This window comes from Mycoplasma pogonae, from assembly GCF_054170725.1.
In genome coordinates, this window is the sequence record NZ_JBSWZS010000004.1 from 1 (window position 1) to 108737 (window position 108737).

Sequence of the window (108737 nt, forward strand, 5' to 3'; positions counted from 1 at the left end):
TTAAACAATGTTTTGCAAAAATATTTTATTTTTTGTTATAATTAACGCGCAATATATGTAGAGACAATAACGGCAAAATAGCTTAATTATGTTATTTAATGTATAGTTCTTGAAATAGTTAAAGAAATTATATTTCTTTATATATTGCATATTAATAATTAAATTTAACCTAAGTAAAGGAGAGCTAATGAAAACAAGCGCACCTAGAAAGCTTAAAGAAGCTAAAGTTGTTGAAATTAAAAATGCTCTAACAGCAGCTTCAGGGCTTGTAATTGCTGAATATCGTGGTTTAAAAGTCAGTGAACTAGAAAACCTACGTAAAGAATTAAAAAGTGCTGGTGTAAAAACTAAAGTTTACAAAAATCGTTTAGTAAAGTTAGCTGTTGCCGATTTAAACTTAGAAGGATTAAACGAAGTTTTAGTTGGTCCTAATATGTTTTTATTTAATGGCGCTGATGATTTAGCTGCTGCTAAAATAGTTGCTAAATTCGCTAAAAAACATAAAGAAGTTGTGATCAAAGGTGGAATTTACGAAGCTAAATTCGCTTCAGCTTCTGATGTTGAAAAAATTGCTACATTACCAAGTTATGAAGAAGCATTGACAATTCTTGCAACTTCATTGTTAGCACCAGTTCGTCAAGTAGCTGTTGGACTTAACATGCTAGTTGAAGAAAACAAACTACCAGCAGAATAATTGCTGAAAAAAGTTATTTAATTAACAATTTCATTTTTAAAAATATTAAGGAGATAAAAATGGCTAAATTAACTAAAGAAAGCTTTATTGAAGCTTTAAAAGAAATGAACATTAAAGAAGTTATGGAACTTGTTGAAGGGATGAAAGAAGAATTCGGAATTGACCCTTCAGCAGTTGCTGTAGCAGCTGCTCCAGCAGCAGAAGGTGGAGCTGAAGAAAAATCTTCAGTAACTGTAACCTTAAAAGGTGATGGTGGAAACAAAGTTGCTGTTATTAAGGCAGTTAAAGAATTATTAAATTTAGGATTAATGGATGCAAAAAAATTAGTAGACTCAATCCCTGCAACAGTTAAAGAAAATGTTTCACCAGCTGAAGCTGAAGAGATCAAAAAAACTCTTGAAGCTGCAGGTGCTGAAGTTTCTGTTGATTAATAATTACTAATCAATACTTGCTTTAAAATTACAAACTAAATAATGAAAATCCTTATTAGCGTTGAAATAAGGATTTTTTTACATAAAAAATTGCTTTTTTAAGGCATAAATATATAATTTTAATTATTTGAAAATTTAGTAAGTGTCAGTTAATTTTAGGAAAGGAGTTTATGAAACCTTTTAGTAGTATCAAACGCATTAATTTACTATGGTTTTTTTGAGTTCCTAGTTTATTATTAACAATTTTTGCTTTTCAATGAGTTAACTTAATTATTTCTTTTTTAATGTTTATTTGAATTTTTATTTTAGTATTTACAAGTGCGAAATTACTATTTTATTTTTACAATTATTATTTGTATGTACGTTTAAATCAATATAGCATGGTAATGATGCTTGCGATTTTACCATTTTTAATGTTATTTGTGCAACCGCAACTGCGTTCTATGGATCAAAATTTAAGAGTGTATTCTGGAGCTGTTTACGCTTTTAAAGCAAAACGCTGATTAAACTTAATAAGTGTATTTTTAGCAACATTAATTACTGGAATTATGGCTTTATATTTCTTTTTTCAAATTGCTAATGCCGGATTTGCCTTTGCTCAAAAAATTTTAGGCACAATTCAAAAATTGGAAGAATTAGATTGAAAAAATCTTTTTGAACTAAAAAATCCTATCTCTAAAGAAACGGGCGAACCAATTTCAAATGAAGAGTTTTTAGAGATTTTACGCCAACAATTAGCTGGTTTAGATGCAATACAATTACAACAATTTTTTAAAGAGTTTTTTACTGATAAATTTATTTATGAAGTTTTAACAGCTTTAATGCAAAAAGATTTATTAGCAACATTAATTCCAAAAGGAACTGATTTTAAAGCTATTCCCGCAGAAATTTTAAATATTTTTTTAGCAACACTACCAATTTTAATTTTCTGACTAATTGCTGCAGCCACAACATTGATTGCTATTTTAATTACATTAATTGTATTAATTTTAATTATTTTTACAGCATCAGGCTTATTAATGCGTAGTATTTGCATCCGTGATAATAAATATACTATTGCCAAATTCTTTTTTCCTCAACTAGCTTATGCACACATCCATGCCCAAAAAAGTTTTTTTCAAAAATCAACAAAAGATGAGCATAAACCTGCTTCAATTCAACAAATCTTTTAGCTCCAAAATCTCAAGCAACTAATTAAAGAAAATACTAAATAATCCAGGATAAATAAACTAAGTTTTTTTCAATGGCATGCAACCCAAAAGTTGTACTTAATATTTTAAGTTTTTGAATAATTCTTAAATTCAACAAGGGTCATTTTATTTTATTTTATTTAATTTAATTGATATTCTTTCATTGTTGTAATATTCAATATATTTTTTAATTGCCTTAATTAAATTATTAACGCCTTTAAATTCATGTTCGTACCATTAAACATTTCGGTTTTTAAGATTCAAAAAAGTTTTCTATAATTATATTATCAAGGCAATTTCCTTTCTAGAAATAGATTGAATAATGTCTTTATTTTCTAATGTATCTTGTGATATTTTTTCATTTGATATTGTTAGCCTTGATCTGAGTGAAAAATTAAACTTTTTAAATTTTTAAATGGAATAAAAGCTTTATTTAACATTTGTTATAATTGATCATAATTTTGAGTTTTGGAAATTACATAAGAAATTATTTGGTAGTATGTAAATCCATAATTGGAGAAAGAAATAATTTATCACCATTTAGTGTAAATTGTGTGATATCAGTAACCCACTTTTGATTAGACTTTGTGGTTAAAAATTTCTCATTCTTTTGTTTTTTTCTTTAGCTTTTTGTTTCTAATCATTTACTCGTAGAGCAAGCAAGTGATTAGGAAAAATTTTGTTTTCTTTTTTAGAATAAAATTTGTATTTAGCTTTTCATTTTCTAGCACAACAACCCCATTAAATTCATTAATCTTTAAACTTTTTTAGCGTTACCTTTTTTTACTTAATTATGCATGAATTCTACGATAATCGTATCTTCCATGATGTTTTTAAAAATGATTAGAATTTCTTTTTTGACCTTTTCATTTTTATCATAATTTAGTCTAGAAGCCCGATAGTAATAAACTGATTTGGCAATTTTAGTAGTTTTTATCAAAAATTTTAGTTGGTAATTTATTCCTAATTGAATAATGATATTTATTTTTTGTTTTGTTGTTAATTTAAATGTAAAAATACACCTCTTAGTTTTTTTTGTCCAACTTTTGGGGCGCACTGCATAAAACAAAATAAAAATTTTAATAATCTATTTTTTATTTAACTTTTAGATTTATATTTTTAACTTATATATTAATATCAATTTTTAACTAAGTTTTAATATTGGTTAATAAATTTAAAAAATAATAAAGAAGCAAAAAATGTAAATTATTTTTAAATATTTATTTTTAATTTGGTTTATTTTAAATATATTGCAAGAAATATGACCCTTTATAAAAAAATATTTTTTTTTTGCTCTATAATTATTTTTAAATACTGTTAAAAAGGAAAAAATGAAAATAAATAAAAAAATAAAAAAATATTTATCATTACTCGGAATTATTGTAGTACCTATATTTTATATTACAACAGTTTCTTCGATGATGAGTTTTTCTAAAAAAGAAGATAGACAAATTGAAAATAGCGAATTAAATGAAAATAAAATAATAAAAAGAAAGATTAATAAAAAAACAAACTATTCATTAAATTTATATGGACAAATTAAACAAAAAAAAGAAGAAATAAATCAAATTAAAATTTTGCTAAATTATGAAGTAGAAAATAATGATTCTATTGATGGAGATGTTAGTTTTTTTACAAGTAAAAATTCATATTTTTTAAATTTAATTTTACCATTGTTAAAAAATGTAAAATCTTATGAAATCAGTAGGTTAACACCTGTTGTTTGGATCGATTTTAATGATTCAAGTTTTGATGAAAAAAATTTTAAAACAATTTCTAATTTACAATTTATTTTAAAAGTTACTTATTTTAAAGAAAAAAAAGAAAATTTAGAAAAAATAAATACATTTTGATTAAAAGAAAATAATCCTAATGAAAAATTTATAGCTTTTTGAGATCCTAAATTAAGTGAATTACCTGATGGATACATGCCATCCAAAAACGAAATGATGACATTTTTTAGTAGTAATTGAAATATAGAACATTTAGAAAAGATAAATTTTTTAAAACAAAGAAAAAAAGAAAATGATCAAATTAATTATTTTAATTATTTATCATCAATTGGAAGAATAGGTATTTTAGAAGCTGCGAATGGGTATGTAGAAAAAAGTGGATTATTTAGAAAAAAATATGTGAATACTTTTTTAAAAGAAAAAAATAATTACACAAATCACGCTAATTTAGTAGCTTCTATAGCAGGAAGTCCTAGAGGAGTGGATAGATATACAGCAATATTTTCTGCAGGTTTTACAAGAACTAATTCTGATTGACAAAAAAACTTGAGTGAATGGTTATAGAACATAATGTAAGGGTTATTAATCACAGTTATGGCTCTAATGATTTAGATAATCAAGTCGATTATGATGATTCATCTTTTTTTATTGATTATTTAGCTAGTAAGTATGGTGTTATAAATGTTTTTGCAGCTGGTAATGGTCATGCTAAACCGAAAGAAAGGGATGAATGAATTGACAGCACTTTATTATCTTTTAACTCGATTGTTGTTGGATCAGCTGATGCAAAAAATAACAAAGATTATTATCCTTCACTTTTTTCAAATAGAAAAAAATTTGGAAAGTATAAAGATTTACCTAAACCATTAGTAGTTGCTCCTGGAGAAGGATATCGTTATAATCAAAATGATTTTTTAGATAAAGGTACTAGTTATGCAGCTCCTATTGTTACTGGAACAATTAATGTTTTATTGAGAGAAAATTCAAATTTAAATAATGAAAATAGAGTTCAATCTATAAAAGCTATTTTAGCCGCATCAGGACAAGAAAGTATTAATAATTTTTCTGATAAAACTAATATAAATTCTAATGGATTAAATAATGCTGTTGGCGCGGGAATGATAAATTACGAAGAAATGCAAAAAGCTGCAAATAATTTAGTTAATGTAGATACCAAAAATAAAGAGAACGGAAAAATTTATGAGTCTAAACCAATAAGTTTAAAAAATGGAGAAACAATTCAAATTGCTTCCGCTTGGTTATTTAATGCACTTGATAAACCTAATTTAAAAAATGGAAGTTTTTGAAATAATTTTTTAAAAAATGAAAATCATAAATTTTTTACAGACTATGATTTACATTTAGAACTAAAAAATGAATTAGGTAAATGAATTCAAGTTAAATACATTAATGTTATTCACTCAAATGTTGAATTTATTAGATTTAAATCAGAAAAAAATGCAGAATATAGAATTTTAATTAAAAAATATAGTAATAAAAATGATGAAAATTCAAACATAGATAAATTGGCGGTAACTTATGTTAAAAAATAAAATAAGATTTAAATATTTATTAATTGGAATCGGATTATTTTCAATAATTTTAGTACCAACCTTAACGTCACATTATTTATCTAAAAATCAGGATTTTGATAAGATAAATTTAAAAGAGGAAACAATATTGAATAATGACTTAAATTATAGAGAAGAAGCTGAGATAAAAATTAATGAATTTAAAGAATTTGTTTTTAATTCATTTGAAGAAAAGCCACAAATTTTGGTTTCAGATTTTTGATTTATATACCCTGGTTATGAAAATTCAATGGGCATTTTTCAAAAAATATTTGATTGGAAAAACTTTATAAAAAAAATGAATAAGAAAAATAACGATATTAATAATGCAGGTGAATTATTTTTTAAAAATTTTGATTCTATATTTAATAAAAATTTTTTTAAAAAATTTAATGTTGTATATTTAATTCGAGATAAAAATTACTTTTCAGAAATGAACGGCTTAGATTCTTTAAATTTTAAAAAAAACAAAATTTATTTAAATTATATCAAAGGTGAAAAAATTTTAGGAAGAGCGGACATGCCTAAACCTGCTATTGATTTTGATGAAGAAATTTATTTTGCAATTATTCCTAAAATACCAACGAATACAAAAATTGAATTAAATATTATTTCTGATATGGGAGATTATACTAATTATAGAAAAAACATGCCTATAAAAACTTTTTTTAAGTCTGAATTAGCATAAAAAGAAAAATGAATTGAAAAAAATATTCATTAAAGGTTGTGTTTGTTTACTTATTTATGTTATTAATCTATGATTCAACTATGATAATGATTTAAAAATATTTTTTTGTCAAAAGTTATTTCTTTTTAAAATGTAAATGATTACAATAAAAATAGTATTATTATATTAAATATTTTATGATGACTTTAAATTTTTAGTTTAATAATTTATATTTTGGCATTATAGTAGATTAGTGCTTATGTCTCATTATTTATTTAATTATTAATTCATTTAATTATTGCATTAGGATTTTAAATTTTTATTTCAATAATTAAAATATTTATCTATATATTTATTTGTTGAAAATATTTAGTAAAAAAATATTAGCAACATTTTCATTGAGATTTTATTTTTTTAAAAGGCTGTGATTAATAAAGAAAAAACAAAATTCTTATAAAGAAAGTTATTGCTTTAAAGCTAATTTATGACGCTTTTTAATAAATTTTTTTGTAGTTACCGCAACTGTAAACTTATTGTAATTTTGTTTTTAGTAAAATTATTAAATTTGCATACAAAACAGAAATTTAAAAGCAAATTAATTTAAACATTATGGGAATGTCCATGGCTTGACAAGCCATCAAGAGCATCACGGCTTATTTTTTAATCTCTATGATTATTTTAATATGAATGGAATTTACATGTCATGAAATTGATATCAAAGATAAAAATACAAAATGTGTAAAAACTCTTTCCGCAATATAATTATTTATAATTGTATGCTAAAAATAATTCATATATCAAACCAAATAAATAGGTTAAATTAATTTCAAAATTTTTAGTTGTCATGCTAGAAATTTTTTATATTCGCATTAAAAAATTCAAATTAATAAATCATCAAGATTTTTTGTATAGAAAAAATTATTTTTCTTGAATAAATTCTTTTCTCATTTCTTCATTATATTTGATTTCTTTGTCAATTTGTGTATTTACCATATTAAAAATATTAGTAATATCATCTATTTCGCCAATGAAAGTTACTACATCATTTTTTTGTAACAATGATGTTCCATTTGGTAAAAATGAGTAATTTTTTCTTTTAATCACAACAATTGATACCCCTCATTTATTGAAATTAATTTTTTTCAGTGGTACATCAATAAATTTAGGATTATCAATTGCAATTTTTCCAACATAAAAACCATTGCCAATTTGGGTTAACATATCAGTATACATAATATGATTGTTATTAGTAGCAATTGAAGCAGCTTTTTCTCCAGCCTCTTCTTCAGGGCGAATACTTACAGTTACTCCTAAATGTTTTAAAATCCGGCTATGTTGTTTACTTACTGAACGAGCAATAATATTTTTAACACCTAATTCAATTAATGTCGCAACAATTTCGATGTTATCACCAGTTCCTACAATTACAGTTTCGATTTCTTGAATTCCAATTGCTCTTAAGGCTTCAATATCGCTAGCATCAGCATTGTAAGCTGTAGTTACGGAGTTAGCCATCATTCGCAAAGCTTCAGCATCATTATCAACTAAAATCACTGATTTATTCAGGTTATTTAATTTATTGATTACCGCTTGACCAAAACGACCGGCTCCAATAACACAAAAATTATCATTATTTTTCTTTTTTCTCGACTCTAAAATTGCCATAAAACTCCTATTTACTAATAAGGTATTTTAATTATATCTAAATAATTATTGTTTGACTATAATAATTTTAGTTATAATTAAGCATTATGCTAGAATATAGCCACATGCAATATCGTCTACCTAACTTTCGATCATTTAATAACCGTTGTGTCAATTTTTGGCAAAGTTTTACTTTTAAATTTAAAAGAAAAATGGGGAAAATTAAATGGATTTTACTTGTGTATTTTTTAATCACAATCATTGGTTCATTATTGCTAAATTCTCGTGTTTCGCAAAAAGAAGGAGCTGATGTTTACTATGTGGATGCATTATTCACAGCTGCCTCAGCTTTTAGTGATACAGGACTAACTACTAAAGTTACTTCGAGTACTTGATCTGAATTTGGACAAGCAGTAATTTCAATTTTAATTCTAATTGGTGGTATTGGTTTTTTTGCCCTAAAAATTTATTTTATAAACTGATTATTTGGCCGCCGCTTAACAATTTTTTCGCGTGAAGTTTTAAATGTCGAACGGGGTAGTTATCAAACTGGAAAAACTAAAACTGTTGTTGTTGTTTCGATTAATATTTTATTCACTTTTATTTTAGTTTCAACAATTTTTTTAACTTTATTCTTCTATTTTTCAGATGCTAATTTCGAACCTGAGGCTAATATTAGTGAAAGTCCGCAAGGTAATTTTGGTTTAGCTTTTAAATTTGGAATATTTCATTCAATAAGTGCTTTAAATAATGCAGGATTTGATATTATGGGATCACATTCAATTGCACCATACTATCATTCATACTTTTTACAAATTTGATTAATTTTGTTATTTGTTTTTGGAGGAATTGGTTATCCAGTTATTTATGATTTATACACATTAGCGATTGCTAAGTTTTGAAAAAAAACTAAGTATCAAGTAAGTTTATTTACCAAGTTGAGTTTGTTAATGTATGCAATCGTTGCAGTCGTTGGCTTGTTATTAATTTTTTTATTTGAAGCCACCTCATTAGATCCTACAACATTCTGAAATCGCGAAGCCGGAAGTGAAATTCACTGAAATTATAGCTACGGCAGCAAGGGCGATAAAGTTATGGCTGTTTTTTTCAATGTTTTTGCTACTCGTAGCGCTGGTTTTTATACTGTTGATTTTTATAATTTTACTTCACCTTCAATTATGATTTTTACAATTATGATGTTAATTGGTGGTGCCCCTTCTTCAACTGCAGGGGGATTTAGAACTACTACAATGGCAATTATTTTCTTAGGCTTGTGATCAAAATTAACATCTAAACCAACAGTGCGAGCATTTAAACGTAAAATTTCTGATAAAAAAGTATTTGATGCTTTAATTGTCTTTTTCTTATCGCTATTACTAATTTTCTTTGGGACGCTAATTGTACATAGCTCTTCAGCAATTTATTACAACGAGGGTGGTTTAATCACATATGATGAAGTTACAAAGCTTCCTACAAACCAACTTGCACCATTAATAGAACCGATACGACAATATGAATTTATTCATGTGCTCTTTGATGTCACATCAGCCTTTGGGACAACTGGAATTTCTACCGGAATTCAACCTTATTTAAATACTGTATCGCGAATTACACTTATTTTAATTATGTTTATTGGTCAATTAGGAATTTCATCTACAATCTTGGTCTGAGCTAACAATAACAGTCGATCAATTAAATTTGATTATCCAGAAGAAGATGTTTTAATTGGTTAAAATTCATTTTTCAAAAAAGTATTAAAAAAATAGGATCACAAAGTCCTATTTTTTATTTTTATTCTTAAATTAGTTAATTATAAATATGGTTTAACAATTTCTTCAAATTTTTCAATTCCAGCATAACCCACAACTTTTTGTACGGGTTGTCCTTTGTGGAAAACAAATGTTGTTGGTGTTCCTTCAACGTGTGATTCAATTGCGAATTGACGATCTTTATCAATGTCCACTTTATAAATTGCTAGACCAGGGTGTTTTTTAGCTAATTCATCTAAAACTGGTGCTAACATTTTGCAAGGTCCACATCATGTTGCATGAAAAGTTAATAAGACTACACCTTCTGACATTTTTTCATTAGCTAAATCAGCTTTAACAACGTCTTTTACCATTGTATTTCTCCTTAAGATAAAATTCCTAGTTATTATTAAATAACTTCTAAAATGATAATATAAAATAATGCTTTTAATTAAAAAAAAGTTTAAAAAAGCATTATTTTTATTGTTTTTTGCATTTTTTTTACTTTTTTGTTAACAAAATTCCTAATTTTTGAAAAAAAAGTAAAATAATAAAACTATGAAATTGAGAAAAAAAACTTCTAAAAATCGTAAAATGATTTTAGAACCATTGGCTGTTATGTTTTTATTGGCATCAACAATCGGTGTTGCTATTGCTTTATTTTCAAATTGAAGCATTAATAAATGATTCACATTAATTCCATTATATTTTATTAATCTTATTACTAATGTGTGGTTATTTTTACAAACTCGCCCATTGGAATCGAAATTATCATGAATGTTAGTTTTGCTTATTTTCCCAATTTTTGGGCATATAATATTTTATTTAACTGGGCAAAGATTTTTAAGTCGCCAAAGTTATCATCAGTATTTTGCTAAAAATGGCCAACAATTTAGCTTAGGTAAAAAAACCACTAATGAAAAATTGTATAAAGGTGATTTTTTACTTCAAAGTTTAGAAAATATTACCAAACGCCAATTTAAAAATTTAAATTTCGATTATTATCATGAAAATATCGATTTTTTTAAGGCAGTTCTAAAACAATTGAGCAAAGCTAAAAAATTTATTCACATTGAAGTCTACATTATTCGCCGGGGTGAATTAATGGAAGAATTTTTTGAAGTTTTATCACAAAAAGTTCAAGAAGGAGTAGAAGTACGAATTATTGTTGATACAGTTGGAACTCTAGGAGCTTGAAAAGCTTTAAAAAAATTTGAAACAGCAGGAATTAAAATTGTTTATTATCAAAAAATTAATGTACCTTATAGTTTTTCTCAAGCTTTTTATCGCACGCATCGCAAAATGTTTATTATTGATGGTGAAATTGTATTTTCAGGTGGCAACAACATTGCTGATGAATACATTAGTTTCAATAAAAATTTTGGTCATTGATTAGATGCTGGTTTTTCAGTTACTGGAGATTTAGTTTTTGATTATAATGTAACATTTTTGAACAGTTGAAACAATTGCAATAAAAAAGAAATATTAAAACTTAATGAATACGGCATTGTTAATTCAAAATGAAAATATGATGGGAAAAACATCGGTTTAGTAGTCGAAGATAGTCCTGAGATAAATGACAATTTAATTGAAGATTTTTTATTGATGCTTATCGCTAACGCAAAGAAGAACATCAAAATTGCTACTCCTTATTTTATTCCTACAATTCAATTAATTAAGGCGATTAAAAGAGCGTTGCGTTCAGGCATCAAAATTGAAATTTATTTCCCTGGTAAAAAAGATCATAAAATTGTTTTTATGTCTTCAATTTATGAATTGCATAAGTTATGGCAAGAAGAAGGCTTGCATGTTTATCTTGTTAACAATTTGTTTTTACACTCTAAGTTTGCAGTAATTGATGATGAATACGGCTACATCGGAACTATGAATTTAGATTTTAGAAGTTTACATTCCCAATTAGAAATTAATACATTTGTTAAGGGAAATGCTGTGAAAGATTTGGAACGTGGTTTTGAACAATATCGTCAAATTTCTCAAACATTCGAACAATTAAAACATATCGAAAAACCAAAAAAATTTTTTACTAAGTTTTTTTTAAATATTTTTAAAGCGACTTTGTAAAAATGTATTAAAAATTAGCTAAAATTTACTCTATTATTGAATATTTTTGGTTATTTGAAATACAATTTAATTTTCATAAATTTGCTAAAAAATGTTATAATAATTTTATTTTAAATAGATAGAAAGCTTGAAATTTTGTTTAATTATTTAAATTAATGACAAATTAAACAAAATCAGGTTGGGTTTTATTGTAATTTTGTATTTTTTTAAAATATCAAAATCTTTGCCTTTATTTTCGATGTTTAAACATGGAAGGAATTAATATGAATAAAAAATTATACAAATTAACTGCATTAGGAGTTTTTGCAGCTACTCCTGTTGCATTAATCGCTTGTTCAACATCAGATGCTTCAGAAAACACCGTATCAACAACACCGTTAGTATCGAAAAGCAATGTTGAGTTCATCCCTGAAAGTAATTTAGTTAAAGTAAAAGTTAGTGGTTTGCAAGCATATGCTACAAAAAAAGTTTGAGTATTTTACAAAACCGGAGCTAATACAACTGAATATATGGGTTCTGATTTAGCTACAATCAAAAGTGATGGATCAGCTGTTCTTTACTTAGATAAATTACAACCAAATTCTACCTATGATGTTAAAGTTGAGCTTTATGAATCAGCGGAATCATCAATGCCTTTAAGCGGTGCTCCTTATATTGCTAGTGGAGCTTTTAGTACTAAAAATATTGATAATAGTAATTCAGAAGAAAATAATACACCAGTTGAACCAGTTGTCCCAACGACACCTTCAGTACTTTCAGTTTATGCAAATGTAGTTGAACCAACTAAGGTTAATGTTATAGCATTGAACTTAGATGCTTATGTTGGTAGAAAAGTTGCCGTTGAATATAAAGTAAAAAATTCACTAAGAAAATATGTGTCATTAAAAAAATTAGAATCAACAGCTGCTGAATTAGAATTTAAAGATTTGCAAGAATATAAAACTTTAACTAATGCAAAATTAATTGTTTCATATCGTGAAACTACTAATGAAGCTAATAAAGAAATCAAAGATTGAACAAGTACCGGAGCAACTTCATTAACTTGAAAAACAGTTGAACTTGGATTAAATGACACAGTTGATGCTAGTACAAATACGCCAATTCCAGCTCCAACAAGTTTAAAATTAACAGGCTTAACAGCTTCTAAAAGATATGATTTAAAATTAACTGTTGAACATACAGAGACTGTAAATGGCAAAGTAGAAACAAAAACTATTCCATTAGAAAATGGTAATTACTTAGAAGCTTTCTTTGAAACTCTAGCTACAGGTAAAGAAGCGCAAACAACATTTACTAATGATTTTTGAGATCCAAAAATGTCTGCTTTAGTTGAGGTTACTGAAGCAAATAAATCAAAAATTGTTTTTGCTTTAGAAAATTTACTGAGACAAACAGAATATTCATTTGAGTTAGTTGTGGCTGAAGAAGAAACTGTTGTTGTAGCACCTCCAACTACTGAAGCACCTGAAGCAAGTGCAACAGCTACTAATACAGCTTCTTCAACTACATTAAGTGAAGGAACAACAGAAACTACAACAACTGATTCTAGTCCAAATCCAACTCCAACTCCAACAACCACTACAAAAATTAAAAAAGTTGAGACTATTTCTACAAGCAGCTTTAATACAGGGAATTTACCAACAGTTAGTGTTGTAAGACTTAATAATGGTGCAACATTCAATTTTACTAATTTACCAGCTTCATTTTTTGGTAAAGAAGTGGTATTAAAAGCAGTCCCAATGGACTCATCTTCAACTTCAGCTTCAGTATCTTCATCGGCACCAGTTCTTGTTAATAAAGTTAATGTTGATGACAAAGGAAGTTTTTCAGCAAGTTTTAATGATGTTGATACTACAAGTGCAAATCTAAAATATCATTTATCACTTTTTGATGCTACAACAGGTGAAATATTATCATTAGATGGAATTAGCATACCTGAATTATTAGATGCAAATAAAACAAAAGAAGTTACATGAACTTCATTGTCAAATTCAAGCTTTGAATTAAAAGAAGAAACAACTGCTGCAGTTAAAGTTGGTGCGCTAGGAGCTGCTGTTGAATTATCAAATCTAAAAATTTATCAAGGCTTTAAAGTTAAAATTAAGTATGGTAGATTAATTACTAAACATACACCAGAAGAAATTTTAAAACAAGAAAATAAACATGCAGAAACTGATGCAAAAGAAGTTACTGAAAATGCAATGACATTTAATTTATTGCCATTAGTACCAGGAGCTGATTATGTTTATGCAGTTTATCTAGTAAACAACAAGGGCGAAGAGTTTTTAATTAGAACAAAAACTGCTTCTGAAGCTGAATTTAAAAATAATAGAAAATTTAAAACAAATAACGTTTTAAGATACAAAGTTTATCCAGCTTCAGCATCAGAACCTGAAACTAATTACAAAATTTCAGGAAACTCTGTAAAAGTAACAATTACAGGCGATCAAGCATCGTTTGGAACTGCATATTCTGATAAGAAATTACTAGTAATTGCTGTGCCATCAAATGGCAAAACTGTTTATGCTGCTAATTTCTTCCCTGAAGATAGTAAAGCAAAAGCGAAAGTTGCTAAATCTGCTTTAGTTTCAATCACTTCATCAGATACTGAAAAAGAATTTATTGTAAGTGGTTTAGAATCTTCAACACAATACACTTATCAAGTATTTGTTGAAGATGAACAAGCTCCTTTATTATTACCGGGAAATAATGTCTTTACATCAGGTGTGGTTCCTGCACACAATCTTTCATTTGGAGATAAAAATAAAGCCAAGTTAAAACTTACTCAATTATCAAGTTTTTCTGGTATGAAATTGAAAGTTCAGAAAGCACAAAAACCAACAGATGACACTCCAGCTTCATTTACTGATGTATCATCATCATCATCATCATACACTGTTAGCCAAGATAATGTACAAAATGGTTTAGAAGTTGAAATTGATAGTTTAACTGAAAATAAATTTGATTGATTATACAAAGTGTCATATGAAGAACCTGCAACTTCAGGAACATGAATTGATTTAATTAGTCCAACACCATTTACATTACCAAAAGCAAAAGCTGAAAAAGCAACTGTTGGCGGAGTAACTGTTAAGGTAACTGGTGGACAATTAATTTTAGGTCAAACATTAAAATTACAATATAGAAAGAAAGATGACACAACAGGATCTTATACAGATTTTACGACTAATGCACTTGTTGATGTTAATGGTGAAGCTGAATTTGTTATTCCAGCTCATACACTAAATGCTGACACAGAATACTTATACAAAGTAATGTTAGTTGAAGGTGGAGGCACATCTGCAACTGCAAAAGAATTATTAAATGTGCAAGATAGTACATTAACATTTAAAACACTTTCAAAACCGATTGTAACTATTTCTGATATTACATCATCAAGTATTAAAGTTTCAATTGTATCGCTATATGACATTGCTGGAAGAAGTGTAAAAATTAAATACAGAAAAAATACAACATCAGATACTGATTCAACGGTAGTAAGCGGCGAATGAACTGAAACAACTGCTCAAGATGTCCTTGGATCACCAGAAGCTAGTTCTAAAGTTGAGTTTGAAATTAGTGGTTTAGAAGCAAATTCAACTTATGAATTCCAAGCTGTTCTAGATAACAATGAAAACATGAATGCACAAGCAATTGAAGCTACTACTAAAACAACAACATCAACAACAAATTCTTAATACAAATTAACAAAATTTATATTAATCTCAAAAAACCTTTTGCATAAAAAGGTTTTTTTATTGTTTAAATTAGATTAAAAGGAGAAAATAAATTATTATTGATGTGATATAATTTAAAAACATTTTTTATTTTTATATTCCAAAAAAGAATTGAGGTTATATGTCATTAAAAGCTGGTATTGTGGGTTTACCTAATGTGGGTAAATCAACACTTTTCTCAGCCTTAACTTCAATCGAAGTTGAATCTGCTAATTATGCTTTTACAACGATTGAGCCAAATATTAGTATTGTAGAGCTATCTGATCATCGTTTGCATAATATTGCTCAAATTGTGAATCCTAAGCGAATTTTGCCGGCAACATTTCAGTTTGTAGATATTGCTGGTTTAGTTGAAGGAGCTTCAAAGGGTGAGGGGCTTGGAAATAAATTTTTAGCTAATATTCGTGAAGTTGATGCTATTATTCATGTAGTGCGTTGTTTTGAAAATAACGATATTGTGCATGTTGCTAACAGCATCGATCCAGTGCGTGATGCTGAAATTATTAACTTAGAATTAGTGCTTGCTGATTTATCCGTTGTTGAAAATGTTTTAAAACGGGTGGCTAAGCGAGCACAAAACACCACCGATCCCAAAGCTAAGGCTGAATATGAGTTAGCTTTAAAATTGCAAACAGCATTTTTAAATAATATTCCTGCGCGAGAATTAGACTTTAGTGAAGCGGAAAAGCAATTATTAAAAAGTTATCAATTATTAAGCATTAAGCCTTTACTTTATGTTGCAAATATTGCTCAAGATAATATTAGGGACTTAGATAATAATCATCACTATCAAAAATTACTTGCTTTAGCTAAACAACAGAATGTTTTATGCCTACCAATTTCAATTCATTTAGAGTATGAATTATCACAATTAAATGAAGCTGATAAAGCGTTATTTTTTATTGAATATGGAATAGAGTATTCAGGACTAGAAATTTTAACGCGTGAGGCTTTTAAATTGTTAAATTTAGCTACTTATTTTACAGCTGGAGTTGAAGAAGTTCGTGCTTGAACATTTAAAAAAGGCATGACTGCCCCAGAATGCGCCGGTATTATTCATACAGACTTTGAAAAAAACTTTATTAAAGCAGAAGTTATTTCTTACCCAGATTTCATTGAATTAGGTAAGGCGGCACGTGATCAAGGTAAAATGCGTTTAGAAGGTAAAACTTATTTAATGCAAGATGGCGATATTTGCGTCTTTAAAGTTGGAAAATAATATAAAAACATTTCTTAACAACTTTTGTTAAGAAATTAATTTTTAGGGATTTAGTATAATGGTAGTACAGCAGGCTCCAACCCTGCGCGTGAGGGTTCGATTCCTTTAATCCCTGCCAGATGTTAAATTAACACCAAAACTCCTATGTAAACTAGGAGTTTTTTGTTTGATTTTATTATTTAAGTCAATACTATATGTTTTATGGGTTAAAAATTTTGTTTGTAAATTGAAAGTTAATGCCAATAAAAATTATAAAAAACATCTTGCTACATATTAGCAAGATGTTAAATTATTGTGCTTAAAAATTTTCTGGGAATAAAATCTTTAAACGTTAAATTATTTAATAATTTCTGTAACTGAACCAGCACCAACAGTTCTTCCACCTTCACGGATTGAGAACTTTGTTCCTTGTTCAACAGCGATTGGAGCAATCAATTCAACAGTTAAGTTAACGTTGTCTCCTGGCATAACCATTTCTGTTCCAGCATCAAATTTAATTCCACCTGTAACATCTGTGGTTCTAAAGTAAAATTGAGGTTTGTAGTTTTGGAAGAATGGTGTATGACGTCCACCTTCTTCTTTTTTAAGTGCATAAATAGCAGCTTTAAATTGTGTATGAGGAACGATTGATTTTGGTTTAGCAATAACTTGCCCACGTTCAATATCATTACGGTCTACTCCACGCAATAATACTCCGGCGTTGTCTCCGGCCATAGCTGAGTCAAGATTTTTTCTAAACATTTCAATTCCAGTAACAACTGTTTTTTTAGGCTCTTCTTTGTATCCAACAATTTCAACTTCTTCATTAATTTTAACTTGTCCACGTTCTACTTTACCAGTAGCAACAGTTCCACGCCCTGTAATTGTAAACACGTCTTCAACAGCCATTAAGAATGGTTTATCCATTTCACGTGCTGGAGCTTCGATGTAGTTATCAACAGCGTCCATAAGTTCCATAATTTTTTCTTCTCATTTTGGATCTCCATCTAAAGCACCTTTTGCAGATCCTCTAATAACTGGTGTGTTGTCTCCATCAAAGTCGTATGAAGATAGTAATTCTCTAATTTCCATTTCAACTAGATCAACCATTTCTTCTTCACCTTCAAGCATGTCAACTTTGTTTAAGAAAACAACCATACGAGGTACTCCAACTTGTTTTGAAAGCAAAATGTGTTCTCTTGTTTGAGGCATAGGTCCGTCAGTTGCAGCAACAACTAAGATCGCCCCATCCATTTGAGCTGCTCCAGTAATCATGTTTTTAACATAGTCAGCGTGACCTGGACAGTCAACGTGTGCATAGTGTCTTTTTTCTGTATTGTATTCGATGTGAGCTGTGTTAATTGTAATTCCACGTGCTCTTTCTTCAGGAGCAGCATCGATTGAAGCATAGTCTTTAGCTTCTGATAGTCCCTTTTTAGATAGAACTGTCGCAATAGCAGCTGTTAAAGTTGTTTTACCGTGGTCAACGTGCCCGATAGTACCAATGTTAACGTGCTCTTTACTTCTGTCAAAATTTTCTTTTGCCATTATAAATCCTTTCGTCTATATTAATATATTTTAAAAATGTGTGTTTCAACGCGTTAAAACCTACCGATGTATAACCTTTCTGTTATATCCTGTCCAATAGAAACTCACAAACATAATTTAAAGCTTTTGCTTTAATTTGAAAATAGTTAATTCAACATATCTAAATTATGCTAGAAAATTGTACCACAAAATGCCAAAAAACCCTTATGTAAAATTATTACAATGATATTTTTGACAAACTTTTTTAGTATTATTTAAATTATAAATTTTTTACAAATTGTTGAAAAATATTTTTAATTTTTAACAATTTTTTTATTTTGTTTTTGCTGAATAGCAGCTTTGACAATGTTGTGCATTAATGCAATAATTGTCATTGGCCCCACACCTCCAGGAACTGGTGAGATGGCGCTAACAATTGTTACTACATCATTAAAATCAACATCGCCAGTAATTTTATTATTTCCAAGTGTGTTAATACCTACATCAATTACAACGACACCTTGTTTTACATTATTTTTTTTAACTAAATTTTGGCTTCCGGCTGCAACTACTAAAATATCAGCTTCTTCGCTTGAAGCAATCCCGGTGTTGATATTAAATGATTTGCTAATTCCGCCTTTTTGTTCGAGTAACTTCTTAATTGGCTTGCCAACTAAATTAGATTCACCAATTACATAAGTTTTTTGATTTTCTAATTTAATATTATAAAATTCTAGCAACATAATAATTCCCAAAGCTGTTGCGGGAGCGAAACTAGGTTGCTCATTATAAAATAAATCAGTGTTAATTTGACTTAAGCCATCAACATCTTTTTGAGCAGGAATTGCATTTAAAATAGTTTGGGTATGAATGTGATTAGGAAGCGGTAATTGCACAATTATGGCATCAGTTGTTGGCGCTAGTGCTGTGATTTGAGTTAATAATTCCGCTTCGTTAATCGTAGCAGGAAATTTGATAAGTCTTGCTATAATTCCCAAAGATTGAGCTTTTTTTAATTTATTAGCAATATATTTATTTGAAGCAAATAAATCACCAACTTGGACAATTGTAAAATGAATTTTAAATGGTAAACTTTGAATTTGCTTTGCTAATTTTTTAGAAATAGCTTCTGCTACTTTTTTGCCATCCAAAATTAGTGGTAAAGAATTATCTATCATTTTGTAATTTCAAATATTCAGTTAGTTTTAATCTAAATTGTTCTAATTTTTGTTGCTCTAAAGCAATTTTATCTTGTGGTGCTTTATTGACAAAGCCGGGATTTTTTAGCATTGATTCAGCACGTTTAATTTCATTTTTTAAAAATACAATTTCTTTTTCGATTCGTTGTTGTTCTTGAACTCGTAACTCTTGGGATGTAGCGATATAAAGTTGATAATTATTCAATCTAATTAAAGTATCTTGATTAATTTTAAAACGAGCATTCGCTAAATTATTAATAGTTTCTAATGGCAAATTAGCAAGTTTATCACCAATCAAGTTATATTCTAAAATTTCTTTTTTCGATAAGTTATTTGCTTCACGGAATTTTCGTAATTCAGAAACAATCGCAATTACATCATCAACATAATCGATTTGGTGATCAACTGTTGGTAAATTAAATTGAGACTCTAATAATTCAGCTTGGAATAATTCTTGATATAAATGATCAGTTAAAAATGGCATAAAAGGATGTAATAAAATTAATAAATTTTGCATTACTAATGTGGCTGCTTTTTTATTTGGCTGCGTTTTTGATAATTCTAAATACCAAGATGATAAATCACTAAAAATAAATTTTTGAATTTCTTTTCCAATAAGTGTAAATTCATACTTTTCAATGTGTTTTGCAATCACTTCCTGCAATTGACCTAATTTTTTAATAATTCAGTAATCAATATCACTAAAATCGTTGTTATCCGTTGGCATAAGATGAATATAGCGGGCAACATTTCATAATTTGTTATTAGTATTTCAGGCTGCTTCAATTTTTTGAGTTGAAAAACGAATATCTTGGCCAGGAGTTGAATTTCATAATAAAAAAGCTCGTAAAGCATCACTACCATATTGACCTATTATTTTCATTGGATCAATTCCATTCCCTAATGATTTTGACATTTTACGACCTTGTTCATCCCGAATTAAACCGTGAATTAAAACATCTTTAAATGGTATTTTATTAACGAATTTTAAACTCATAAAATACATTCTAGCAACTCAAAAGAAAATAATATCTCAGCCAGTTACTAATAATGATGTCGGAAAATAACGTTCCATTTTTTGTTGTGATTGCGGTCAATCTAAAAATACAAAAGGTGATAAAGCGGATGAAAATCAAGTGTCTAAAACATCAGGATCTTGAATTCAATCTTCACCAGGAGAATCATGCTGAACTTTTATTTCTTCGCCACGATATCAAGCGGGAATTCTATGCCCTCAAATTAATTGTCGAGAAATTGTTCAGTCATAAACCTCTTCCATCCACTTTTTAGTAACACTAGCAAATCGCTCTGGAAAAAATTTTACAGCTTCATTTGATTGTAAATTTTGCAATACTAGTCGTGCCAATGAATCCATTTTTACAAATCATTGTGGAGTAACTAAAATTTCAATTGCCACACCTGAACGTTCTGAATAACCAACATTAGAAGTTATATCCTCGACTTTAGTAATCGCTCCTTGAGTCTGCAATTTATTAAAAATTGCTTCACGAGCTGCAAAGCGTTCCAAACCACTAAATTCTGCTGTTAAATCATTTAAAAATCCATCCTTGTTAATTGTTTCGACAATTTCTAATTGATGTTTCTTGATAATATCGATATCATTAATAGCATGAGCTGAAACTTTCATAGCCCCAGTCCCGAATTCAATATCAATATAATCATCAGCAATGATGGGGATTATTTTTTGCGACAAAGGATGTTTGATTGTTTTACCTACTAAATGTTTGTAGCGTAAATCTTCAGGATGAACAGCCACAGCAACATCAGAAAATAATGTTTCTATTCTTGTTGTAGAAACAACTAAAAATTGCTCAATATCTTCAGTTAAAGGATATTTAATGTGATACATTTTTTGTTCAGTCGGTTTATTGATTACTTCAATATTTGATAAAGCTGTTTTTTGAGCTGGATCCCAGTTAACTGCTTTAACATCACGATAAATTAAACCTTGTTGATATAGTTGAATAAAAACTTTATTAACAGCCTCATTAGCTGCTTCATCTAATGTAAAACGCTGATTATCATAGTCTAGTGCTAGTCCTAATTTAGCTCATTGTTCTTGAATTACATCAGCGTATTTACGTTTTCATTCTCAAGCATATTTTAAAAAATCTGAGCGTGATAAACTAGCAACATCAATCCCTTGATTACGTAAATTTTCAGCAACTTTAGCTTGAGTAGAAATTCCAGCATGATCCATCGAAGGAACTCACATTACATCAAAACCTTGCAATTTTTTGTAGCGAATTAACGTATCTTGAATAAAAGTGTTTCAAGCATGCCCAATATGTAAAACTCCAGTCACATTAGGAGGAGGCAAAATAATTGTATAAGGTGGTTTTGCAGGATTGTGAGTTGCAAAATATTTTTTAGCAACTCATTTTTGATTTTTGCCTTGTTCAACAAGTAAGTGATCATATTTTTTGTCCATGCCAACTCTCCTCTTAAATCTAGCTTTAGTTTTATTTTAATTATTTAATAACCATTTGATTCTTTTCTAAAGATCAACGGCGAAACAATCATGTAAGAAATATAAATTACAATTGTATTAATTCAAATTTTTACAGGTGAAAAAATAATATGAGAAATAATCGCGCTTTGAAGATCATCATACAATTTAATTTGTAAATCACCCATAGCAGCAATTACTGTTGTGATTGGTTCTAAAATGGCTGAAAAAACAATAATTGGAATTACATTTAAAAAGTTTTTAGTTTTCATTTTGAAAAATCCTAAAATTATTCCTAAAATCATTGTAATTGAACCAGCACTTAATAAACCGATAAAAGCATATTTATCTTTAATTCATTTTGAATTAGCAAAAACTTCATCAACGTTTTTGATATTCAAAATTGTTCCAGAAATTAAAGAAACTGTTAACACCAAAAAAAAGATTCCACTAACTAAGTAAATTAATTTTAATTTTTTGTCTTTATCTTTTTCTTGTTTATTTTGGTTAGCTGTTAATTTAATTTGATATTTAGCAATTTTCTGTTCACGATTTACTGGGTCAATATCTAAATTAGCCTGTAATTTGGCAATTCTTTTTTGATACTTAACATCCAAATTTTCATCTGAGTAATAGCGATTAACAATTTTACGATAAAATCACACCACAATCCCAGGCACAATCCCGGTGATTATTAATGAAATGGAATAATGATAAGAAAAAATTCCTGGAACAAACAGCAATGATAAAACATCAGAAATAATTGCTGTAAAAGCGCCTAAAATTGGTCCAAAAATTAATGAAGTAATTTTAATTGGCAAACCAATGATTGAAAATCGAAAAACCGGAATAATAGCAAATGGAGCAACACGAACTCCGATGATAACAAAAACAACAGCTGTTGCTGTTAAAATTGCTAAAAATGCGATTCTTCGACTAGTTCATTTTTTCATAGTTAAAATTTCTTATAGAATTATAAACAATAATGCCTGTTATGTTAATAAAAAAACTATGTTTTTAATTTTTTTTAGTCAAAAATCATGCATTTATGTTAAAATTGCTAAGCAATAAAAAATATTGCAGAAAGCAGATTCACTTCTCACCCGATGGATTAGTTCATGGGTAAATAGCTTCAATATAAATATAATAATAATTTTTTATATATTATAAAATCTATTTTTAGTATTTATTAAGCTAATGAAAGAGAAAGTGGAACAACCACTTTTTTTATTTTATTTTTAAGGAGAAAATTATTAAGGGATTTAATGTTCAAAATGCCAGAGGTGTTAAACAAGAGCACTTAGTAAATGAAGCAATTCCGTTTCCAAAAGTTTTTGTAATTGACCAAAATAATGAAAAAATCGGAGTTATGGAAATTAATGCAGCAGTTGAATTGGCACGGGAAAGCAAAATGGATTTAGTTTTAATTTCTGTTGACAATTCTAGTGGTAAACCAAAGCCTATTACAAGGGTGATGGATTATGGAAAATTTAAATATGACCGAAAAAAACGTCAAAAAGAAGCTAAAGAGAAACAAACATTCATTCAAAATCGTGAAATTCGTTTAACACCGAGAATTAATGACAACGATATTATTACCAAAGCTAAAAAAGCGCGTGAGTTTTTATTAGAAGGTGATCGTGTTAAAGTTTCATTAAAGTTTCGTGGGCGTGAAGTAGTTCACCCTGAAATCGGGATGGCAGTTATCGAAAAGTTTTTTGAACAAGTTAAAGACATTGCAAAAATGTCAAAAGAACCAGCACAAACTGATCGTTTTTTAGATATGCATCTAGAATTAGATAAAAAGAAAAAAGCTAGTTTAGCAAAACCAGAAGCTAAAGAAGCTGAAGCAGTTGCTGCTGAAACAGAAAATGCATAATTTAGAAGGGGGAAAGCAATATGCCAAAAATGAAAACTAAATCAGCTTTAACAAAACGTATTAAAGTTACTGGAAAAAATAAAGTTAAAAGGTCACAAGCTTATCGCTCACACCTTGCACAAAATAAATCAACTAAACAAAAACGTCAATCAAGAAAATCTACTTTGATGTCGCCAGCTGATTTAAAAAGATTAAAGGGATTATACTAAGAAGGAGGATAAGAAAAGATGAGAGTTAAAGGCGGAACAGTCACAAGACAAAGACGTAAAAAATGATTAAAATTAGCAAAAGGGTACTGAGGGCACAAATCAATCGGATTTAAAGTAGCGAAACAAGCTGTTGTTAAATCATGAACTTATGCTTTTAGAGACCGTAAACAAGTTAAAAGAGACTTTAGAAAACTATGAATCGCAAGAATTAATGCTGCATGTCGTCCACAAGGAATTACATACTCACAATTAATCAACGGATTAAAACTTGCAAATGTACAAGTAAATCGTAAAATGCTATCAGAATTAGCAATTCACTACCCAGAAATTTTTACAAAAATTGTAAATCAAGCAAAAGCAGCACGCAAATAATTTATTTAAAACAATGTTTTAGGCATTGTTTTTTTATTTATTAGCTTAGGAGAAAAAATGCATAAACATACATATAAAAGTACAATTAATCGCTGAAGCTTAGTTGCTTCAGTTGTTATTTTGGTTGTTTCATTAGTTTTATTTTTAAGTTTATATTTAACTCATAACCAAATTGCTGCGCGAAATTTTGCTTTGGCTTTATTTATTAGCTTTTTAATTTTACTTTTAGTAATTACAACTTGATTTCAATTTTTGCAGCGAAAATTGAAATTTCAATTTGAAGTTAATCCTCATTTAGCAGAAATTAAAGTTAAATATCACAAACTCATTGATCGTTATTATACTAACGTTTTATATGATTATCAAGCTTTAATTGGTGCTTATACTAGAGAAATAATTCGCTATGGATTACCTATTTTAATTGGCTTAGTAATTAATTTAATTTTCGTTTTAGTTGCTGTAGTTTAATCGATATGAAAAATTAAAAAAAGCAGTTTAGTCTTAACTAAGCTGCTTTTAATAATTATGCATTTTTTTGCTGATTTTGTTCTAGTTGTTGATCGGTAGGTAAATCTAAATTAGAACCAATAAAACTAAAAATTTCTGGACTTTGGTTAATATATTGTCCTTCAATAATTCTGATGACAGATTCTACAGTATCATTTAAAGAAACGTAGCTACCTTTTTCTTTAGTAAAGGATTCAGCCATAAAAAAATTCTGAGTAAAAAAGTTTTGTAATTGCAAAGCTTTTTTAACAATAATTTTATTTTCTTCATCCAAATCATCAATTCCTAAAATTAAAATTACATCTTCCAATTCTTTATACTTTTGTAAAATACTTTTAGCAGCAATGATAGCATCAAAGTGTTTTTGGCCAATAATAGTAGGGTTAACTGAACTAGAATTAGAAGCAACGGGGTCAAAAGCGGGATAAATATTTTTAGCTAATTGCTCACGTGATAATACAAGCGAAGCATCTAGGTGCGAAAGAATTGCAACAGAAGCAGGGTCAGTAATGTCATCCATCGGTAAAAATACAGTTTCAAAAGTAGTAATTGAGCCATTGCTATTGGCATATAGTCGATGTTGAATTTCGGAAACTTCACTTTCTAATGTTGATTGATAACCACCAACAGTAGGTTTCTTGCCTAATGAAGCTGAAATTTCAGTTCCCGCTTGTACAAAACGATAAATATTATCGATAAATAGTAAAACATCTTGTTTTTCAATATCTCTTAAATATTCAGAAGCTGTAACACCAACATTAACAATGTTCATTCTTGATCCAGGATGCTCATTCATTTGCGAGATATACATTGTGGTTTGCGGCATTAAATTTGAATCTTTTAATTCTTCATATAATTCTAATCCTTCGCGCGAACGTTCTCCAGAACCAACAAAAATTGAAGAATGAATTTTTTTAAATTTTGAAGAATTAAAAATAATTTCTTTAATTAAAACAGTTTTTCCAACTCCAGCTCCACCAAAAATACCTAATTTATAACCTTTTAAAATAGGAATAAAAAAATCAATTGCTTTAATTCCGGTTTCTAAAATTTCATAAGTGTTATCAATTGTTTTTTGAACAGTTTTAACTGAATTCATCTCAACATAATGAAGTTTTTCATTTTTATTAAGTAATGAATCACCAATCACATTAAAAACATTATTTTTTGAACTAGCTCCAACAGGAACTTTTAATGTTTTTAGACTATTAACTACTTTTTGACCTATTGCAATTGGTTCTTGTGCTTCTAAAATAATTGCTGCAACGTGATTACTATCCATAATCTTTTTAATAATTAAATAAACTTTGTTATTTTCTGTGACAATAACTTGATTGATTTTAATTTTTCCAGTAGTAGAGGTATTAAAATGAATTTCAATGACATTATCTAAAATTTTAGTTACTATTCCATTCATTTTATTGCTCCTCCATTTGATTAATAATAGCTTCTAATGTAACCTGATCGATATCTACAAAATCCATTTCTAATGGAATTGCCAAATCATATTTTTTATAATCAAAAAATTGATTTAACGCTTTTGCAAAATAATTTCGCATTAATTTTTGATTGACATCTTCTCCATTTAATAGCATTTGATAAGATTGTTTCGCTTTTTCATCATTTCTTATTAGAGAATAAATGAACTTTAAAGCTTCGCTTTTATTAGTTACATTTTGCAATAGTCCCCAAGCAATAATTTGGGTGATTATTAAAACAGTTTCTTCATTATAGGATTGAATTCCTTTTTGATTTAACAAACCTTCAATTGCTTTACCTTTGAATAAAATTTTTGTGATATCTTCATTTAATTCATAATTTAAAATCGCTAATTTTTCTTGTCGTTTATACTCACGATATATTTTAATTAATTTTGTTGATACCTTAGCAACATTTTTACTTTGAACTGACGTTCCTGTCCGTGATACAGAAATATCTAAATTCACTGCTGGTAATTTACCTTGAGCAAATAATTTGCTATCTAAAATAATTTGCCCATCAGTAATCGAAATAATATTGGAAGCAATTAAACCGGTAATATCATCGTCAATAATTTTTACAATTGGTAAACAAGTAATTGATTTTGAATTGATAAATTTACCACTTTTTTCCAAAATTCTTGAATGAGCAAAAAATATGTCACCAGGGAACGCCTCTTTACCAATCGGCTTATCAATTAGTAAAGCTGCTTCACGAAAAATGTTTGCATGAGTTGTTAAATCATCAATTATAATTAAAACATCATTTTCTTTAGCAAGATTTTCGGCATGTGCCATTCCAATATAAGGAGCTAAATATTGCTCAAACGGTGATGCTGGTGATGCCTCAATGATAATTGTATTTTTTAATGCATTATATTTTTCTAATGTTGAATAAATTTCATTAATTTGATTTCTTGAATTACCAATTGAAACATAAATACATTTTATATTACGATGTTTTTGATTAATGATTGTATTTAAAGCAATAAAAGTTTTTCCAGTTTTTTTGTTTCCTAAAATTACTTCTCGTTGTCCCAAACCAATAGGATTAAATAAATCAATTGCTAAAAATCCTGTATAAAGTTGTTTGTTTAATCGTTTACGACTCATCATATTTTCTGCAGTTGCAAAAATATAACTAGAATGACTATTCTTATCAAAATTTATTTTTTCTTTTGGCTGGGGTAAAATAATTTCACCATTAATATTAATTACATTTCCAAAATAATCTTGTGATGTTTTTACATAACCATAATCTTTGATTTCAATTAGTTCATCACCAATTTCATAATCCGAACTTTTACCACTTAAAATTAAAAATGCTTCATCATCTTTAGCTGATAGCAAAAAAGCTTTGCAATGCGGCTTATTTTTGACTTCAAAAAACTGTTCTTGTTTATAAGGGTATTTCCCCCTAACGACTAAAATATGATCGTGAATTAAATAAATTTTGGGATTATTTTTCATTTTTTTTGCTCCTTTTTTGTAGTCTTTGGATAATTCTACTTTTTAGCAGTGCAATTGCAATTAAAAATGCTGCAAAAATAGTTCCTAAAACAGCAAAAATGTAAACATTAGTTGCAACTGGTTGTTTAATTTCTTGGTTTAAACTAATTATTTCGCTAGCATTAACAATTTCTGATTTTTTTAGCTCTTCATCAAAAGGTTGTAGCTTTTGATATAAGTGGTTAATTTCTTGTGTTTTAGCAAAAATTTTAGCAAGATTGTTAATATTATTTACTGAATTAATGTTTGATAAAATTTCTAAATTATTAATTTCTTTTTTAACGTATTTTAAAGTTTCGATAATTGTTGGAATATTTACATTACTACTTTTAAGTTTTTCCAAATAATCATTTTTATTTTGTTCGATATTTTGCAAAATATTATTTATTTTTGAATTTACAATATCAGCAAATAGATTTAATACAGTTATTTTTACATTATTATCATTTTTATTTTCGATAATAAAACTATTTTTTAAATAATTTGTAAAGTATTTAAAAACTTCAACTGCTGCTTGGTTTGCTAAATTTGTTTTTGAGCCTAAATTATTCTGATATAAGCTTAAATTTTTATCATAAATTTCATTTGTTTTAGCTAAATAATTATCTGTAAAAATAAATTTTGATAAAGCATAAATCAAATGTTGTAATCTTTTTTTATTTTTATCATCAAGGTTATCAATTTTTTCAATGTCATTAGCATCATCTAAATTTAATGAATTTTGAATCTTGCTAAAAAAGTTTTCCATTATTAGATTGTTTAAATAAATCGCTCAGGTTTTAAAATTAGCATCATCGTCTTCATCAATATTACTAATTTCGCTTTGGTATTCTCGACTGTTATTAGTAGCAATTTTATCTTTTAAATTAACATTTGCAATTAATTTATCATTTTCTTTTTTTAAACTCAAAATTTGGTATTGATATCTTACATTAATTGGGTTTTTAAAAAATAATGCGTTTGCTTTAGTTTCCTCATCAGCTTGATTATATTGTTCAAGAAAATCATCAATAGATAAGTGAGATCATTCAGGGTTTATTAAAGGCTGTAAGTCTGGAATGTCTCTAATTTCAAATTCTTTATCTAAATCAATAATATTGCCATCTGGATCTAAGGCGATGGAATCTTGTTCATCAGGAGTAGGTTTTTTGGCTTCATCCTTTTTCGTTTCGTTAAATTCCATATTTTGCTTCAAGTCAAATGCTGTCAATCTTTTTCTTATTTTATTAATAATATAATCTTCTCACCCTTGATACCTTTGACCTGTGCTGTTTTCTGAAATAGGTTCGCCCATAACAATTACACTTTTGTTGTTAATTGTAGCATTGGCAAAATTAAAATCATCCTTAACTTTTGGTAAATCATTATCATTAGCAAAAATATCTTCACTACTATCTAACAAATCATGAAAATATTTATTTAAAACAACCCGAAATTGAGTACTAGTAATTTCATTTTTAATTTTTGTTTGATTTAAAACGTTTTTTTGGGCATTTTGTGTCTCTTCAGCATAATTAGTTTCCGCAGTGGCGCCAAAAATAATTCCATTTCAAGCCTTATCTTCCCAGTTGATTTCAGCTTTATCATATTCATCACTTTGAAATAAAACTTTTAAAAATGTTTGATTAAAACCATATTTGGAAGGGTTTTGTGTAATAGAATTTAAATTATTTTCTAAAAAATTAATAATTTTTTTATAATATTGAATTTTTGCAAAAAATTCTAAATTACGCTCTTGCTGATTAGATTCATGTTCAATTCCTGAAATTTTTAAATTTAAATTAAAAATAATATTTTTTAATGATTTTAAAAATTCTTCACTTAATGATTTTTGGTAAATTTTTTCTAAATTAGGATTCTGAGTTATCTGGAAAACCAAATTTGTTGTTTTAATATTTTTTTGTGAGTTTTGATTAAGTGCATAATTGCCAACTAAAGCAAAAGTTGTGGTAATTCCAACAAAAGTGGTTGCTAAAAAATAATAACTTTTTTTAAACTTCTTCATTTTCCAACCGATCTATCTCTACTAAATTAAAATTTTTAATCATTGTGTCAATAAATTTCTTTCTTTCAAACTGAGTTTTCTCTAATAAATATTCTTTGTTGTTTGTGGAATCATATAAAAATTTTTGCAAGTAAAAATTTTCATTAAAATCAAAGTTAACCTTAGCTTTTTGCTTAGTAAATTTTTTGCGATTACTTTCATAAAATTTTTTAGTAATTTTTAAGTTCAAAAAAATTTTTTTATCAAAAACTGTAATTAAGCTTCGAACATTAAAAAAGAAATATTCCTTATTTTTGTAAATCATTTTGAAAAGATTTTTATCAAAATTAAAAAAAGCATTTTCTTCAATAAGATTTCAGGTGGATTCTAAATCAGCACTATAAAAAAGTTGAACATTTTTTAAAATGCTTTTATTACCATTTTTTTCAATTAAAATCAATGTGTAATTTGAAATTTTATTTGCCATATTTTAAATGCTATTTCCTTTTTTATTTGCTGCTGTGATTAAAATTATTTCTTGGATTTCCATCTCCCTTTTATATTTAATAATTTCCCGATTTAGTAACTTGATTTTTTCTTCCATTTTTTTTAACATTTGATTTTCATTAATTAATTTATTTTTAAAAATGATAAATGTTGACTCTAGTAAAAGCAATTCAATTGCTTGTTGTAAATATAAAATTGATTGATTTTCAACAAACTCCTCGATGCTGGGGTGAAAAGCAAATTGATTAATATTAGAATGAATTTTTTCTTCTAATTCAGAATTTTTAGCATAGTTAAATTCAAAGCTATTAATTGGAAAAATAATAGCTTGACTTGAATTTACTTTATTTGAATTAATTCCAAAAATAATTTTAGAAAAATTTTTATTAACTAAATCTTCTTTGATGATTAAACCTAATTTTTCTGATAATGAAAAAATTTCTGTTATTTCTGGTTTTGGAATATTTTTATAAATTTTAATTTGATTTTTAATTGCAAATTGTTTTGCTTTTTCACCAATAGTAACTATTTGATCTAATGGATTTAAATTTTTTAAAATATTTAGTTCTACTCGATCATAAAATCCATCTAAATATTTTTCATTTTCAGTAACATAAATAAATAGTTTTTTTTCATATTTTTTAAGCTTATTTTTAAAAATATTTTTAGATGCAAAATTATCTAATAAAAAATTTTTAATATTACTTTTTTGGGCAAGTTTTTGTAATAACATTTTTCCAATGCTAAAGTTTTCATATAATAAAGTAATTTTATAATTTAAACGTTGAATTTCAATTAAAGAAATATTCCGATTGATATCGACTATCTGGTGAATTTTTTCAAAACTTTTAAGTTTATTAATTTGATTTTTTAAATTCATACCACTCCTAATTCAAAAAACTATTGCTTATTTTAATTTTTAAACTCCCTGTTTCCTTTGAAATGTAAATTACTATACCATTAAGAACTTCTACATATTTTTTTGCCCCTATCACAAAATCTTTTATTAAATGATTGTAGGTTGTAAAAAAACTATTTAATGCTTCATTATTTTGAATCGATTTAAAATTTATTGCATCAGTATGTGGGTTTTCGTGTTTGGAAACCGAAGGAACTAAAACATTTTGCTCTAAGCGTTGATTATTTTTTCAATTAATAACAAAATCATCGAATACAATATCCATTTTTTTATTTAATGCTTGATCCAACTTTTGTTGAAAATTTTTATAAATAATATTTTCAAAATCAATGTTATTAGCAAATAAAATATCACCAATTAGTTGTGTATACAAAATAACGTTATTTTGCTCTAAAAAAATTTGATATTCATCATTTGTAGTGACTACATCATTATTTAATTTTTGCTTTTGTTTTTTTAAGAATTTCATTTGCACTCCTTTTCAATTTAGTTTTTTTATAGTAGGTGTAATAAATGAAAGCACCCAAAATTCATGATCCATAAACTAAAAAATTTAATGTAATGTAGCTTAAAAAAATTATCAATGTTGTATTTAATAAATTAATTTTGCCACTATCCAATAATAAAAAATTATTATTGTGAATTGTTAATTCATGATTAAAGCCATTTATAAATAATATAATTCCAAAAATTAAATAATTCGAAAAGAAAAAGAAAATTTTAAAAATCGAAATTGTTTTTCAATTTTTAAGCAATATTAATCCTGTTAAAATCGCTGTAAAAATTGTATTAACTAAAATTACAAGAAATAATTCTTGTTGGCTAATTTGTATAAAACTAAGAATTAAAATTATTAAAATATTAAAAAATAAAATTAAAACTAGTCTTCACTCAGGATTAAAAGTGAAATATTTAATTTTTTTAACAAAAATGAATTCCAATAAAATTACAACAATCAAAATAAAAACTTGAATTACAATAATAATATATAAAGCTAATCAATTTAAATTTGTGTCAAAAAATGGGTCATAAGCATTAAATTTACTAAAACTTACTTTAAATCAAAAAAGAATTCCTCCAGTAAAAATGATGGCAAACATCCCTAAAATAAAGTTAGGTTTTGTAATATTTTTTTCAAAAAAATTGTAAAAAAGCACAAAATGAATGTTAGATAAAATTAGTAAAATAAATGTACCAAAAATCATAAAAAATAAACTTACTTGTCACTTTGTTTCTTTAATATTGCTAAAAATATGATCAAAAAACAAAACTACAGAATTATCAACAAAAGTTTTTGGTGCAATGTTTTTGTTAAAAACCAAAAATGCAAAAGTTATATAAAAAATAATCATTAAAATTAATCTAAAAAAATATGATAAATACAAGCTATATTGAATTTTTTTAGCAAGGGGATAAAAATTTTTCTTTTTTGTAGCAAAATAAACCGTTTTAAAAAAATCCATAATTCAAAAAATTAAAAATAACAGACTAAAGTAAAAAATAGTTTTCATGTCATTTATTTCTAAAGCGAAAAAACATACAATACCCAAAATCATAATTACAAAATATATCAATTGGTAAAGATATAAAAATTTGTTTCGTAAATAATTACTAATAAAGTTGTTATAAAATTTTAAAGCTGCAAATAAAAAAATAGTGTAAAACAAGGCTGATCTTAAAATGATCACAACATTGTAAAACACTAGTTCTGTTGCTGTATTTTTAAAAAGGTTTTCTAAACCATTAATGTAATTTCCGTTTGAAAAAAATGTCTTTTCCAAAAGAAATACAACTATTAGACTAATAATGAAAATGAAACTAAAAAAGATAAAACTAAAAATATTATCTCTTGTTAATTTGTTGTAAATAAAGCTAATTGCCTTGCTATAAAAACTATATTTTTTAGTTTTAGCATTGTTAGGTTCAAACATTTTTTAAATTATACACGTTTAGTTTTAAAAAATAAGTTTGTATTTTAATTTGAATGATTATTTTTCTAATTTTTGTTTTGAAAAAAGATGTGTTTCAAAATTTGAATTATTTTTAGCAACTACTTTAAGGGCATCTAAATATGAAGATTTTTGATCTTCACCACTACCAAAAATGATGTCATAAGCTTGAATGTAGTAATCTTTTAAGTTACTGTACAAATATCTTTCTGATTTTAATGCAATCGCTAATCCAGCATCATTTTTAATTCCTTCTAAACCATTAGAAAAATCACCATAATTAACTGCAAAAGTTTCGCCTTTTTCATTCACAACTCTCGATCCCGAACTTCCACCACCTAATGCCGCATGTCTAAAAACATAATTTAAACCTGAGAAAATATATTTTTTCCCTCAAACATCTAATTTAATGTTGATTGGTCAAATATTTTGATCCATAATTCCCATGTATCCTCCAATTGTTGAGTGATACTTAGAGTTTGAAAATGGTACACCTTGTTTTTGGACATCTAGCGGAATCTGAATTGAGCTATTCATAATTTCGCTTGGTCGCTTACTTGTTCACAAAGTTGTAGTTTCAATTTTTCTAGGATAACCAGCAATATAAAAATCTGGACTTTTTCTTAAATTCGGTTTTTTAATATAGCTATCTCTTCTAAAATCAAATCTTGAATTTATTTTAGTTGCATATTCTCCCGTTCATTTCTTTGCCTCCTCTTGGTTAGCGAAAGTAATTTCTAAAACAGCAAAATCCAAAACTTCTTCTTCATTTGCGGGCAATGAACTATCAAAGTCATGCGGTTTTGATTTTAAAAAATCATAACCCATATATACAACTTTAACATTATTAATTGCATCACTAATTTCTAATTCATCATTACTATATACACCTTTTTTGGCAATTGAATCAACATTATTAATTAATTTTTGTGAGTAATTGCTAATTTTAAAAAGTTTAACTTTTTGCAAAGCATCACCTGGATTAGTTTTTAAATATTCAGTAACTTCAGTTCCATAAATTCCGTAATTATTTTTATTAGCAATATGTCTTGCAATATGAGCATTAGTCCCGAAATATCAAGTTAAAGGGTAACTGCCATCAAAAGTTTTTTTTCAATCAAAAGCCCAAATAGTTCCAAAAATTCCGTTTGGTTTATTAGGGTAAAACATTTGAATAGATGCTGTTGAATTTAAAATTTTTTCAAACATTTCACTTGGGATATCATTAGCATTAGCTAACCCGTAGTTAGTATCATATGTTCTCGGTGCCGTTTGACCATAAGTTGAAGCAGGAGCGCGTTTCACAACTTCTCCATTTGTATTAATTGTCATTGCATCATTGGCAGTATTGTAAGTCACAACTGGTAAATTTTTAGCAACTTTTTGATTGGCAATTTTATAGTAATCATTTTCTAAAGTTCGATTAATCTCATCTTTTCCAAAATTTGTCTCTGCTGAATTTGGCAATGCCTTGTAATATTCTGTATCTTTAAGATAATTTTTTCTGTAAAAAGTTTCATATTCTGCAGCAGTTTTATTAGCCATGTTTTCAATACTATTTAAATAGTCTTTTGTAGAAGTGTTACTCCCATTTCCTTCAAAACTGCCTTCCAAATCATCAATGTTTATTCCTGGATCTTCAATTGGTTTTGTGTAAACTGGGTCATCAACATCAGAACTACCACTGTCATTTCTTGGTGGTTGTTTAGCATTATCGCCGGGTTGCTGTGGATTTTTTGGAGTTTGATGATCAGTAGAGGGTTGTTTTTTCTCATTAGGATCTACAGGTTTGGAAGATTCCGGTCTTTTTTTAGGTGGAATTTTTTTATTTGGTATTCCAATTAAGCTATCTTCATTTGAACAAGCAACTAAAATTAACGGTGTTGCTACAACAGTTATTGCAAGAAAAAAACTTTTTAATTTTATTTTTTTAAACATTTAATTACCACACTTTCGCCAATTATAATAAATAAAAATTATACTTTAATTTTTTGATTAGTTTTTAAAAGCTTTAGATAGATAGTATAATTTGCTTAAATAAGGAGGTTTTGATGAAATTAAAGACAAAAATCATCACTGTTGTTTTATCAGGATCTATAGTCATCTCTGGAGCAATCGTTGCATTAACAGTTAATAATTTTAAAAATTACGAAAGCAATCAAATTGCTACTTCAGTTTATAATTCGCTTTTAAAATCTAAAAAAATTGATAGAGCAAAAGTTGAAACCCCTACAAAAGAAGAACCTGTTGTAGAAAATGAGATAGAAAAACCCCAGCAAGATTCTGAAGTTATTGAAAACAAAGATGTTAAACAACCTATTAACACACAACCTAAGAATGAGGTTAAGATCCCTCAAGAGCGTCCAAGAATAAATCCAGAAATTAAAAGCCCACCAAAAAAAGTTCAAGTTCAAAAACCGAAAAACACTAAAGCACCAAAAATTGATAATTTTAAACCTAGTTCAGATAGTGAATTAGATAATGTTTTAAACCAAAAAACTGAATATGATGATGATCTTGGTGAAATTGAAATCGTTAATGAAGTTAAAATTGAAAAAAATTTATTACCAATTGACCAAGAATTAGGTGGATACGGAACGAAATCAAGAAAAAAAGTACGTCGTTTTGATGGGCAAGTTCATGATAATCCTTTTATGCCTGGAGCACAAGAATCATCACAAACAATGGTTGATTTATATTATAGTGGTGTTAAATTTAAAAAATTAGCTCCTGGAGTAAAAGTTAAATCAGAAGACTTTAAATTTGTTAAACCTAACAGTATGGTCTACACTGGTGAAGAGTTTTTAGAAATTACAAATCAAGATTTAGAAGAAACTGTCAAAGAGATGAATCGAGACATGTATAAAATTTTAGCTAACGAAAAAGATCCCAACTATGCTTTTTGAAAGCAATGACATAAAGAAAAAGGTGATTTTAGGGTTAGTTCTTTGAGACCTGAGGAAATTAAAATGCTCCGTCAAGGTTGATTCCCTAGTTCAATAAATAGCTGATCTTTAAGACCGGGATTTGTCAATCCTACAGTTTATAAAACAACAAGAACAAATTTAAATCGTTATATTCCTTTGGCTTCAAGTAGTGAAAGATCAGCTACTGAGGTACATAATTTAAGTTACAACCCCGGAAAAGAAGAACAAGTTGATCCCAAGTTTAATTGAAATAAAAAAACACAAAACATTACTGGGTATACCGATAATGTAGCTCAATTGCACACTTACACCAATGGCGATGGTGAAGAAAGATATATTCTAGAAGTTAAAAATTTAAATGAATTTCGTGATATTCAAAAAGCAGTTAATACAGTTTTGGGAGTAGTTAAAAATAAAGCAATCGGAATTGGAGTTGCAGTTCGCAATATAAACAACCAAACTGTAGATGAAGCTAAGGAAATTGTTAAAAATATTCCTAATACTGTTAAATCATTAAATTTATTTTATCAAGTTAATGACCCTGAAGTTGTTAATGCACTTTTAGAAAATAAAAATTTCTCTTCCAAAAATCCTTTATTTGAATTAGATATTATTGTTGGTAATTTACATGATGAAAATTCACCAAAATTAAATCAAGTTGATCCTCGTGTTTTCATCAAAGTTAAACCAAGTACATTTGATTACCATTCAAGTGCAATTTTTACAAGATTTACTATTGCTAATAACATTAATAAATCAACCTTAGAAAATCTTTTAAAATATGTTTATATTAAAGAAAGAAATCGCCGCGAATTCCAAGGTTCATTTGGCCAAGGTGGCCATATTACAGAGATTAATTTAGCAAAAACTGAAATTACTGATTTTAACAACATTGATTTCCCTAAACCAGAAAGTAGTGATAAATTAATTTTTACACAAGTGGTTTTTGGTGATGTTAAAAACCAGAAAGTAAATATTGATTTAAGTGATTTAAGAATTGATAATACTGATAAAATTAACCCAAGAAGTAATTGACCAGTTTTATATGGTTTAGATATTTCTAATCAGCCACATACACTAACATTAACTGCTCGTTCAAATAGAAGTATTGCTCAAGATATTGCGACTCTTGTAAATATTTACAACTATTCACATGCTATGAAAACAATCGACTTGTCTAGTGTTAATGAATTTACAGAAGCAAACGTAAAACCAGCTTTAAGCGGCATTAGAAATACAGTAAAAGTTATTACAGCTTCTGGTGAATTTAGTTTTACACCACCGCCACCACCAAGGGGTTAAAATAACTCAATAAATAGCACCATTTATTGGTGTTTTTTTATCTAAATTTTTTAAATTTTATTTTTTTTATTGTTATTTTAAACTTATTTAGTTTTTAATTTTTAAAAAATAATAATTTTTCATTTGGTTATATTTAACTTTTATATGATAATTAGTTTATGTAAAAATAGGTATAGTTCAAAAACGACGATGATTTATTATTTAAATAATAAACATTTATATGCTTTTAATAAAATAATATGAACTTTGTATTTAGTATTAAAACTATACTTATTTTTTTCACATAATTTTCGCATAATAAAAATTAATTTAGCCATTAATTTTGACATTTTTATAATGATTTTATAGTTTTCAAAATTCTTAAACTTATTTTTTTCTATAAAAAAATAGCATAGCTTTATGTTAAGTAAAAAAAATCTAATTATTAAAAGCAAATTTATTTTATAAAAATTTAAATTAGGAGGGATTTAAATTTTACTTTGGAAATCCAGAAATAATAACTAGTAAAGGTATGTTTATCACTATTTATGAAATACATTTTTAAAAATAAATTTTTTCTAATGGCAATTTTAGCAAGTTTTATATCGGCCATTTTGACAGCAGTTTTATATTTTTTACCAATTAAAACATTAGATTATCTTTTACAATATGATATTTATAATTTTTCAATTTATATATTATTAGAAATACTTGCAACAGCTGCTGTTTTTTTCTTTAGCTGACTAAGCAATTTTTTTAAAAGGAAATGAGAAAAATTTTTTTTAATTACATTACAACAAAAAATTATTGAAGCAAAAAGTTTTACAACCGAATCTAATGAAACAGAAATTTTTAAATACATAACTAAAGATCTAGACTTTTTAAAACAATTATATTTTGGCGCTATTTTTCACATTGTTGAAAAAATTTTAGTAATTTCATCGTTTCTAGCATTAGCAATTTTTGTTAGTTGAAAAATCTTTTTAATTATTTTTATTACAGTACTATTGTTAATTATGATTTCGATTTTTTTAAAAAAACATGCCAATAAAATTGGGTATAACTTTGACGAAAATAATAAAATTTATCAAAAAGAAATAATTGAGATTTATAACTCTTATGATACTTTTTACTTTTTTAACAAGCTAAATATTTTTTATGATATGTTTTCCAGAAGTTCTAAAAGATATGAAACAAATATTAATAAAATTAACAACAATCAGAATGCTTATCAATTTTTAGTTGGAGTTTTAAATGAGTTAAATAGAATAGCTGTTTTTATTGCGGTTGGTTTTTTAATTTTGTACCAACAAATCCAAATTAATAATATTTTAACTATAACTTTTATTGTTGGTCAACTTTTTTATAACATTAGTTCATTATTTGATGATTTAATAAATTTATCAAAATCACAAGCAATAGCAAAAAATATTACTAAAATTGTTGAAGTGAAAAATAATAATATTATAAATTCAGAAGAAATTCATCAAATTAAGTTAGAGGCACAAACCTTCATTTTTGAAAAAAATTCCAACTTAATTAATATTCCAGAAATTAATATTGAAAAAAATCAGAAATATTGAATTCATGGTAAATCAGGAATAGGAAAATCAACAATTTTAAAAGCAATTTTAGGAACATTAAAAAACAATGTAGTTAAATTAAAGTACAATAATCTTCCTAAAGAGCCTCAAGAAATTATTAATTATTGATCAGAAATTGTTTTTTTAGAAAAAGAATCTTCATTTATTGAAGATTCAATTATTAATCATGTAACTTTGTTTGCTCAAAAACCTAATGTAAATAAACTGGAAAATATTTTTAGATTTTTAGAGTTACCAATAGAAATTTTAAAGCAAAAAATAACTAATGATAACTTGTCATCGGGGATGAAACAAAAATTAGAAATTGCTAGAATTTTTTACTTTGATAAAAAAATTATTTTTCTTGATGAATCACTTTCTAGCATTGATGCTAAAATGCGGATTAAAATTTTAAAAGCTTTATTAGAAAAATCAGACGTAACGTTAATTTATATTGATCACTATTTACCGCGAATTTTACATTCTCAATTTGATTATGTAATTAAAATTGGGGGTAAAAATGCTTAAAAAATTTTGAAAACAAGATTTAATATTATTTTGCTTAATTTTTATGAAAAATGGTTTTTTAGCTTTTGAAGTTTATTCTACAAGAGAATTTATTGCAGCAATCCAAATTAGTAATCTTGAGCAAACTTTTTTATGATCTGGTTTAACGGTTATTGCTTTATTAGCTTTTAGGATACTACTTTTTTGAAATAATAAAAATATTTATAAGCTTGTTTCTAAAAAAATTTTATTTCAAAAGTTACAAAAATTGCAGCTTTTAAGCACAAACTTTTATGAATTAAAAAAAGAGAATATAGGTTACTTTCAAAATAAATTCATTAACCAAGCTGATAAAATTAAAAATGATTATTACAAAGTTTTTTACATTATTATTGATATTACTATTTCACTTTTTTTGATGTCAATCATCTCAATTGTATTTTCATGAATTATTTTATTGATTTTGATTAGTTTTGTTTTAGTTAATGCTTTATTTTCTTTTGGTTTTGAAAAAATATATTTCAAATATGAAGACAAAATTTTTGAATTACAAGAAAAATACAATCAAAAAATTTGAAATATTTTAGAAAATACCAAAAAATTTATTTTTTATGCTCAATTCAAAAATTGAATTAGTTGAAGTAGTAAAAGCGGCAATAAATTTTATTTTGAAAATAATAGACAACTCAATAAAACAGATTTACTATCAGCTTTATGAACAGTTTTTGGAATTTCATTGCAAATACTGTTAGTGTTAGTTTTAGGTATCTTTTACTTTAATAAATTTATTGATTTTAGCTCATTGATTGCATCAGTTACCTTAGTTTCATTTTTATTTACTGATAGTTCTGATTTTTTGTATTACATGTCAAAATACAAAACAATAAAACGCATTTTCAAAAAATGAAATGTTACAAAAACAAAAAAATTAAGTTATAAATCTGAGTTAATTAAAACGATTACTGTTAGTAATTTAAAATCAGATTTTTTAAAAGTACCACATTTACTTAATTTTAAATTTGAAGCAAATAAAAAATATTTAATTATCGGTTCTTCAGGAATTGGTAAAACTAGTCTTTTTAATTTTATCTTCGGTTTAAATTCTAATTATGAAGGAAGGATAGAAATTAATCAGGAAAATTTTAAATTGCAAAATACTGTTCCAGTTTTTAATGATTGAGTTTTTATTGCAGCTAACAACACATATGTTTTTGATGCAAGCTTAAATCAAAATATTACATTATTTGAGCAAACAATTGATCAAACTCAATTAGCTAAATCTAAAGCTCAGGCCCAAATTAATTTTCACAATGTAGATCAACCTTCTTCAGGCGAAAAACAAAGAATTAATTTAGCTCGAACTATTTATGCTAATAAAAAATGAATTTTCCTTGATGAATCTTTATCTAATGTTGATCAAAAAACATCGCAAGCAATTGAACGAGAACTATTGCAAAACACAAAAATAACACTAATTCATATTGCTCATAATATCAATGAAGAAAATTTAAAATTATACGATTACGTTTTTCAATTTGATGATGAAATCAAAAAATAATTATAAAAGTGTGCAATTAGCACGCTTTTTCACATTCATTTTTTTTACTTAAACAGCCCGATATAAATTACGATTAACTAATCTTGAGTTAATTAAATAAACTCCTAAAGGAATTATTAATGACAAAACCGCTCCAGCTGAAACAACATTTAAATAATTACCACCATTAATTGCCGGTCCTAAAGCTGGGAATCATGTTGCAACAGTATTGATATCTTTTCCAGATAAAATAATTGATGGTCATAAAAAACTATTTCACACTTCAATTGTAGTAAAAATAACAGTTAAAAATACAGGCATTTTTAAACTTGGTCAATAACCATAATAAAATCTTTCTCATAATTTTAAATTATCAATCTGAAAAAGTTTTTTATTTTTAGCTCCAACTTGCATAAAAGTATTATAAAAATAAGTGAGTGAAAAAAATGAAAATAAATGCGTCATTGTTAAAGACATAATCACTGAATGATTGATTCCAGTTTCATTTCTTATTTTTAATAAGTTAATATAAATACTTATTTCAGGTATTACTGAAATAAGTAAGAAAAATACAAATAAAATTTTTCGTAAGTATTTATTAACATTAGCTAAACCATATCCACCCAAAATTAAAGCTAAAAGCTTAATCACTAATACTAATAAAACATTTTGAAAACTCACTAATAATGCTGGACCAAAAGTAGCAACTGCTTCTTGGTATGATTCAACGTTTAAGCCATCTGGTAAAAAAGTTGTAGGATTTGTTTGGATAAATTCTTTTGACATAAATGAAATTACAATCAAATAATACAAAGGAAATAAAATTATTAGTAAAGCTAAAATTATTAAACAGTATTTAATAATTTGTCAAAAAATTTTATGCATAACCCCTCTTTTTAATTTTATATACTCCAACTTGTTTTAACGTAATTTTTATTCCATATTTTAAAATTTGACTAATAATGAAAATTCCAAAAATATAACTAAAAATTAAAATCGAAGCAACTCCAGCTTCTGCAGTTTTAATGCTGCTTCCACCTATTGGTGGATTAATAAAATCATAAATATAACTTGCTAATGTATGAAATTTATACAAGCTTAAATTAAAATCTTGACCCAAAATTGCTCGAGGGTAAAGCATAATCGAAGTAATAAAATTAATGTAAATAATTAGTAAAAATGATTTTTTAATTTCATAAAGGTAAATATTAAATAATTTATCTTTTAAACTTAAGTTATCCATTTTAATTTTTTTTCAATTTTTCTTTGTAGCTTGTGTAATAGCAAATACAAATAAAACGGTATTAAAAGGAATAATTCTTCAAAGTTGAAAAATTGTATAAATTATATAAGGGTTATTACGAACAAAAGCTATGTTAGTACCAAAAACCTTATTAAAAACATCTTTTTCATCACCAAATAAAAAAATAAAACTACTACCAATTGCAAAAATGGATATAAAAAATTGCGAGTATAGTAGTGTAATTACAACGTTTTTAAAAAGTTTTAAAAAAATTCCGTTTACTAATAATGAAAATAAAAATGCAATTAAAATTCCTAACGGTGTTGCAATTAACATAATCACACTACTATTTGTTAGAGCTGAGTGAAAATCATTATCTGATAATACAGAATAAAAATTTTCAACCCCCCAGTTAAAATTAACTTTACTATATCTTTCATAAACTTTAAAAGAATCAATAAAAGTATTTATCAAAGGTATCAGCGAGAAAATTAAAACAATAATTAACAATAGAATTAAAAATCATAAACCATTATTTTCTTTAAAAAGTTTTTTAACTTTCATAAATTCGCTCTCCAGCAGCACTAAATTTTAAAATATCTTTAGGTTTAACAACTAAATCAACAGCATCGCCTTTTTTATATAAATTAATTTCTGAAATTATTTCCAATTCTTTATTAAATTCATAAGAAAAAATTTTAATAATATCTAAATTGCCATTTGTCCTTACATCTTTAATGCAACTTTGAGATTTAGAATTTTTTATAATTTTAATTTTATTTGATCTAATAAAATATTGGATGTCTCCATCATTTTTTAAGTGCACAATTTCAGGGTAACCAATAAACTTAGCAACATCAATATTTTTGGGATTATCAAAAATTTCTTGAGGGGTACTATATTGGGAAATTGTTTTTTTATTGATGAAAATAATTTTATCGCTAATTAACATTGCATCATTTTGATCATGTGTCACAAAAAGCATTGTAGTTTTAAATTTTTTATTAACACCACGTAATCAGTCACGAGCCTTTTCTTTAAGTTTAGCATCAAAAGCCGCAAAAGGTTCATCAAGTAAGATTAAGTCACTTTTTTTTACTAAAGCCTTAGCAATTGAAACTCTTTGTTTTTGACCTCCAGAAAGCTTAGAAGACTTTTTATTTAAAATTGATTCAATTTCTAAATTATTAGCTACATCAATAATATTTGTGCGAGCTAAATTACGAACTGTAAAATTTTTTCAAAATCTTGTAGCGCAATTTTTATTTTTGAAACTAATTTGTTTTTTTTCTTTTTTTTGATTGTTATCCTTATTGAATTTAATTAATTTATTAAAAAATTTTTGAATTTTATGTTCTTGTTTTTTGATGCAAAAATTATCATTTTGGCTTTCTAAATTTTGTAAAATTATTTGGCGCTCAACTTTTTTTAGACTAATAAATTTAAAAAAAGCATTTCAAATTTGTAGATTTATTTTTCAATAAAATTTTTTTTGTTTTTTTAAATTAGAAAAAATAAAATCTTTTTGTTTTGCAAATTCTTCAAATAAAAGTTTAGTACCAAATTTATTATTGGAATCAAAATATTTCAACATTTCTAGTTTTCTCAAAATTCTTCAATAGTAAGAATTTTTAATTGACAAATAAATATTTTTATAAACTGAAATATTTTCATATAAATTAAAGTCTTGGAATACATAACCAATATTTAAATTAACTTTTAAACCATTAATTTCAATATCACCCTTTTTTTCTACTAACCCAGCAATAGCATTTAATAATGTTGTTTTACCACTACCAGAAGGGCCGATAATGGAAACTAATTCACCTTGTTCTACAGAAAAATTAATTTCTTTTAAAATAGTTTCCTTATTTAAAACAACATTTAAATTTTTAACTTTTAAAAACTTATTTGCACTTTTTTTCATGTTTGAAATTATAAAATAATTTACTGTTTATTTTTAGTAAAAACAACAAAAAAAGCTAAAAATTTAGCAAAAAGTAAAATATTTTTTAATCTAAAGCAAAATTTAAATTTATTTTTTAAAAATAATTGAACAAAAATAAAATTTTTTAAAATATTTTCATTTCAAAAAAATTAAAGTTTTTAACAATTGTAGGAATTAATATTTAATTGCATTTTGAATTTAGTTATTTTTTATATTTAATTCAATTTAAACATCTATATATTAATAAACGTAATCAAAATAAAACATGAAAAAACAGCAATTGAAAACCGCTGTTTTTATTTACAAGAGCTGGTATAAAAATTATTTATCTTGATTCTGATGATAGCTTTCTAAGACTTCAACTCTTTTTTCGATGTTTGCAACTCTTTCTTCAATTTTTGTAACTCTTTCTTCGATGTTTGTAACTCTTTCTTCGATACTTATAACTGTTTTTTGAATGCTATCAATTTTTTTGTCACGTTCGGCATCAAGTTTATCTTGAAGTGCAAAACGCTCAATAACATACTTTTGAAAAGCTTCATCTTTTTTAGCTTTTTCGGCATCACGCTGATCACGTAATGCAAAACCTTGAATTACAAATTTTTGTAAGTCTTCAACCATTTTAATAACCTTGTCGATTCGGTCATCAACAGGGGGAGTAATTTTCATATCTTCATAACCTCCAAAATTAATGCAAAGCTTACCAAATAATTTTTTATCAATAACTTTTACTTCAATTAAATTATATTCAATTGTAGCAGAATTTTTTTGAAATTTATTAGCTAAAGATTTGTTAATTTTACCTGGTTTAATATCAAAGATATTATTATCCATAATAACACTTCCTTTCTTTATTAAATTTAGGAGGGGTATTTTACATCCCTCCTTTTATATATAGTTAGGAATTGATAATTTCGTAAAAAATATAAAAAATATTTTTTACAAAATTAGTTATTTAAATTTTTAAAAGTAATAAAAAATAACAGTTGAATAGACAATGTATTACAAAACTGTTATTTTAAAGTTATTTATTTTTTTGGTACAGTATTTAAACCATTAACTAAATCAGCGCCATTTCGCTGTGGCTTTTTATATCTAGTTCAGTCACGAATTAGTGATTTCATCCTATAAATAATGTTGTCTGTATAAGTGTCAATGGCAATGTTGGTTAATTTTGGCGAGGTCGCAATTTTTGAGCCATCTTTAGGGTTTATGCCTTTTAATTGGATATAATCACCTAAATTTAATAATGCCCCTTCTAATCTCCCGACTTCAGTTAGTAATTTAGCTAATTCTTCATCATTAGCACTGGCATCAGCTTGTAAAGCGATAATTTTTTGATTTAGTTGTTCTCAAGCTGCTAATAATTTATTGTATTGTGTAGTAGTTAAACTATTTTTAGCTGGGAAAATATAACTAGTTTTATCTCTCAAATAATCACGAACTAATACAGAATTATTGTTAGCATCTTGCATTGTGCCATTATAAAGTCAAGTTAAAAACTTTTTAGTTGCTTGATCTCGAGTTGCATTATTAGTTTTTAAAACAACTAAGTTTGAACCACCTTCTTGAAAAATAGGATTAATTTGATTATCGCTAAAATTTAACAATTGTGGTTTTCATCAAATGTCTTGACGTTTAGCAAAAGTTTGATATTTTTCAGGCTTATTTTGTCCTTCGCTAGCTCGAGTTTTGCTATTTTCATATGAATTAGCAACATGGACTGCTGGAACAATAGCCATTGCTGCCCCATATTCCAATAAGTTATTAGAGCTTCAATCAGTGTTTTTTAATGTGGCATTATAAGCTCCATAAAATAACTTAGGGTTTTCTAAATTGGCCACTTTAATAGCTTTTAATTCTCGATATTTAGAAGCTTTAACAAAACTATCGAATGCTTCTTGAAGTTTTTGTTTTAGTTTAGCTTGATGAGTTTTTTCATCATCGCTAGTTCCCTCTTCAAAAGCATAAAAAATAGTTTGAATACCTTTATCATCAGTTTTTAAATATCACAAAAATTTTTCTGGTGAGCCAAAAAGCTCATTACCAACATCGGCCCCTAATTTGGAATATAAATATTTTTTAAATAATTCTTGTTCATATTCAATCATTAAAATTTTAGGATCAAATGAATTTTTTAAAGCATTTTTTTGCTCGGTTGTTAAATTGGGGTTTAATTGTAATCCCTCATAAATGCGATTTGTAAAATTTAAAATTTGATCAAGGTTAGCAAAAGTTGCATCATTGACATTGAAACCTTGAAATACGGCGGAACTTTTGGCTTGCATATGTTTTCAAATTTTGTTATTTGGAATCTCAGCATTACCTTCTCGTGCAGCTTTTAGCACCCGTTGAGCAATTTGACTAGTTTCATCAATTGAACCACCGCCAGCTTTAATTTGATCAAAAATTAATTTCATAATGTCAAGATTAAAAACAAGATTATCATTTGACATTAAATCAAATGGTAAGCTATAAATATTACCCTGTTTTTGACCAGGTAATTGTTGATGAAGCGGCAAAATAGTTTCATCAATTACATTTGCTAAACTATTAATATCTAATAAACGGTTGTATTGACTAATCATAAAGGCGCCACGGGCATTATTTAAAATAATATTAGGAATGTGTTCGCTACCTTTATCATCTTGATTATTTTTAATAGTTTCTAATTTAGTTATAACTTGTTTAGCTAAGTTATACTCACTATTAGCTTTTGTAATTGCCGAATCTTGTAACTCTACTTCTAAAAAATTTGGAGTACCTTTTTGAGTCTTGTTATACTGTTTTACAGCTTCAGCAAGCGGTTGCATTAAAGGAAATGTACTTGCTTGTGAAGTCTGAAAAATTATTTTTAGATTTTGATTAATTGGATTTGTTGTAGTAGCACTACTACAAGCAATTAATGCTGTAGGTACCATAATTGATGAAAGCGCTAAAATACCTTTTGTTATCTTCATTTTGTTCCTTTTTTTTATTTAAAATTATTTTTCAGTTATTTTTATTAAATTGTAAAGCTTATTTGCATTTTTTAGTTAAATTTAATTTATTTTATTAATAGCGTCAATTACACCTTGACCAGTTTTTATGCTACCATCTTGTGATTTAGTTTTTGTTGTCTCAGCTAATGCTGATCTAATTGTATTCATTACTTTTGATGTTAAATCATCAATTGGGATGAATTTTAATGTAATGCGTTTATTAGCATCAATTGCCCCGTCTTGTAAATTCATACCTTTCATCTCTAAAATATCTTCAAGCGATAATAATGCACCTTCAAGCAGAGCTTTTTTGTGTTCTAAATCATGAATTGCTTTTTCTTCATTTTCTGTTTTATTTGCCTTCGCATGCATTGTTGCTAGTTGAGATTTGTATGATTCATATTTTGTTTTAATACTTTGATATTGTCCGAAGGTAATTCTGTCTTTTGTTGGAACCACATATGAACTATTTTCTAATAAATAATCTTTTGCAAAGACATCTTTTCCGTCGTTGTCTTTGAAAGCCCCTTGTAATAATCAGTTAATAAATTTTACTGTTGCTTTATTTCTTTTTTCAGTTGTATTAATTGCAATTAGTGATGAACCGCCTTCGTTAAATACTTTGCGAGTTGAATTGGTTTGCATTTTCATTACTTGATTTGATCAGAAAATATCTTGAGGTTTTGCAAAAGTTTCATATTTACTTTTTACCCCTCCAGCATTTTTTTCCATTGAATAAGTTGTAATATAAGATTGTTTTATCCCGACATGTGGAGCTAAAGCAAAAGCTGAATTATAATCTCTAACATCTCAAGCTCCCCATTGTAGATTTCCGTTGTTGTTGAAATAAATTGATTTAAAAGCTTTTGGGTTTAATGTTGATGCCGAATTATTTAATAATATTTTTGAATTATTTTTAACAAAAGCATCAAAGGCTTCTTGCAATTTTTTTTCCAATTCAGGTTTTTTAGAAGCTTCTCTAAATAAGTATGTAATATAATTTTTTGAATTAGCTGCATCTTGTGATAATTTTCATAAAAATTTATCAACATCACCAACAATTTCAGTTCCTTGATTAACTCCTAAATAGTCATATAGAAATTGTTCAAAAATCACGCCTGTATAGTCGGTTGAAAAAACTTTAGGATCTGGATTTGAATCTGCAAAAATAGCAGCTTTTTGATCTTCAGACATTTTTGATTCATCTAGTTTTAAGCCATCAAAAACTTTTTTAGCAAATTCCATCATTTGTTGTAATGAAGAAAATGTTGCATCATTAACTGTATAACCAGTAAAAGCAGTTGTTGATTTTGCAACCATATATCTTCAAGCTTTATTTTCAGGAATTTCTTTACGACCTTCTTTGTCGGCATTTTCAGTTTTTTTATAAATTTCACTATTTTTATCAACAGTTCCACCACCGGCTTCAATTTGATCAAAAATTAACTTCATAATATCTAAGTTAAATGTTAACCCAGTTAATGAAGTTACATCAAATGGAATTGTATAAGTTTTTCCGGTTGTATTACCTGGTAATTTGTTATGGACTTCATAAAGAGTTTCATCAAATAATTCTTTATTAATTGGTGTCCCGGTTAAATCTAATAATCGATTGTATTGATTAATAACAAAAGCACCTTCCAAGCTATTTAGAATCATGCTTGGAATATTTTCATAACTACTATCAGGTTGATTTTTAAGTGTTTCTAATTGTTGTGCAACTTGATTAATTAAAAGCTGTTCATCAGCTTTTATTTTTAAATCATCAGCATCTTGAACAACAACTTCTAAAAAGTCTTGAGTACCTTTTTGTTGTTGATTATAAATTTTAGCTAAATCCTTAATTGGATCCAATAATGGATATCATAAATTTTGAGCTAGTTGGAAAACAACTTTTTCTGATTTAGTTTCACTTGAACAAGCAACAACTAGTGCAGGTATAGTCACAGCTGAAGCTGATAAGGTTAATAATTTAAGTTTTTTAGTCATTTTTTAGTTTCCTTTGCATGGTAAATGAATTTAAGTTAAAATAAAATGATATAAATAAAATTATAATCAATAAATTTTTTTTATTTAAAATTATTAAATTTTTTTCATTTTTTGAACCATTTTTTGAATTTTTTAATTTTTTTTTAAAATTAAAAAAACAATTTTTATTTATTTTTTCAAATAAAAAATTATTTTTATTTGAAAAACATATTAAAATTAACGAATTAAATTATTTTTAATAATTATTCAATTAATGTAAGGAAGTAAAGATGCGTGTTTTAGTTATTCGTTCAACTTTTGTGCCATCTGAAAAATCATTTTCAGATGGGGCGGTAGATTTATTTTTAAAATATTATCAAACTAAAAATCCAGAAGATGAAATTATTGAATTAAATTTAAATGATGTCTCGGCCGGAACTATTTCAATGACAAGTTATAATTTTGCTAATTTTTGTAATCCAGAAGATTCATTTCAATATATTGAGCAATTAAAAAGTGTGGACAAAGTCATCTTTGCCACACCAATGACTAATTTTAATGTTTCAGCTGTGGCGAAAAATTATTTAGACCACATTGCTGTACCTGATCATACTTTTTCATATAAAAACTCACCTAATGGGGAAGCAAAGGGGATGCTAACTCATTTAAAAGTTCAAATTATTACTAGCCAAGGTGCGCCGCTAGGATGATATCCATGAGGTAATCACACTCGATTGCTAAGCGGAATTTGGCAATACCTTGGTGCCCAAGTTAGTGAACCAATTTTAATTGCCGGTACTAAAGTTGGGGAGGCAACAACATTGGGACGGGATGGTTATTTAGCAACTTTTAAAACAATGATTCAAATGGCTGCTGAAAAATTTTAGAATTCGCTAAATCAAAAAAATTTGTAATTATTGAATGCTTTTATTTTAAAATTAAAAAATAAAAAAATAAGTTTTTAAAGCTTTTTTATGCCAAAAACTTATTTTTAAATAAAATAATATATAATTAAGGCAAGAAATTATTCTTAACAACTATTAATTAAATAAGGAAGTAAAGATGCGTGTTTTAGTTATTCGTTCAACTTTTATGCCTCGTGAAAAATCATTTTCAGATGGGGCAGTAGATTTATTTTTAAAATATTATCAAACTAAAAATCCAGGAGATGAAATCATTGAATTAAATTTAAATGATGTTTCAGCTGGAACTATTTCAATGAATAGTCATAACTTTGGAACCTATTTCAATGAGGAAGATTCATTTAAATATATTGAGCAATTAAAAAGTGTTGACAAAGTTATCTTTGCTACACCAATGACTAATTTTAATGTCTCAGCTGTGGCGAAAAACTATTTAGACCACATTGCTGTAGCTGATAAAACTTTTTCATATAAATATTCAAAAAAAGGTGATGCCATTGGGTTATTAACTAATTTAAAAGTTCAAATTATTACTAGCCAAGGAGCACCACTTGGATGATATCCATGAGGTAACCACACTGAATTTTTAAGAGGAATGTGAAACTTCTTAGGAACTAATGTTGTCGAACCGATTTTAATTGCTGGTACTAAAGTTGGCGAAGCAATGACATTAGGACGTGATGGTTATTTAGCAACTTTTGAAGCAACATTAAAAAAAGCTGCTGAAGAATTTTAGAAACTAAAAAATTTATTATTAAAATGATCTCTATTTTGTTGGAGATCATTTTTATTAATGTTTTAAAAGTTAAAATTCAGGTAAAAAATAGCATTGTTATTTAAATTAAAAATTTGAGATTTTGCAAAGCAAATTATTGTGATAGTAAATTTAAAAAAGTATTAAAAAACTTTCAGAATATTATGATCTGAAAGTTTTATAAATTTAATTTTTAGAAAAGCAAAAATTATTTTAATTTAATTCTGATTTTATCCACTTGAATACCACCGCCTTTAGGACGTGAATTGAAGTGTTGGTCTTGGTTAAATATTTTTGTATGTGGTGATCATTCATAAACAACCAAAACATCGACGTAATCTGTTCCATTTTCAACGACTGCAACATAACTATAAGCAAAATGTTCTTGATTTTTTGTATCAAAAGAAAGGATTTCTTTTGATCATGTTAAATCTTTATCACTTACAAACAAACTACCTGCTTTTCTGAAGTTGCCCTTCGGTAAGGCATAAACGAAGTAACTTTTTCCTTTTAATTCAAAACTAGCCACACCCGAAAAAACATTACCATCAACATTATTTACTGGTAATTTAGCAAATTGTTGATTACTGTTTGGGTTTTTAGGATTTTTTCAAGTTAATCCACCATCTGTACTTTTAGAAATGAAAGGTGTATTATCTTTTTTACCTCAAACTGATTGTCTTAGTGTATAGTAAATTTCACCATCCTTTGTTTCTATCAATGTTGATTCAGTTAAATTATCTGAATTATTAAACATGACTTTATTTCAAGTTTCACCAAAATCATCACTATAAATTAAATAAGGCTTTTGAACTCCACCAACAAAGTTATACATTGTAAAAAAGACTCTGCCATTTAATTTAGGATTTTTTTGATTTTTTAACTGGATTCCAGATCCAACAGCATTGCCGCTAAAAGGTTCTGAACGATCAGGGTGATTTCCAATTTTTTCATCAAAATAACTTAAATTTTGTCATGTTAGACCATTGTCATAACTTTCCAACATGGCATTGTGATTATTTTTAGCTAAAAAGTATTTGGCATTATTATAATTATCAAAAACACTATGATTTGTAGCTTTTTTAGCTAATGCATTTTTATCATTTATTTCAGATTGTAAAACATTTTCAAAAACTTGTCCACTTATTGCTTTAGTTTTTGCATTATAAGACATATCAATATATGTATCTGTTGGAATTAGTTGAGTATTAGCAGTTAATTTTTGATGATTAACTCCGTTAGGTAATTTATATTGTCTAAACCAATTTTCTTTGCCTGGTACTCTTTTTAAAATTGAACTTTGTGAATCAAATTGATTATTTGCTTTTTTAACTCAAAGTTTTAAATATTTTTCATTCCCTACATAGACTCAAGGATTACCCTTTAATAAATGTACAATTCCAGCTCTTTCAGCAAAAATGTTAAATAAAAACAATAATTTAGTTTTACTTTTTTCATACTCAACTTCAGCAAAAGTTCCATCTATAATTAAGCCTTTACCAGTTTTTGGTGTAGCCACTTTAACAATAGTATTATTACTACTTCAAGTTTCACCCTTGTCATTCGACTGCTTAAATACTTGATTAATTGTATTGTTATAGTCTTCAATATTTTCAAGTCTTTGATCAGCATTGACTAGAATATTTCCGTTTTGTTGAACTAAAACACCGGGAATTCGATATGAATGACTTCCTTCAGTTTTAAAACCGAATAAGGCTTGTGATTTTAAAACTTGTGTAGTAAATAAATCATTCTCTACACTACCAATTTTTGCATTGGTAATTGAAGCATTGTTTTGAGCAGACATTACTGTTGAACCCATTAAAGCTGCAATAAGTAATGTTGATGATGATAAAAATATTTTTCTAATTTTAATCATATTTATAATCTTTCCAAACTAGTTTGATTGCTGTGAAACAATTTTGTCTAGCTCTTTATATCTTTCTTCTAAACGTTTTAAGTAAGAAGGATCAATTTGTTTTTTAGCAACTAATTTTTCAAAAATGTGAATGTTTGCATCAATTCTTGATAATTCTTTTCATTCTTTAGTTGTTGTAAACACTGTTCTGTTAATTAATTTAGCAATTTCATGTTCATTAATTGGGGGACTTGGCATTTTATCACCAATTTTCATTGTATTTAATTTAGTGAAAATTAATGATGTAAAGTAACCTACAATTAGTGTTGTTAAGAAAGTTACTAGTGTTAATCATCCTCCATGGAAGGAAATTTTTAAGTAATCTGGCATAAAGTTTTGGGTAAATAATCAAATTGGAATACCAATAATTAGGGCGACAATTTGCCCAACTAATACACCTTTGAAATTTGCTCGCACAGAAAAAATTCCTAAGATAAATACTGCTACAGTTGGGGCATTAAGAATTGAAATAACACCAGTGAAATAATCAAATAATTTATCTTGTTTAGTATAAATTAATAATGCACCAGAAAGCACTGCTAATGATCCAAATAGTAATACAATTCCTTTGGAAATTCATGTTAGAGCTTTATCAGATAATTTTGATTTTCCGCCACGTTGCACAAAGTCAACAATAATTGAGTTGGCAACGGCACTTAGTCCTGATGACACAGTCGATTGAGAAGCAGCAAAAATTGCAGCAAACAATAGACCTATTAGCCCCGTTGGTAATTGTGTTGCAATGAAGAATGGCAAGAAGTTTTGTGCTTTCATGTAATCACCATTAATTTTTGGTAAAGCTTTTAGACCATCTTCAACAAAACCAGGGTACTCAGCATTTCTTGCATAGAAGGTTCATAAAATTGAACCCGCTCCAAAGAATAATAACATTGTTACTACTCCCAATCCTGAAGTAATGTATAAAGTTTTTTTAACACTTGCTAAACTTTTTGTTCCTTTATATCTTTGAGTAACATCTTGAGAACCCATGAAAGCATATAATGAGTTAACAATTGAGTACATAAAGATAAATGCCATACCAGTTGTGCCTAATCCAATTTTATAACTATTTTCAGATAAAATTTTATGGTATGCTCCATCTTTTAATCCTCAATCTGTTTTTGATAATCCCATGATGATAATAACAAAAATACCAATTAATAAAACAGCTCCTTGAATAGCGTCGGATCAGATAACAGCTTTAAATCCTCCGAATGCTGTCATTAATACAACAACTATCCCCATAATTATCAATAATAAATAAGGGTTAAAATCAACAGCAACAGTTAGCACGGTCACTGGCACAAATAGCACAATTGCTACCCGAAAAACTTGGAATAAAATAAATGAAATAGAGTTAATTGCTCTAACAGCATAACTAAAACGTTTTTCTAAAAAAGCATATGCTGTTGTTTCTTTAATTCTTCTGTAAAACGGAATAATAATAACAGCTACAAGTGGTGCAATTCCGATTAGAGCAACGTTGGCTCCGGCTCATAATCAAGCACTATCGACAACAGTTCCGGCTGTATTTACAAAAAATAGTGATGACGTAATTGTGGCTCATAATGACAAACCAACAACTACAATTGGGTTTTTTCCACCACCAGTGAAAAAGTTATTTGTATTATCTTTTTTAGCAAAGTATGTTTTTAGAAAGAAAAATAAACCAATTCCTAAAATTAATACTAAGTAAAGTGCAATAATAATTCAGTCAATGTAAGTTAATCCAGATTCCTTAGGGGCTTCAGCTGTCGTTTGACTAAGAGTGACCATACTCACCTCCTAATAAATATTCTGCAAAATCTTGATATGTTGCATTTCAAGTATGTACTGGTTTGTTGAATTCATCTTTAAAATCACCAATCGCAATTAAATAAACATTAAAAAATGATCATATTAATGGTAAAGAAGCGATAAGCGCCCCAATAATTGTAAAAGCAAGCACAGATTTGTACATAATTTCTTGAGCTCTTGCTAATGTTAATTCAAGATAAACTTTAGCAGCTTGGGTTTTGCTTTCACTAATTAATTCTTTATAATCTTTGCTACCTTCAATAGATGCTTGAATGCTTTCTTTTGAAGTTGTCCCCCAAATAATTAAGGTAACAATAATTAAAGTCAAACCTACTCAGGCAATTAATAATTTTAGTCATGCTAATTTATTTCGCTTGACATAAAAATATTCACCACCAAATAAACCAAAAAATAAAGCAGATAGTAAAAGCTTTAATTTGGTTTTGCCATCAAATCTCATAATGGCCTCCTTCGATAGTTTAAAATCAATTAAATATATTAATATTTTAAGGTGTTTGATTATTAACTACAACAGTTAAATCTTCAAACTTTGCCATTTCATTATTAAGTTTTTCAGCAACCTTTTTATATTCAAAATCATTAACAATTGCTTGATTTTGAGAAATATCTTTTGTTTTAAAGAATAATTTTTTAAATCATGATTCTTTTAATTCCGGAGTTTTTTTCACAATTTCTTTTGTAACTTTTTTTAATTCTTTTCCAGTCTTAGCAATTCGTTTTTCAAGATTAATTAATTCATTAAATTCAGCTGTTTTGGTATAAATTGTCAAGTTTGTTAAATCTTTCTTTTTACTTAAATTTAATCCTCAAGCAACTATACTTGCTCCATAACCTAAAATTACAGTCATTGCAAAAGCAACTATTGCCCGGTATTCACTAGCAAATTTAATAACATTTTCTTTTCCAACAAATTTATCTTGTGTAAAAATAAATAAAATTAATGATGTTAAAAATGCTGAAATAACTCCAAATAATGCCCCAAATGAATTTGTTTTTTTAGTCAATAAACCTAGCATAAATAAACCTGCTATTGGAATTCCAAATAAACCAACTATTTGCAAGAATAAATCAATTAAATTATCTTGTTTTGTTCAAGCCAAAACAAAAGACACTAATAAACCTTGGATACCAAAAAATACAATTAATGCTTTTGATAAAACTAAAAGATTAAAATCACTTATTGGTTTTGTGATTTTGCCCTTTTTTAGTAAACGATCTTGTATACTCACAACAAAGTCGGAAATAATAACATTTACAAGCGAATTAATACTTGAACTAATTGTTGATTGAGAAGCAGCAAAAACAGCTGCAATAATTAATCCTGAAATTCCGGCAGGTAAAACTTTGATAATAAAGAATGAAGTCAGTTGATTTCTTGCGGCACCTTCACGTCCAACAATTCCACTAATAGCATTATCGCCATCCACAACATGCCCTTCACCACTGAAGTATGAATAGAATACTGAACCCATTCCATAAAATAATAAAACAGTTACAATTGTTAAAATAACATTTATGTAAATTGTTTTATTGGTGTCGGTAATCATTTTACTTGTTTTATATCTTTGTACAATATCTTGTGAAGCGGTAAAAGAAAATAATGTTTCAAAAAATTTTCCAACAAATAAGAAAAACATCCCTCCTGAAGCCGCTGTTACATATCATTGTTTTTCAGTGAAAATTTTTTGAAATTGCGCTTTTTCTCAGTCAGTTTTTGCTAAACCAAAAATAATCATTAAAATAATCCCACTTATTAACACAAAGCCTTGCACTGCATCGGTTCATAGCACGCCTTTAAATCCACCTAAAAAAGTACCGACAATAACTATTATTCCAACAATTGTTAAAATCAAATAAATATTCATATCAACAAAAAGCGAAAGTGTTAATGCCGGAATGAATAAAACAATTGCAATTCTAAAAATGTGGAATAAACTAAATGAAGTAGCACTAATTGCGCGAATTGCATAATTAAAGCGTTTTTCCAAATATGCATAAGCAGTATTTTCTTTAATGCGGCGATAAAACGGAATTACCCATTTTATTAATATTGGTACTGCCGCTAAAAAAGAAAGTTGAGCAACAATTCACATTCACCCAGTGGCAAAAGCTTGACCTGGTGTTGCTAAAAAAGTTAATGAACTTAATCCCGTTGCATATATTGATAATGCTACAACAATTGCTGGGATTTTTAATCCTTTGGCAACTAGATAACTTGATGAGCTTTTATTTTTATTTCTTTTTTCTTGTCATCAGAAGAAAAATCCCATCCCCAACATTGCCAACATATATAAAGCCAAAATTAATCAGTCATATCAAGTAAATTGAGCTTTTGAAATTGTTGGTTCTGTTGCAACTTCTGTTTGTGTTAAAAAAACCATTAAATTTCCTCCTCTCTTTTAAATTTTGAATTTTAATAAGCTAATTAAGATAAGTATTTTGCTTTAATATCTTTAGCTGTTTTTTCTAATTCTTTTTCTTCAATAAATTTAAATGGTTTTTTGTTGTATCCAGCATCAACACCCTCTAGACGCATTACTGCTTTAACAGTTTGCATTAATCCCGAAGTTAATAATGATTCGATGTAATCATTGTATTTATGAACTTCATGACGCATTTCATCTAATTTATTTGCTGCTAATAATTCAATAATTTTTTTCGCACCTTTAGTATTTAAATTGTATGTTGAACCAATAAATCCTTTCGCTCCTAACATTGCAGCTGTTGCTAATGCTTCGTCTCAAGCTCACATTCATACTTTATCAGGGTAGGCATGCATTAGTCTTTCAAATAAGAAAACATCAGTTGATCCGAATTTGCACCCAATAACATTTTTAATGTTTAATAAGTCGCCAAATTGTTGAATTCCAATTTTCCCACCAGCTAATTGTGGCAAGTAATAAATAAACATTGGTAAATTGACATGCTTAGTAATGTGCTCATAATATGATTTAACTTCTTGGAATGAAAAACCATAGTAATAAGGAGTGATAGCACTAATGGCATCGAATCCTAATTTTTCAGCATATTGACCTAGTTCGACAACTTCATCAACATTTAATGTTCCAATTTGGGCAATTAATGTTACTTTGCCTTTTGCTTCTTCAGCAACAATTTCAAAAATTCTTTTACGCTCAGCGATTGAAAGTAATAAAAATTCCCCTGTTGAACCAGTCACATATAGACCGTCAACTTTTTGTACTTCAATTAAGTATTTTAAAATTTCTCTCAGTCCTTGCTCTTTTACTTTGCCATTTTCATCAAATGGAGTAATTAAGGCTGGAAAAATACCGTTATATTTTTGCATTTTGCTCTCCTATAATTTAGAAATTAAATAAACATATAAATTACCTAAAAATTATTAGTAATATACATAGTTAATTATATTTAAATATAAAGATTTTTTAATTTTTATAAAGATAATTGAAATAAATTTTAAAAATTTAAACATTTAGTGAAAATATAAAAAAAAGTTCAACTTTTAAAGTTAAACTTGGAAAAAATAATTTTTTAGTTTTATTGATATACAAATTCACCTAATTATTTAAAAATTTTTTAAATTCATGCACAAAACTCTCTTGATTTTCAACTCAAGGGATATGCCCTGATTGTGGAATGACTGCAATTGTTAAATGTGGCGTATGCTGTTGGTAATATTGAGCAATATTTTTTAAGTCGATGATGTTATCAGAGTCTCCATAAATTAAAAGCGTTGGCAATTCAAGTTTTTGCAAAGCTTTTTCAACAGCATCTAATAAATTATTAGAAACTAAATGCTTTCCCAACATTTTGATAGTAGTACTAAATAATTTATCGTTATTAATTAAATTAACATACTGACTAGCAGCTAAAATTTCAGATGGGTCAGCTTTAAATTTTTTAGCATCATAATAAACTAGATCTAAAAATTTTAATCGTTCTTTAATTGTGGTTGGGTAAAATTTTTCTAAAAATAGCTCTTTTAAATTAGTGCTGGTTTTATTTAGAGGTGCAATTAAACATACTTTTTGATATAAATAAGGTTCTTCAGAGGCAGCTAAAGCAGCTACAGCCCCACCCATAGAATGACCAATTAAAATAACGTTTTTTAATTCTAATTTGGTTACAAATTGATTAACAATTTCAGCATAGTAAAATACATTAACTTCACTTAAATCATCAAATTTAGTATTCCCATGAAAGGGCATATTTAAGCCATAAATAGAATATTTTTCGAAATTTTCAACAAAAAAATCCATTCGAGCAAAACTTCCGCCAAAACCATGTAAATATACAAGAGTGGCTTTGGAACTGGCGCGAATTACTGCCTTGTATTCAATACTTGAATTTAGTAAATTAATAAACTTCATATTACATCACCCTTTTTAATAAGTATAAAGCACCTAACATTCCAGCGTTATTCCGTGATTTAGAAATTTTTAGTTGTGTTTTGTAAGGAGTTTTAGCAATTGCGGCATTAAATTTTTCTTGAATCATAGCAAAATATTTGGGGTCAACATAAGAAAAACCGCCGCTTAAAAAAATATAGTCAAGATTTTGAAAGATTGCTAGTTGATATGTAAAGTCAACAATTTTTTGAAAATATTTATCAATTACTGTTTTAAAACTTAGATCATTGTGATATAAATTGTCAAATTTTTCATAATCACTAATTGTTAGACCATAATTTTCATTAATATAATTAGTTAATCGCGAAAATGATAAATAATCATCTAAAAATTCACCTTCGTATTTTAAATAACCATATTCCCCACCCATAAAATTGTGGCCAGTGGCTAAATTGTGATTTTTCACAATCCCAATCCCCACACCAGTACCTAGTGTCACTGTTGCATAATTATCAATTCCTTCGCGAAATACCCGCTCTGACATGGCGGCTGCATTGGCATCATTTTCAACTACAAGTGGTAAATTAAACATTTGACTTAAAACATTAAAATCAGTGTATAAATAATGCGCCATCCGGTGGTTGGCAAAAACAATTTTTTTAGCAACATTGTCAACTGCTCCTGTAGTTGCAATAGCAATTCCGCTAAAATTGTGTTTTTGGTTTTCTTTTGCTAGTAAATCTTGAATAATTTTAGCAATGTCATTAATTACATTACCAATATCAGTTTTAATGTGATTGCGTAATAAAAAGTTGTTGTTTTCATCAACAATTCCGTATTTAATATGGGTCCCCCCGATATCGAAAACAAGCATTTTTTGCATTTTTATCTTCCTTTTATCTAGAATAAACTTTTTATGTTTATGATTTTAATAATTTTATAAGCTATTAAATTCTGCCACATATGTTTAAATTTTATTTTATAAATTATTTAAATGAAATATTTTTTATAACTTCAGTATTTTTTAAAAAATTTGAAAAAAATTTAAGTTTTATTAAAAATTTGAAAATTTTTCAAAAAATCATAGATACTTTTAATAATTATTTAAAATTATTTATCTTTTAGTAAAGGCTTATTTTGTATATTATGAAAATACCCAAAAACACTTTTATTGTTTCATGTCAAGCATTAGAAAATGAACCTATGTTTGGTAAAAAGGTTGTTCAAAAAATGGCGAAAGCAGTTTTACAAGGCGGAGCTCAAGGTTTGCGTACAAGCCAAGTAAATAACATTAGAGATTTAATGAGTCTTGATTTGCAAGTCCCGTTAATTTCAATTATTAAAAAAAATTATCCAAATTCTGACGTGTTTATTACTGCCACTTTAAAAGAATTAAAAAAATTAATGGCTTTGGGACAACATGTAATTGCCATTGATGCCACATTACGCGAACGTCCTAAAGAAAATTTAAAACAAATGGTGCAGTATTTTAAAAAACATAAGCAAAAAGGTCAATATTTAATGGCCGATTGTTCAAATGAAGCTGATGTTTTAAATGCTATTAAATTAAAATTTGATTATATCGGCACCACCCTTCGTGGTTATACAGCTGACACAAAAGGCAAAAGTAACTTCGAAAATGATTTTGCTTTTATTAAATGAGCTAAAAAACAATGCCAAGAAGCTAAAATTCCTTTAATTGCTGAAGGAGGTATTGACACACCTTTAATGGTAAAACAAGCTTTTAAAGCTGGTGCTGACATTGTTGTTGTAGGTTCAGCAATCACTCGGCCTCAATACATTACAAAAATGTTTGTAGACATAATCAACGATAAAACTCACTAGAGTTTTTTCTAATTAAAAATAACAGTGAAAATATTTTTTAAAATTCAATATTTAAAATTTTCTACAAGGAGATTGAAATAGTATTTTTAAGCCATTATAATGTTTTTTTGCTAGGCAATTAGTGATGTATTAATTAACTTTTGAAATTATTAATAAATATAATTTATAATTATTAAGTATCTTTATTTAAAGATATTTACAATGATTATAAAAAATTCAAAAAGGAGAAATGATTTATGAAATCTCAATTACATACTGAAACAGCTCACCCAGTTGCTGAGAATGTTGTTATTTCAGTTCAAAATTTTTCGAAAAAATATAAAAAAAATGCTCCATACACAGTTCATGATTTAAATATTGATATTAAAAAAGGTCAATTTCATGCTTTTGTTGGTTCTAATGGAGCTGGAAAAACGACAACTATAAAAGCTATTATTGGTGCTTATAAAAAATTTGAAGGCAATATTTTAGTTAATGGTCAATCAAATCGCGATGCTAAAGCATTATCAAAAATCGCTTATATTCCGGAAATTGCTATTTTCCCACAAAAAATGTCAGCTTTGAATTTTTTTCAGGGAATTTGTGCAATGTTGGGAATGAAAAAACAAGAAGCTGAAGCAAAAATTAAAGAGGTAGTTGAAAAACTAGAAATTGAACATTTATTGAAGAAAAACCCTTTTAATTTTTCTTCCGGAGAACAAAAGAAAGTGCTTTTAGCCCAAGCATTATTAAAAGATTTTGATGTTTTAGTAATGGATGAACCGGCAGCTAATTTAGATCCTCAAACCCGTTATGATTTTTTCAATTTTTTGAAAAAGTTACAACAAGAAGGTAAAACTATTTTTATTTCTTCTCACGTTTTAAATGAAGTTGGTGAATATGCTGATTCAGTAACTATTATTGAAAAAGGGCGTTTAGAAATTTCTGGTTATATTAATGAATTTTCTGAAGCTAAAAAAAATAAATATGAATTTAACCCAATTGATATAGAAAAAACTTTAAAATTTTTAACAGCAAATCAAATTACTTTTGAAATTAATAATGATAAAATTACAATTCCATTAGAAACAGATGAGGAATTAAAGGTTTTTTTACAAAAATCATCAGAAAATAATATTTTCTACAAAGAGTTTAAAAAAGTAGAGCTAAATTTAAAAGCTATTTATTCAAAATACGTTTTAAAAGATGAGAAAAAAATGCACTAAAGCAATTTTAGTGATTTTTTAATAATTTAATAAGGAGCCAAAATGGGACAATATTTTTGATGAATAACAAAATCGTTTTATAAGAAACGTTTGAATTATGTTTTTTTACTAGCTATTCCAATTTTAATTTTGATTGTAGCTATTGTTATGAAATTTGTAATTGAAGGTGGATCGATTGAAGTTTATAAAACTTATTCTTTTTATTTTTTAGGTACAATTTTAGGAATTAATAGTGTAGCTTATTATGTTATTTTTTATAATAGAATTAAAAAAAATACATCTGAAACTTCACTTGAGATTTTAAGTTATAGCACTAATCAAAGTCGAGCAAAAATTTATCTTCATAAATTTCTAGCTTTCTTTATTTTAAATATTATAGGAGCTTTAATTTCACTTTTAGTGTTAATAATTTCTTTTTTAATAATTTTAAATGGACGCCATTTTGCAGAAGTTTTAACAATGAGTTTTGCTTATTTTGGAACTTCATTATTTTTATCATTGTTATTTTTTGGATTATTTTTTCTAATTGATACATTTTTAATGACTAAAATAACAAAGCGCCATAGTGTTTTTAATGTAATTATCGGAATTATTTTTGCTATTTCAGTTATTGCTCCTTCTATTGTGCAAACTTTTGGAACTCTTTCAGTTTTTGACAAAAAATGAGAGTTAGAAAGAGAAGTGGGAACATTAAGAACTGATAACTATAACCTTTTAACTAAAAATGGCGAAAAAGCTAAATTCAATCTAGGTAGATGAAATGCAAACAGTAGTCATATTAAATTAGAACTTAATACTGAAACTGCTGCTGCTGCTGCTCAATCACAAGCCTTAAATCGTAAAATTTCTGGTTTAAATCAAATTTCAGACTTTTACCGTGATTTGAATATTGTTAGATATTTTAATACTTTTAACTTTTTCCCAGAAGTGATGAATTTAAATACGATTTCTAATCAGTATCCATTTCAAGATAAGGGTATTGTTGATTCTGTTAACGATTTTAGTGTACCTTATTATTATTCAAAAAATAATTTGCCAAGTGAAGTTTTAGACTCGCTTTTCAAGATTAAAGTTAAATTAAATAGCAATGATGAAGTTGGTGATTATTATTTAAATATTAAAAGCAATGGGTCTTATTTATTTTTAAACTTGCCAAATGAAATTTTTATTCCATGAGCTAGTTCAACCTATAGCAGTGGTGTTTATGCAGATCATATAGTTAAATTTAAATTTAATGATTTAAAAACTGCCTTAAATGCAGTTATAGATGATTTAAAAAAAGATTCAGATTTTACTCCAAATGAGCTTGTAGTGAATCAAAAACTTATTATTAAAATTTTAAATAAACTTCAAAACAATTCAATAGCAGTGAATTTAATGCCCCAAAGTGACTGGGATTTATTAAAAGAAAAAATGAGTAATGATTGAGAATTATCAGGTAAGCAAGATGCAATTATTGAAATGGTTAAAAGCTGAATTATTTATGTATTACTTGAATTTTCATTAAGTGAATCAAAAACATTAAATATTGATTTCGATCATGTATCTAAAAAAACTGGTGAATTAAAAGATGGCGAAGAAATCCGAAATTCAAATCAACTTTCTGATTTTGAAAAAATATTTAGCCATTCTACAATACTACAAATGACTAGTGAATCATTGGTATCATTTAAAAATACTAGTGCTATAGGGGTTGAAAAATCTTACTATCATTTATGAATTAGCATTTTTCTGGTTTTTATTTTCGCAATTTTATTTAATGTTGGAGCATTTTATAGATATCGTAAAATTGATATTGCTTAGTTCTATTTAAATATTTAACTAAAGAAGGTGAAATGCAAAAATATTTTTGATGAATTACTAAGGTTTATTACAAGAAAAAATTAAATTATCTTTTTATATTAATTATGCCAATTTTGATTTTAATTAGGAGTATTATAACTAAATTGGCAGCTAGTAATTGAGATTCGGTTGATATTTTGCAAGTTATTCAATTTACTTTTTAGGTTTTTTATTAGAAATTAATAGCTTAATATATTTTGCAAATTTTTATAGTCAAATTAAAAAAATTACTCTTCAAACTTCGTTGGAACTTTTAAGTTATACGAGCAATCAAAGTAGAAGTAGAATTTATGCTAATAAATTTTTAGCGTATGTAATTTTGAATATCTTAAATTTATTAATTGCCACTATATTTTTAACTATAACATTAGTTACACTCTTGAGTGGTATGTATTTTGGACAAATTATTGTTGTTAGCTTAACATATTTAGGAGTAGCACTTTTTTTATCGTTATTATTTTTTGGATTATTTTTCCTAATTGATACATTTTTAGTAAAAAAAATTACAAAACGACACAATGTTATTAATTTAATTATTGGCTTAGTTTTAACAGCTTCACTTATATCTACACCAATTTTGCTAGCTTATGGACCGGCAGCTATCCGTGAATATGCTGCTAAAACAGCATCCAAACATCAATTTTCTGTAAATTTAATAACAAATTTATATTTAATTGTGATCAGGATGGTTATAAAAATAAAACTGAATTAGTTTACAAAAATAATGAAAGTGATTATAAAAATAAAACTCCCGCAGAAATTCAAGCAATTTTTGAAAGTTGAATTGATGCTCAAAACGGTGTTGCTAATTTTTACAAAAATATTAACATTGTCAGATACTTTAATATTTTTAATTTTTTTACAGAAACTATTGATTTTTCAAAAATTGTAAATTTACATAAAGCTGAAAAAATGGGTTCTTTTAATAGTTTTTTAGATCATAATTTTCCTTATTATTATGAATTAAAGAATGCTCCACAAGGACTATTAAATAATTTCGCTAAATTAGAGTTAAAATCTAAAACAGAAGCAGTTTCGGAAGAGTATTTTTTAAATGGGTGAGGAAATAATAATTTATTTTTAAATTTAGCTTATAGCACTAATTATAAATGAGATGCTGGATTTTATAATGCTAAAGAATTAGGATTGGTAAATTTAAAATTTGGTCAAATAAAGCAAGCTTTAAATGCCATGACTGAGGAATTGCTAAAAGATCCTAGCTTTACAAATAGTGAAATTAATTTGAGTGATGAATTAGTCAAAAATCTTATTAACAACATGTTAACAAATCATTTAATTACTAATTTAATATCGCAAAAAGATTTAGAACTTGTTAAAATAGCTATTGAAAATAAAGAAACTCAAACACATAAAAATAATATTTTAAAATATAAACAAATAGCAATTCAAAAAGTTATTGCCGATTTAATTTTTTACCTAATTTCAAAATTAGCAATTAATGGCAACAAAACCTTAATTTATTTTGAAATTTTAGCTAATAATACTAATAATTTAAATTCTAATGAAATAATTAATAACATTTCTAGAAAAGTGCTTTTAGCATTTAATCCCAAAAATAATACAAGTAATTTTGTGAGCGGAAATAATATTATTGCTATTGGTGTAAGTCAAACTTATTATCATGTTTGAATTAGTATTGTTGTAATTGCGTTTTTAATAGTCGTTTTTAATGCAACAGCTTTTTATAGATATGGTAAAATTGATGTATCTTAAAATTTCCTAATTTAATAAATTTTAAACATAGCAATGAATAGTTGCTATGTTTTTTAGTAATTAATTTCTTGTAAAAGTCACATAAGAAAAGTGCAACATATTTTTTTTATAAATTTAAATTGTATAATTTTAGTAATATGAATATAATTAATGTTTCACCTGACACTAAATTTACTAATATCGAAAATTTAATTTTGCGTTTTATTGAAACTAAACCTACTAAATTTATTGAATTAACAATAAAAGAGGTTGCAGAGACACTTTACATTAGTATTGGAGCAGTAACTCATTTTGTTAAAAAAACCGGATTTAAAAGTTATAAAGATTTACGTAAACATGTAGTTGAGCAATTAAAATATCAAAAACCTAATAATATATATGACATTAATGATGACATTGAAAATGTTAACTTATTTTATGTTCATAGTATTGAAAAAACAATCGGTCTTTTAGATGTTAATGTTGTCAATAATGCAGTGAACCAAATCATTCAAAGTCGCAAAATTATCACTTTTGGAATCGGTTCCTCAGCAATGGCGGCTGGTGAAATGGCTAATGCGTTGCGGAGTTTATTTTTAAATTCAGTTAATGCTTTTTCAATTCACGATATTGCAACCTGAATTGATGACAAAAATGGTCAAGATATGGTAATTATTTTTTCTAAAACAATGTCATCCAAAGAATTGCAAATTATTTTTCAACTTTTACAAAAACACCATATTTATGTATTGTTAATTACTAACAATAAAGAAATTGTTGGGGATGAAAACGTTGATGTAATTCATTTCGATACATTAGAACAAGATAAACGTTTATTTTCATTATCTTCCAAAATTTCCGAACTTTTAGTTTCTGATGTTTTGCTAATGAAAATTCATGCGCGACTAAATATTAAAAAAGGAAATTTTTATAGTGATTTCCAAAAACATTGGCGTAAAAAAAATTAACATAAAAAGCAGGCGAGTATTAGATTCCTGCTTTTATTTATTGTTTTAAATAATTTTATTTAATCTTATTAATTGCTTCGATTAATGCTTCTCCAGTTTGAACACTATTAGGATTTTTAACTGTCTTAGTTGTTTCTCCTAAAGCTTGGCGGATTACTTGCATGATTTTAGTGGTGATATCATCCATTGGAATAAATTTCAATGTAGCTTTATTAGCTTCATTAATCGCACCAGTATTTAAATCAATTCCTTTCATTAACAAAATATCTTCTAGCGAAAGTAACGCTCCTTCCACAACTCCTTTTTTAGCTTCTAAATCATGAATGACTTTAACATTAGCATCTGATTTAACAACTTCGCTATATAAGACCTGTAATTTTGTTTCAATTGCTGTTTTTTGTGCTTTTAAATTTTGGTACTGAGCAAATGAAATTCGATCTTTAGTCGGAATGATGTAAGAACTTAATTGGGTAATATAATCTTTTGCATAAATAGTTTGATTATTTGCATCTTTAAAACTACCAGTTAATAATCATTCAATAAATTTAGTTGTTGCTTTGTTGCGTTTTGGGGTTGTTGATATAGCCACTAATGATGAACCACCTTCATAAAAAACATTCTTTGTAGATTTTTTTTGCATTTTGGTAATTTGATTACCTCACAAAATATCTTGCGGCTTAGCATAACCATTGTAAATTTCAGGCTTTTTTTCAGCATTAACTTCCATTGAATAAGTATTTAAATAAGTCTGCCTTACACCAACAGCAGGTGCCATTCCAATTGCTGAATCATAATCACGTACAGCTCAACCAGATCATTCTGAATTACCATGATTATTAAAATAAATTGATTTAAAAGCTTTTTGCTTTAATGATGCAGAATTATTTGCAATATCAAGCGGTCTAACCTTGTTTGTTTGCACAAATGTATCAAAAGCAGCTTTTAATCTATTTAATAATGCAGTTTTTTTAGCCGGTTTTTTATAATTGTATTCAATAAATTGTTTGGCATTGGCGGCATTTTGGGTTAAAGATCATAAAAATTTACTCAAATCACCAGTAATTTCTGAACTATTATTAACTCCAAAATAATCATATAAAAACTGTTCAAAAATAATTTGAATATAATCTATTGAAAGTACAGATGGATTAAGATTTTTATCTGCAAAAAGTTTAGCTTTTATTTCATGACTAATGTTAGATTCATCAATTTTTAAACCAGTATAAACTTTGTCAGCAAATTCCATTAATGCTTCAAGCGAAGTAAAAGTTGCATCATTAACTAAATAGCCTCGAAAAGAATCTGGTGATTTTGTAACCATGTATCTTCAAAATTTATCAGCCGGAATCTCGGCATTACCTTCGCTTGCGGCGTTAACTGTTTTTTGGTAAATTGCACTGTGTTGATCAACTATACCACCACCAGCAACAATTTGATCAAAAATTAATTTCATAATGTCTAAATTAAACATCAAACCAGTAAGTGTAGCAACATCAAAGGGAATTGTATAGATTTTCCCGGTTGTATTACCAGGTAATTTGTTATGAGCTTCAAACAAAGTTTCATCAAATAACCGCGATGTAATGTTTGTATTGGATAAATCTAATAAGGCATCATATTGATTAATAACAAACGCTCCTTCAATACTATTTAAAATTAAATTAGGAATTTGATTATAACTAGGGTTAGTTTCATTTTTAATTACTTCTAATTTTTGAGCAGTTAGGTTGGCAAGCTCAATTTCGGACTTAGCCTTAACAACTGAAGCATCTTGAATTTCAACAGGCAAAAAATCTGGAGTATCCTTAAATTGTTCATTGTAAATAGGAACTAATTTATGCAGCGGAATTAAAAGCGGATATTTCCCTCCTTGAGCTAATTGGAAAACAACTTTATCATCTCAGTTTTCAGCTACTGGAGTTGTTTTTGTTGTAGTTGCATTAGTTCCGCAAGCTATTAAAGTTATTGGTAAACTAATAGTCGAGGATGCAAGCAAAAATATTTTTAATTTTTTATTCATTTTTGAATTTTCCTTTGTTAAATAATTTGATTAAATTTTAAACAAAATAAAGTTTTGCAAATAGCATTATAATGAATAATTTTAAACATTTTTTAAAATAATTTATTTTTTGCAATTTATTAAATTAAATTCCTAAAATAATTTATCTATATTTTTAATTAATTTAAAAAAAGCGTTATTTTTAATTTAAATTTAATGAAAATCATTATTTTTTAAAATATGTATTTAAATTTTATAATTTTAAAAATATTTCAAATTGGTTAATGCTTCTAAATTTAATCAATAAAGTTAATTACAAGCTCAAAAATATAAAAAATGTCATAAAATAATTATGACATTTACAATAAGTTTGTTAAAAATATAAAATTGCTTAAATTTCAATTTTAAAAATAATTTTACGAATTTTTTCTAATGTACCAGTGTATTTTGGTAAGTGCGCTTCTCCAGGGAAGAAAAATAAAAATTCTCCCAAAATTGGCTTGATTAGATTTCTATCGCTATCTTTTTTGTATAGAGCCACTTCGTCTGTAGCATCATATTCTTTTACCACATTAGTTAAATGTTCTGGGTAATCAAAATAAAATTGTTCTTTTTCATCAACTAATAAGTGTAAATCAGCATAACGTTTGTGATATTCATATAATGCATTAGAATCATCATAGCTATCAACATCTAATTTTAATACAAAAACTTTTTCACCATCAATTTCAGTTTTTCCTAATGCCAAAGCTTCTAAATCGGTGTTGTGAATAAAATCAATTGCTGTTTGCATGTTTTTTGCTAAACAAGCATATTTTTCAATATTTTTTAGTTTGTCGTAAATCATTTGTGCTCCTCAACTAATAATTTTGTATCTACATTAAATTTTCCCATAAATTAGTAGTTTTACTCATTAATCAAATAAAATATGAAATTTTTTTTATTTTTTGACTACAAGACTATAAAAGTGAAAATAATTTAAAAAAACAACCAAAGTAAAAGTGCTTCAAAACACTAAAACTTAGGCTGCTATAATTTTGAAATTTTATCAAGCTTTATTTTACAAAAGCTTTAATTGCTTTGACAAAGTCATCACGATTTTCAATGATAGGATTATGTCCTGCATTGGCGATTACAGCGATATTGATATTGTCATTGTGAGAAAAATTAGCGATTGTATGTTTAGCAATTACTAATCGATCTTGCTCTCCTACAATTAATAATGTTGGAACAGTAATTTGGGAAATTAGAGATTGTAACAAATGCATTGTTCGAGTCATTAAATCAACATCAACCATAGCAATTAAATGTTTCTGATTAGTAGTTAAATCGTTATAAACATCAATTGCTAGCTGTTCAAATTTAGCTTCAGTTCCAAAATGTTTTAAATAATTAGCATACATGCTTTTTAATACATCTTTAACATCATCTATATTATTTGGCAGCATCTTTTTAATGTGTTGGGTATTTTCTAAAATTGCTTTATTAGCTGGGTTAACTAAAATAATTTTTTTAACAATTCCTTTTGGTAATATAGCATTTAGTAATACAGCAATACCTCCACCCATTGAATAACCATACAAAATTATGTCTTTTAATTGTAATTGCTCAATGTATTGGGCATAAACGTTGGCATAGTGCAACATGTTTAATTCGCTAGTTGCAGTAAAACTACTTTTACCATGACCAGGTACATTAATGGCATAAATGTTGTAAGCTGAGAAAAGATCTTTTAGGGTGTCGATATGAAATTGATATTTTGAAGTAAAGCCGTGTAAAAATAATATATTGCCTTTAGCATTAATTACTTGATGTTGAAATTGCTCACAATTTTGAATATTAACAGCGTAACGTTGTAATTCCATATTTATTCATCTAATTTTAATGCTTCTTTAGCAATCATTAGTTCTTCGTTAGTTCGAATAATGTAAACTGGAATTACTGAATCAGAGGTTGATATTAATTTAGTTTCTCAATCACCTTTAGTATTTTCATTTAATGCTTGATCAATTTTAATATTCAAAATATGAATATTGTCAATAACTTTTTGGCGTGTATTGGGATCATTTTCACCAATTCCAGCTGTAAAAACGATAGCATCAATTTTTGGACCAATTTTATTTAAATAATTAATTAAATAATCAGAAATGTATTTAGTAAATAAATTAAAGGCCAATACTGCTTGATGTTTATTAGCTTTATACCCGGCAATAACATCACGCAAGTCACTTGAAATTCCAGATACCCCTTTTAATCCCGAATCTTTATTTAAAATTTCAGTAAATTGATTAATAGTTAAATTAGCCTCTTTACAAATATATTCATGAATTGAAGGATCAATATCTCCAGAACGAGTTCCCATCATTAATCCAGCAAGAGGTGTCATCCCCATTGTGGTATCGATTGATTGACTGTTTTTCACAGCGCATAATGACGATCCATTTCCAAGGTGTAAATTAACAAAGTTCACAGGTTTTTTGTTTAAAACTTGCTCAAGCTTTTGGGTAATGTATTGGTGACTAATTCCGTGAAATCCATACTTACGAATATTGTATTTTTGTGCTAAATCATAATTCATTGGGTATGTATAGTTCACTTCATCTAATGTTGCGTGAAATGCTGTGTCAAATGTTGCTGTTAATTTAGCATGCGGAAATTCTTTTTGGAAAGCTTTAATTGTTTTAACTGCTGGCGGGTTGTGTAAGGGCGCAAATTTTGAACATTCATCAATTAAGTTAATTTCATGATCAGTAATTATAATTGATTGTTTAAAATATTCACCTCCATGAACTACCCGAAAACCAATTAAATCAATTTCATCAACTGAGTTAATAATTTGATTTTCCATTAAAAATTTCATTGTTTGTTTAACAGCTTCAAGATGATCTAGAATATTAATATCTTTTTTAATTTTTTCATTACCAAAAGTAACAATTAATGTACCATCAATTCCGATTCTTTCAACTAAACCATTAGCAAGTAAATCTAAATTAGTTTTATTAAAAAGAGATCATTTCATTGATGAAGAACCTGGATTAACAATTAAAATCTTTTTTTCCATTTTAATCGTTTCCTCCGGCTGTTTGTAACACAGTTATTAAAACTGTATTAAATACATCATCAACAGTCGCACCTCTTGATAAATCGTTAAGTGGTTTAGCAATTCCGTTAATGATTGGTCCAATTGCTCCTCAATTACCCATTCTTTGAGCAATTTTGTAACCAATATTGCCCGCTTCTAGGCTAGGGAAAACAAAAATGTTAGTTGCACCATCATAAGCTGGACGTTTATATTTACTACTTCTTACGCCAGTATCGATTGCTGCATCAAATTGAATTTCACCAATTGCCGGATTTTTTGAATTAGATAATTGATTAAAAATATCAGCCGCTTCACGAGTAGCTTTTGATTCATCAGTTACAGCTGAACCATCAGTTGAAAATGATAAAAATGCTACATTAGGTTCAAGATTTAAAGTTTTACGAGCAAACTCAACAGCATTGAGTCCGATTTCTGCTAATTGTTGCGGGTTAGGTTTTACATTTACAGAAATATCTGAAAAAATGTATTTTTCACTACCTTTGTGCATGATGTTAGCTGAAGAAATAGTTTTAATACCTGGTTTTGGTCCAATTACCTTAAATCCAGCTCTTAAAATGTCAGCTGTTGTATATAATAGACCTCCAACAACACCATCAACCTCATTGTTGCGTAGTTTCATCATGGCAAAAAAAGGGCGAGTTTGCATTGCTTTTAATGCTGCATCCTCAGTTTCTTTACCTTTTCTTAATTCAAAAAACTTTTGTGCATATTTAGCAATTTCTGTTTCATCCATCACAATAGTTTCAATTCCCTCAACTACATCTTGAGGTTTTTTAACTAGCAAAATTGGTTCACAAAAATTATCTTTTTTTAACATTTTTGCGGTTTCAATTGCACGTTGATCATCACCATCAACGAGAAGAATTTTTTTCAATCCTTCTTTTTGATTTAAACTACGCACATTTGCATAAATTTCATCAATAAAATTCATTTTATTACTTCCCTATAAGTTAAATTTAATAGTTATTTTGTTTCTGGTTCTTCTGAGTATTCTAAACCTAAAGCTTTTAAAGTTGCTTTGATTACAAAATTAAATGGTTTATTAAAGTGTGGCAAGAAGAAGAAGTCCATTAGTGAAATTTCTGGTAATGTCATTTGTTTTTGAATTGCAAGTGACATTGCATAAATTACTTCGGTATGGTTTACATCAACTGAACCAACTTGAGCTCCTAGTAAACGTTTAGTTGTTTTGTCATAAGTGATTTTAAATTTAACTCTATATTTTTCTCGCATGAATTCGTTTCTGTCTCAATCTTCAACAAATTCAAATGCTGCAACATCAGCAAGTTTTGTTTTAGCTATAGCATTTTGAGTGAATCCTGTTGAAGCTAGGCTGTGTCCGAAGACATGAATTGCATTTGTTCCTTGGTATCCAGGAAAATCTAAATCTTTTCCAGCAATGTTAAATGCTGCTACAATTCCAGTTTTAACAGCGTTAGTTGCTAGGGCAATAGAAGCATATTCATGAGTTACATTATTAATCATTGAACATGAATCTCCAATTGCATAAATGTCTTTATCTGTTAATGTAGCTTGGTGAACATCAACCATAATTGCACCATTAGCGAATTTTTGAACATCTGGCAATAACTCTGTATTTGGCTTAAATCCAATCGACATAATTACTAAATCAGCTGGATATTCCCCTTTATCAGTTACAACAGCTGAGACGTGTTCACCATCTTTTGATTTAAATTCTTTAACTGATTCTCCGAAATGTAATTCCACACCTTCTTTTGCCATAGTTTCTTCTAATGAAGATGTAAATTCGCGGTCAAAATAATTTGGGAATACTCCACTTTGTAAGTCGATTAAAGTAACTTTTTTACCATATTTATGAAAAGCTTCAACAATTTCAACTCCAATGTATCCAGCACCAATAACAACAACGTTTTTTACATTTTGATCTTCTGCTTTAGCTTTTATTTCTTTGGCATGCATGAAAATTTTTGAAATTAAAATGTTTTTTAAATTTACACCTGGGAATGGCGGAACGATTGGTCATGTTCCACCAGCAAATACTAATTTATCATAATTATCTTGGAACTCTTCACCTGTTTCTAAGTTTTTAACAGTTACAGTTTTTTTATGTCTGTCAATTGCAACAACTTCGTGCGCTAATTTAACTTTCACTCCCATTTGGGTTAGTTGTTTAGCTGAAGAATAAAATAGTCCATCTGGATCTTCAAATTCACCACCTACCCATAAAGCGATTCCACATCCTAAAAATGAAATGTCAGTGTTTCGGTCATAAGCAACAACTTCATAATCTGGTGCAAGTTGCTTAATAGTTCTTAGGAAAGAAGTTCCAGCATGATTTGCTCCAATTGAAATAATTTTCATATTTTCTCCTCGTTTTTAAGATTAAATAAATATAAATAAAGACAATAATAAATTACAAAAAATTTTAAAAACGTGCAAAATTTATAATTTTTTTTAATTTTTTTTGCACTTAGTAAAAATAAATTTATAATTTAAACGTTATAAAATCTTTATAACATTAATATTATAAACTTTTGATTAAAATAATTATTAATAATTTTTTAAAAATCATCAAAAATAAGCATTTTTAATCATATTGCTATTATAATTATTATGTAAATCAAACTATAAGAAGGTAGTATATGAACAAATTTGTAAAAGAAAATTTAGTTATGTCAAATCCAAAAGATATCTATAGACTTTTGGATATTGATGGTAATTTGATCGACAAGAAAAACGACACAACTTTATCAAAAGATGAACTTGTGAAAGCGTACAAATTCATGGTTTTATCAAGACAACAAGACAACTACATGACTCAGCTACAAAGACAAGGGAGAATGTTAACATTTGCCCCTAACTTTGGTGAAGAAGCATTACAGGTTGCTTCAGCAATGGCACTTGAAAAAGGTGACTACTTTGTTCCGGCGTTTAGATCTAATGCTAGCATGCTATATTTAGGTGTGCCAATGAAAAATCAGTACCTATACTGAAATGGAAATGAAAGAGGATCAAAAATTCCTGAAGGAGTTAACGTTTTACCAGTTAATATTCCGATTGCTTCACAATTTTCGCATGCAGCAGGAATTGCTTATGGAATGAAATTAACTGGACACAAAAATGTGGCAGTAAGTTTCATTGGTAATGGTGGAACAGCTGAAGGAGAATTTTACGAAGCCTTAAACACTTCTGCAATTCACAAGTGACCAGCAATTTTCTGTGTTAACAACAATCAATGATCAATTTCAACTCCTGAACATTTAGAGAGCCCAACAGAAACAGTTGCTATTAAAGCTGCGGCTGTAGGAATTCCAGGAATTTTAGTAGATGGAAACGACTTATTGGCTTCGTATGAAGTTATGAAAGAAGCTGCTGAATATGCACGTAGCGGTAAAGGACCGATTTTAATTGAATTTTTCACATGAAGACAAGGGCCGCATACAACAAGTGATAACCCTAGAGTTTACCGTACAGAAGAAATGGAAAAAGAAAAAGAAAAATGAGAACCAATGCACCGTATTGAAAAATACATGCTAGACCGCAAATACATTACTAAAGAAGAGATTGAAAAAATTTGAGAAGAATCAATGGAATTTGCAAAACAAGAATTCCAAGCTTCTTTAGAAGAAATTGATGTTAATTTAGATGAAGTATTTGATTATACATATGAAAAATTAACTCCTGAATTAGTTGAACAAAAAGCTGAAGCTGTCAAATACTATGCAGACAAAGGAGCTAAATAATCATGGCTGATAACAAAAAAACTATTGCTCTAAATAATATTGGAGCTGTAACTAATGCAATTGATTTAATGATGGGTGAAGACTCAAGAGTTATTTTATGAGGACAAGATGCCGGATTTGAAGGCGGGGTTTTTAGAGCAACTGAAGGTTTACAAAAAAAATATGGTGAAGAAAGAGTTTGAGATAGCCCGATTTCTGAAGCCTCAATGACCGGAATCGGAGTTGGAGCTGCGATTTATGGATTAAGACCAATTGTAGAAATTCAATTTCAAGGATTTTCATACCCTGCATTCCAACAATTGATGGCTCATGCAGCGAGAATGCGAAACCGTTCACGTGGAAGATTTACTGTCCCAATGGTATTGAGAATGCCAATGGCAGGAGGGGTTAGAGCTCTAGAGCATCACTCTGAAGCAATTGAAGCAATGTTTGCTCATGTTCCAGGATTAAAAGTGGTAATGCCTTCAACGCCTTATGACACAAAAGGATTATTAATTGCAGCGATTAAAGATCCAGATCCAGTTGTTTTCTTAGAACCTAAAAAAATCTATCGTTCATTTAAACAAGAAGTTCCTGAAGGAATTTATGAAGTTGAAATTGGAAAAGCTAATGTTTTAGTTGAAGGAACAGATTTAACTGTAGTAACTTATGGAGCGCAAGTTCATGAATGTATTGCTGCTTTACAAGAATTAAAACAAACTAATCCAGAAATTAGTGTAGAACTAATTGACTTGAGAACTATTAAACCTCTTGACTATGAAACAGTATTAAATTCTGTTAAAAAAACTGGAAGATTATTGGTTGTTCATGAAGCGGTTAAGTCATTTAGTGTTTCAGCTGAAATTATGGCTTTTGTAAATGAAAAAGCTTTTGAATATTTAAGAGCTCCAATGACTAGATTAACTGGTTGAGACATTACTGTACCTTTAGCAAAAGGTGAGTTTTACCATGCAATTGATAAAGACAAAGTGCTTGCTAAAATTAAAGAAGTTGTTTCATTTAAATATTAATTTTAGATAAATAAACAGAAAGGTAACAAATGAATAAAATTATTTCAACTCCCTTAGCTAGGGCGCTTGCTGCAAAGTTAGGTATTAACATTGAGCAAGTTACTGGTACTGGGCCTAATGGTAGAGTTTTAAAAGCAGATGTTGAAAGTTTTAAAGCTCAACCTGCACCGGCTGTACAAGCTACAACACCAGTTGCTGCTGCTCAACCAGCTTCAGCACCATTGGCACCAACTCCAAGACCAGTATTTAACGATGAATTAAAAGCTTCTCGTGAAAAAACAACACCAATTCGAAAAGCGATTGCTAGGGCAATGAAAAATTCATGAGACAATGTTGCTTATGTAAACTTAGTGCATGAAATTGATGTAACAGATTTGTGAGATTTACGTAAAAAAATTGTCGAAAATGTATTAAAATTAACTGGGCAAAAAATTACTTTTTTACCATTTATTGCTAAGGCTGTAGCTATAGCGCTAAGAGAATTTCCGATTTTAACAGCTAAATATGATGAACAAAATCAAGAGTTAGTTTACCCAGGAACAATTAATTTAGGAATTGCTGTTGATAGTGAAGATGGATTAAAAGTTCCAGTTGTAAAAAATGCTAACCAATTATCAATTTTAGATATTTCTTCTGAGATTGTGCGTTTAGCAGGGGCAGCTCGTAATAAGACTATTAAACCTGATGAAATGCGTGGTGGAGATTTTACGATTACTAACTACGGTTCTGTAGGATCATTATTTGGTGTACCAGTTATTAATTATCCAGAAGTTGCAATTGCTGGAGTAGGAGCTATTGTTGACAAACCGGTAGTGCGTAATGGAGCTGTTGTGCCAGGTAAAGTAATGTACATTACTGTAGCGGCTGACCACCGTTGAGTTGATGGAGCAGTAATTGGAAGATTCGCATCAAGAGTAAAAGAATTATTAGAAAAACCAGAAATTTTAGGAGTATTTTAATACATGCATAAATTTAAATTTGCTGATATCGGTGAAGGATTGCATGAAGGTGTAGTTGCTGAAATCTACAAAAAAGAAGGTGATGATGTTAAGGAAGGAGATTCATTATTTTCTGTTGAAACAGACAAAGTAACTAGCGATATCCCGTCACCAGCAACCGGAAAAATTGTTAAGGTTTTAATGCAAAAAGGTGACACAATTCATGTAGGTCAAGAAATTTACTATATCGATGATGGTTCAGGTGATACAGATGAACCGGAAGCTCCAGCAGCTGAAACAAAATCAGAAGTAGTTGAAGAAGGCGGGGCATCAGTTGTTGGTGAAGTTAAGGTATCAAATGAATTATTTGACTTATCAGCTTTACAAAAACCAGCTACTGTTAGCGCTACACCAGCTCCAACACCAACCCCGACGCCAACTAAAAAACAAGATACAGGAAAAGCATACACTGGTAAAGTGGATGAAGAATTTGATGTAATTGTAATTGGATCAGGTCCTGGTGGATACTTAGCTGCTGAAGAGGCAGGACACGCCGGATTAAAAACATTGATCGTTGAAAAAGAATACTGAGGTGGAGTTTGTTTAAATGTAGGATGTATTCCGACTAAAGCACTACTAAAAACCTCAGAAATTGCTAACTATGTACGTCACGCTGCCGATTATGGAGTTATTGTTGACAATTCAAAAGTGGCAATTGATTGAACAAAAATGCATGAACGTAAAAATCATGTTGTAAAACAATTAACAACAGGAATTGAAATGTTAATGCGTCAAGCTAAAGTAAAAATGGCATTTGGAGTAGCGAAATTTGTCGGAGCACACGAAGTGCAAGTTGATGACAAAGTTTTCCGTGGTAAAAATATAATTATTGCTACTGGGTCAACTGACCGGGTAGTTGACTTACCAGGATTTAGTGAAGGATATGCTGCTGGTAAATTATTAACTTCAAAAGAAGCAATTAATTTAGCAAAAAAACCAAAATCTATGACTATTATTGGTGGTGGAGTTATTGGGGTTGAATTTGCCCAAGTATTTGCTTCAGCTGGAGTTAAAGTAACAATTTTACAAAACTTAAAAACAATTTTAGCTGCTTTAGAGCCTGATGTAATTACTGAAATTGAGAAAAAATTAAAAGCTCAAGAGATTGAGATCATTACTGAAACTGAAGTAACTAAATTTGATCAAGATACTATTTTTTATAAAAAAGACGGACAAGAACACAAAATTAAATCCGATGTTGTGTTAGTGTCTGTTGGACGAGTACCTGAATCATTAGGACTTGAAGCAGTTGGTATTAAAGTAGGTAATCGTCATGAAGTGTTAGTAGATGAATTTTGTCAAACTAACATTGCTGGTGTTTATGCAATCGGTGATGTTGTGGGTCAAAAAATGTTAGCACACGTAGCTTACAAACATGCTGTTGTAGCTGTGAACCACATTACAGGTAAAGGAATGAAATACAGTGATAAAGTTGTCCCAGCATGTATTTACACTGAACCTGAAATTGCTGTAGTGGGATTAACAGAAACAGAAGCAAAAGCGCAAAATAAAAATTATGTAGCTGTAAAATACCAATTTAAATTTGTTGGTAAAGCGATCGCCGCAAATGCAACTGATGGATTTGCAAAATTTATTATTGATAAAGAATTCGGAGAAATTTTAGGTTGCCATATTGTTGGGGCTCATGCAACAGATTTAATTTCTGAAGTAATTGTTGCCATGGATTTAGAAACAACAATTTATGACATTGCTTCAGCAATTCACCCACATCCAACTTTTAGCGAAGTGCTTTGAGAAGCTGCTAGAATGGGGGTAAATAAGCTTTCTAAATAAAAGCTTATTTTTTTATATCGATGAAATTAATTGTTAATAAAAAAAGTAACTCACCTTTTGACACATTAACACTTGAAGAAGCATTAATTAAAGATGACAATTTCGATGAAGATATTGTTTATTTATATCGTCATAACAATGCCGTCATTATCGGAAGAAATCAAAATGCCCATGAAGAGATTAAACGCGATGTCATTGAAGCACAAAAAGTAGATTTATACCGCCGTGTTTCTGGTGGCGGAGCAGTTTACCATGATATGGGAAATATTGTTTTTTCTTTTATTACTAAAAAAGATGCCGGCAGAAGCTATGAAAAATTTTTAGAACCAATTATTGAATTTTTAAAATCATTAAATCTAGAAGTGGAATTCAAAGGTCGGAATGATTTATTAGTTAATGGTGCTAAGGTATCGGGTAATGCACAGTTTATTTACAAAGACCGAATTGTGCATCATGGTACAATCTTATTTAATTCTAACTTGAAAAAGTTAACTGAAATTTTAATTCCTAATCCTTTAAAAATGGCATCTAAAGGAATTAAAAGTATGCGCCAACGGGTAACGAATATTTATGATGAGCTAGTTGAAAAAATGACTGTTGATGAATTTGAAGATCGATTAGCAAAATTTTTTGTTGAAAAATACCACTGTAAATTAATTGAATTACCAGAGTATGGTTCAATTCATGATGATTTAAAAGCATTAAGAAGTTCTGAAGATTGAGTTTATGGCCACAACCCAGATTTTGAAGTAACAAATAAAGCTAAGTTTGATAATGGAATTTTAGAAGTGAGTTTTAATACCTCAAATGATCACATTACTGCTATTGAATTTCGTGGAGATTTTTTATCTAAAAAAGATATTGATGAAATCTTGCCACTATTTTATAATGTTAAATATCGTCGCCAAGATGTGGCTGAAGTATTAGAAAAAATTGATTTAAATGATTATTTTGGAGGTCTCCAAAAAGACGAAATTCTTTCGTTAATTTTTGGATAAATTATGAGAATTCATATTTTCAATGAAGAAATTAATTATGTTTATGAAGATACCAGCAAACCAAAAGTTTTATTTTTACATGGCTTTGCTTCATCACATAAATTTGCCCTGGATTTATTAAAAGTGGGTGAAGCACAATTTGATTATGTGGCCTTAGATTTCCCGGGATGCGGTTTAAGTACAGCTCACCATGATATTGATATCAACTATTATGTAGCAGTTGCTAAAGAATTTATTAAGCAATTACATTTAGAAGATGCCATTTTAGTAGGTCATTCACTTGGTGGTGCAATTGCAACTGAGTTAATGAATGCTGGTTATGGAAAATTTGCTTTACTAGTAGCACCATTTAATTACGCAATTTACCAAGATAAGCTTGAAAAAGCACGAACAATTCAAGAGTGATTATTACCAGAAACTTTTGAACAAGCTTTTGAGAGTATGAAACATTTAATTTATAACGATGTTACCAAAACTTATGTTGCTAATTTAGGGCCAACAGCAACAAATTTTTTAAAAACCATGCTTGTAAAACGTAATCTTTTCAAACACTTAGTAATTAATGAAATTGCTAACCCAGAGTATCTTAAAAATGTCTTACAACCAAATTATGATAAATTAAATCCTGACTATGTTTTTTTAGCTTGTGGTGAAAATGATTATTTTGTACCACCACAATCAATGCAACAAATGTGTCATGATTTGGGATTAAAATATCAATTGATTCCAAATTGTGGGCATGCTACTTTTTTTGAACAACCAAAAGTATTATTGGATTTAGTTAATGAGATTGTTGTTAAGCAAAAAAAATAATTTTTTTCTTGTAAAATAAATTTTGTGTTGTATAATATGGAAGTTAATTGTTGGAATTAACAAAAAAAATTCAACAATTGCGAGTGTAGTTTAATGGTAGAACTTCAGCCTTCCAAGCTGACTGTGAGGGTTCGATTCCCTTCACTCGCTCCATATCATTTATATGACCAAAGAAAACGCTATGATTCATAGCGTTTTTTATTTTATTTAAAAAATCATCGATTTTTAAAAAAGCATTCAAAATTTATGAAGCAAAGTTTTGAATGCTGTTTTTGTATTTAAAGTGATAAATTATTATAGTTTTACCACTTTTTCTTAATATGAATTGTTTGATTAGTAAAATCAATTGTAGCTTGTTGGTTTAGTGGTAATGATAGCATTGGTTTGCAATGAGAAATATCAACATCATATAAAATAGGAATATTTTTACCATTTAATAATTCAAGTAAAATTTCTACTGGATGAACTTTTGCTTCGGTATAACGAAAATTATTATATTTACCCAAAATTATAGCTTTGACATTATTAAAATATCCTGCTAAATATAAGCTATTAAAATTTCTTTCAACATTAGCATAAACTTTAGTATCATCTTCTAAAAATAAAATTCCATTTTGTTTAAAATTGGTTAAATAAGGTGATTCAAACATTGAAATTAATGCTTCGATATTACCACCTCAAATTATCCCTGTAATTGGTTTGCTAGTTGTGTTGTATATTTTTCAATTTGCATCACGAAAAATTAGTCGATCTTTTTCAAAAGTTTCTCAATTTTCAGGCGGACCATAAGTTCAATCTAATGCTTGTAAAATGAATTCTTGCTTTTCAATGGCTGTTAAAAAGTGATTTCAAGAAATTTGAGCTGATTCTAGCTCAAATTCGCCATAATTAGGAAATAAACTTGGACCATAAATAACTTTGGCTCTAGGGATTTGGTGCAAAATAGCATTTAATAAAGGTGTTGAATCACTAAAGCCAACGATAATAGGATTTTTAGCTTTGAATAATTTATAGTCTAAATAAGGTACAAGCGAAAAGCTATTAAAACCTCCAATTGCTGACATTAAAATATCAACATCATGTTTTAATAGATTATTAATTTCTTTTGCTCTAGCCTTAGCGCTTCCGGCACGGTAGTTTAGTTGATTATGTCAAAATAATTCCCCCAAGATCACTTCATGACCTAAATTTTCTAAAAATGCAATTGCTCGTTTTGCCCTTTCTGGTGAAAATGAGGCAATTGGAGTTGAAGCAGTAAAAATTCCAATTTTATATTTTTTCATTGTTAATTCCTTTTTAAACTAAATGTCTCATAAATTATAAATCAAAGCTAAAACTAATAGTTTATAATTTATTTTGTTTTTAAAGGATGAAAATAATGAAATATTCAAAAAAAATTTATAATTATTTTGAAAATGATGATGTTGTTAAAAAATATGGCGTAGCTGTTGATCAAATTGGTCTTTGAAAATCAGAAATGGCAATTTTTAGTAAATATTTTTCTAAGCAAGGTCGGTTATTGGATCTGGGTTGTGGTTCAGGGCGCACAACTTTTGGATTATATGATTTAGGTTATCGCAATTTAATTGGAGTTGATTTATCACATAATATGATTCAGCAAGCACAAAATATTGCACTTGATAAAAATGTAGCAATTGAATTTTTCCAGGGTGATGCAACTCAATTACAATTTGAAGATGCAAGTTTTGACAATTGTCTTTTTTCATTTAATGGTTTTAACGCCATTCCAACAGAAATGTTGCGTAGGCAAGCCTTACATGAAATTCATCGAATTTTGAAATCAGGCGGAATTTATATTTTTACTTCCCACAATCGCAACCAAAATAGTTTTCGTCATCATTGAGAAGCTGAGGCAAAGCGATGAGCTGAAAAAACTCAAAACCCAGCTTTTGAAAAATTTGGAGATCATTTAATTGAAGATGAGTTTGGGAAATTTAATTACATCCATTTTTACGCAATTGAGGAATTACATGATTTATTAATTGATCACGGTTTTGAAATTTTAGAAATTATTGATCGGGAAAAAAATTATCTAGAAAATGCTGCAGTTTTAAAATTTTCAAATAACACTATTTTTTATGTTGTCCGTAAAAAATAGCTAAAAAAATTGCTTCTTTAATAAAAAAATAATTTTTTTTTATCAAAATTATCAATTCCTAGCTATATATAAGTGGAGGAAAAATATGAACGAAAAAAATATTAAAGAAGCTTTAGCTGAAATTGAAAAAAAATTCGGCAAAGAATCTATCATGCTTCTTGGTCAAAAAGAAGCGGTTGATGCCGAAGTTTTTAGTACAGGTTCACTTTTAATCGACAAAGCCTTAGGTATTAATGGATTTCCTAAAGGTAGAGTTATTGAAATTTATGGACCAGAATCTTCAGGTAAAACAACATTGGCACTACATGCAATTGCTGAAGTGCAAAAAAATGATGGAATCGCCGCTTTTATTGATGCAGAGCATTCTATCGACCCAGTGTATGCTAAAAACCTAGGTGTTGATATTGACAATTTAATTTTGTCACAACCTGATTCAGGTGAACAAGCCTTAGAAATTGTTGATACTTTAACCAAAACTGGTTCAATTGATTTAATTATTGTTGATTCAGTTGCTGCACTAGTGCCTGAAGCTGAATTAAACGGAGAAATGCGAGATCAAACTATTGGTTTGCAAGCACGTTTAATGTCCAAAGCACTACGAAAAATTACTGCTTCATTAAATAAAAATGGCACAACAATTATTTTTATCAACCAAGTCCGTGAAAAAGTCGGTGTCTTTTTTGGCAATCCCGAAACTACTCCCGGTGGTAGAGCTTTGAAATTTTATTCTTCAATTCGACTTGAAGTTCGCAAAAGCACTAATATCGGCAATGGTGATGATATTAGTGGTAACTTAGTTAAGGTTAAAGTGGTGAAAAATAAATTGGCTCCACCATTTAAATCAGCTCTTGTAGAAATTATTTTCTCAAAAGGAATTTCTCATTTTGCTGAAGTAGCAACATTAGCTGAAGAACTAGGTATTGTAATTAAAAAAGGTTCATGATATGAATTTAATGGTCAAAATATTGCACAAGGTAAAAAGAATTTGACTTTATATCTAGAAAATAATGCTGAAGTTTATCAAGAAATTTTAGCAATTATTAAATCACAAATCTAATTTATGGCAAAAATTAAAATAAAAAATAAGGTAAAATATTTAGCCTTACCTTTCGGAGTTATTCCTTGAATTACAGGAATATCTTTTGCCTATGCAAATTCTGATCGCAACTACAAAAATCAAATTTTTACACAAACTAGTTTACTAACTCAAAAATATGAACCAAATATCACACATGACCAATTTATTAATCGTGCAAAACAAATGTATTACAATACAATTAATGCAACAAATACAGTGACTGATTTAGATTGAATTCTAAATCCTTATATAAAATTAAAAATTAATAACAAACTTGATTTGTATAAGAATAATCAAAAAACAGAAAATTTTCCGGCGCCTTTTGAAAATCATAACATAGTTGATAAAGCGCGTGATTTTAATGGATTTATTAAATATTTAAATGATAAAAAAAGTTGATTAAATCAACATCAAACCTATGAAAAAGTTTTTAATATATCTGCAGTTAATTTTGCAAATGAATTGAATAATAGCATTAATGAAAATGCTTTAAAAATGAATTTTTACACTCGTAATAATGAAGATTATCGCTCAATTTATCATTTAGAAAATGGCGATAATTTTCACTGAGTAAATTTTTGAGGTAATTGGCAAAATCATGATGTTAACTTTGATTATTTTGAGTGACAAATTCCACAAAATAATCATCATTTTAGCAGTAACTTTATAAAAGAAACTACTCAACCCTTAATTGAAAATCATCATTTTAAAATTAGCCAAAATAAATTTTTAAATAACTATATAAATAGCTATGAAAATAAAACTATGAAAATGCATTTCCGAGGCCCAAGTGATAAAAAACTTTATAAAATGAACTGAAGAACATATAGTTTAATGCATGATTTATTACTTTTTAATGCTCGTCCACATATTTTTTATGAAGTTTTTTATGAACCGAGTGATATGTCAAAAGAAAAATGAGTTTGACATAATTATGATAGCTCACCTTTTCCAAGATATGATTCACCAATACTAAAATCAGGTAAATATAGTCGGAAAGATATTAGTGATATTTTAAACTTTTTATTAGTTGCTGCATATCAAGCTGATAAGGATTTAACAAGTCCTTACGAAGCTGTTAAACAATGATTTAATTCATCCGCCTACATTGAATATCAAAATCGCATGTTAAACCAATATTTAGGATCTTATAAAAAAGTTGATTATATTCCCGATGAAAATACAACTACTTTTGAAAGCTATAATAGAAGAAGCGATCATGAAGCTTATGAAAAATTACTTTATTTCAAAAGAACTCTCCCTTCCATAGATAATAACTTACTTTTCAATAGCCAGCAAAATCATCAAATTAGTAAAAATCAAACTAATGCTAGCATTGATTTTGATTCCAATATTATTGGCGACTGACGAGTTGAATTCAATACAGGAATTGAATTATTTAATACTGCCAAACAAAATGTTAACTTAATGGATAACTTTAAAAGATCACATTTTTTTAATGCTCCAGAAATTGATAAAGTTGATCTATCTAAAATATATACAGTACGAACTAACTTTGAAAATGGAAATTATAAATTTTCATTAGGTTTAAACATAAAACTTGTTAAAGCTTTTTATAATTATGCTTATTTACCTGAGTTTTATAAAAAAATGAGCACTAATGTAATTAGTCAAAATCAGTTTAATAGTAGTGAAGCAATTAAACGTTTATTTAATAATGATTATCAAAATTATGTTAGTTTTTATAACAAATCACTAGCTTTGGGGTTAAAAGGCTTTTGAGAGTTTAATGAGCTAAAAGCTGCTGAAACACTATTTATTAAATTGAAAAACACTGCCAATATTTTTGATGCCTATGCTTTTAATGCAATTAAAAATAATCAAAATCAGCAACAATTTCATTTAAATAATGGCGAAACAATCTTAGTTCCACATTTTAATATTAATAAAGCTTCAAAAGCTAGTTGAGTTAATGTTTTGCATAATTCAGGTTTTGAGTTTGAAGAAGCTGTAAATGATATTAATTTGAATGCAAATTCAATTTACAGAAATTCCGCAATGAATTCTTATATTTTTGATGACGGAACTTCTAATGGTGTTATTAATGAAATTAATAAATTTAATTTTTACTACAATTTTTTACTACCAGCTATTTTAAAGCAAGATGTTTATGCTTATATTCAAGAACCTAATAGTAATAGCTTAAGAAAAGTTAAATTGTATGATAGCAACCGGTGAGAATTTAATACACTTAATGTTGCAAAGCAAAATTACAGCTCACAAAATGTTGATAGCAATGCGCAATTTATTTTAAGTGATGTTACTATTGATAATCAAAAACACGTATTAGGAAAACGTAATTTTTATGGGAATAATTCGTCTCAAATATCTATTCCAGTGCATCAAATTATTAATAGCGCAATTGAAAATTTTAACAATTCAACAATTACTCACGAAACATTATCTAAAAATTTCGGCTTAACAGCAACAAATGAAAAATTATACTGAAATATTGAGGATTTTAACAACCCTTATTTATTAAACTTAAATCAAAATACATTAAAGCCAACTTCTAAAAATTCTAGTATTAAAAGAATTTTCATTTCAAACAATATAGTTCCTGTTTTTGAACAATTATCACCTTCTGACTATTTAAATTTTTTCAATAGGGACAAATTACAATGAAGCAAATTATTAGAAAAAGTTTTTTACGAAGTATTAACAAATAATTTAGCGCAAAATAATGCATTTATTAATAATGAAATTTCTGGAAAAATTATTGATGAAATTTATTTAAAATCATTATTAAAAAATTCTGAAAATTTTAATAAATTAAATACATTACTAGCGACTGAAAATATTTTTAATTCATTTACTGACTTTAATTATGAGAAAAAACTTATTGATGCTTTAATTGTTAATCATATTGATTTAAAAAAATTATTACCAAATGATGATACTGGGAGTATGTTTATTTTAGCAACTTTTAATGCAAAAATTAATCCTAAGCAATTAAGTGCAGAAAATGGATTTTATCTAGTTGATAAAAAACTTTCATCACAAGGTAAAGTTGTTGAATATCAATACTTAATTAACATTTATAGTCATTATAAAAATCTGAAATTTAATTCAGAAATTATTAATGACATAAAAATTAAAAAAGCACATAATAGTCAATTTATTGAAGAAGAAAATATTATTCAATTTGTTGAAGATTTTGCAAAAGATGAAAATAATTATATTTTTAAATTATTTACAGAAACAAAAGCAGCAAGACCGGAGATTAACTATGAAGTTGTTAATGATAAATTTTATTTAACAGCAGCATATACTAACAAAGATATTGAAGATTTAAAAGTTATTTTATCTAAAATTACCAATATTAATTTATTACCCAAAACATGAATTTTAGATTTAAAACAAAATATAATAAAAATTCCATTAGAAAATTTTGTTAATATTAAACAAAAAATTAATTTACCTATTTTAAAAGATGTAGATTTTAATAACTCATTTGCTGTAGGTTGAAATAATAATTTAGAAAAAAACATTACCTTAGAAGATGTTGCTAGACAATTTAATGATTTAGACATATGAAATAAAAAAGCTTTTTTTGAAATTAATAATGCTGATAAAATCTCAAATATTTTATTATCAACAAAAAATAATCAATTAATTTTTAGTTTTATCATTAATAGTGATGTTTACTTTGCATCTAAAACCAATGAATTAGTTTTTAGTAATTTTAAAAATATTGTTGGAATTGAAAACTTAAATGCAAAAGAACAATTAATTAACTTATTTAAAAAACAGGACTTATTAACCAAAAATATTGATAAATTTAATGGTAAAAAACTAAATGAAAAACTATTATATTTTAATTCAACAACAACAAATGAAAAACCGTTTCAAAATGGTATAAAAAATATTGAATTAGAAAAAGTTATTTCCAAACAAGATGAGAATTTAATTTTTATTAAAGTTAAAGTTGATCTAAATGAAAATTATGTTTGAAAAAATGCTTTAGATGAAGAATTATTACTAGAAATTTCATTTGATGCAGCATCAGAAGAAAAAATTAAGGTTTCCAAAACTCAAAATCTTCCTGAACCAAAAATTAATTTAATCGCCTTACAAAGTTTAATTGACAAACATAATATTTATGATGCAGTAGCTTTAGAAGTGTTATTAAAAAATATGTCATTATTAGAAAAAACTAAAATTTTAAACTGAAATACTAGTGAAGAAACAATTCAAAATGTTTTAACAGCTATGATAATTGAAATTATGGATACTAAAATGTTAATCGAACTAAAAGTTAATGATAAATTTAAGTGAAATGACAATTTTAATGGTGTTTTGAAAACTTCTAAAATTAAATATAAACCAAAACCAATTCCAAAAATTGAACTACCAGTTCCAGATAGGACTACTTTAAAACCAGAAACGGAAATTATTTTTATTGATAAAAATAATGAAAATAATATCGGCGATGTTACATCTAATCCAAAAAACTCTAATAAAGAAGAAATTTCTGTATTTGGAGATACAAACGTGCTTAATTCAGAAAATAAAAATAAAAATAATTTAAGCATTATTTTGCCAGCGATATTAATTCCGTTTATACTGATTAGTTCATTATTAAGTTTTTTAGCAGTTAAATTTAGAAAACACCCATCATTTAAAGATAGTAAAATTAAAGTAATTAAAAACTTTTTCAATAAAAAATTCAGAAAAAAATCTAAAAAAATTTAAACTTAATGATTTTAAAAATAACTAGCTATTTTTTTAGCTAGTTATTTTACTATATTGAAATTATTTTAGAGTTTTGCTTCCAAATAATTAATATTTTTGCTTTTATCTGATCATTTTTTTTCATATCCAGTCATGATATTTCCTTGTGATAGTTCTGAGTTATGAAAATCTCTAGTAATATTTAAAATTTTTGCGCCAAATTCTTCTAATGATTCAAGTGAATAATCGAAAAATCCATCATTATCCGTTTTTAATTTTAAAACACCATTTTCAGATAATAAATTTTTATAAATTATTAAAAATTTTTTATAAGTTAAACGTCTTTTGTAATGACGTTTTTTAGGTCAAGGATCACTAAAAGTCAATCAAATTAAATCTACTTTTCCAAGTAATTTTTCAGCTAATTCTTCAATATCAGCATTAATTATTTTAAAATTAGTTAGTTGATTAGCTTGTGCTTTCTTTAATGCTTTATAAGCAACTGTAGAATATTTTTCGACGCCAATGTAGTCATTATTCGGATTTTGAATTGCTAGTTCTACTAGCATTTCGCCTTTACCCATTCCAATTTCTAAAACAGTATTATTTTGTAATTTAAGTGGAAAATCTTTAATAACATAATCACTTTCTAATAGTAAATTTTTAGAATCTTTAATGTTTCTTAATCTCATATTAGTAAATATCATAAACTAAAATAAATTTTAATTAAATATTATTTTGATTTTAAATTTATTGTCTAATTTCATTGATTAAAATCAAAATTCTAAAAATCTAAAATATTTTTTATTTTAAAAATGTTTTATAATTAAAAAATATAAGGAGAACAATGAAAAATCAAAACGTAAAAGTTGGAAGTATCATTAGTGCTCAGGCTTATAAATACAACGGCGAATTGTACCGACAGTGGAATGGAATAAAAGTTGTCGAAAATTCACAAGATCATGTTGTTTTGCACCTTGATAAAACTAGAGTTTCTAAAAAAAATAGTCAAAACTGAGTGATCCGAGAATTAGTTATTTGATTTTTACCTAAAAATCGTATGTTTAATGCAATTATTTCCATCCGTAATGGTCAGCCTTATGTCTATATTAATTTATGTTCTTCATTTATTTTTGAAGATAATACAATTAAATTCATAGATTATGATCTTGACATCAAATGTTTTCCTGGGGAAGATTTTAAAATTATTGATAAATCAGATTTTCGTAAAAATCGTACAAAATTAAAATACCCTATTAGATTAGTTAATAAAATTTATTCAACAATTTTAGATGTTTTAGAAATGTATTTACAAGATGAGTATTTTTTTGATCACACTTATTTGAAAACATATATTAAAGAATTAAGTGCTAAAACTAAAAAAAATAAATCAAATTAATGTTTTTTAAATGCCTTGAAAAAAAATAAAAAAATATTTTGGATTTTTTAAAAAAATTATATAATAATAAGGCATTTAACTCAATGGGGGGGTAGCAAAGCGGCCAAATGCGGGTGGCTGTAACCCACTTTCTCCGGATTCGGGGGTTCGAATCCCTCCCCCCCCACCATTTTGCCCCGTCGCCAAGCGGTAAGGCAGCGGTTTTTGGTGCCGCCATGCGTTAGTTCGAATCTAACCGGGGCAGCCATATCATTTGTAAGAATGACCAACCAAAAAAAATTATTAAAAATCATACTTAGGTATGGTTTTTATTTTTAAATAATTATTTATATGTGTAAAATTATAGCAATCAAAAATTTTACAAATTAACTCTTAATTTGTAATTTTTATTTTTTAAAATAGGGGTGAAAAAAATGTCAAAGTATATTTTTGTTACAGGTGGAGTAATTTCTGGATTAGGTAAAGGAGTTGCGGCTGCTTCGATTGGGAATATTTTAAAAGCAAGAGGTTATAAAATTTTTGTTTTAAAATTAGATCCTTATTTAAATGTTGATCCAGGAGTAATTTCTCCATATGAGCATGGTGAAGTTTATGTAACTGGCGATGGTGGTGAAACTGATTTAGATTTAGGACATTATGAACGTTTTATTGATGAAAATTTCACCAAAGATTCCAATTACACTTCAGGGAAAATTTTTGCCAAAATTTTAGATAATGAACGCAAGGGTAAATATAATGGAAAAACTGTTCAATTCATCCCCCATGTTACTAACGAAATTAAAAATATTATTACTAATATTGAAAAAAAATACCAAGTAGATTTTGTAATTGTTGAAATTGGTGGTACTGTTGGTGACATTGAATCCAACCCTTTTGTTTATTCACTAGCTGAAATGCGTAGCAAAAATCCTCAAGATGTTTTTTTTATTCACGTTACATACGTCCCTTTTTTAAGTGCTTCAAATGATTTTAAAACTAAACCAACTCAGAATTCAATTAGAATTTTGAATTCAATGGGTATTCAACCTAATATTATTTTATTAAGAGCAGATAATGACATTGCTAATGACATTATTGAAAAAGTTGCATATAATGCTTTTTTACCTAAAAGTAATGTTATTTCAATGCCTAATTTAAAAAGTATTTATGATGTTCCGGGTTGATTAGAATCACGTAAAACTGCAGAAATTATTCAAAAATACTTTGGTTTTAAAAACAAGACAGCAAAATTAGATGTTTGATATGATTTTGCTGAAAAAGCAAAACAAAAACATCCAAATAAGATTACTATCGGAATGATAGGTAAATATGTTGAATTCATCGATGCTTATAAATCAATTGTTGAAGCGCTGTTAATTTCTGGAATTTATAAAAATGTAAAAATTAATTTAAAATGAATTGAATCTTCGAAAATAACTTCTAAAACAGCTGATAAAATTTTAAAAAACCTTGATGGAGTAATGATTTTACCAGGTTTTGGAATTAGAGGTTTTGAAGGTAAAGTTACTGCTGCAATTTATACTAGAGAAAAAGATATACCAACATTTGGTATTTGTTTAGGTATGCAAGCAATGTCGGTTGCTCAAGCGCGATTAAAAGGCTATTCAAAAGCTACATCAGCTGAGTTTGCTCAAGAAGAAGATGATGAAGTTTATGTTTTAGATTTAATTGATAATAAAGCAAAGCAAATGGGGGGGACTTTGCGCTTGGGGAATTACGATATTCAATTTACAGAAGATTCACTACTAGCAGAATATTATGAAACTAATAAGGTCATCGAAAGACATCGTCATCGTTATGAAATTACTAAAAAATTTCAAGAAATTCTACCTGATGGAGATTTTGATTTTTCAGGAATTAATCCAGCTTCAAATTTAGTTGAAGCTTGTGAAATGAAAAGTAAAAAGTTTTATATCGGTACACAATATCACCCTGAATTTACAGCTAGACCATTAAAGCCACACAAATTATTTAATGCTTTTATTGATAAAACATTAGAATACAAATTAGCAAAGAAAGTTAAATAATGCATCAAGATTACCCAACAGATTTAAACAAAGGTTTAAACCGAAATCAAATTGAAAATCAGCGCCAACAATTTGGATCTAATATTATTGTTTCTAAAAAAAACACCCCAATTTATATTAAATTTTTAAAGCATTTAATTGAACCTATGATGTTGCTGTTAATTATTGCTGGAGCTATCGCCTTTGCAATTGCTTTATACAATCAAATTTCAGGACATGAATCTCACTCACAAACTGATACTATTATCGAATTTGTTGAGCCATTTGTAATTTGATTTATTGTTTTATTAAATGCTTTTTTTGGTACCTACCAAGAATACAAAGCTGAAAAAAATGTTGAAGCATTAGAAAAAATGACCGCACCCACAACAACAGTATTGCGTGAAGGTAATGTATTGGAAATTCCGGCAAAAGATGTTGTTGTTGGTGACATTGTGTTAATTGAAGCGGGGAATCAAATTACAGCTGATGGAATTTTATTGGAATCAGCAGCTTTGGAAGTAAATGAATCACTTTTAACCGGGGAATCTACATCAGTTTTCAAGGATGCCAATGCCAAGGTTGAGCCTAACGCTGCCTTAGGTGATCGTTTAAATTATGTATTTTTAGGAACTTATGTGATTCATGGTCGGGCAAAATTTTTAGTCATAAATGTAGGAATGAATACAGAAATTGGAAAAATTTCACAATCAATTAATGAAGCAAAAGATAAGTTAACTCCTTTACAGGAAAAAGTGAATCGATTAGGAAAATGAATTGGAATTGGAGCTTCCATTTTATGTTTATTAACAATTTTAATTTACATTTTATTTGTAGCCAATGTAATCAATTTTCCAGAACGAGCTCAAGATTATAAATATTGAGTTAAAGGTTTATTAGTTGCAATTACATTAGCAATTGGGACAATTCCTGAAGGTTTATTACCAATTATGACGGTGATATTATCTTCTGGAGTAAGAAATTTAGCAAAGAAAAATGCAATTGTTAAAAAAATATCTTCTGCAGAAACATTAGGAAGTGTATCGATTATTTGTTCTGATAAAACTGGAACTCTTACACAAAATAAAATGACTGTGACAAAATTGTGAGACAGCCATAACGCTGATTTTATGTCAAATTTCACCACCCCTTCAGCAGAAAATCTTTTAACAAAAGCAATTCTATGTACAGACGGATCAATCACAATAGAAGCTGATAAACAAATTAATTTAATTGGAGATCCAACAGAAACATCGATTTTAGACATGAGTTATCAAGTTAATTCCAATTTATTAAAAACTAATTTAATAACAAAATACCCGCGTGTGGCAGAAATTCCTTTTGAATCAGACCGCAAAATGATGTCTGTAATTGTAAAGGATGGTAATGATTATTTAGTGATTACTAAAGGTGCTCCAGATCAAGTTTTTCAAAGATTAAAAAATTATAATGCCGCAGCTGCAAAAGCAAATGAAATGATGGGTCATGATGCCCTGCGTGTTTTAGCTGTTGCAATTAAAAAAATTACTAATTTGCCTATTCATTTAACTAGCGAAGTAATTGAAAGCAATCTCGAACTTGTTGGATTGATTGGGATAATTGATCCTCCAAGACAAGAAGTTTATGGAGCTATTTCAGAAAATAAGAAAGCCGGTATAAAAACGGTTATGATCACAGGGGATCATGCCAATACTGCAGGGGCGATTGCTAAAGACTTAAAAATTCTAAATCCAGGTGAAAAGATTATTACAGGCGCTGAATTGGCATTATTATCTGATGCTGAATTGCAAGCACAAGTACAAGAGTTTTCAGTTTATGCTCGGGTGAGTCCAAGTGATAAAATCCGTATTGTTAAAGCTTGGCAAGCTAATGGGCACATTGTCTCAATGACGGGAGATGGTGTTAATGATGCACCAGCACTAAAAAGTGCTGATATTGGTTGTGCCATGGGAATTACTGGAACAGATGTTTCAAAACAAGCAGCTGATTTAATACTAACTGATGATAACTTCACAACAATTGTTAATGCCGTTAGACAAGGTAGAGGTTTGTTATATCGGATTAAAAAATTAATGGTATTTTTATTTGCAACTAATTTGGCAGCAATGTTTACAACTTTTATTGGCATCTTAATTTTTGCTTCTAATCCATTATCAGCACTGCAAATTTTATGAATTAATGTTATTAGCGAGACTTTTCCAGGTATTGCTTTAGGATTTAATGATGAAAAAGTGGATTTAATGAATCGGAAACCCTTACCCAAAAATGCCCCAATTATTACTCGAAATATGTTTTTAAAAATTTTATTTTTAGGACTTTTTGCATCAATGACCTCACTTTTAATGTTTTATATTGGAGCCGGCTCTTTTTATGATTTTAATTTTCTAACGATGCGTCAACAATTAGGGACTTCAACAATTGGACTAGATGCTTATCATTTTGGAAGTGGCTTAGCTTTTTTGACATTGGGACTAAACTTGTCAGCTAATTCATTAATTATCGGTTCAAGTAAATCAATTTTTAATAGTCAATGAAGTAATACTAAAATTTTATGGTTAGGGTTCATAGTATCGCTATTATTTATTTTATTTGTTGTTTATGTACCGGGTGTTAATACCTTATTTAATATGGCGCCATATGCAAGTATAAATTTTAGTTGACTAAATGCCATACCTTTTATTATTGGTGGTTTATTTTTAAGTACAACAACCATTATTTATTACAAAAAAGGCATAAAAATTCAATAAAAAAACGCTGAAATAATATCAGCATTTTTTATTGAATTTTTTATTTGCTTGGTTTAATATTTTTAAAACGATATAAATAATCATCGATTGCCATTCCAACACCATTTTGGTCATAAGCGGTAGTATGCAATTTTGCATACTGTTCCACACCATCGCGAGCATTGGCAACTGCGTAGCTATAAGGTGTTATTACAAACATTGGAATATCATTAGGACTATCACCAACAACCATTACAGTTTCGGGATCCTGGGGATGTAAATGGTTTAAAAATCATTTAATTGCAGAACCTTTATTAACACCTTTAGCAGTTAACTCTAAATGATGATCTTTCATATTAATGATTTCTAAACTACCGTCTTCTTCAAGTGCTTTTTTTGCCGCTTCAATATTTTTATCTTTGCCAAAAAGTTCCATTTTAACAACATTTTTTTGTGTTTTATCTGCATTTTTAACAACAACTTGAGGATCTATTAATGAATAATTTCAACTAGTTAAAAATTCAGATTTATGATTCAAGGTAAAATAATTTTCGTGATTTCAAAAATTTAGTTGTAGATCATATTTTTTAGCTAAATCAATAACTAATTGTTGTTGCTCTTGGTTAAATTCTTTTGAATATAAGTATTTTTTTTCAACATTATCAAAAACTGTAGCTCCATTTGAAGTAATTAAATAACGAGCATGTAATTGGTCAGCTAATTTTTGGTGGCGTTCAAATGGAGGGTTTCCTGTTGTGATAACAAATTCAATATCAGATTCATTAATTGCGCGATGTATATGTTTAACAGTTTCATCTCTAACTGTGAAATCTGTCCCATACAATGTTCCGTCAACATCGGAAAAAACAAAGGGTTTTAAGTTATTTTTCATATGAACAATTATAAACAAAACAAAAATTTATTTTTAAAATTTCAGAAGCTAAGTTATAGCTCTAAACATAGATTTGATTATTTTATAATTTTTTAAACATTTGAACAATCAATAATTTTATTACTTGCCAAAAAATATATTTATTTATCTTGTGGGTTTTGATGGAGCAAAGCACTTATTTATCGCTACCCAAAATTTCACTGATCATAATATGTATGTTTTATCAAAAAATCCAAATTGAAAAACAGATAATTCAAGTGTTGTTGTATTATCTGATTACACAGAATTTATCAAAAAATATCAAAATAATCTCCATTAAGACTTGTATGTAATGGGCGGAATTAGCATTCACGAACACAAGTAGTTCCTTATTGTGAGTAATTATTCATTTTAATTTTTAAGGGTAATTATGAGGGTGATTGTTATTTATGCAATGTTTAATTAAATGAATTCGAAATTTACAAAATTTAAAATTTTAAACAATTTGATGTTTATTATTATCTTAGAAAGTTTTAAAATAGAATTTTTATTAATCTTGAAAATTAAAAAATATTTTTAAGTATTTTAATGATCTCAGAAATTTAATAGAGATCATTTTTTATATAAATTTTTAACTAGTTTTTTTATTTTTAATAAATTTTAATTTTTGTTTTATCAATAATTTGGATATAAAATGCTATATTTTGTAAACATTTATGACATGTTGGGTTATATGAATTTTCAATTTATTTTATTTTTTTAATCTATAATTTTTATATAGAAAAGGGTTTAATAAAAATAAATGTTGTTAATTGGAATGTGGAATTGATTAAATATACAACAGAAGAGTCTGGAGAATATAAAATTAAAATTATAAAATGAAAGGCGCTAATTTTGGAAACTCAGTATACGATAAATTAGCAGTAACATATGTTAAAAAATAATAAGTTAAAAAAATATTTATTAATTAGTTTTATTTCAATAGTTTTTTTAGTATCTATACCTTCTTTAAGCTATTACTTAATTAGTCAAAAAAATAATTTTTCAAAACACAAAGATGAAGAATTGAAAATTAATAGTTTTGATTATCTTGATGAAAAAAAATTATAAATAAATCACAAATTTTAAAAGTTGATTTCCCTTTTTTATCTAAAAAAGAAAAAGGAATTATAAAAAGTGAAAATGATTTAAAGGATTGAAAAAAATAATTAAAACAATTCTTAGAAAAGGCAATAAAAAATTCTAATTTAACTAAAACGGCTAAAAATGAAGAATTAAATAAACGCAACAAAGAATTGAATGATTTTTTCAATAATCTCAAGAAAGTTTTTAACTATAATTTTTTTAAAAATTTTGATTTAGTATTTTATAAAACTACAAGTTCAAAACATACTTATAGTTCTTTGGTTGATTCTATTCAATTCAAGGGCGATACATTGGTAATTAATTCTATTGATAGATGATCAATTTGAGGAAGACAAGAATGAGCAATTAATGATATATATTGACCTAATCAATTATATTTAGTAATATTTCTTAAAATGCCAATTAATACAAAAATAAAAATTAATAAAATATCTACATGAGAACAATATTTCGATTACCGAAAAGAAATGCCTTATAAAAGTTTTACTAATTTAAAAAATAAGAGTTAATTTAGCAAAAATATAAATTCTTATTTTAAAAACTAAAATAAAGATTTAAATTTAAAAAGCGATAAATCTTAGTCAAAAATCTTAAATTTTAAGTTTTTGACTATTTTTATAATTTGTTTTTTATGTTTAAAGATACTATAAAGTTTCCTCCCCAATTTGACATTCCATTTCATTTAAAAATATTGAATTGTTATTAATCTATTGGAATGCTTGACCTCTGGGTGTTGCATACCCGAGGTCGAGCATGTTGTGTTTATAAACATTGAATCATTTCATAAATGAAATGGAATAAAACAAAAACAGGAGACCTGGCGGTCTCCCATATATAAAAGAAGAGACCACCCAACCCCAACCGCCCAAGCGTGCTCTGCCGCGGCGGTGGGGTGGGGGTCTCTTCTATGTTGTTTCACAACCCCCCTTACCCCCCCATTAAATTAAATGAAGAGTAAAAAGGTGGAAACCATATTAACTTTTACCTATTCTATATACAATCAAAAAACCAGACCCCCGAAACAAAAAAAGTTGCAAGAATAGAGTTAATATTGTCTGATTTATGATTGTTTTTACCTTTTTAGTATCTTAAAAAAATGAATAATATGTGTTATACAAGTGTTATATTTTGTTCAAAGCTTTTTTAAATCATTATAATTGAAGTTACACTAAAAAAAACATTGCAATGGAGTATAGTAATGCAACAATATTTAAATTTACTTAACCATGTTAAAAAACATGGTAAAATGCGTAAAAATCGCACTCAAACTGATACAATTGGTATTTTTGGTTATCAAATGCGATTTGATTTAACTAAAGGATTTCCATTATTAACTACGAAAAAAGTTAATTTTCATGCTATAGTTGGAGAATTACTATGATTCATCAAAGGTGATACTAATATTAAATTTTTAGTTGACAATAAAATTAATATTTGAAATGAGTGGCCTTATAAAAATTACCAAAAATCACCTGATTATCAGGGTGAAACATTAGAAGAATTTATTAACAAAATTAAAACTGATGCTATTTTTGCGACTAAGCATGGTAATTTAGGCCCGGTCTATGGTAAACAATGACGTGATTTTTTGGGTATAGATCAACTAAAAAAAGTGATTGAATCAATTAAAAAAGATCCTTATTCACGTCGTCATATTGTTTCAGCATGAAATCCTTTAGAGGTTGATGATATGTTACTGCCGCCTTGTCATTCATTATTTCAATTTTATGTTGAAGATAATAAATTGAGTTGCCAGCTGTACCAACGTTCAGCTGACATTTTCCTAGGGGTGCCATTTAATATCGCTTCTTATTCTTTGCTAACTTATTTAATAGCTCAAGAAACCGGATTAGAAGTTGGTGAGTTTGTACATACTTTTGGCGATGCTCATATTTATGTTAATCATTTAGAACAAATTAATTTACAATTATTGAGAAATCCAAAAAAATTACCACAACTTAAATTAAATCCAAATAAAAGTATTTTTGAATTTAATTTCAATGATGTTGAGCTAATTGATTATGATCCGGAACCATTTATTAAAGGGGAGGTTGCAGTTTAAAATGTTAAAAGCAATTTGAGCCATGACAAAAGATCACCTTGTTGGCAAAGGTAATACAATACCTTGATACATTAAAGAAGAATTTGCACACTTTAGAAGACAAACATTGCATCAAGATGTTTTAATGGGACAAAGCACTTATTTATCGTTGCCCAAAAATTTCACTGATCGTAATATGTATGTTTTATCAAAAAATCCAAATTGAAAACCAGATAATTCAAGTGTTGTTGTATTATCTGATTACACAGAATTTATCAAAAAATATCAAAATAATCTCCATCAAGACTTGTATGTAATGGGTGGAATTAGCATTTACGAACAACTAGTTCCTCATTGTGATGAATTGATCATTTCGATTGTTAAGGGTGATTACGAAGGTGATCGTTATTTATACAATGTTGAATTAAATGATTTCGAAATTTACAAAATTGAAAATTTTAAACAATTTGATGTTTATTATTATAGAAAACGCTTGAAGTAAATATTCTATTTTAAAATATATAAAAAAACATATGCATTTGTAATTAAGTGCATATTTTTTGCATTTTTTTCATAAATATTTTGGCTTTATTTTTTATTTTATAATTTATAATTTTAATAAGATAAAAGAGGAGGTTTTATAAATATTATTTTTTGCTTCAAAGCATTAATCATTTTTTAAAAAAGGAGTTAAAATGAAAATAAAATAATTAGAAGAAAAAGCAATTGAAGCAATAATTGACATCGTGTTAAAAAAATAGATGTTGTTAATTCTAATGTAGAGTTAATTAAACATCGTGCAGAAGAATCTGGGGAATATATAGTTAAAGTTATAAGAAAAAAAGACGCTAATTTTCACAATTCAGAGTATGATAAATTAGCTATTACATATGTTAAAAAATATTAAAATAAAAAAATATTTAATAATTAGTTTTATATCACTAGTTTCACTATCTGCTATAACATTAACAAGTTACTATTTGATTAGTCAGAAAAATAGTTCTCCTAAATATAAAGATGAAGAATTAAAAATTAATAATTTTGATTATTTTGATGAAAAAAAATTCACAAATAAAACACAGATTTTAAAAATCGATTTTCGTTTTCCATCTAAAAATAGAAATGGAATTATTAAAAATCAAAATGATTTAAATAATTGAAAAAAAGAAGTAAATGAATTAGTGCTAGAAAAAGTAAAAAAATCAAATTTGACAAAAGCATCATTAATAGAAGAACTAGATAAACAAAGAAAAGCACTAAATGATTTTTTTGATAATTTTAAAAAAGTTTTTAATGCTAATTTTTTTGAAAATTTTGATTTAGTATTTTATGAAACATTAAGTTCTAACCATTCTTATAGTTCTATAGTTGATTCTATTCAGCTTATAAATAATGAATTAATAATTAATTCTATTGATAGGTGAATAATTTGAGGAAGAGAAAACTGAAAAATCAATCTAGCTTATTATCCTCCACAATTATATTTGGCAGTAGTTCCTAAAATGCCAATTAATACAAAAATAAAAATTAATAAAATATCTACATGAGAACAATATTTCGATTACCGAAAAGAAATGCCTTATAAAAGTTTTACTAATTTAAAAAATAAGAGTTAATTTAGTAAAAATATAAATTCTTATTTTAAAAACTAAAATAAAATAAAGATTTAAATTTAAAAAGCAATAAATCTTAGTCAAAAATCTTAAATTTTAAGTTTTTGACTATCTTTTATAATTTGTTTTTTATCTTTTTAAATTTAGTGATTATGTTTTATCTTAAAAAGCTTTTTAAAATTTGTTAAAATTTATTTAACATTTTTTACTGAAAGGCGCTTAATATAATGCAAAAGAAAAAGTTTGTTAAACTTTTAACATTTTCACTATCACCCATTTTAATTTCTACAATTCTTGTAGCTTGTTCAAATCAATATACTAAAAAAGTAGCAAAGCCAACTCCGGAACCATTGCCAACACCATCACAACCTACACCAATTACACCACCAAAAGCAAAAAGTAATTTATTAAAAATTAATAATACTGAAATCGATCTTCAAGATGGCAATATTTTCTTTTTAATTAAAAATTATTATAATGGAGAAATTATTGACAACCGTGATGGTAATCCAATTGATGGAATTGTGCAAATTAGACCACAAGATAAAATCGAGTTAAAAAATAACGATAGTTTAATTTGAGTCTTTGATTTAACAAAACCAACATTAGTTAATATAAATAATTATCAAGATTATTTATATTTAAAATTTCCACCAAATAGCATAGTTCCAGCTGTAGCTAATAAATTAATGCAACAAAATTCTGAATCATGAGCAAAAACAATAGATTCAAATACTAAGTTACCTACTTATTATTTAAAATTTGCTAAAAATCAATTAAGTCAAAACGTTTTTGGAGCATTGAGATATAAAGACTATATTGTGCCACAAAATATTGATCAAGAACAACTTTACAAAAATTTATCAGGCTTTCAATATTCAGCATTAAATCAAATTAATTCATCAGCTGCTAATAAACCATATTTTGATGACATTTTAAATTTTTTAGATTTAAATTACACTAATGGGACTTACAAGAAAAAACAAAAACAAGTGACCTTAGATTCGAATGAATCTGATAGAGAATCTAATAATGCAGCTTCAAATGATAAAGTAGGATCAATTCCAAACTTAAATAAAAAAGCATTATTAGAAATTTATGAACAATTACACTATTTACCAATTGTTGAATTTGGAGCAAATAGCTTTGAAGTTACTAAAATTGCTGATAATGCACTAAAAATTTCTTACAAATCTGATAAAGGACCTTCAAATGTTAGCTTAGCAATTAAACAAGGCGACAATTTTATTGATATTGCTGAAAATATCGCCATAAACCCAAATTCTAATACTCCAAAAGATAGTAAAAATTTAATTGGTAAATACTAACGTTTTTAAGAATTTATGATAAAATTTTAATCGTTACTTCAAACGTAACCATTCTGAAAAGGTTGTAAAATTGCCGTTGGTAATACCTTAAAGATGAGCCGATGTTAAGGAGATATACTTACAATGTTTGCAATTATTCAAACAGGCGGAAAACAAATTATTGTTAAAAAAGATGACACCATTTTCATTGAAAAAATTGAAGGTAATGAAGGTGATGTTGTAACTTTTGATCAAGTACTTGTATTAAATGATAAAATTGGTGCACCATTAGTTGCTAATGCTGTTGTTACTGGAGTTATTGAAAAACAAGGAAAACAAAAGAAAATTGTTGTTTATCGTCACAATCCCAAATCAACTCACAAGCGTAAATTAGGGCACCGTCAACCTTATACAAGGGTAAAAATTTTGGAATTGAAAGGATAAAATAAGAAATGGCAAAGACAAAAGCTGGTGGATCAACCCGTAATGGTCGTGATTCCAAAGGTAGACGTCTAGGATTAAAACTAGGCGACGGACAATTAGCTACAGCTGGAGCTATCATTTTTAGACAAAGAGGAACCAAAATTTTTCCAGGTACTAATGTAGGTTGTGGAAACGATTACACCCTATTCGCGTTGATTGATGGATATGTAAAATATGAAACAAGAAAAAATCGCACTTTTGTTTCAGTGTATGCAGAAAAGCAATAAAACCTTAAATTCTTGTTGTCAAAACAAGAATTTTTGTTTTAAATAGCTAATTAAAAACACCAATTAAATGAGGTAAAAATGAAATTTATTGATGAAATTAATCTAAAAGTTGCTGCCGGAAAAGGTGGTGATGGAAAGATTGCATTTCGGCGTGAAGCGCATGTTGATCGTGGTGGCCCTGACGGCGGAGATGGCGGACATGGGGGATCAATTTATTTTGTCCCAGATCATGGAGTTAATACGCTATTAAACTTATATTATAAAAAAAATATTCAAGGTGAAGATGGTGAAAATGGGCGCCGTAAAAACCAATATGGTGCTAAAGGGAAAGATACATTTGTAAAGGTGCCGTTTGGAACTATGGTTTATACCCAAAATGGGTTAATCGCCGATATTATCGAAGATCGTCCTTATTTAATTGCCAAAGGTGGTAAAGGCGGAAGAGGAAATACTAAGTTTAAAACAGCACGTAATACAGCTCCAGAAATGAATGAAAAAGGTGATAAAGGGGAAAGTTTTGAACTAACATTAAGTTTAAAAATCATGGCTGATGTCGGTTTTGTTGGTAAACCATCAGCTGGAAAATCAACAATTTTAAATCGTATTTCTAATGCCAAAGCTAAAGTCGCTGATTATGAATTTACTACGCTTGTACCGCAACTGGGACTAGTAAAATATGAGGATTATTCATATGTTGTAGCTGATTTACCAGGATTAATTGAAGGTGCTAATCAGGGTAAAGGTTTAGGAATTCAATTTTTAAAACATATTGAGCGTTGTCGAGTAATTTGTCATGTAGTAGATTTTGGTTCTGAAAACAAAAACCCACTTGTTGATTTTGAAGTTATTAATAAAGAATTAAAAAGTTATAAACTTAATTTAGAATCTCGTCCTCAAGTGGTAGTTGCTAATAAAAAAGATTTACCAGCTTATACGATGCATTTAACTGCATTTAAAGCGCAAAATCCAGATATCAAAGTTATTGAAATTTCAGCGCTTGAAGATAATGATTTTATGTTTTTAAAAAGTCAATTGTTTGAAGCTTTACAACACGCAAAAGCTGTAGTACTGGAAGAAAAAAAAGCTTCAGAAATCACAATTACATTAGAGCCTAATTTTATAGTTAAAAAAATTCACGAAGGCCTATTTGAAGTGACAGGAGCTGAAGTTGCGAAATACTATGACAAAATTCCGTTGATTTCACATGATAATTTAATGATGTTTAATAAAAGAATTAAAGATTTGGGTGTTTGACAAGAATTAGAGAATCAAGGAATTAGAAGTGGTGACACCGTTAGAATTTTTGATTATGAATTTACTTGAGAAGAAGATGATTTCTAAATTGAAATCATTTTTTATTTTTTTTAATTATTGACATCTAAAAAAGTAATTTGTTAGCTAATTTAGCTACAAAAAAATCTTTAAATTTTTTGCTTTGTTTTTAATTTTTTTTATTATAATTACTAAACATATTAATAATAAAAGTTATTTTTAGTCATTAAAAGTGAGTTTATTAGTAATATAAAAATAAATTAAGAAAAAAATAAATATTTTTTTAACTAATTTTAAAAAATTTAGTATAATAAATAAGCAATTTTGATTTAATTCAAATTTCAAATAGTGAAATGTGGAGAAGTAGCTCAGCTTGGTAGAGCACTTGGTTTGGGACCAAGTGGTCGCAGGTTCGAATCCTGTCTTCTTCACCACTTTTTTGGGGGGGTAGCTCACCTGGCTAGAGCGCCTGCCTTGCACGCAGGAGGTAGAGGGTTCGACTCCCTTCCTCTCCACCATATGGCTCTGTAGCTCAGTTGGTTAGAGCATCCGGTTCATACCCGGAAGGTCAAGAGTTCGACTCTCTTTGGAGCCACCACATGGAAAATTTACCAGCCGGTCTTTTCTCGGACCTATAGCTCAGTTGGTTAGAGCAACCGGCTCATAACCGGTCGGCCGCTGGTTCGAGTCCAGCTGGGTCCACCATTAAGGGCAATTACCCAAGTCTGGCTGAAGGGATTAGTCTTGAAAACTAACAGGGGCTTCACGGCCCGCGGGGGTTCGAATCCCTCATTGCCCGCCATTGATTAATTTTAGTTAATTGCTAAAATAAGTCGCCAAATTTTTTTTCAATGTAATTTATCTTTTAATAAGTTGCATTCAATATAGCGGAGTGGAGCAGTTGGTAGCTCGTCGGGCTCATAACCCGAAGGTCGTAGGTTCGAGTCCTGCCTCCGCAACCAAAATGGTCTAGTGGTAAAGTGGCTAATACGCCTCCCTGTCACGGAGGAGACCGCGGGTTCGATCCCCGTCTAGACCGCCATTGGCTTTGTAGCTCAGTAGGTAGAGCAACGGATTGAAGCTCCGTGTGTCGCTGGTTCGATTCCTGCCGAAGCCACCATATCAGTTTAACTGACGTAGCAATTTAATTGATATTAAAAAACTTCAAATATGAAGTTTTTTTTTTTTTTTGTATTAATGATTTTTCAAACTGAATTAAATAAACTAAAAATTAAGAAAGTGTTAATTTTAACTTTTTTTTGTTTAAATTTGTTCAAATGTATATAATGTATATGCATAAACAACGAAAAAAAAGTGCAATTCAAGCAACTTTTTGTACTAATATATTAATTATTTTATTTTTGAAGAAAAAGGCCATTCAATATGAAAAAACTGAAAAAATTATTCACTTTTACTCCCTTGGCTGTTTTGAGTACCCCAATTTTATTAGTGGCTTGTACCACTAATGATACAACTCCAGAACAACCGCCAATAACATCCAATCCCGACACAGGAAGCGAAGTAAGTCCAACTCCTCCGAAAAATTCTAGTAACCAACCTAATAATGAAACTAATAGCAATGAAGCAACCAATACTTCAACTAGAGTAACACAAGGTTTTGTTAAAAATCCTAATTTAGCAATTGAGAAATTTTTTGAACTAGGTTTAGATAAATATGTTTCAATAATTAAAATTAATGATCAACTTGTTAAAAGTCGAGCACTTGCAAGAAATTTGTTTAATGGCGGCGTTTTGGAAGCTAATTTTCGCCCACATTTTGATCGCTCATTAATTACTCAAGCGCAACAAGAACAATTAGATTACTTTGATATTAATTTAAATGATTTTACTTTTAAATTTAAATATGGTGCTTTAAAGGTGAATCCAGATAATGCAACTGAGGCATGATTACCAATTGAAGTGACAGCGGGACAACGCTATACCAATAAGAAAAAACTCTATGCAAGTCGAATTTTAAACACTAAAGTTACGGGATTTGCTAAAGATCCTTATTATCAATTTGGTGAATTAGCTACAACAGCTTATTTAGAAGCTAACCCGATAAATATTAGTCTAAAAACTGATGTTAAAACTTCAATTACCGAGATTATTCAAGGTTTTAATAATATTTGAATTGCAGATTATGCCCCAATTTCTAAAAATGGACAAGAATATTTAGATGCTTGAAATAATTTACAAAAGCGTAGATGAAATTATTTAGCACAATATTTTAACATCAGTAATACAACCCCTAAAGCATTAACTTTTCAAATTCAACCACAAACCTGACTAAATAAAACTACAGATTCTATTGAAGTTGTTATACCATCAACTAATATAAGAATTTTTGTTGAAAATATCACCCAAGACATTAGTAATCCTAATCAAATAAATCTTGATGTTCGTTTAGGAATTAAACATGAATTATCAAAAGATGAAAAATTAAAGAAATTAGGAACAATGCCTAGTGCTGAACGTGGACAATTTTATAAAAATGAATGAGGAAAAAATGTTCGATTGAAGCAAGAAATTACTAATAGTGCTACAAGTCAGCATAATTTAATATCATTTTTAACTAATGATGCACAAGTTTATAACAAAAATTATATTAGCCCTTACAATTATCGCTTTGTTGAAAAAGGTTTGCTTGTGCCACTTGGAGATTTTAGCGTAAAATCGCAGAGTGATAAAGTTAAATATCAAATTATTCGCGCCTTTGTTAATCCCGAGTATTCACGTTCTTATATTTTCACACTACTTGCTACAAGTAAGGATAATTCATTCGAACCTCAAGAAGTAACTGTAAAATTTGAGGTACCAAAGCGTGGTTATATCTTTGCAAAAAGCCTACAAGATTCACCGATAGCATATGAAATGAAAATTGATGGCTTAAAACGTCAAGATTTAACTCAAGTTACTGACAGTGTAAATCAAGATTTAGGTACTAAAATTACAACTGGTGGATTTTTAGATGATCGTAATATTTATTTAGCTTACCAAACTTATGTTTCAATTCATGCTGGAGAAGATATTTTAGTTGAAGCTCAAACTCCAGTTTTTGCTCCTTTTGATGGAAAAGTAATTTCATCTTACTATTTACCATCAGAAACTGTTGGTGCCGGAATTGGAACTCAAGTAATTATGGAAGTTAATAAAACTGATTTAGTTGGTAAACTTGATCAAAAAGTTTTAGACACAAAATTTCGTGATGTCAATAAAATTTATTTAGTTTTTATTCACCTAGATTACAACACCACTTTACAATTGTATGGCTCTTCGCTTGAAGCTGATTTCCGAAATCGTAGAACTAAAGTTTATTTCAATACAATCACTCCGCAAAATCCTAAACTTGTTAAAGCCGGTGATATTATTGGGTATGTCGGAGCTAAAGAAGTTAATGGCGGTTGAACACCACATGTGCACATGGAATTGTGAGATGGTAATCCAATACAACTATCTCAAAACGGATTCACTATTGATGGGAGGGGATCTAAAGGACAATTTTGAAGTCAAGAAGCAAGATCTAAATATTTAGAAAGTGGTAAATATGATCAATTTGAGCAAAATTCAGTTTTTGCTCTAAAAAACTTAGGTACATGAGGAAAACAACTTCCAGAAATTGAAAAATTTGATCCAGTAACCTTAGAAAAAGTTCGTAGCCCTCGGACACCAGGTCCAAAAAAATATTTACCATATTTATATAATTATGAAACAATTAATACTCGCTTTAAACCATTATGAGATCCCAATTACATTATTCAATTACGAGATAATAATTCTTTAAGCTTTTCTGTTTTAGACATTTTTGATTTTCTTGAAAAAAAATATAGAGTTTAGCAAGTTTTAATAAAATTAAATTAAAAATTAAAATTTCAAACTTATTATAGAAAGGAAATTCAAATATGAATTCCATTGAAGCGTTATCTACTTATTGAAGTAGCAAAGTTTTTGCCTCAGAATTTATTGGGGTGTTTGTATTAACTTTTGCCATTTGATTTGCTTCATATTTTTTTAAAAAATATTTTAATTCACAAGGGCGATTATTTTTACCAATTACTTTTGCTTTAGCATTGATTTTTGCTAATGTTTTCACCTGAGTTTTGGCAAAGTTTTATTCAAATACAGCAATTTATACATTCTTAAATCCAGCTAATGTTATTTTTCAAAGCCTAATCAAAGGAATTGGTAAAGATTTTACCGGCAACCCCCTTCTAAAAGGTGTGCCTTATATTATTGGGGCACAATTTTTAGCGGCAATTACTGCAAATTTCGCTTATATTGCGGCTGCTAAAATATTTACCTGAATTAGTGGTAGTGATAAAAATGTTAATAAAATCCAGGTTTTACCAGCTGATGTTTTACCTAGCTTAGAAAATGAATTAACGATTGGCAAACACGCTGTAAAAGAGGGGTTCTTTTTAATGATTATGTTCATAATCGGTCCTTTTATTGCGCATTTACCAATTGCATATCAAGCAAATGATTTTGACAAGTTTTTATTAACTGTAGTATTCATTTTTATATTATTAGCCTTATCAAGTCGTACTAATTGATTTATGTTTAATCTTGCTTTTTCAATTAGTAAATTAACTTTGCATTTAATTTATTGGCGTTACAATTTAGCACTATTTAAAAATTTCGCAATTTCAATAACATTATATGTAACACTACCAATTATTGTGTCGTTAATTTATTTAGCAATTGCAAAGCATTCTAATATTTACTTTATTTTATAACTAGAAAACTCATCATAAAACTCAAACCTAGCTAATTTAGTAGCTTTGAGTTTTTATTTTTTAATTAAATTTATTAGTTAATAAA

At 27.6% G+C, this 108737-nt stretch carries 85 protein-coding genes, 12 tRNA genes and 1 pseudogene; 61 read left to right on the forward strand and 37 right to left on the reverse strand.

What is annotated here, in order from left to right:
- Positions 1-187: 187 nt before the first annotated feature.
- The 3 genes from rplJ (at position 188) to ACW95P_RS01920 (ending at position 2297) form a co-directional block, all read left to right on the forward strand.
- A complete protein-coding gene (gene rplJ / locus ACW95P_RS01910; RefSeq protein ID WP_457961554.1) occupies positions 188-694 on the forward strand; it encodes a 50S ribosomal protein L10 in 507 nt (168 codons plus the stop codon).
- A gap of 59 nt (positions 695-753) precedes the next feature.
- A complete protein-coding gene (gene rplL, locus ACW95P_RS01915; RefSeq protein WP_457961555.1) occupies positions 754-1125 on the forward strand; it encodes a 50S ribosomal protein L7/L12 in 372 nt (123 codons plus the stop codon).
- Between the two features lie 353 nt (positions 1126-1478).
- Positions 1479-2297, forward strand: coding sequence for a hypothetical protein (locus ACW95P_RS01920; RefSeq protein ID WP_457961556.1), 819 nt, complete (start codon positions 1479-1481; stop codon positions 2295-2297).
- Positions 2298-2441: 144 nt separating this feature from the next.
- Here the strand turns inward: ACW95P_RS01920 and ACW95P_RS01925 are convergent.
- Positions 2442-2540 (reverse strand): annotated as a pseudogene (locus ACW95P_RS01925) (IS3 family transposase); the annotation flags it as partial.
- A 1106-nt stretch (positions 2541-3646) separates the two neighbouring features.
- Between ACW95P_RS01925 and ACW95P_RS01930 the strand changes: the two are divergent.
- Genes ACW95P_RS01930 through ACW95P_RS01940 form a run of 3 tightly spaced genes read left to right on the forward strand, consistent with a single transcriptional unit; the run spans position 3647 to position 6307 of the window.
- Positions 3647-4612, forward strand: coding sequence for a hypothetical protein (locus tag ACW95P_RS01930; protein ID WP_457961557.1), 966 nt, complete (start codon positions 3647-3649; stop codon positions 4610-4612).
- Positions 4603-5601, forward strand: a complete 999-nt coding sequence (locus tag ACW95P_RS01935) for a S8 family serine peptidase (RefSeq protein WP_457961558.1) — start codon at positions 4603-4605, stop codon at positions 5599-5601. Before ACW95P_RS01930 ends, ACW95P_RS01935 begins: the two co-directional genes overlap by 10 nt.
- A complete protein-coding gene (locus tag ACW95P_RS01940) occupies positions 5588-6307 on the forward strand; it encodes a hypothetical protein (protein ID WP_457961559.1) in 720 nt (239 codons plus the stop codon). The genes ACW95P_RS01935 and ACW95P_RS01940 overlap by 14 nt, the downstream gene beginning before the upstream one ends.
- Positions 6308-7204: 897 nt before the next feature.
- Here the strand turns inward: ACW95P_RS01940 and ACW95P_RS01945 are convergent.
- Positions 7205-7951 (reverse strand): potassium channel family protein, encoded by a 747-nt coding sequence (locus ACW95P_RS01945; protein ID WP_457961560.1) that lies wholly within the window; start codon positions 7949-7951, stop codon positions 7205-7207.
- 218 nt (positions 7952-8169) lie between these two features.
- On the opposite strand from ACW95P_RS01945, the gene ACW95P_RS01950 reads away from it, so the two are divergent.
- On the forward strand, positions 8170-9663 hold the full coding sequence (locus tag ACW95P_RS01950) for a potassium transporter TrkG (protein WP_457961561.1): 1494 nt from the start codon (positions 8170-8172) through the stop codon (positions 9661-9663).
- 77 nt (positions 9664-9740) lie between these two features.
- On the opposite strand, the gene ACW95P_RS01955 is transcribed toward ACW95P_RS01950, so the two are convergent.
- Positions 9741-10052, reverse strand: coding sequence for a thioredoxin family protein (locus ACW95P_RS01955; RefSeq protein WP_457961562.1), 312 nt, complete (start codon positions 10050-10052; stop codon positions 9741-9743).
- Between the two features lie 184 nt (positions 10053-10236).
- Between ACW95P_RS01955 and ACW95P_RS01960 the strand changes: the two genes are divergently transcribed.
- The 4 genes from ACW95P_RS01960 to ACW95P_RS01975 all read left to right on the forward strand — a co-directional run bounded on the left by ACW95P_RS01960 (position 10237) and on the right by ACW95P_RS01975 (position 16834).
- Positions 10237-11760: a phospholipase D-like domain-containing protein gene (locus ACW95P_RS01960; protein WP_457961563.1), complete on the forward strand. Its 1524-nt coding sequence runs from the start codon at positions 10237-10239 to the stop codon at positions 11758-11760.
- A gap of 263 nt (positions 11761-12023) precedes the next feature.
- Complete coding sequence (locus tag ACW95P_RS01965; protein ID WP_457961564.1) at positions 12024-15458, forward strand: hypothetical protein; 3435 nt, start codon at positions 12024-12026, stop codon at positions 15456-15458.
- A gap of 160 nt (positions 15459-15618) precedes the next feature.
- Positions 15619-16716 carry a redox-regulated ATPase YchF gene (ychF, locus tag ACW95P_RS01970; RefSeq protein ID WP_457961565.1) on the forward strand — a complete coding sequence of 366 codons (1098 nt, stop codon included), beginning with the start codon at positions 15619-15621 and terminating at the stop codon, positions 16714-16716.
- A gap of 44 nt (positions 16717-16760) precedes the next feature.
- Positions 16761-16834, forward strand: a tRNA-Trp gene (locus ACW95P_RS01975).
- Positions 16835-17052: 218 nt separating this feature from the next.
- Here the strand turns inward: ACW95P_RS01975 and tuf are convergent.
- The 4 genes from tuf to ACW95P_RS01995 all read right to left on the reverse strand — a co-directional run bounded on the left by tuf (position 17053) and on the right by ACW95P_RS01995 (position 22844).
- Entirely contained in the window at positions 17053-18243 is a 1191-nt protein-coding gene (tuf, locus tag ACW95P_RS01980) for an elongation factor Tu (protein WP_457961566.1), read from the reverse strand.
- Positions 18244-18536: 293 nt separating this feature from the next.
- On the reverse strand, positions 18537-19400 hold the full coding sequence (locus ACW95P_RS01985) for a bifunctional 5,10-methylenetetrahydrofolate dehydrogenase/5,10-methenyltetrahydrofolate cyclohydrolase (RefSeq protein ID WP_457961567.1): 864 nt from the start codon (positions 19398-19400) through the stop codon (positions 18537-18539).
- Positions 19390-21873: a valine--tRNA ligase gene (locus ACW95P_RS01990; protein ID WP_457961568.1), complete on the reverse strand. Its 2484-nt coding sequence runs from the start codon at positions 21871-21873 to the stop codon at positions 19390-19392. The genes ACW95P_RS01985 and ACW95P_RS01990 overlap by 11 nt, the downstream gene beginning before the upstream one ends.
- Positions 21874-21917: 44 nt before the next feature.
- Positions 21918-22844, reverse strand: a complete 927-nt coding sequence (locus tag ACW95P_RS01995) for a hypothetical protein (RefSeq protein WP_457961569.1) — start codon at positions 22842-22844, stop codon at positions 21918-21920.
- A gap of 347 nt (positions 22845-23191) precedes the next feature.
- Between ACW95P_RS01995 and infC the strand changes: the two genes are divergently transcribed.
- Genes infC through ACW95P_RS02015 form a run of 4 tightly spaced genes read left to right on the forward strand, consistent with a single transcriptional unit; the run spans position 23192 to position 24819 of the window.
- Positions 23192-23770 (forward strand): translation initiation factor IF-3, encoded by a 579-nt coding sequence (gene infC / locus ACW95P_RS02000; RefSeq protein ID WP_457961638.1) that lies wholly within the window; start codon positions 23192-23194, stop codon positions 23768-23770.
- Positions 23771-23790: 20 nt separating this feature from the next.
- A complete protein-coding gene (gene rpmI, locus ACW95P_RS02005) occupies positions 23791-23979 on the forward strand; it encodes a 50S ribosomal protein L35 (RefSeq protein WP_457961570.1) in 189 nt (62 codons plus the stop codon).
- Positions 23980-23997: 18 nt separating this feature from the next.
- The gene (gene rplT, locus ACW95P_RS02010; RefSeq protein ID WP_457961571.1) at positions 23998-24351 is read left to right on the forward strand and encodes a 50S ribosomal protein L20; all 354 of its coding nucleotides are present in this window, start codon (positions 23998-24000) and stop codon (positions 24349-24351) included.
- A gap of 57 nt (positions 24352-24408) precedes the next feature.
- Positions 24409-24819 (forward strand): hypothetical protein, encoded by a 411-nt coding sequence (locus ACW95P_RS02015; protein ID WP_457961572.1) that lies wholly within the window; start codon positions 24409-24411, stop codon positions 24817-24819.
- Positions 24820-24874: 55 nt separating this feature from the next.
- Here ACW95P_RS02015 and ACW95P_RS02020 read toward each other — a convergent pair whose 3' ends face one another.
- The 8 genes from ACW95P_RS02020 to ACW95P_RS02055 are packed head-to-tail and all read right to left on the reverse strand — an operon-like array spanning position 24875 to position 35142.
- Positions 24875-26275, reverse strand: a complete 1401-nt coding sequence (locus tag ACW95P_RS02020) for an MSC_0618 family F1-like ATPase beta subunit (protein WP_457961573.1) — start codon at positions 26273-26275, stop codon at positions 24875-24877.
- A gap of 1 nt (position 26276) precedes the next feature.
- Positions 26277-27806 carry an MSC_0619 family F1-like ATPase alpha subunit gene (locus ACW95P_RS02025; RefSeq protein WP_457961574.1) on the reverse strand — a complete coding sequence of 510 codons (1530 nt, stop codon included), beginning with the start codon at positions 27804-27806 and terminating at the stop codon, positions 26277-26279.
- Entirely contained in the window at positions 27796-29850 is a 2055-nt protein-coding gene (locus ACW95P_RS02030; protein WP_457961575.1) for an MSC_0620 family F1-like ATPase-associated subunit, read from the reverse strand. The genes ACW95P_RS02025 and ACW95P_RS02030 overlap by 11 nt, the downstream gene beginning before the upstream one ends.
- Entirely contained in the window at positions 29837-30316 is a 480-nt protein-coding gene (locus ACW95P_RS02035) for an MSC_0621 family F1-like ATPase epsilon subunit (protein WP_457961576.1), read from the reverse strand. The genes ACW95P_RS02030 and ACW95P_RS02035 overlap by 14 nt, the downstream gene beginning before the upstream one ends.
- A gap of 3 nt (positions 30317-30319) precedes the next feature.
- Positions 30320-31216, reverse strand: a complete 897-nt coding sequence (locus ACW95P_RS02040) for an MSC_0622 family F1-like ATPase gamma subunit (RefSeq protein ID WP_457961577.1) — start codon at positions 31214-31216, stop codon at positions 30320-30322.
- 7 nt (positions 31217-31223) lie between these two features.
- Positions 31224-31724: an MSC_0623 family F1-like ATPase-associated protein gene (locus ACW95P_RS02045; RefSeq protein WP_457961578.1), complete on the reverse strand. Its 501-nt coding sequence runs from the start codon at positions 31722-31724 to the stop codon at positions 31224-31226.
- Positions 31687-33186: an MSC_0624 family F1-like ATPase-associated membrane protein gene (locus ACW95P_RS02050; protein WP_457961579.1), complete on the reverse strand. Its 1500-nt coding sequence runs from the start codon at positions 33184-33186 to the stop codon at positions 31687-31689. Before ACW95P_RS02050 ends, ACW95P_RS02045 begins: the two co-directional genes overlap by 38 nt.
- A gap of 57 nt (positions 33187-33243) precedes the next feature.
- On the reverse strand, positions 33244-35142 hold the full coding sequence (locus ACW95P_RS02055; RefSeq protein WP_457961580.1) for an MIP family Ig-specific serine endopeptidase: 1899 nt from the start codon (positions 35140-35142) through the stop codon (positions 33244-33246).
- 113 nt (positions 35143-35255) lie between these two features.
- On the opposite strand from ACW95P_RS02055, the gene ACW95P_RS02060 reads away from it, so the two are divergent.
- The 3 genes from ACW95P_RS02060 to ACW95P_RS02070 all read left to right on the forward strand — a co-directional run bounded on the left by ACW95P_RS02060 (position 35256) and on the right by ACW95P_RS02070 (position 41060).
- Entirely contained in the window at positions 35256-37433 is a 2178-nt protein-coding gene (locus tag ACW95P_RS02060; protein WP_457961581.1) for an IgG-blocking virulence protein, read from the forward strand.
- A 560-nt stretch (positions 37434-37993) separates the two neighbouring features.
- Entirely contained in the window at positions 37994-39523 is a 1530-nt protein-coding gene (locus ACW95P_RS02065; protein WP_457961582.1) for an ATP-binding cassette domain-containing protein, read from the forward strand.
- Complete coding sequence (locus tag ACW95P_RS02070; protein WP_457961583.1) at positions 39516-41060, forward strand: ATP-binding cassette domain-containing protein; 1545 nt, start codon at positions 39516-39518, stop codon at positions 41058-41060. Before ACW95P_RS02065 ends, ACW95P_RS02070 begins: the two co-directional genes overlap by 8 nt.
- Before the next feature lie 48 nt (positions 41061-41108).
- On the opposite strand, the gene ACW95P_RS02075 is transcribed toward ACW95P_RS02070, so the two are convergent.
- The 6 genes from ACW95P_RS02075 to ACW95P_RS02100 all read right to left on the reverse strand — a co-directional run bounded on the left by ACW95P_RS02075 (position 41109) and on the right by ACW95P_RS02100 (position 49200).
- Positions 41109-41825: an ABC transporter permease subunit gene (locus ACW95P_RS02075; RefSeq protein ID WP_457961584.1), complete on the reverse strand. Its 717-nt coding sequence runs from the start codon at positions 41823-41825 to the stop codon at positions 41109-41111.
- A gap of 91 nt (positions 41826-41916) precedes the next feature.
- Entirely contained in the window at positions 41917-42846 is a 930-nt protein-coding gene (locus tag ACW95P_RS02080; protein ID WP_457961585.1) for a hypothetical protein, read from the reverse strand.
- The gene (locus ACW95P_RS02085) at positions 42836-44209 is read right to left on the reverse strand and encodes an ATP-binding cassette domain-containing protein (RefSeq protein ID WP_457961586.1); all 1374 of its coding nucleotides are present in this window, start codon (positions 44207-44209) and stop codon (positions 42836-42838) included. The genes ACW95P_RS02080 and ACW95P_RS02085 overlap by 11 nt, the downstream gene beginning before the upstream one ends.
- A gap of 342 nt (positions 44210-44551) precedes the next feature.
- Positions 44552-45064: a hypothetical protein gene (locus ACW95P_RS02090; RefSeq protein WP_457961587.1), complete on the reverse strand. Its 513-nt coding sequence runs from the start codon at positions 45062-45064 to the stop codon at positions 44552-44554.
- 194 nt (positions 45065-45258) lie between these two features.
- Complete coding sequence (locus ACW95P_RS02095) at positions 45259-47190, reverse strand: P68 family surface lipoprotein (protein WP_457961588.1); 1932 nt, start codon at positions 47188-47190, stop codon at positions 45259-45261.
- Positions 47191-47271: 81 nt separating this feature from the next.
- On the reverse strand, positions 47272-49200 hold the full coding sequence (locus ACW95P_RS02100) for a P68 family surface lipoprotein (RefSeq protein ID WP_457961589.1): 1929 nt from the start codon (positions 49198-49200) through the stop codon (positions 47272-47274).
- A gap of 269 nt (positions 49201-49469) precedes the next feature.
- On the opposite strand from ACW95P_RS02100, the gene ACW95P_RS02105 reads away from it, so the two are divergent.
- Together ACW95P_RS02105 and ACW95P_RS02110 are read left to right on the forward strand one after the other, a co-directional pair.
- Positions 49470-50066: an FMN-dependent NADH-azoreductase gene (locus ACW95P_RS02105; protein ID WP_457961590.1), complete on the forward strand. Its 597-nt coding sequence runs from the start codon at positions 49470-49472 to the stop codon at positions 50064-50066.
- A 175-nt stretch (positions 50067-50241) separates the two neighbouring features.
- On the forward strand, positions 50242-50838 hold the full coding sequence (locus tag ACW95P_RS02110) for an FMN-dependent NADH-azoreductase (RefSeq protein WP_457961591.1): 597 nt from the start codon (positions 50242-50244) through the stop codon (positions 50836-50838).
- Positions 50839-51064: 226 nt separating this feature from the next.
- On the opposite strand, the gene ACW95P_RS02115 is transcribed toward ACW95P_RS02110, so the two are convergent.
- The 7 genes from ACW95P_RS02115 to ACW95P_RS02145 all read right to left on the reverse strand — a co-directional run bounded on the left by ACW95P_RS02115 (position 51065) and on the right by ACW95P_RS02145 (position 59803).
- A complete protein-coding gene (locus ACW95P_RS02115; RefSeq protein ID WP_457961592.1) occupies positions 51065-52735 on the reverse strand; it encodes an exo-alpha-sialidase in 1671 nt (556 codons plus the stop codon).
- A gap of 18 nt (positions 52736-52753) precedes the next feature.
- Entirely contained in the window at positions 52754-54550 is a 1797-nt protein-coding gene (locus tag ACW95P_RS02120) for a sodium:solute symporter family transporter (protein WP_457961593.1), read from the reverse strand.
- Positions 54537-55031, reverse strand: a complete 495-nt coding sequence (locus ACW95P_RS02125; RefSeq protein ID WP_457961594.1) for a TM2 domain-containing protein — start codon at positions 55029-55031, stop codon at positions 54537-54539. The genes ACW95P_RS02120 and ACW95P_RS02125 overlap by 14 nt, the downstream gene beginning before the upstream one ends.
- Positions 55032-55077: 46 nt before the next feature.
- Complete coding sequence (locus tag ACW95P_RS02130) at positions 55078-56973, reverse strand: sodium:solute symporter family transporter (protein WP_457961595.1); 1896 nt, start codon at positions 56971-56973, stop codon at positions 55078-55080.
- Positions 56974-57017: 44 nt separating this feature from the next.
- The gene (locus ACW95P_RS02135) at positions 57018-57899 is read right to left on the reverse strand and encodes an N-acetylneuraminate lyase (RefSeq protein WP_457961596.1); all 882 of its coding nucleotides are present in this window, start codon (positions 57897-57899) and stop codon (positions 57018-57020) included.
- A 229-nt stretch (positions 57900-58128) separates the two neighbouring features.
- Positions 58129-58941 carry an alpha/beta fold hydrolase gene (locus ACW95P_RS02140; RefSeq protein WP_457961597.1) on the reverse strand — a complete coding sequence of 271 codons (813 nt, stop codon included), beginning with the start codon at positions 58939-58941 and terminating at the stop codon, positions 58129-58131.
- A 1-nt stretch (position 58942) separates the two neighbouring features.
- Positions 58943-59803, reverse strand: coding sequence for an ROK family protein (locus ACW95P_RS02145; RefSeq protein ID WP_457961598.1), 861 nt, complete (start codon positions 59801-59803; stop codon positions 58943-58945).
- A 263-nt stretch (positions 59804-60066) separates the two neighbouring features.
- On the opposite strand from ACW95P_RS02145, the gene ACW95P_RS02150 reads away from it, so the two are divergent.
- The 6 genes from ACW95P_RS02150 (at position 60067) to ACW95P_RS02175 (ending at position 66493) form a co-directional block, all read left to right on the forward strand.
- Positions 60067-60765, forward strand: coding sequence for an N-acetylmannosamine-6-phosphate 2-epimerase (locus ACW95P_RS02150; protein WP_457961599.1), 699 nt, complete (start codon positions 60067-60069; stop codon positions 60763-60765).
- Positions 60766-61001: 236 nt separating this feature from the next.
- The gene (locus ACW95P_RS02155; RefSeq protein ID WP_457961600.1) at positions 61002-61970 is read left to right on the forward strand and encodes an ABC transporter ATP-binding protein; all 969 of its coding nucleotides are present in this window, start codon (positions 61002-61004) and stop codon (positions 61968-61970) included.
- A 42-nt stretch (positions 61971-62012) separates the two neighbouring features.
- Positions 62013-63773, forward strand: a complete 1761-nt coding sequence (locus tag ACW95P_RS02160) for a hypothetical protein (protein WP_457961601.1) — start codon at positions 62013-62015, stop codon at positions 63771-63773.
- A gap of 157 nt (positions 63774-63930) precedes the next feature.
- Positions 63931-64524, forward strand: a complete 594-nt coding sequence (locus ACW95P_RS02165; RefSeq protein ID WP_457961602.1) for a hypothetical protein — start codon at positions 63931-63933, stop codon at positions 64522-64524.
- A 200-nt stretch (positions 64525-64724) separates the two neighbouring features.
- Positions 64725-65546: a hypothetical protein gene (locus tag ACW95P_RS02170; RefSeq protein WP_457961603.1), complete on the forward strand. Its 822-nt coding sequence runs from the start codon at positions 64725-64727 to the stop codon at positions 65544-65546.
- Positions 65547-65683: 137 nt separating this feature from the next.
- Complete coding sequence (locus ACW95P_RS02175) at positions 65684-66493, forward strand: MurR/RpiR family transcriptional regulator (RefSeq protein ID WP_457961604.1); 810 nt, start codon at positions 65684-65686, stop codon at positions 66491-66493.
- Between the two features lie 55 nt (positions 66494-66548).
- On the opposite strand, the gene ACW95P_RS02180 is transcribed toward ACW95P_RS02175, so the two are convergent.
- The 6 genes from ACW95P_RS02180 to ACW95P_RS02205 all read right to left on the reverse strand — a co-directional run bounded on the left by ACW95P_RS02180 (position 66549) and on the right by ACW95P_RS02205 (position 73938).
- On the reverse strand, positions 66549-68513 hold the full coding sequence (locus ACW95P_RS02180) for a P68 family surface lipoprotein (RefSeq protein WP_457961605.1): 1965 nt from the start codon (positions 68511-68513) through the stop codon (positions 66549-66551).
- 370 nt (positions 68514-68883) lie between these two features.
- Complete coding sequence (locus tag ACW95P_RS02185) at positions 68884-69339, reverse strand: NanQ anomerase/TabA/YiaL family protein (protein ID WP_457961606.1); 456 nt, start codon at positions 69337-69339, stop codon at positions 68884-68886.
- 208 nt (positions 69340-69547) lie between these two features.
- On the reverse strand, positions 69548-70357 hold the full coding sequence (locus ACW95P_RS02190; RefSeq protein WP_457961607.1) for an alpha/beta fold hydrolase: 810 nt from the start codon (positions 70355-70357) through the stop codon (positions 69548-69550).
- Positions 70358-70359: 2 nt separating this feature from the next.
- Positions 70360-71553 (reverse strand): acetate/propionate family kinase, encoded by a 1194-nt coding sequence (locus tag ACW95P_RS02195; RefSeq protein ID WP_457961608.1) that lies wholly within the window; start codon positions 71551-71553, stop codon positions 70360-70362.
- A 1-nt stretch (position 71554) separates the two neighbouring features.
- The gene (locus tag ACW95P_RS02200; protein ID WP_457961609.1) at positions 71555-72526 is read right to left on the reverse strand and encodes a phosphate acetyltransferase; all 972 of its coding nucleotides are present in this window, start codon (positions 72524-72526) and stop codon (positions 71555-71557) included.
- 32 nt (positions 72527-72558) lie between these two features.
- Positions 72559-73938, reverse strand: coding sequence for an FAD-dependent oxidoreductase (locus ACW95P_RS02205; RefSeq protein ID WP_457961610.1), 1380 nt, complete (start codon positions 73936-73938; stop codon positions 72559-72561).
- A 281-nt stretch (positions 73939-74219) separates the two neighbouring features.
- Between ACW95P_RS02205 and pdhA the strand changes: the two genes are divergently transcribed.
- From pdhA to ACW95P_RS02240, 7 genes are all read left to right on the forward strand, one after another.
- Positions 74220-75320, forward strand: a complete 1101-nt coding sequence (pdhA, locus tag ACW95P_RS02210; protein ID WP_457961611.1) for a pyruvate dehydrogenase (acetyl-transferring) E1 component subunit alpha — start codon at positions 74220-74222, stop codon at positions 75318-75320.
- Positions 75321-75322: 2 nt separating this feature from the next.
- Positions 75323-76330 (forward strand): alpha-ketoacid dehydrogenase subunit beta, encoded by a 1008-nt coding sequence (locus tag ACW95P_RS02215; protein ID WP_457961612.1) that lies wholly within the window; start codon positions 75323-75325, stop codon positions 76328-76330.
- A gap of 29 nt (positions 76331-76359) precedes the next feature.
- Positions 76360-77289 (forward strand): 2-oxo acid dehydrogenase subunit E2, encoded by a 930-nt coding sequence (locus ACW95P_RS02220; RefSeq protein ID WP_457961613.1) that lies wholly within the window; start codon positions 76360-76362, stop codon positions 77287-77289.
- Positions 77290-77292: 3 nt separating this feature from the next.
- Positions 77293-79122 carry a dihydrolipoyl dehydrogenase gene (gene lpdA / locus ACW95P_RS02225; protein ID WP_457961614.1) on the forward strand — a complete coding sequence of 610 codons (1830 nt, stop codon included), beginning with the start codon at positions 77293-77295 and terminating at the stop codon, positions 79120-79122.
- A 20-nt stretch (positions 79123-79142) separates the two neighbouring features.
- Positions 79143-80120, forward strand: coding sequence for a lipoate--protein ligase (locus ACW95P_RS02230; RefSeq protein ID WP_457961615.1), 978 nt, complete (start codon positions 79143-79145; stop codon positions 80118-80120).
- Positions 80121-80123: 3 nt separating this feature from the next.
- The gene (locus tag ACW95P_RS02235) at positions 80124-80933 is read left to right on the forward strand and encodes an alpha/beta fold hydrolase (RefSeq protein ID WP_457961616.1); all 810 of its coding nucleotides are present in this window, start codon (positions 80124-80126) and stop codon (positions 80931-80933) included.
- A 79-nt stretch (positions 80934-81012) separates the two neighbouring features.
- Positions 81013-81086: transfer RNA gene (locus ACW95P_RS02240), tRNA-Gly, on the forward strand.
- Positions 81087-81235: 149 nt separating this feature from the next.
- Here the strand turns inward: ACW95P_RS02240 and ACW95P_RS02245 are convergent.
- A complete protein-coding gene (locus ACW95P_RS02245; protein ID WP_457961617.1) occupies positions 81236-82216 on the reverse strand; it encodes a S66 family peptidase in 981 nt (326 codons plus the stop codon).
- Between the two features lie 95 nt (positions 82217-82311).
- Here ACW95P_RS02245 and ACW95P_RS02250 point away from each other — a divergent pair, with 95 nt between their 5' ends.
- The 3 genes from ACW95P_RS02250 to ACW95P_RS02260 all read left to right on the forward strand — a co-directional run bounded on the left by ACW95P_RS02250 (position 82312) and on the right by ACW95P_RS02260 (position 88846).
- Complete coding sequence (locus ACW95P_RS02250) at positions 82312-83052, forward strand: class I SAM-dependent methyltransferase (protein ID WP_457961618.1); 741 nt, start codon at positions 82312-82314, stop codon at positions 83050-83052.
- An 85-nt stretch (positions 83053-83137) separates the two neighbouring features.
- Positions 83138-84109 carry a recombinase RecA gene (recA, locus tag ACW95P_RS02255; RefSeq protein WP_457961619.1) on the forward strand — a complete coding sequence of 324 codons (972 nt, stop codon included), beginning with the start codon at positions 83138-83140 and terminating at the stop codon, positions 84107-84109.
- 3 nt (positions 84110-84112) lie between these two features.
- Positions 84113-88846 (forward strand): hypothetical protein, encoded by a 4734-nt coding sequence (locus tag ACW95P_RS02260; RefSeq protein WP_457961620.1) that lies wholly within the window; start codon positions 84113-84115, stop codon positions 88844-88846.
- Positions 88847-88911: 65 nt separating this feature from the next.
- Here the strand turns inward: ACW95P_RS02260 and trmB are convergent, their stop codons facing one another.
- The gene (trmB, locus tag ACW95P_RS02265; RefSeq protein WP_457961621.1) at positions 88912-89517 is read right to left on the reverse strand and encodes a tRNA (guanosine(46)-N7)-methyltransferase TrmB; all 606 of its coding nucleotides are present in this window, start codon (positions 89515-89517) and stop codon (positions 88912-88914) included.
- A gap of 155 nt (positions 89518-89672) precedes the next feature.
- Between trmB and ACW95P_RS02270 the strand changes: the two genes are divergently transcribed.
- The 5 genes from ACW95P_RS02270 (at position 89673) to ACW95P_RS02290 (ending at position 94977) form a co-directional block, all read left to right on the forward strand.
- Positions 89673-90224 (forward strand): DUF402 domain-containing protein, encoded by a 552-nt coding sequence (locus ACW95P_RS02270; protein ID WP_457961622.1) that lies wholly within the window; start codon positions 89673-89675, stop codon positions 90222-90224.
- A gap of 85 nt (positions 90225-90309) precedes the next feature.
- A tRNA-Tyr gene (locus ACW95P_RS02275) sits at positions 90310-90393 on the forward strand.
- A 3-nt stretch (positions 90394-90396) separates the two neighbouring features.
- Positions 90397-90471: transfer RNA gene (locus ACW95P_RS02280), tRNA-Gln, on the forward strand.
- A gap of 166 nt (positions 90472-90637) precedes the next feature.
- A complete protein-coding gene (locus ACW95P_RS02285) occupies positions 90638-92251 on the forward strand; it encodes a CTP synthase (protein ID WP_457961623.1) in 1614 nt (537 codons plus the stop codon).
- The gene (locus ACW95P_RS02290; RefSeq protein WP_457961624.1) at positions 92251-94977 is read left to right on the forward strand and encodes a cation-translocating P-type ATPase; all 2727 of its coding nucleotides are present in this window, start codon (positions 92251-92253) and stop codon (positions 94975-94977) included. Before ACW95P_RS02285 ends, ACW95P_RS02290 begins: the two co-directional genes overlap by 1 nt.
- A gap of 40 nt (positions 94978-95017) precedes the next feature.
- Here the strand turns inward: ACW95P_RS02290 and ACW95P_RS02295 are convergent, their stop codons facing one another.
- Positions 95018-95848 (reverse strand): Cof-type HAD-IIB family hydrolase, encoded by an 831-nt coding sequence (locus ACW95P_RS02295; RefSeq protein ID WP_457961625.1) that lies wholly within the window; start codon positions 95846-95848, stop codon positions 95018-95020.
- 124 nt (positions 95849-95972) lie between these two features.
- Between ACW95P_RS02295 and ACW95P_RS02300 the strand changes: the two genes are divergently transcribed.
- The 20 genes from ACW95P_RS02300 to ACW95P_RS02395 all read left to right on the forward strand — a co-directional run bounded on the left by ACW95P_RS02300 (position 95973) and on the right by ACW95P_RS02395 (position 108652).
- Positions 95973-96167, forward strand: coding sequence for a hypothetical protein (locus ACW95P_RS02300; RefSeq protein WP_457961626.1), 195 nt, complete (start codon positions 95973-95975; stop codon positions 96165-96167).
- A 590-nt stretch (positions 96168-96757) separates the two neighbouring features.
- Positions 96758-96937, forward strand: a complete 180-nt coding sequence (locus tag ACW95P_RS02305; RefSeq protein WP_457961627.1) for a hypothetical protein — start codon at positions 96758-96760, stop codon at positions 96935-96937.
- A 326-nt stretch (positions 96938-97263) separates the two neighbouring features.
- On the forward strand, positions 97264-97482 hold the full coding sequence (locus ACW95P_RS02310) for a hypothetical protein (RefSeq protein WP_457961628.1): 219 nt from the start codon (positions 97264-97266) through the stop codon (positions 97480-97482).
- Positions 97483-98171: 689 nt separating this feature from the next.
- The gene (gene thyA, locus ACW95P_RS02315) at positions 98172-99035 is read left to right on the forward strand and encodes a thymidylate synthase (RefSeq protein ID WP_457961629.1); all 864 of its coding nucleotides are present in this window, start codon (positions 98172-98174) and stop codon (positions 99033-99035) included.
- Between the two features lies 1 nt (position 99036).
- Positions 99037-99516, forward strand: a complete 480-nt coding sequence (locus ACW95P_RS02320) for a dihydrofolate reductase (RefSeq protein ID WP_457961630.1) — start codon at positions 99037-99039, stop codon at positions 99514-99516.
- 388 nt (positions 99517-99904) lie between these two features.
- Entirely contained in the window at positions 99905-100630 is a 726-nt protein-coding gene (locus ACW95P_RS02325) for a hypothetical protein (protein ID WP_457961631.1), read from the forward strand.
- A gap of 224 nt (positions 100631-100854) precedes the next feature.
- Positions 100855-101955, forward strand: a complete 1101-nt coding sequence (locus ACW95P_RS02330) for a hypothetical protein (protein WP_457961632.1) — start codon at positions 100855-100857, stop codon at positions 101953-101955.
- 123 nt (positions 101956-102078) lie between these two features.
- A complete protein-coding gene (gene rplU / locus ACW95P_RS02335) occupies positions 102079-102378 on the forward strand; it encodes a 50S ribosomal protein L21 (protein ID WP_457961633.1) in 300 nt (99 codons plus the stop codon).
- Between the two features lie 8 nt (positions 102379-102386).
- Positions 102387-102644, forward strand: coding sequence for a 50S ribosomal protein L27 (gene rpmA / locus ACW95P_RS02340; protein ID WP_457961634.1), 258 nt, complete (start codon positions 102387-102389; stop codon positions 102642-102644).
- Positions 102645-102722: 78 nt separating this feature from the next.
- On the forward strand, positions 102723-103985 hold the full coding sequence (gene obgE, locus ACW95P_RS02345; protein WP_457961635.1) for a GTPase ObgE: 1263 nt from the start codon (positions 102723-102725) through the stop codon (positions 103983-103985).
- 288 nt (positions 103986-104273) lie between these two features.
- Positions 104274-104350 (forward strand) — tRNA-Pro (locus ACW95P_RS02350).
- A gap of 7 nt (positions 104351-104357) precedes the next feature.
- Positions 104358-104434 (forward strand) — tRNA-Ala (locus ACW95P_RS02355).
- A 3-nt stretch (positions 104435-104437) separates the two neighbouring features.
- Positions 104438-104514 (forward strand) — tRNA-Met (locus ACW95P_RS02360).
- A gap of 30 nt (positions 104515-104544) precedes the next feature.
- A tRNA-Ile gene (locus ACW95P_RS02365) sits at positions 104545-104621 on the forward strand.
- A 4-nt stretch (positions 104622-104625) separates the two neighbouring features.
- Positions 104626-104718 (forward strand) — tRNA-Ser (locus ACW95P_RS02370).
- An 84-nt stretch (positions 104719-104802) separates the two neighbouring features.
- Positions 104803-104878, forward strand: a tRNA-Met gene (locus tag ACW95P_RS02375).
- Between the two features lie 4 nt (positions 104879-104882).
- Positions 104883-104958 (forward strand) — tRNA-Asp (locus ACW95P_RS02380).
- A 2-nt stretch (positions 104959-104960) separates the two neighbouring features.
- Positions 104961-105036: transfer RNA gene (locus ACW95P_RS02385), tRNA-Phe, on the forward strand.
- 263 nt (positions 105037-105299) lie between these two features.
- A complete protein-coding gene (locus tag ACW95P_RS02390; RefSeq protein ID WP_457961636.1) occupies positions 105300-107753 on the forward strand; it encodes an MSC_0775 family lipoprotein in 2454 nt (817 codons plus the stop codon).
- A 65-nt stretch (positions 107754-107818) separates the two neighbouring features.
- The gene (locus tag ACW95P_RS02395) at positions 107819-108652 is read left to right on the forward strand and encodes an MAG4940 family membrane protein (RefSeq protein ID WP_457961637.1); all 834 of its coding nucleotides are present in this window, start codon (positions 107819-107821) and stop codon (positions 108650-108652) included.
- Positions 108653-108737 lie beyond the last annotated feature (85 nt).